The organism is Pandoraea captiosa, assembly GCF_902459775.1.
GTDB lineage: Bacteria > Pseudomonadota > Gammaproteobacteria > Burkholderiales > Burkholderiaceae > Pandoraea > Pandoraea captiosa.
Map to the genome: position 1 here is coordinate 55,889 of NZ_CABPSQ010000004.1, position 113,478 is coordinate 169,366.

At 62.7% G+C, this 113,478-nt stretch carries 106 protein-coding genes, 1 tRNA gene and 1 pseudogene (2 of these 108 only partly in view); 74 read left to right on the plus strand and 34 right to left on the minus strand.

From position 1 onward, the window contains the following. From PCA31118_RS13665 to PCA31118_RS13695, 7 genes are all read left to right on the plus strand, one after another. Positions 1-844, plus strand: the 3' portion of a protein-coding gene (locus tag PCA31118_RS13665) for an ABC transporter substrate-binding protein (protein ID WP_150625744.1). 233 nt of this gene lie to the left of the window's left edge; the window shows 844 of its 1,077 coding nt (coding positions 234-1,077); its start codon lies beyond the left edge, outside the window; its stop codon occupies positions 842-844. A 123-nt stretch (positions 845-967) separates the two neighbouring features. Then, positions 968-2,995, plus strand: coding sequence for an aconitase family protein (locus tag PCA31118_RS13670; RefSeq protein ID WP_150625745.1), 2,028 nt, complete (start codon positions 968-970; stop codon positions 2,993-2,995). Positions 2,996-2,998: 3 nt separating this feature from the next. Next, positions 2,999-4,309 carry a CaiB/BaiF CoA transferase family protein gene (locus PCA31118_RS13675; RefSeq protein WP_150625746.1) on the plus strand — a complete coding sequence of 437 codons (1,311 nt, stop codon included), beginning with the start codon at positions 2,999-3,001 and terminating at the stop codon, positions 4,307-4,309. 108 nt (positions 4,310-4,417) lie between these two features. After that, complete coding sequence (locus PCA31118_RS13680) at positions 4,418-5,500, plus strand: CaiB/BaiF CoA transferase family protein (RefSeq protein WP_150625969.1); 1,083 nt, start codon at positions 4,418-4,420, stop codon at positions 5,498-5,500. A gap of 295 nt (positions 5,501-5,795) precedes the next feature. After that, complete coding sequence (locus PCA31118_RS13685) at positions 5,796-6,521, plus strand: hypothetical protein (protein ID WP_246190227.1); 726 nt, start codon at positions 5,796-5,798, stop codon at positions 6,519-6,521. A 100-nt stretch (positions 6,522-6,621) separates the two neighbouring features. Beyond that, positions 6,622-7,749 (plus strand): DNA polymerase IV, encoded by a 1,128-nt coding sequence (gene dinB, locus PCA31118_RS13690; RefSeq protein ID WP_174990464.1) that lies wholly within the window; start codon positions 6,622-6,624, stop codon positions 7,747-7,749. A gap of 25 nt (positions 7,750-7,774) precedes the next feature. Beyond that, positions 7,775-8,299 carry an MgtC/SapB family protein gene (locus PCA31118_RS13695; protein WP_150625748.1) on the plus strand — a complete coding sequence of 175 codons (525 nt, stop codon included), beginning with the start codon at positions 7,775-7,777 and terminating at the stop codon, positions 8,297-8,299. 254 nt (positions 8,300-8,553) lie between these two features. Here PCA31118_RS13695 and PCA31118_RS13700 read toward each other — a convergent pair whose 3' ends face one another. After that, on the minus strand, positions 8,554-9,009 hold the full coding sequence (locus PCA31118_RS13700; protein ID WP_150625749.1) for a hypothetical protein: 456 nt from the start codon (positions 9,007-9,009) through the stop codon (positions 8,554-8,556). Between the two features lie 133 nt (positions 9,010-9,142). Here PCA31118_RS13700 and PCA31118_RS13705 point away from each other — a divergent pair, with 133 nt between their 5' ends. Continuing rightward, positions 9,143-10,612, plus strand: a complete 1,470-nt coding sequence (locus tag PCA31118_RS13705) for a cryptochrome/photolyase family protein (protein WP_150625750.1) — start codon at positions 9,143-9,145, stop codon at positions 10,610-10,612. Positions 10,613-11,050: 438 nt separating this feature from the next. On the opposite strand, the gene PCA31118_RS13710 is transcribed toward PCA31118_RS13705, so the two are convergent. From PCA31118_RS13710 to PCA31118_RS13720, 3 genes are all read right to left on the minus strand, one after another. Beyond that, positions 11,051-12,028 carry an urea transporter gene (locus PCA31118_RS13710; RefSeq protein WP_174990465.1) on the minus strand — a complete coding sequence of 326 codons (978 nt, stop codon included), beginning with the start codon at positions 12,026-12,028 and terminating at the stop codon, positions 11,051-11,053. Positions 12,029-12,381: 353 nt separating this feature from the next. After that, positions 12,382-14,100: a glutamine--tRNA ligase/YqeY domain fusion protein gene (locus tag PCA31118_RS13715; RefSeq protein WP_150625752.1), complete on the minus strand. Its 1,719-nt coding sequence runs from the start codon at positions 14,098-14,100 to the stop codon at positions 12,382-12,384. Between the two features lie 112 nt (positions 14,101-14,212). After that, entirely contained in the window at positions 14,213-14,413 is a 201-nt protein-coding gene (locus tag PCA31118_RS13720) for a hypothetical protein (RefSeq protein ID WP_150625753.1), read from the minus strand. Between the two features lie 157 nt (positions 14,414-14,570). On the opposite strand from PCA31118_RS13720, the gene PCA31118_RS13725 reads away from it, so the two are divergent. From PCA31118_RS13725 to PCA31118_RS13765, 9 genes are all read left to right on the plus strand, one after another. Then, the gene (locus PCA31118_RS13725; protein WP_150625754.1) at positions 14,571-15,086 is read left to right on the plus strand and encodes an ABC transporter permease; all 516 of its coding nucleotides are present in this window, start codon (positions 14,571-14,573) and stop codon (positions 15,084-15,086) included. Positions 15,087-15,646: 560 nt separating this feature from the next. After that, the gene (locus PCA31118_RS13730; protein ID WP_044455222.1) at positions 15,647-15,880 is read left to right on the plus strand and encodes a hypothetical protein; all 234 of its coding nucleotides are present in this window, start codon (positions 15,647-15,649) and stop codon (positions 15,878-15,880) included. A 144-nt stretch (positions 15,881-16,024) separates the two neighbouring features. Next, a complete protein-coding gene (locus PCA31118_RS13735) occupies positions 16,025-16,516 on the plus strand; it encodes a GNAT family N-acetyltransferase (protein WP_150625755.1) in 492 nt (163 codons plus the stop codon). A 90-nt stretch (positions 16,517-16,606) separates the two neighbouring features. Then, positions 16,607-18,538, plus strand: a complete 1,932-nt coding sequence (locus PCA31118_RS13740) for an ATP-binding cassette domain-containing protein (protein ID WP_150625756.1) — start codon at positions 16,607-16,609, stop codon at positions 18,536-18,538. A 381-nt stretch (positions 18,539-18,919) separates the two neighbouring features. Next, positions 18,920-20,899, plus strand: coding sequence for a DNA topoisomerase IV subunit B (locus tag PCA31118_RS13745; protein ID WP_150625757.1), 1,980 nt, complete (start codon positions 18,920-18,922; stop codon positions 20,897-20,899). 217 nt (positions 20,900-21,116) lie between these two features. After that, positions 21,117-21,536: a DUF4399 domain-containing protein gene (locus tag PCA31118_RS13750; RefSeq protein WP_217431269.1), complete on the plus strand. Its 420-nt coding sequence runs from the start codon at positions 21,117-21,119 to the stop codon at positions 21,534-21,536. After that, positions 21,517-22,464, plus strand: a complete 948-nt coding sequence (locus tag PCA31118_RS13755) for a lytic transglycosylase domain-containing protein (RefSeq protein WP_150625758.1) — start codon at positions 21,517-21,519, stop codon at positions 22,462-22,464. Before PCA31118_RS13750 ends, PCA31118_RS13755 begins: the two co-directional genes overlap by 20 nt. A 232-nt stretch (positions 22,465-22,696) precedes the next feature. After that, positions 22,697-25,033 carry a DNA topoisomerase IV subunit A gene (parC, locus tag PCA31118_RS13760; protein ID WP_150625759.1) on the plus strand — a complete coding sequence of 779 codons (2,337 nt, stop codon included), beginning with the start codon at positions 22,697-22,699 and terminating at the stop codon, positions 25,031-25,033. Between the two features lie 11 nt (positions 25,034-25,044). Continuing rightward, positions 25,045-25,497 (plus strand): CopD family protein, encoded by a 453-nt coding sequence (locus tag PCA31118_RS13765; protein ID WP_044455227.1) that lies wholly within the window; start codon positions 25,045-25,047, stop codon positions 25,495-25,497. 6 nt (positions 25,498-25,503) lie between these two features. Here the strand turns inward: PCA31118_RS13765 and PCA31118_RS13770 are convergent, their stop codons facing one another. Further along, on the minus strand, positions 25,504-26,427 hold the full coding sequence (locus PCA31118_RS13770; RefSeq protein WP_150625760.1) for a LysR substrate-binding domain-containing protein: 924 nt from the start codon (positions 26,425-26,427) through the stop codon (positions 25,504-25,506). A gap of 133 nt (positions 26,428-26,560) precedes the next feature. Between PCA31118_RS13770 and PCA31118_RS13775 the strand changes: the two genes are divergently transcribed. Then, positions 26,561-27,829: an MFS transporter gene (locus PCA31118_RS13775; RefSeq protein WP_150625761.1), complete on the plus strand. Its 1,269-nt coding sequence runs from the start codon at positions 26,561-26,563 to the stop codon at positions 27,827-27,829. Positions 27,830-27,983: 154 nt separating this feature from the next. Here PCA31118_RS13775 and PCA31118_RS13780 read toward each other — a convergent pair whose 3' ends face one another. The 5 genes from PCA31118_RS13780 to PCA31118_RS13800 form a co-directional block, all read right to left on the minus strand. After that, positions 27,984-28,439: a RidA family protein gene (locus PCA31118_RS13780; protein ID WP_150625762.1), complete on the minus strand. Its 456-nt coding sequence runs from the start codon at positions 28,437-28,439 to the stop codon at positions 27,984-27,986. Positions 28,440-28,698: 259 nt separating this feature from the next. Further along, positions 28,699-29,889, minus strand: a complete 1,191-nt coding sequence (locus PCA31118_RS13785; protein ID WP_150625763.1) for an aminotransferase-like domain-containing protein — start codon at positions 29,887-29,889, stop codon at positions 28,699-28,701. Between the two features lie 148 nt (positions 29,890-30,037). Continuing rightward, complete coding sequence (locus PCA31118_RS13790; protein ID WP_150625764.1) at positions 30,038-30,934, minus strand: DMT family transporter; 897 nt, start codon at positions 30,932-30,934, stop codon at positions 30,038-30,040. A 71-nt stretch (positions 30,935-31,005) separates the two neighbouring features. After that, positions 31,006-31,692 (minus strand): VOC family protein, encoded by a 687-nt coding sequence (locus PCA31118_RS13795; RefSeq protein ID WP_150625765.1) that lies wholly within the window; start codon positions 31,690-31,692, stop codon positions 31,006-31,008. A 122-nt stretch (positions 31,693-31,814) separates the two neighbouring features. Next, positions 31,815-32,168, minus strand: a complete 354-nt coding sequence (locus tag PCA31118_RS13800) for a DUF2917 domain-containing protein (RefSeq protein ID WP_174990466.1) — start codon at positions 32,166-32,168, stop codon at positions 31,815-31,817. A gap of 296 nt (positions 32,169-32,464) precedes the next feature. On the opposite strand from PCA31118_RS13800, the gene PCA31118_RS13805 reads away from it, so the two are divergent. The 5 genes from PCA31118_RS13805 (at position 32,465) to PCA31118_RS13825 (ending at position 38,462) form a co-directional block, all read left to right on the plus strand. Further along, positions 32,465-33,910, plus strand: a complete 1,446-nt coding sequence (locus tag PCA31118_RS13805) for an aminotransferase-like domain-containing protein (RefSeq protein WP_150625767.1) — start codon at positions 32,465-32,467, stop codon at positions 33,908-33,910. Between the two features lie 256 nt (positions 33,911-34,166). Continuing rightward, positions 34,167-36,053, plus strand: a complete 1,887-nt coding sequence (gene htpG / locus PCA31118_RS13810) for a molecular chaperone HtpG (RefSeq protein WP_150625768.1) — start codon at positions 34,167-34,169, stop codon at positions 36,051-36,053. A 243-nt stretch (positions 36,054-36,296) separates the two neighbouring features. Beyond that, the gene (locus PCA31118_RS13815) at positions 36,297-36,893 is read left to right on the plus strand and encodes a chorismate--pyruvate lyase family protein (protein WP_150625769.1); all 597 of its coding nucleotides are present in this window, start codon (positions 36,297-36,299) and stop codon (positions 36,891-36,893) included. A 5-nt stretch (positions 36,894-36,898) separates the two neighbouring features. After that, positions 36,899-37,444: a DNA-deoxyinosine glycosylase gene (locus PCA31118_RS13820; protein ID WP_150625770.1), complete on the plus strand. Its 546-nt coding sequence runs from the start codon at positions 36,899-36,901 to the stop codon at positions 37,442-37,444. A 175-nt stretch (positions 37,445-37,619) separates the two neighbouring features. Beyond that, positions 37,620-38,462, plus strand: a complete 843-nt coding sequence (locus PCA31118_RS13825; protein WP_150625771.1) for a spermine/spermidine synthase domain-containing protein — start codon at positions 37,620-37,622, stop codon at positions 38,460-38,462. A 178-nt stretch (positions 38,463-38,640) separates the two neighbouring features. Here the strand turns inward: PCA31118_RS13825 and PCA31118_RS13830 are convergent, their stop codons facing one another. From PCA31118_RS13830 to PCA31118_RS13845, 4 genes are all read right to left on the minus strand, one after another. Continuing rightward, the gene (locus PCA31118_RS13830) at positions 38,641-38,985 is read right to left on the minus strand and encodes a DUF2322 family protein (protein ID WP_150625972.1); all 345 of its coding nucleotides are present in this window, start codon (positions 38,983-38,985) and stop codon (positions 38,641-38,643) included. Between the two features lie 121 nt (positions 38,986-39,106). Then, positions 39,107-40,318 (minus strand): benzoate/H(+) symporter BenE family transporter, encoded by a 1,212-nt coding sequence (locus PCA31118_RS13835; RefSeq protein WP_150625772.1) that lies wholly within the window; start codon positions 40,316-40,318, stop codon positions 39,107-39,109. Positions 40,319-40,478: 160 nt separating this feature from the next. Continuing rightward, on the minus strand, positions 40,479-41,654 hold the full coding sequence (locus PCA31118_RS13840) for a vWA domain-containing protein (protein ID WP_150625773.1): 1,176 nt from the start codon (positions 41,652-41,654) through the stop codon (positions 40,479-40,481). A 13-nt stretch (positions 41,655-41,667) separates the two neighbouring features. After that, positions 41,668-42,510 carry an AAA family ATPase gene (locus PCA31118_RS13845; protein ID WP_044455241.1) on the minus strand — a complete coding sequence of 281 codons (843 nt, stop codon included), beginning with the start codon at positions 42,508-42,510 and terminating at the stop codon, positions 41,668-41,670. A 281-nt stretch (positions 42,511-42,791) separates the two neighbouring features. On the opposite strand from PCA31118_RS13845, the gene PCA31118_RS13850 reads away from it, so the two are divergent. Together PCA31118_RS13850 and PCA31118_RS13855 are read left to right on the plus strand one after the other, a co-directional pair. Then, complete coding sequence (locus tag PCA31118_RS13850; RefSeq protein WP_150625774.1) at positions 42,792-43,157, plus strand: c-type cytochrome; 366 nt, start codon at positions 42,792-42,794, stop codon at positions 43,155-43,157. 46 nt (positions 43,158-43,203) lie between these two features. Beyond that, the gene (locus PCA31118_RS13855) at positions 43,204-43,605 is read left to right on the plus strand and encodes a c-type cytochrome (RefSeq protein WP_150625973.1); all 402 of its coding nucleotides are present in this window, start codon (positions 43,204-43,206) and stop codon (positions 43,603-43,605) included. Positions 43,606-43,796: 191 nt separating this feature from the next. On the opposite strand, the gene PCA31118_RS13860 is transcribed toward PCA31118_RS13855, so the two are convergent. After that, on the minus strand, positions 43,797-44,228 hold the full coding sequence (locus PCA31118_RS13860; protein ID WP_150625775.1) for a DUF1841 family protein: 432 nt from the start codon (positions 44,226-44,228) through the stop codon (positions 43,797-43,799). 176 nt (positions 44,229-44,404) lie between these two features. On the opposite strand from PCA31118_RS13860, the gene PCA31118_RS13865 reads away from it, so the two are divergent. Together PCA31118_RS13865 and PCA31118_RS13870 are read left to right on the plus strand one after the other, a co-directional pair. Then, positions 44,405-45,364, plus strand: a complete 960-nt coding sequence (locus PCA31118_RS13865) for a DMT family transporter (protein WP_150625776.1) — start codon at positions 44,405-44,407, stop codon at positions 45,362-45,364. A 101-nt stretch (positions 45,365-45,465) separates the two neighbouring features. Then, entirely contained in the window at positions 45,466-46,059 is a 594-nt protein-coding gene (locus PCA31118_RS13870) for a malonic semialdehyde reductase (protein WP_150625777.1), read from the plus strand. 200 nt (positions 46,060-46,259) lie between these two features. Here the strand turns inward: PCA31118_RS13870 and nth are convergent, their stop codons facing one another. Both nth and rsxB read right to left on the minus strand, forming a co-directional pair. After that, complete coding sequence (nth, locus tag PCA31118_RS13875; protein ID WP_150625778.1) at positions 46,260-46,904, minus strand: endonuclease III; 645 nt, start codon at positions 46,902-46,904, stop codon at positions 46,260-46,262. Between the two features lie 65 nt (positions 46,905-46,969). Further along, positions 46,970-47,914 carry an electron transport complex subunit RsxB gene (rsxB, locus tag PCA31118_RS13880; RefSeq protein ID WP_150625779.1) on the minus strand — a complete coding sequence of 315 codons (945 nt, stop codon included), beginning with the start codon at positions 47,912-47,914 and terminating at the stop codon, positions 46,970-46,972. 104 nt (positions 47,915-48,018) lie between these two features. Here rsxB and PCA31118_RS13885 point away from each other — a divergent pair, with 104 nt between their 5' ends. After that, entirely contained in the window at positions 48,019-48,657 is a 639-nt protein-coding gene (locus PCA31118_RS13885; protein ID WP_044455246.1) for a TetR/AcrR family transcriptional regulator, read from the plus strand. Between the two features lie 162 nt (positions 48,658-48,819). Here PCA31118_RS13885 and PCA31118_RS13890 read toward each other — a convergent pair whose 3' ends face one another. Continuing rightward, positions 48,820-50,061: a polyhydroxyalkanoate depolymerase gene (locus PCA31118_RS13890; RefSeq protein WP_150625780.1), complete on the minus strand. Its 1,242-nt coding sequence runs from the start codon at positions 50,059-50,061 to the stop codon at positions 48,820-48,822. Positions 50,062-50,290: 229 nt separating this feature from the next. After that, positions 50,291-51,490 carry an amino acid aminotransferase gene (locus tag PCA31118_RS13895; protein WP_150625781.1) on the minus strand — a complete coding sequence of 400 codons (1,200 nt, stop codon included), beginning with the start codon at positions 51,488-51,490 and terminating at the stop codon, positions 50,291-50,293. A 351-nt stretch (positions 51,491-51,841) separates the two neighbouring features. Here PCA31118_RS13895 and uvrB point away from each other — a divergent pair, with 351 nt between their 5' ends. Then, entirely contained in the window at positions 51,842-53,929 is a 2,088-nt protein-coding gene (gene uvrB, locus PCA31118_RS13900) for an excinuclease ABC subunit UvrB (RefSeq protein ID WP_150625782.1), read from the plus strand. Between the two features lie 107 nt (positions 53,930-54,036). Here uvrB and PCA31118_RS13905 read toward each other — a convergent pair whose 3' ends face one another. Then, entirely contained in the window at positions 54,037-54,363 is a 327-nt protein-coding gene (locus PCA31118_RS13905; protein WP_150625783.1) for a 7(1) septoil knot domain-containing protein, read from the minus strand. 235 nt (positions 54,364-54,598) lie between these two features. Between PCA31118_RS13905 and PCA31118_RS13910 the strand changes: the two genes are divergently transcribed. From PCA31118_RS13910 to iscX, 11 genes are all read left to right on the plus strand, one after another. Further along, complete coding sequence (locus PCA31118_RS13910) at positions 54,599-55,075, plus strand: low molecular weight protein-tyrosine-phosphatase (RefSeq protein ID WP_174990467.1); 477 nt, start codon at positions 54,599-54,601, stop codon at positions 55,073-55,075. A 104-nt stretch (positions 55,076-55,179) separates the two neighbouring features. Then, positions 55,180-57,288: a site-specific recombinase gene (locus tag PCA31118_RS13915; RefSeq protein WP_150625784.1), complete on the plus strand. Its 2,109-nt coding sequence runs from the start codon at positions 55,180-55,182 to the stop codon at positions 57,286-57,288. A 116-nt stretch (positions 57,289-57,404) separates the two neighbouring features. Next, entirely contained in the window at positions 57,405-57,932 is a 528-nt protein-coding gene (gene iscR / locus PCA31118_RS13920; RefSeq protein WP_150625785.1) for a Fe-S cluster assembly transcriptional regulator IscR, read from the plus strand. Positions 57,933-57,963: 31 nt separating this feature from the next. After that, on the plus strand, positions 57,964-59,187 hold the full coding sequence (locus PCA31118_RS13925; RefSeq protein WP_150625786.1) for an IscS subfamily cysteine desulfurase: 1,224 nt from the start codon (positions 57,964-57,966) through the stop codon (positions 59,185-59,187). Positions 59,188-59,205: 18 nt separating this feature from the next. Then, a complete protein-coding gene (gene iscU, locus PCA31118_RS13930) occupies positions 59,206-59,613 on the plus strand; it encodes a Fe-S cluster assembly scaffold IscU (protein ID WP_150625787.1) in 408 nt (135 codons plus the stop codon). Between the two features lie 29 nt (positions 59,614-59,642). Continuing rightward, the gene (iscA, locus tag PCA31118_RS13935; protein WP_150625788.1) at positions 59,643-59,966 is read left to right on the plus strand and encodes an iron-sulfur cluster assembly protein IscA; all 324 of its coding nucleotides are present in this window, start codon (positions 59,643-59,645) and stop codon (positions 59,964-59,966) included. A gap of 61 nt (positions 59,967-60,027) precedes the next feature. Then, a complete protein-coding gene (locus PCA31118_RS13940) occupies positions 60,028-60,255 on the plus strand; it encodes a DUF3565 domain-containing protein (protein ID WP_425495362.1) in 228 nt (75 codons plus the stop codon). A gap of 73 nt (positions 60,256-60,328) precedes the next feature. After that, on the plus strand, positions 60,329-60,859 hold the full coding sequence (hscB, locus tag PCA31118_RS13945) for a Fe-S protein assembly co-chaperone HscB (protein WP_150625790.1): 531 nt from the start codon (positions 60,329-60,331) through the stop codon (positions 60,857-60,859). A gap of 86 nt (positions 60,860-60,945) precedes the next feature. Continuing rightward, on the plus strand, positions 60,946-62,823 hold the full coding sequence (hscA, locus tag PCA31118_RS13950) for a Fe-S protein assembly chaperone HscA (protein WP_150625791.1): 1,878 nt from the start codon (positions 60,946-60,948) through the stop codon (positions 62,821-62,823). Positions 62,824-62,846: 23 nt separating this feature from the next. Beyond that, positions 62,847-63,188: an ISC system 2Fe-2S type ferredoxin gene (fdx, locus tag PCA31118_RS13955; RefSeq protein ID WP_150625792.1), complete on the plus strand. Its 342-nt coding sequence runs from the start codon at positions 62,847-62,849 to the stop codon at positions 63,186-63,188. Positions 63,189-63,263: 75 nt separating this feature from the next. Next, on the plus strand, positions 63,264-63,458 hold the full coding sequence (gene iscX, locus PCA31118_RS13960; RefSeq protein WP_039399317.1) for a Fe-S cluster assembly protein IscX: 195 nt from the start codon (positions 63,264-63,266) through the stop codon (positions 63,456-63,458). 131 nt (positions 63,459-63,589) lie between these two features. Here iscX and PCA31118_RS13965 read toward each other — a convergent pair whose 3' ends face one another. Further along, entirely contained in the window at positions 63,590-64,285 is a 696-nt protein-coding gene (locus PCA31118_RS13965; RefSeq protein ID WP_150625793.1) for a glycine zipper 2TM domain-containing protein, read from the minus strand. Between the two features lie 401 nt (positions 64,286-64,686). On the opposite strand from PCA31118_RS13965, the gene PCA31118_RS13970 reads away from it, so the two are divergent. The 3 genes from PCA31118_RS13970 (at position 64,687) to PCA31118_RS13980 (ending at position 67,853) form a co-directional block, all read left to right on the plus strand. Further along, on the plus strand, positions 64,687-65,898 hold the full coding sequence (locus PCA31118_RS13970; protein WP_174990468.1) for a glycosyltransferase family 87 protein: 1,212 nt from the start codon (positions 64,687-64,689) through the stop codon (positions 65,896-65,898). Positions 65,899-65,928: 30 nt separating this feature from the next. Next, positions 65,929-66,531 carry a hypothetical protein gene (locus PCA31118_RS13975; RefSeq protein WP_150625795.1) on the plus strand — a complete coding sequence of 201 codons (603 nt, stop codon included), beginning with the start codon at positions 65,929-65,931 and terminating at the stop codon, positions 66,529-66,531. A gap of 119 nt (positions 66,532-66,650) precedes the next feature. Next, positions 66,651-67,853: a hypothetical protein gene (locus PCA31118_RS13980; RefSeq protein WP_150625796.1), complete on the plus strand. Its 1,203-nt coding sequence runs from the start codon at positions 66,651-66,653 to the stop codon at positions 67,851-67,853. 63 nt (positions 67,854-67,916) lie between these two features. Here the strand turns inward: PCA31118_RS13980 and lysS are convergent, their stop codons facing one another. From lysS to PCA31118_RS14000, 4 genes are all read right to left on the minus strand, one after another. Then, positions 67,917-69,461 carry a lysine--tRNA ligase gene (lysS, locus tag PCA31118_RS13985; RefSeq protein WP_150625797.1) on the minus strand — a complete coding sequence of 515 codons (1,545 nt, stop codon included), beginning with the start codon at positions 69,459-69,461 and terminating at the stop codon, positions 67,917-67,919. A gap of 16 nt (positions 69,462-69,477) precedes the next feature. Further along, entirely contained in the window at positions 69,478-69,957 is a 480-nt protein-coding gene (locus PCA31118_RS13990; RefSeq protein ID WP_052810952.1) for an Ivy family c-type lysozyme inhibitor, read from the minus strand. 3 nt (positions 69,958-69,960) lie between these two features. Beyond that, positions 69,961-71,065 (minus strand): peptide chain release factor 2 gene (gene prfB, locus PCA31118_RS13995; RefSeq protein ID WP_174990469.1). Its coding sequence is split into 2 segments (ribosomal slippage): positions 69,961-70,992 and positions 70,994-71,065, totalling 1,104 coding nucleotides; the frame shifts between segments, so codons are not numbered across the junction. A 217-nt stretch (positions 71,066-71,282) separates the two neighbouring features. After that, positions 71,283-71,504 carry a hypothetical protein gene (locus PCA31118_RS14000; protein WP_150625799.1) on the minus strand — a complete coding sequence of 74 codons (222 nt, stop codon included), beginning with the start codon at positions 71,502-71,504 and terminating at the stop codon, positions 71,283-71,285. 267 nt (positions 71,505-71,771) lie between these two features. Here PCA31118_RS14000 and PCA31118_RS14005 point away from each other — a divergent pair, with 267 nt between their 5' ends. Next, the gene (locus PCA31118_RS14005; protein ID WP_150625800.1) at positions 71,772-72,668 is read left to right on the plus strand and encodes a LysR family transcriptional regulator; all 897 of its coding nucleotides are present in this window, start codon (positions 71,772-71,774) and stop codon (positions 72,666-72,668) included. A 66-nt stretch (positions 72,669-72,734) separates the two neighbouring features. Here the strand turns inward: PCA31118_RS14005 and recJ are convergent, their stop codons facing one another. Beyond that, positions 72,735-74,432, minus strand: coding sequence for a single-stranded-DNA-specific exonuclease RecJ (recJ, locus tag PCA31118_RS14010; protein ID WP_150625801.1), 1,698 nt, complete (start codon positions 74,430-74,432; stop codon positions 72,735-72,737). Next, complete coding sequence (locus PCA31118_RS14015; protein ID WP_150625802.1) at positions 74,429-75,508, minus strand: regulator; 1,080 nt, start codon at positions 75,506-75,508, stop codon at positions 74,429-74,431. The genes recJ and PCA31118_RS14015 overlap by 4 nt, the downstream gene beginning before the upstream one ends. Before the next feature lie 183 nt (positions 75,509-75,691). Between PCA31118_RS14015 and PCA31118_RS14020 the strand changes: the two genes are divergently transcribed. The 10 genes and pseudogenes from PCA31118_RS14020 (at position 75,692) to ftsB (ending at position 87,596) form a co-directional block, all read left to right on the plus strand. Next, positions 75,692-76,945, plus strand: coding sequence for a lipoprotein-releasing ABC transporter permease subunit (locus PCA31118_RS14020; RefSeq protein WP_044455269.1), 1,254 nt, complete (start codon positions 75,692-75,694; stop codon positions 76,943-76,945). Continuing rightward, positions 76,938-77,663 carry a lipoprotein-releasing ABC transporter ATP-binding protein LolD gene (gene lolD / locus PCA31118_RS14025; protein ID WP_150625803.1) on the plus strand — a complete coding sequence of 242 codons (726 nt, stop codon included), beginning with the start codon at positions 76,938-76,940 and terminating at the stop codon, positions 77,661-77,663. The genes PCA31118_RS14020 and lolD overlap by 8 nt, the downstream gene beginning before the upstream one ends. Before the next feature lie 194 nt (positions 77,664-77,857). Then, a complete protein-coding gene (locus PCA31118_RS14030) occupies positions 77,858-78,724 on the plus strand; it encodes a TatD family hydrolase (protein WP_150625804.1) in 867 nt (288 codons plus the stop codon). 44 nt (positions 78,725-78,768) lie between these two features. Beyond that, positions 78,769-79,296 (plus strand): annotated as a pseudogene (locus PCA31118_RS27540) (DUF4131 domain-containing protein); the annotation flags it as partial. 390 nt (positions 79,297-79,686) lie between these two features. Beyond that, entirely contained in the window at positions 79,687-81,783 is a 2,097-nt protein-coding gene (locus tag PCA31118_RS14035) for a ComEC/Rec2 family competence protein (RefSeq protein WP_174990470.1), read from the plus strand. Between the two features lie 69 nt (positions 81,784-81,852). Then, positions 81,853-82,683: an alpha/beta fold hydrolase gene (locus PCA31118_RS14040; RefSeq protein WP_150625806.1), complete on the plus strand. Its 831-nt coding sequence runs from the start codon at positions 81,853-81,855 to the stop codon at positions 82,681-82,683. Positions 82,684-82,848: 165 nt separating this feature from the next. Beyond that, positions 82,849-84,507: a CTP synthase gene (pyrG, locus tag PCA31118_RS14045; protein ID WP_044455274.1), complete on the plus strand. Its 1,659-nt coding sequence runs from the start codon at positions 82,849-82,851 to the stop codon at positions 84,505-84,507. 32 nt (positions 84,508-84,539) lie between these two features. Then, the gene (gene kdsA, locus PCA31118_RS14050) at positions 84,540-85,394 is read left to right on the plus strand and encodes a 3-deoxy-8-phosphooctulonate synthase (protein WP_039399289.1); all 855 of its coding nucleotides are present in this window, start codon (positions 84,540-84,542) and stop codon (positions 85,392-85,394) included. 414 nt (positions 85,395-85,808) lie between these two features. Further along, entirely contained in the window at positions 85,809-87,092 is a 1,284-nt protein-coding gene (eno, locus tag PCA31118_RS14055; protein WP_150625807.1) for a phosphopyruvate hydratase, read from the plus strand. A gap of 78 nt (positions 87,093-87,170) precedes the next feature. Then, positions 87,171-87,596 carry a cell division protein FtsB gene (ftsB, locus tag PCA31118_RS14060; protein WP_150625808.1) on the plus strand — a complete coding sequence of 142 codons (426 nt, stop codon included), beginning with the start codon at positions 87,171-87,173 and terminating at the stop codon, positions 87,594-87,596. 152 nt (positions 87,597-87,748) lie between these two features. Here the strand turns inward: ftsB and PCA31118_RS14065 are convergent, their stop codons facing one another. From PCA31118_RS14065 to PCA31118_RS14075, 3 genes are all read right to left on the minus strand, one after another. Continuing rightward, positions 87,749-88,183, minus strand: coding sequence for a hypothetical protein (locus PCA31118_RS14065; protein ID WP_150625809.1), 435 nt, complete (start codon positions 88,181-88,183; stop codon positions 87,749-87,751). Positions 88,184-88,315: 132 nt separating this feature from the next. After that, complete coding sequence (gene hslO / locus PCA31118_RS14070) at positions 88,316-89,251, minus strand: Hsp33 family molecular chaperone HslO (RefSeq protein ID WP_150625810.1); 936 nt, start codon at positions 89,249-89,251, stop codon at positions 88,316-88,318. Between the two features lie 263 nt (positions 89,252-89,514). Beyond that, positions 89,515-90,039 (minus strand): gamma carbonic anhydrase family protein, encoded by a 525-nt coding sequence (locus tag PCA31118_RS14075; RefSeq protein ID WP_150625811.1) that lies wholly within the window; start codon positions 90,037-90,039, stop codon positions 89,515-89,517. Positions 90,040-90,088: 49 nt separating this feature from the next. Here PCA31118_RS14075 and PCA31118_RS14080 point away from each other — a divergent pair, with 49 nt between their 5' ends. The 10 genes from PCA31118_RS14080 to PCA31118_RS14125 all read left to right on the plus strand — a co-directional run bounded on the left by PCA31118_RS14080 (position 90,089) and on the right by PCA31118_RS14125 (position 99,424). Further along, on the plus strand, positions 90,089-91,075 hold the full coding sequence (locus tag PCA31118_RS14080; RefSeq protein ID WP_150625812.1) for a ferritin-like domain-containing protein: 987 nt from the start codon (positions 90,089-90,091) through the stop codon (positions 91,073-91,075). A 233-nt stretch (positions 91,076-91,308) separates the two neighbouring features. After that, positions 91,309-92,199 (plus strand): alpha/beta fold hydrolase, encoded by an 891-nt coding sequence (locus PCA31118_RS14085; protein ID WP_150625813.1) that lies wholly within the window; start codon positions 91,309-91,311, stop codon positions 92,197-92,199. Positions 92,200-92,434: 235 nt separating this feature from the next. Beyond that, the gene (locus PCA31118_RS14090) at positions 92,435-93,268 is read left to right on the plus strand and encodes a 3',5'-nucleoside bisphosphate phosphatase (RefSeq protein ID WP_150625814.1); all 834 of its coding nucleotides are present in this window, start codon (positions 92,435-92,437) and stop codon (positions 93,266-93,268) included. A gap of 12 nt (positions 93,269-93,280) precedes the next feature. After that, positions 93,281-93,907 (plus strand): L-threonylcarbamoyladenylate synthase, encoded by a 627-nt coding sequence (locus PCA31118_RS14095; RefSeq protein ID WP_150625815.1) that lies wholly within the window; start codon positions 93,281-93,283, stop codon positions 93,905-93,907. 72 nt (positions 93,908-93,979) lie between these two features. Continuing rightward, positions 93,980-94,645, plus strand: coding sequence for a site-2 protease family protein (locus PCA31118_RS14100; RefSeq protein WP_150625816.1), 666 nt, complete (start codon positions 93,980-93,982; stop codon positions 94,643-94,645). A 26-nt stretch (positions 94,646-94,671) separates the two neighbouring features. Beyond that, positions 94,672-95,874, plus strand: a complete 1,203-nt coding sequence (locus PCA31118_RS14105) for a tryptophan--tRNA ligase (RefSeq protein ID WP_150625817.1) — start codon at positions 94,672-94,674, stop codon at positions 95,872-95,874. Beyond that, the gene (locus PCA31118_RS14110) at positions 95,871-96,470 is read left to right on the plus strand and encodes a class I SAM-dependent methyltransferase (protein ID WP_150625818.1); all 600 of its coding nucleotides are present in this window, start codon (positions 95,871-95,873) and stop codon (positions 96,468-96,470) included. The genes PCA31118_RS14105 and PCA31118_RS14110 overlap by 4 nt, the downstream gene beginning before the upstream one ends. Positions 96,471-96,512: 42 nt before the next feature. Next, the gene (gene dapA / locus PCA31118_RS14115) at positions 96,513-97,430 is read left to right on the plus strand and encodes a 4-hydroxy-tetrahydrodipicolinate synthase (RefSeq protein ID WP_150625819.1); all 918 of its coding nucleotides are present in this window, start codon (positions 96,513-96,515) and stop codon (positions 97,428-97,430) included. A gap of 51 nt (positions 97,431-97,481) precedes the next feature. Continuing rightward, positions 97,482-98,624: an outer membrane protein assembly factor BamC gene (gene bamC / locus PCA31118_RS14120; protein WP_150625820.1), complete on the plus strand. Its 1,143-nt coding sequence runs from the start codon at positions 97,482-97,484 to the stop codon at positions 98,622-98,624. Between the two features lie 8 nt (positions 98,625-98,632). Continuing rightward, positions 98,633-99,424 carry an MBL fold metallo-hydrolase gene (locus PCA31118_RS14125; RefSeq protein ID WP_150625821.1) on the plus strand — a complete coding sequence of 264 codons (792 nt, stop codon included), beginning with the start codon at positions 98,633-98,635 and terminating at the stop codon, positions 99,422-99,424. Between the two features lie 144 nt (positions 99,425-99,568). On the opposite strand, the gene PCA31118_RS27050 is transcribed toward PCA31118_RS14125, so the two are convergent. Then, positions 99,569-99,826, minus strand: a complete 258-nt coding sequence (locus PCA31118_RS27050) for a hypothetical protein (RefSeq protein WP_072617452.1) — start codon at positions 99,824-99,826, stop codon at positions 99,569-99,571. A gap of 178 nt (positions 99,827-100,004) precedes the next feature. Then, positions 100,005-101,225, minus strand: coding sequence for a cupin domain-containing protein (locus PCA31118_RS14135; protein WP_150625822.1), 1,221 nt, complete (start codon positions 101,223-101,225; stop codon positions 100,005-100,007). Positions 101,226-101,311: 86 nt separating this feature from the next. Here PCA31118_RS14135 and PCA31118_RS14140 point away from each other — a divergent pair, with 86 nt between their 5' ends. Beyond that, positions 101,312-101,839 (plus strand): FKBP-type peptidyl-prolyl cis-trans isomerase, encoded by a 528-nt coding sequence (locus PCA31118_RS14140; protein ID WP_044455290.1) that lies wholly within the window; start codon positions 101,312-101,314, stop codon positions 101,837-101,839. Between the two features lie 230 nt (positions 101,840-102,069). Here the strand turns inward: PCA31118_RS14140 and PCA31118_RS14145 are convergent, their stop codons facing one another. Both PCA31118_RS14145 and mutS read right to left on the minus strand, forming a co-directional pair. Continuing rightward, the gene (locus PCA31118_RS14145; RefSeq protein ID WP_150625823.1) at positions 102,070-103,317 is read right to left on the minus strand and encodes a hypothetical protein; all 1,248 of its coding nucleotides are present in this window, start codon (positions 103,315-103,317) and stop codon (positions 102,070-102,072) included. A 7-nt stretch (positions 103,318-103,324) separates the two neighbouring features. Beyond that, positions 103,325-106,075: a DNA mismatch repair protein MutS gene (mutS, locus tag PCA31118_RS14150; RefSeq protein ID WP_425495359.1), complete on the minus strand. Its 2,751-nt coding sequence runs from the start codon at positions 106,073-106,075 to the stop codon at positions 103,325-103,327. Between the two features lie 394 nt (positions 106,076-106,469). On the opposite strand from mutS, the gene PCA31118_RS14155 reads away from it, so the two are divergent. From PCA31118_RS14155 to PCA31118_RS14195, 9 genes are all read left to right on the plus strand, one after another. Then, positions 106,470-108,479, plus strand: a complete 2,010-nt coding sequence (locus PCA31118_RS14155; RefSeq protein ID WP_150625824.1) for a sensor domain-containing diguanylate cyclase — start codon at positions 106,470-106,472, stop codon at positions 108,477-108,479. 285 nt (positions 108,480-108,764) lie between these two features. Beyond that, positions 108,765-109,139 carry a response regulator transcription factor gene (locus PCA31118_RS14160; protein WP_174990472.1) on the plus strand — a complete coding sequence of 125 codons (375 nt, stop codon included), beginning with the start codon at positions 108,765-108,767 and terminating at the stop codon, positions 109,137-109,139. 417 nt (positions 109,140-109,556) lie between these two features. Next, positions 109,557-110,561, plus strand: a complete 1,005-nt coding sequence (locus tag PCA31118_RS14165) for an NAD(P)H-quinone oxidoreductase (RefSeq protein WP_150625826.1) — start codon at positions 109,557-109,559, stop codon at positions 110,559-110,561. A gap of 181 nt (positions 110,562-110,742) precedes the next feature. Then, positions 110,743-111,510 (plus strand): triose-phosphate isomerase, encoded by a 768-nt coding sequence (gene tpiA, locus PCA31118_RS14170; RefSeq protein ID WP_150625976.1) that lies wholly within the window; start codon positions 110,743-110,745, stop codon positions 111,508-111,510. A gap of 92 nt (positions 111,511-111,602) precedes the next feature. Beyond that, a complete protein-coding gene (secG, locus tag PCA31118_RS14175) occupies positions 111,603-111,971 on the plus strand; it encodes a preprotein translocase subunit SecG (RefSeq protein WP_150625827.1) in 369 nt (122 codons plus the stop codon). 164 nt (positions 111,972-112,135) lie between these two features. Next, positions 112,136-112,220, plus strand: a tRNA-Leu gene (locus PCA31118_RS14180). 130 nt (positions 112,221-112,350) lie between these two features. Beyond that, positions 112,351-112,710 carry an NADH-quinone oxidoreductase subunit A gene (locus PCA31118_RS14185; protein ID WP_039368621.1) on the plus strand — a complete coding sequence of 120 codons (360 nt, stop codon included), beginning with the start codon at positions 112,351-112,353 and terminating at the stop codon, positions 112,708-112,710. Between the two features lie 48 nt (positions 112,711-112,758). Further along, the gene (locus PCA31118_RS14190) at positions 112,759-113,238 is read left to right on the plus strand and encodes a NuoB/complex I 20 kDa subunit family protein (RefSeq protein ID WP_010807413.1); all 480 of its coding nucleotides are present in this window, start codon (positions 112,759-112,761) and stop codon (positions 113,236-113,238) included. A gap of 12 nt (positions 113,239-113,250) precedes the next feature. Next, positions 113,251-113,478: the beginning of an NADH-quinone oxidoreductase subunit C gene (locus tag PCA31118_RS14195; protein ID WP_150625828.1), read on the plus strand. The gene runs 372 nt beyond the window's last position; the window shows 228 of its 600 coding nt (coding positions 1-228); it begins with the start codon at positions 113,251-113,253; the stop codon falls past the right edge of the window.

A 113,478-nucleotide genomic window follows, 5' to 3' on the forward strand; every position in this document is an offset into this window, starting at 1 on the left:
CGACGTCACCATCGACGACTTCGCCGGCGGCTCCAAAGCGTTGCAGGCTGTTGTTGGGGGAAGCGCCGACGTTGGCACCGGCGCCTTCGAGCATACGTTGCTCATGCAGACCAAAGGCATGACCTATCAGTCGTTCGTCGTGTTGGGCGCGGCCCCGCAACTGGTCCTTGGCGTGGTGAAGACGAAGGCGGGCGACGTGAAGTCGGTCAAGGACCTGAAGGGCATGCGCGTGGGGGTGAGCGCCCCGGGGTCCAGCACACATATGCTGGTGAGCGTAGCGCTCACGAAAGCCGGACTCAAGCCGACCGATGTGTCGATCGTCGGCGTCGGTAGCAACGCCACGGTCGTCGCTGCCGCGCGCAATGGTCAGGTCGACGCCGTTTCCAACGTCGATCCGATGATGACGTTGTTGCAGGAGTCGGGCGACGTGAAGGTGCTGATCGACACGCGGACGCAGGCAGGAACGCACGCCATGTTTGGTGGCCCGATGCCTGCGGCCGTGATGTATGCACCGCAGAGCTTCATTCAAAAGAATCCTCGTACGGTGCAAGCGTTGGCCAATGCAATTGTGCGCGCGGACAAGTGGCTGCAACATGCCACGGCCGCGCAGTTGCTCAAAACGGTGCCCGAACCGTATCTGCTCGGTGACAAGACGCTCTATCTCAAAGCCTTCGCCAATTGCCGCGAGGCGTTCTCGCCCGATGGCATGATGCCCGCCGATGGTCCCGCCACGGCGCTCCGGGCGCTCGCGTCGTTCACCCCGGAGGTCAAGCCGGCGCAGATCCGGCTGGGAGACACCTGGACGAACGCGTTCGCCACGCAGGCGAATCGACAGTACCCCTGAGTACGACGAACGAGCGTTTGGACGTGATGACTTCATTTTTTCTTCGCTGCCGCCGATTCAGTGGGCACGTAACTTGCGATCGAAACGGGTGACCCGATGCGGGAACATTCGAGGAGCGATCTCATGCAAGCTACCGTGCGACTGGAAGGGCGGGTGCTCTGGTTGAGCGACCGTGCCGAAGCGATGACCCGGCAACTGGCGGGGGAAACGTTGACGCGAGCCGAGGCGGGAGCGCTGCGCGACCAGATTTCCACCGACGAAATGACGCCTGCGCGCGCCTGTCTGGCGTTCGACGAATCGCTTGGCGACTACGTTTATGTCGGGCTGCGATGCAATGACGAGACGGGTGACCCGGCCGGCGTGTTCCCGGTCACGCCGAAATCGGTGCGTAACGGTGGTTTCGCGCTATCGGTCGCCGGATTCCGACGGGGCAAGGGATCGTCTCGCGAAGCCAGTCCGTTTGCCGAGTGGTGTGCCGGCATTCGCATCGTGATCGCCGAGAGTTTCGAGCGTATCTATGCGCAGAACTGCCAGAACCTCGGCCTGCTGATGTCTACCGACCTTTCACTGGCAGAGCGCTTGCAGGCCGGCGAGGCAATTCCGATCGAAGCGTTTCTCGAAGATTGCGACCCGCTTGGCGAAGAAATCGTACGCAGCGAAGGGTTGTTCGGCTATACGCGGCGAAGGTTGTCGGGCAAGACGGTGCCACCGCGACCTGCGCATGTCGTGGGGCCGATGACCTACGGCGAAAAGATCATCGCGAGGGCGCTCGGCGTTCATCGCGTACGCGCAGGAGATGCGGTGTTCGTGCCCGCAGACTGGCGCTTTTCTCATGAGTATGTAACGCCGATGGCCGTGAGCTTCTTGCGACATGCATTTGGTGACGGCGTGCCCGAATTGCACGACGCGGCGTCGATCCTGTGCTTTGAAGATCACCTTACCCACCTCGATGCGGTGTCCGCAGACGGTACCTCATCGACACCGATCGTTGATGCCGCGCAACGTCTGGGCAGCGTGCAACGGGAGTTTTGCGCGCAGCATGGGGTGCGGCTGCACGGGCGGGTCGCAGGAGGTGGCTCGGAGGGCATCTGTCATGCGCTGATGCTCGAACGCTACGCACTCCCCGGACAAGTCGTCGTCGGCACGGATTCCCACACCCCTCATTGCGGTGCAGTCGGGGCGTTCGCGTTCGGTGTAGGCGCCACGGAAATGGCCAACGCATGGCTCACCGGGGATGCGCGACTTGCGGTGCCCGGCACGTGCCTCGTCCATCTGCGTTCGCGCCTGCCCGCGGGCGTCGGTGCCAAGGATCTCGCGTTGCATTTGCTCCATCTGCCCTACATCCGAGACGGTCGAGCGATCGGCCAGATCATCGAGTTTGCAGGAGAGGCAGTGACGCACCTGTCGACGGACGAGCGCGCCACGCTGACCAATATGGTGGCCGAGATCGGTGGACTGACCGGATTGGTGGCGCCGGACGCCGAGACCGTCCGATACCTGCGTGAACGACGGGGTATCGACTTTACGCTGGATGCGTGGATGACGAGCGATACGCAAGCGTCGTACGCACATGTCATCGAGATCGACTGCGCTGCGCTCGGTGCCATGGTCGCGAGCCCCGGCGATCCCGGCAATGGTGTGGCGTTGGCCGAGTTGTCGGCGGCAGTACCCATCGACATCGCCTATGGCGGATCGTGCACCGGCAGCAAGCGCGAGGACCTGCGAGCCTGTCACGACGTGCTCGCGTGGGGACTGTCACAGGGTCATCGCGTCGCCGACGGCGTTCGGTTCTATCTCCAATATGGCAGCGAAGACATCCGCGCGTGGTGCGAGTCACAGGGGTACGCAGACGTATTCAAGGCGGCAGGCGTGACCATGCTCGCCCCGGGATGCGGCGCATGTGTCAATGCAGGCCCGGGTGTCTCGAGGACACCGGACGACGTCGTCATCAGCGCACAGAACCGGAATTTCCCCGGGCGGTCCGGACCGGGACAGATGTGGCTGGGCAGTCCGGCGACCGTGGCGGCGAGTGCACTGGCGGGATACATCGTCGGCTTCGATCAACTTAGACGCGATGGATTCGCGTCTCATCCAGCCAACAAGACGGTGCGGCGAAGCGATGAGACGTCGCGAGCGAGTTCGGGAGGGTAGCCAATGCAGGAAGCGTCCCCTGCGGCGCCGATGCCGTTAAAGGGCATTCGCGTCGTGGAGTTTTCTCACATGGTCATGGGGCCCGCGTGCGGCATGGTCCTCGGCGATCTCGGTGCCGATGTCATCAAGGTCGAACCCGTTGGCGGCGACGCCACGCGTCGACTGCTGGGGACCGGTGCCGGTTTTTTTCGCGCGTTTAACCGCAACAAACGTAGCCTCGTTGTCGACGTCAACCGACCGGAAGGCCGGGAGCTGATTCTGCGGCTGGTCAGTACGTCGGACGTGGTGACGGAGAACTTCAAGCCCGGTCGCATGCGGCAGATCGGTCTGGACTACGCCACGTTGTCGCGGCTGAATCCGGCGCTCGTGTATGTGTCGCTAAAAGGTTTTTTGCCCGGGCCCTATGCAGCGCGCACCGCGCTCGACGAGGTCGTTCAGATGATGGCGGGGCTCGCCTATATGACCGGTCCGCCGGGACAGCCGCTGCGTGCGGGGACCTCCGTCAACGACATCATGGGTGGCGTGTTTGGTGCGCTCGCGGCCATGGCAGCCCTCTACGAGCGCAAGACGACAGGGCGTGGTCAGGAGGTGCAGGGAGCGCTTTTCGAGAACTGCGTACTGCTCGCCGCGCAGCATATGCAGCAGTACGCAGTCACTGGTGTGCCGCCCGACCCAATGCCCGCACGCGTGTCGGCCTGGGGCGTTTACGACGTATTCACGGCGGGAGACGGGGTTCAGATATTCCTGGCCGTGGTAAGTGACTCGCAGTGGCGAATTTTCTGCGATGTATTCGGTCGCCACGATCTTGCGGAGGATTCACGGCTGGCGACCAACAACGATCGCGTGCTCGCTCGCGACTGGTTGATCCCGTTGTTGCGCGACATGATTCAGGGCTTCGACGCAGGCTATCTGGCTGCGGCCTTTGAGCGTCATGGCTTGCCGTTCGCGCCCATCGCGAAACCGCAGGCGCTGTTCGATGATCCGCATTTGCGCGAGAGCGGCGGTCTGGGCGAGTTGATCACAGACGACGGTGAGCCAACGCGGGTGCCGCTGCTGCCGATCACGATGGCCGGGCAGCGGCTACCGGCGCGCAGGCCACTGCCCACGGCAGGGGAGCATACACACGAAATTCTGCGGGATCTGGGATATCTCGATAGCCAGATTTCGCGATTGTTGCGCGAGGGGGTGGTGGCGGGACCGGCGCTCGGACCGATACCGGACGATGCATCCGGTACGGCCGAGTCTGGCGATTCTGACGATTCCGTTGATTCGGCCGGTCCCGTTTTTTGGAGCGATGGCGCGGGTCGCGGGTAGCACGGCGGTTTTAAGACGCGTCCGAGCTACATCGGCGTGTTGTCTGCTTGCGGCGTAGGGCTTGGGCGCGGTACGGTGAGCACATTCGCCCACAACAACTTGCCCGTCATGACCGCTTCGTCCGACTTTGCCAACGCCTGTGACTCGTCCACGCCGGGCCAGGCGCCCGAGCCCGCTCTGTCGGGCGTGACGGTTCTCGATCTCACACGTCTCCTGCCTGGCCCCCTTGCAGGACTGCGCCTGGCGGAGATGGGCGCTCACGTCATCAAGATCGAAGACAAGGGGGCAGGGGACTATGCCCGCGAGATGATGCTTGGCGACGGGCAGAGTCCGCCGAGCGCATTCTGGCGCCTGCTTAATCGAGGCAAGGCGGTGGAGCGGCTCGACCTCAAGCGAGATGCCGACCGATCCACCTTTCTGGCGCACATCGCCCACGCGGACGTCTTGCTCGAAGGCTTTCGGCCGGGCGTGATGGCGCGCCTGGGATTCGACTTCGAGACGCTGGCCCGCATCCGGCCGTCGCTGGTCATGGCGTCGATCTCAGGCTATGGCCAGCAAGGGCCGATGGCGCAGGCGGCCGGACACGACATCAACTATATCGGCTACGCGGGCGTGCTCGACCAACTCGCCGATGCGGGCGACGCTCCGATCGTCCCGAACTTTCAGATCGGTGACCTGTACGGCGGAGCACAGGCGGCAGTGCAATCCGTGCTGGCTGCACTCGTGTCGGCGCAACGCACGGGGCGCGGGCGTTGGCTCGACATTTCCATGACGCATGAGGTGTTTCGCTCCAATCTCGTTCCGGCGGTGGCGCTGCACCGTCAGGGGCACGTGTCGCGCGCGGGGACCGACCTGCTCAACGGGGGCGTGCCCTGCTATCAGATATACCGCACGCTCGATGGCCGATACATGGCGGTGGGGGCGCTTGAGTTGAAATTCTGGGAGACGCTATGTGATGTGCTGGCGCGTAGCGATTGGAAGACGCGCCACTGGGCGCTCGGGCAAGAAGTGGGAGGCAAGGACGCGGTGGCCCTTCGCGCGGAGTTGGCTGCCGTATTCGCTAGCGCATCACAGGCCGAGTGGACGGAAAGGTTCGCCGACGCGGATTGTTGTGTGACGCCCGTGCTTCGGCTGGAAGAGGCGATGGCGCATCCATTGTTTGCGAGCACCCGCGACGCACTACTTCCGTAAGTCTCGTAGATCGGTGAGATGTGATCCGGGTGTGTGCGCAAGGACGCGCGTATTGAATGGCGTATTGAATGGCGTTAATGAATGGCGTTAACGAATGGCGTTAACGAATGGCGCTACCGAATGGTGTTACCGACTGGTGTTACCGAATGTCACAATTTTTCAGGCGCGGCGGGCGCGAAGCGAGGGCGTCGATCGCGTAGAGTCTTTGCTGACTCCAAACGACTTTCTCATGACCCGACGGCTCGCTTTGCCAAGACGACGACATTCGCTGCCTCACGCTATGCGACACCTTCCGATGGCGGTTGCCGTCATTGCGATGGGTGGCGTCGTGATGTGTGCGGGTTGTGCGTCGTATCAGGACGCGCCGGTCGATCGCGGCAAGGTGCGCTCGACGTCGATGACGACCGCGGATCTTGCGCAAACGGATATCAACCGCATGGCGACGCTGGGTATGCGGGCGAACCTGGAGAGCTTGTATCTGCTGGCGGACAAGCTCTACAAGCGCAACCCGCGAGAATGGCGCAAGGGTGGGGCGGCGACCCAGAGCGACGCCATGACACAACTGCGGGCCGCCATCGAAGGGCGTCGCACGTTGACGGATCTCAAGGACTTGCGCGACGTGCGGGCATTGTCGCTTTCCCTTGACCCGGCGTTCGGCGGAGATCGCGTGGCGGCATTCGTCTTCAGTCTTTCAGACACGATCATTGCCGCGCATGGCGGCAGCACCGTGTTCTATCTGAGTGACGGGTTGGACGCGCAGCGCATCTACAATGCCGCGCGCAACGTGGAAATTGCCGCATGGCTGCTGGCAAGCCGACGCGACATGACCGGAAAGCCGCTGTTGCTGGCCAACGAAATCGCGGATGTTCGCAATGTCAGCTTCGAACGCGAGTTCGGAAAAATCATCGGTCGGCTGGATCTTCTCGCCGAGATGCTGGACGAGAAGTACCGCCGCGCAGGCATCGGCTACGTGCAGAACTTGCTTGGCGCGCAGTTTCTCCAGTTCTTGCCGGTACGGTGACGTGAGACCGGCGGCGTAGGTTCGTACGCGGCGACGTCACGGATGAAGCGCGAAAAGTGCACGAATGCTGTATATTTGCACAGTGTTTTCGCCGCTTATCATGACCACCCCACTGCGCAAGATCATTCATTGCGACGCCGATTGCTTTTACGCCTCTGTCGAGATGCGTGACGACCCGTCGCTGCGTGGTATTCCGTTGGCGGTAGGTGGTCAGCCGGATCAGCGCGGCGTAGTCGCCACCTGCAACTACGAAGCGCGGGCGTTCGGCGTACGTTCGGCCATGCCGTCCGCGCAGGCAGTCAAACTCTGCCCGGACCTGCGCATCATTGCGCCGTCGATGCACCGATATCAGGAAGCGTCGAAACGGATCATGGCGATTTATCGTGATTACACCGAACTCGTCGAGCCGCTATCGCTGGACGAGGCGTATCTCGACGTGACCGACAGCCAGCATTGTGGAGGGTCGGCCACGCTGATCGCTCGCGAGATCCGGGCACGGATTGCGGCGGAAGTCGGATTGACGGTGTCAGCGGGCGTGGCCCCCAACAAGTTCATTGCCAAGATCGCCAGCGATTGGCGCAAGCCCGACGGGCTGTTCGTCGTGAAACCGGCTGAGGTCGATGCGTTCGTGGCGGTGCTGCCGGTCGAAAGACTGTTCGGGGTGGGGAAGGTGACGGCCGAGAAGTTGCGCGCGCTCGGCGTCGATTCGTGTGCTGATTTGCGCGGTCATTCGATGGCGGATCTCATCGAACGTTTTGGCGTGTTCGGTCAGCGTCTGTACGAGCGCTGTCGGGGCATCGATAACCGAGAGGTCAGTCCCGACCGTGAGCGCAAGTCGATCAGCGTGGAGACCACTTACACGCGGGATTTACGAACGCTGGCCGAGTGCGAGACGGCACTGGCGCCGCTGCTTCATCAGTTGTCCGAGCGAATCGCCCGCGCGCGTCGCAGCGAGCCGCTGGCCATCGCCAAGGTCTTCGTCAAAATCCGCTTCGCCGATTTCTCGAGAACGACGGCGGAAGCTGGTGCACTCGGTGTCGACCCGGCGCAGTGCCGTGAGTTGCTGGCGCAGGCCGTAGGACGCAAACGGCGCCCGGTCAGATTGATGGGCGTTGGCGTGCGCATGCTCGAAGCGCAGGCAACGCGCCAACTGCGATTGTTCGACGACTGGGATGACACGACGCAAATCGGCCCGTCATCGGGCGATAATGCGTCGACACAGACATAAATAGCGCAGACGGGCGAGGTAAGGGATGGCTGAGATCATCGAAGTCACATTGCGGCTCACGGCGGCATTGATCCTTGGCGGACTTGTCGGGCTCAACCGAAATCTGCACCACAAGTCCGTTGGCTTGCGAACGCTCGCGATCGTCTCGTTCGGATCGGCGCTGTTCGTGCTCGCCGTTGTGCCGTTTCCCGGAACGGCCCTGCCTTACGACAGCTCGTCCGTGAGCCGCGTGGTGCAGGGGATCGTCGCCGGCATCGGGTTCCTGGGAGCGGGGTGCATCATTCGACCGAGCCATGGCGCGTCGGTGCACGGATTCACGACGGCGGCGGCGCTGTGGAGCACCACCGGGATCGGCATCATTTGCGGGCTGGGGCGCTGGCATATCGCGCTGGTGGCGATGGTACTGCTGCTTATCGTGCTGGCGCTCGGCGGGCGAATCGAATCGCTCGCGCACCGGTGGCTGGGGCACGACGAGCCGAGCAAATCTCCAACTGACGGGGACGCGTCGGCGCCGCATGCGCACGACGACAAGTCATCTCCACGCGGCTGATGCGAAAGACGCACATCGCTGCCCCCTTTGCCTGAACGTCCGGGCCGAATCCTGCGGATACCGAAGAAAAATGCCCGCCGAAGCGGGCAAATGACGTTGTCGCAGTACCCCCAAAAGGACGTAAGAGGGCGATTTCATTTTGGTCACCTGCTGGTATTTCGCCAATCGGGGCTTGCCCGATTAGGGAAAGCACGTTCGGGTGACTACGTAACCAAGGATCCATCCAAATGCGCGATTCAAGCACACGTTCCGCTTCACTGAAGCGCGCGCAACTCAGTGGCGCGAGCGCGAGCGACCCGCAGCCCGTCGGTTCGGAGGCTGAGTGTCGCTGCGTCGGCTTGTTGGGCGGCGTCAGACGCCGAGGTGTACGTGACAATCGCCGCCTGGCGTTCGCGCCGGAACCGTTCGGTAATCGGCGCGCACTCGGCGGCGGCTTCGTCGGCCAGCCGCGCCGGATCGGGCACGAGATTGACGTAACGCGCGACGTGACCGTAGAGGCAGGTGCGATATTGGTCGGCGGCCGCGTCGGCGGCAGCCAGATGGCGCTCGCGCAACGTGGCAGCGTCCGGGGCTGGCTGACGTGAGGCCGACGCATTGGCGGGAGGCTTGGCGGGCGCGGCGCAGCCAACCAGAATCAGGGCGGCAGCGACGCTGCACAGGGCCGGCGCAAGATGCTGTGCGCGGGCCAAAATCGGAAACTTCCGAGTCATGAAGTCAGCGAGGCCGATGGCGTAAAGTCCACGATCTCGCTATGGTACGGGATTTGGCGGATTCATCCTGAATACCTCGAAGATACCCGCGATTTAACCGGATCAAGGCGCGCCAGTGTCGCGCCAATCAGACATGAGCGAATTCCATAAAGGGCTGGTTTGGCTGCGGCGCGATCTGCGCTGCTCGGATAACGCGACGCTCGCGCAGGCGCTCGCGTCGTGCGCCGAGGTCTATCCCGTGTTCGTCTTCGATACGACCATTCTCGACGCGCTGCCGCGTGACGACCGGCGCGTGGCATTCATTCACGCGAGCGTGAACGAATTGGCTGAAACGTTCGCCCAGGCCGGCGGCGGGCTTATCGTGCGGCACGGCGACCCGGCGGTGGAGATTCCTGCGCTGGCGCAGGCGTTGGGGGTGCAGGCGGTCTTTGCCGGGCGAGATTATGAGCCCGATGCGATCGCGCGTGACCGAGCCGTCGCGCGTTCGCTTGAAGACGCAAACATTGCGTTCGAGACGCTCAAGGATCAGGTGATCTTCGACAGGAACGAGATTCTGACGGCGCAGGGCGAGCCGTACAGCGTTTTCACGCCATATTCGCGAGCCTGGCTCAAACAAGTGAGTGCGGGGGACCTCGCGCCGCATGGTCGTGAGTCCGATCTGAAGCGCCTGGCCAGACTGCCGCAGGGTGAAGGCGAGATTCCGTCCATGCAGGCGCTTGGATTTGATGTGCCGCCCTCACGCCGGATCGCGATTGCGGCAGGTGAGTCGGGGGCACGTCAGCTGCTGGAGGATTTTCTGCCGCGCATGTCCCAATATCACGAACGGCGCGATTTCCCCGCCGTTCGCGGGCCGAGCTACTTGTCGGTCCACTTGCGGTTCGGGACGGTGTCGATTCGGACGCTGGCGCGTGAGGCCCATGCGGCAATGCAACGTGGCGGCGACGCCGCGAACGGCGCGAAGACGTGGCTGAGTGAATTGATCTGGCGTGAGTTCTATTTCATGATCCTGCACCATCATCCGCACGTTGTCGGCAATGCGTTCAAGCCGGCCTACGACGCGATCGAATGGGCGTCGGGCAAGACGGCGGACGCGAATTTCCAGGCGTGGTGCGAGGGGCGCACCGGGTATCCGCTGGTCGACGCAGCAATGCGCCAGATCAATCAGACCGGCTACATGCACAACCGGCTGCGCATGGTGGTTGCCAGCTTTCTGGTCAAGGACCTCGGCATCGACTGGCGTCGCGGGGAGGCGTACTTCGCGCGTCAACTGAACGACTTCGATCTGGCGGCGAATAACGGTGGCTGGCAATGGGCGGCGTCTACGGGGTGCGACGCACAACCGTATTTCCGCATCTTCAATCCGGTCACGCAGTCGGAAAAGTTCGACCCGCAGGGGCGCTTCATCCGAAAATACGTGCCGGAACTGGCGGATCTGCCGGACAAGGCGATTCATGCGCCGTGGCGTGCGGATGCGCTGACGCTGACGGAAGCCAATGTCGCGCTGGGCCGGGAATATCCGCAGCCGCTGGTCGCCCACGACGTGGCGCGCAAGGAAACACTGGCCCGATACGCCGTGGTGAAGGCGCCCGGGGTGTCCGGCTAGCCCGACGACGACGCTTCGGGCAATTGAGGTTCGAGGCTCCGTGAGCGTTCCCCGGAGGCAGCGGGGGCAAATCAGGATCGAACGTTCGCGCTTCGAGGCATCCGTGCGTAGTCATCGGTGCGTAGTCATCGGTGCGTAGTCATCGGTGTATACCCCCGTCAACTTTTCCCGAGCTCAGCCGTTGATAGGCTTATGGCACGCAAGAGGCCTGGGCTTCGATATCGGTTCGCAACGTCGGGGGGCGTTAGTGGGCGTCAGGGAGGAAGCAGTACAACAACAGATGGGCTCAAAAAGCTCGGATACGAGCGAAGGGCAGGCCAAAACCACACGGGGAAGCTGGAGAAAATCCTTCGCCGCGCAGACGGCAGCTTCGAACCACGGGGTTCGCGTTGAGCGAGTGCCCGGAACTGAGCGTTCCGGGCATTTTTTTGGGCTTCTCTATGTCCGAACCGTTTGCCCGGGCCGTTTCGTCAACGCCAATACTGTCCAGACAGCGAGATTGAACGGCAGCGTGAAATAGGGCCATGCCGAGGGCGCGAGCCAATGGCCCAGCGCAATGCAAATCACCGCGGCCAGCGCAGCGCCGACAAGACGCACGTTGGGATGCCGTCCGAAAACGCCCAGGCCGAGGGCCGCGAGAAAGGCGTTGACCCCGATGCCACCGGCCTGCGTGGCGAGTGCGGGCCAGACGGTCGTCAACACGCTGAGCATCGCCCAGATCGCCGCGCCCGACGCCAGCGCCCATAGCGTGGCGCGCGCGTTCCAGAGCGCCAGCAGATACCAGGTCAACAGTCCCAGCACGAGCGGCGCCATGAAGATGACTTGTCCCACTGAGCAGAAGACGAAACCCGGCGCGCCAGCATCGCAGCCCGGTGTCCCCGGTCGCGGTGTGAGAGGTAGCCAGTATTGCATGGCCCACGAAAGGGTCATCACAGCGACGAACGGTCCAGTGAGCGCCGGGACCCGGTAACGTGCCAGTGCCGCCGTCAGGATGACGTTCATGCCGACGCAGATGGCCAACCAGGTGGCAAAGGTCTCGTTCGGTTGCCATAAGGCGGCAAAGGCCACGCCCGTCAAAGCCGCGTTGTAACCCAGTAGTCCCGACCGACGTTGCGTGGGCGCGAGCCGCAAGGCGATCGCGCATACCGACGCGGCAACGCTGGCGACGAAGCCGGTCAGCGCGGTAGCCAAGTCAGCGAGGGCGAGGACTGCCAACAGCAAGGCGCCCATGCCCGCTGACGGTACGAAATAGATCTGAGCAAAGCTTGCGGTCGTTGCCCTCAATTCGCCAAGCAGCCAATCGCGTTTATGTACCCGCCAGCGGCGCTTGAGCGCCAATGACGCAAGAACGCTCGCCCTGGGCGATGCGGCGGGGTTCGGAGTGGCCGGGACGGCGCGCGATTGAGACTGTGGCATGGACGGCGGCGGTGCTGAAACGCGGAATTTTGCGGAATGTGTCGGAACGAAGCGGAATGCCCCGCAATGGCGCCCCGGAATTGCGCTCGCGAGTGGATGTCGCGGCCACGTCATCCGCTAGTCTTCCGCGAGTGTTCCGTGCCTGTTCCGCAACGGTTCCGAAACGGTTCGATAAGGCGCTGAATGACGCGCCGGGAGGAGCGTTGGACGCGAGCTTACGCCGAACTGTCCCGGCCGGGCTCGCCGGCGCCTTATAGTCGGTATTTGAGTGGGTATTTGCCGTCGTGCGCCGGAAAAACAAAACCCGCGCAAGCAGGCGCGGGTTTTGTCGGACGAGGAGCCGGTGTGAAGGCTTACTTGCCGCCGCCCTTGGCGGGCTTCACGGCCCAACTGTCCTTGAGCGAAACGATGCGGTTGAACACCGGCTTGCCCGGCACCGAGTCATGACGGTCGGCCACGAAGTAGCCGTGGCGCTCGAACTGAACGCGGTCTTCCGGCGCGAAATTCAGCATGCCCGGCTCGACATAGGCTTGCGTGACTCGCTTGGCGTTCGGATTGATCGCGTCAAGGAAGTTCTTGTCGCCGGCATCCGGATTCGGGTCGAGGAACAGGCGGTCGTAAATACGCACTTCTGCGGCCAGCGCATGCGGTGCACTCACCCAGTGGATGTTGCCCTTGACCTTGTAGTTGTCGGCGCCCGGCGTGCCCGAACGGCTGTCTTCGAAGTAATTGCAATGCACGGCAGTGACGTTGCCGTTGGCATCGGTGTCGAAGCCCGTGCACTCCACGACGTAACCGTAACGCAGGCGCACCTTGTTGCCGGGGAACAGGCGGAAGAAGCCCTTGACCGGTTCGGCCTGAAAGTCTTCGCGCTCGATCCACAATTCGCGTGAAATCGGGAACGTACGCATACCGCGCTCAGGGAAATGCGGATGGACCGGTGCCTGACAATCTTCCTGCTTTCCTTCCGGATAGTTGTCGATGATGAGCTTGAGCGGGTCGAGCACAGCCGTTGCACGGGGAGCCTTCGGGTCGAGGTCGTCGCGCAGCGCCTGCTCGAGAATGCTCATGTCGATCCACGAGGCCGACTTGGCCACGCCAATGCGGTCGCAGAACAGTTGGAGACTTTCGGGCGAAAAGCCGCGGCGGCGAAGACCGACCAGCGTCGGCATGCGCGGGTCGTCCCAGCCGTCGACGTGCTTCTCATCGACCAACTGACGCAGCTTGCGCTTGCTCGTGATCGCGTAGGTCAGTTGCAGACGGGCGAATTCGATCTGTTGCGGCGTCGGACGGGTAAACATACCGGCGTCCGCGAGTTCACCGAGTACCCAGTCGTAGAACGGGCGCTGATCCTCGAATTCCAGCGTGCACAGGCTGTGCGTGATGTTTTCGATGGCGTCTTCGAGCGGGTGCGCGTACGTGTACATCGGATAGATGCACCAGGCGTCGCCCGTACGATGGTGGTGCGCGTGACGGATACGGTAGATGGCCGGGTCGCGCAGATTGATGTTCGGCGAGGCCATGTCGATCTTGGCGCGCAGCACGTGCGTGCCGTCGGCGAACTCACCGGCGCGCATGCGGCGGAAAAGATCCAGGTTTTCCTCGACCGTCCGGTTACGGAACGGCGAATCCTTGCCCGGCTCGACCAGCGTGCCGCGATTGGTGCGCATGTCTTCGGCGCTTTGGCTGTCGACGTATGCCTTGCCACGCTGGATCAGAATTTCGGCAGCCTGATAGAGCTGTTCGAAATAGTCGCTGGCGAAATAGAGATGTTCCTTCTGCGGGGTCTCATAGCTGAAACCGAGCCACTTGACCATGTCGATGATCGAGTCGACGTATTCGGTTTCTTCTTTTTCGGGGTTCGTATCGTCAAAGCGCAGATGGCACACACCGTCGTAATCTCGCGCGATGCCGAAATTCACGCAGATGGCCTTTGCGTGGCCGATATGAAGGTAACCGTTCGGCTCCGGCGGGAAGCGCGTTTCGACGCGCTGGCCCCATTTGCCCGAGCGGTTGTCCTCGTCAATGATGTTGCGGATGAAGTTGGATGCCGCGTTCAGCTCTGTGCTCATGCCTGTCCAGTGTTCGGAGTTTGGCGAATATTCTACCGTACCGCATTGCACCACGGGCGAGCGTCGACACGGCATCAGGGCGGGATGCCGGTCGTACGCTTGTCCCGAACGCTCAGCTCGTCTGAACCGATGTGCGCTGACTAGGCCAATTGGCGTAGGAAAGGAGCCACAGGGAAATGATGTTGACGATCGGGATGAAGGCCAGCACGGTCAGCCACGGCGAATAGCCTAGCCGGGTGAGAATGCGCCACACCGGGACACCGACGAGGATGATGCTGACGAGGAGTGCGAGAAAGCTGGATGTATTAGCCATAAGACACCTCCCTGAAGGCCCCGCCCGATGCGAGGCATACCGGCAAGTATAGGAATACGGATGGCCCGGCGGCAGACGTTTCCCGGATTGTGTCCTATGCTGGAGACACTGCCGATCGTGCCGGCGGCTCTGTGAGGCACACTCAACGGAGGAGATCATGGAACTGCATCTCAGCTCCCATCGCTATACGCACCGCTCGCCGGACTGGGCGGCGGCTGCCGTTGCCGGCTTTGTGGCCTGCGCCTTCTTTTCTGCCGTGGAAATGCTCATGGTGCTGCTCGTCACGGGGCAGAGCCCATGGGTGCCGCCCCGAATGGTCGCGGCCATCGTCTTCGGACCGGGCATTCTGAATCAGCCCGCCACGTTCGACGTGTCGATCGTGGCCATGGCGTTGCTGGTCCATGCCGCGATCGGCGTGGTACTCGGCATCGTTCTGGGGGCGATCATCGCGCCATTCCGGCTGGATTCGGACATCGTGACCGTGTCGATCTCCGGTGGCGTTTTCGGTCTGGTCGTGTACGTCGTGAACTTCTACGTCATGACGCAGATTTTCCCGTGGTTCATGGAGTCTCGGGGCTGGACGATGCTGGCCGGACACCTCGTTTTTGGCGCGTTCGCAGGCTACATGTACTGGGTGTTGCGCCAAATGGACGACGCGGGCGCACCGACGTAAGCGACTAAGCGACGGAAGCAGGCACACGGTGGCGGGTCGACGCGCCTTGGTGCAAGCGGCCCGCTTTTCTGCTATTATTCGCCAACTGCATTCATCTGCCCGTCAACTTCGGGTCGCCTGAGTGCGGTCACGTGGCAAAGACGGTCTGGCAGGGTAACCCATCTGCCGGACGTGAGTCGACGTGTGGCACGAAAATCACTACAGATGTGCCGCACTACGTGTATTGGCATACGCCATTGGGAACGCCAGAACGTTCTCCCTCCGCCGTTATGAACGAACGGACGGCTTCATTCCCCGAACAGGAAGTTGCACCTAAGAGCACCCGTATTGCGCTTTGCTTTGCGCAATGTCGGTGCGCACGCGGTCTTGCGCCGCGTGCCACGTTCCGCAGTCAGGTTCGTCGCATGTCAGTCACGTCGATGTCGCGTCACTGACACATTTGGTAGCTACGCTGCGTGCACTTCACGGAAACATTTGTGCAACTTTGCACTCTCAACACCGTAAGCCGATTCGAGAGGGATAGTTATTAGTCAAATTTTTGCAGTAAAGAAGGATACAAAATGAAAACATCGCAATATCAGGAATTCCAGTACAGCGTCCACGCCGTCGAGCGAGACAACGCCCGTTGGGACGCGTTCTACGAGATTCACCGCCCGACACATCAGGGTCTGGAAAAAGTCGGCGCCTATCAGGTGCAAAGCGCCTATGGCTTCGCGACGCAGGGTAACGCCCTCGATGACGCCGAGCGCAACGCCCGTGCCGACATCGAGCAAGGCATCGTCTACTACCAGTAAGTCCGACGCTCATTCCTCGCTCTTCCAGCGGCTTCCCCCATTCATTTCATGTGCGCGATCCCGGCATCGTCGCTTTGCGACGGTGCTATAGTCCCGCCTTTCGCCGTGTGGCGATGTCGCACCGCATAGGCTGGAGATTCGCTAATGGAATGGATGTGCAAGACGTTCGACGAGCTGGGCAGCGCGCTGCTCTATCGCATACTGGCCGCACGCAACGCGGTGTTCGTCGTCGAACAACAATGTCCCTATCAGGATATCGACGGGCGCGATTTGCATAGCTTGCATCTCGTTGCGCAAGTCGCGGCGCGTACATCGAGCGCGCCTGTTGCGCCTGGTGCGCCGCAGATTGCTGCCTATCTACGCTTGTTGCCTCCCGGGCTTGCCTATGAGGAAGCGTCGATCGGACGCGTGATCACGGCGTCGTCCCATCGAGGCACGGGACTGGGGCGCGAACTGCTCGCGCGGGCAGTTGCCATTGCCGAAGTCCAGTGGCCGCACGCCGCGCTGCGTATTGGTGCCCAGGCGCATCTGGAAGCCTTCTATGGCAGCTTCGGCTTCGTCAAGGCGAGCGAGCCGTATGACGAAGACGGCATCTTGCACATCGAAATGTTGCGTGCGCCGACGCCGGCACAGTGATACTGTCGCCGAAGTTCACCGCAATATCGGCCGGGCCGTCGCGCCCGGCACTACAATACCTCTCATCGTAGTTCACGCGTTCCCCGACACATGGCCTTGTATTCCATCACGGGCGCCCAACTGGCGTTCGGTCATCTGGCATTGCTCGACAATGCCGATTTTTCGCTCGAAGCCGGTGAGCGCGTCGGGCTTATCGGCCGTAATGGCGCCGGTAAGTCCTCGTTGCTCAAGATCGTGGCGGGACTCACGTCCCCCGACGATGGTCTCGTGGCGCGTCAGGCGGGGTTGCACACGGTCTATGTGCCGCAGGAACCCGTATTCGATCCCGAGCAGTCGGTGTTCGACGTCGTGGCATCGGGTCTCGGCGATGCGCACGGGCTGCTCTCCGAATACGATCACACGGCGCAAGCACTGTCCGTGGCCCCCGAGGGGCCGGAGCACGACGCGCTGCTGGCACGCCTGAACACGCTCCAGTCGTCGCTCGACGCCGCCGATGCCTGGCAACTCAAGACCCGTGTCGAAACGACGATTGCGCAGCTCGGTCTCGATGGGCACGCGCGTGTCGGTGCGTTGTCCGGCGGGATGCAAAAACGAGTCTCGCTTGCACAGGCATGGGTCGCCAAACCCGATGTGCTGCTGCTCGACGAGCCGACCAACCACCTCGATTTCGACGCCATCCGCTGGCTCGAAGAGTTGCTCGTCAACTATCGCGGTGCGCTGCTCTTCATCACGCACGACCGAAGCTTCCTCGATCGCGTGGCGACCCGCATCGTCGAGCTCGACCGCGGTCGCCTGCTCTCGTACCCGGGCAATTTCACGCAGTATCAGGAACGCAAAGCCGAACAACTGGAAATCGAGCGCGTGGAAAACGCGAAGTTCGACAAGCTGCTCGCACAGGAAGAAGTGTGGATTCGAAAGGGCGTCGAGGCGCGCCGCACACGCAGCGTGTCGCGTATCGAGCGCCTGAAGACGATGCGCAACGAGCGTGCCGAGCGTCGTGAGCAGCAAGGCAATGTGCGCATGGACGTGGCGCAGGCCGAGAAGTCCGGCAAGATCGTCGCAGAACTCGTCAATGTAACGAAGGCGTATGGCGGACGTACCATCGTGCGCGATTTCTCGGCAACGCTCATGCGTGGCGACAAGGTCGGCCTCGTCGGCCCGAACGGGGTAGGCAAGACGACCATGCTCAAGCTGATTCTCGGTGAGATCCAGCCTGACAGCGGTCAGATTCGTGTCGGCACGAACCTCCAGGTCGCGTACTTCGATCAGATGCGCGCGCAACTCGATCCGGAGCGCAACCTGCTCGACACCATTAGCCCGGGCAGCGACTGGATCGAGATCAATGGCACGCGCAAGCATGTGATGAGCTATCTCGGCGACTTTCTCTTTTCGCCGGAGCGGGCGCGCTCGCCGGTGAAGTCGCTCTCCGGCGGCGAGCGAAACCGGTTGTTGCTCGCGCGCTTGTTTGCGCGTCCCGCCAACGTGCTGGTGCTCGACGAGCCGACCAACGACCTCGACATCCCGACGCTCGAACTGCTCGAAGAATTGCTGGAAGAGTACAACGGCACGGTGTTCCTCGTGAGCCACGACCGTACGTTCCTCGACAACGTGGTGACCTCGGTCATTGCGGCCGAAGGCGATGGAAACTGGCGCGAATACGTAGGCGGTTTCACCGACTGGCAGGTGCAAAGCGAGCGATCGGCCGCCCTTGCGGCGCAACGTGCCCCGGCCGAGGAGACCGTCAAGGAAGCGGCCAGTGCACCGAAGCGCGGCACGAACCGCACCGTGAAGCTCAGCTACAAGGAGCAACGCGAACTCGATGGTCTGCCCGAGCGTATCGCCGCGCTGGAAAACGAGCAGAAAGAGGCCGCGGCGAAGATCGAGGACGGCTCCATCTTTGTGAAAGATCCGGCAGCGGGGGCGGCATTGTCCGAACGTTTCGAGGCGATTGAACTGGAACTGCTCGAAGCGCTCGAACGCTGGGAAGTGCTCGAAGCCAAGCAACGCGGCGAGAGCACGTAAGGGATCGAGTAAGCAAGTACGTCAGTTCGCCTCGCGAATTCGCGCAATAGCGGCGGCCGGTTTTCCGGCCGCATTTCGTTGGATGCGAGTGGGGCTCGAGAGGGATGTGAATGGTACTTGAGTGGGACAGAACGGCGCGCTCGGCGATGTCACTGGACCGCACCGCGAGTGACAGTACAATAGGCCGCGATTCATCCGATGCGACGTGCTTGCCGGACATGGGGTCGGCGCCGTGCGCTCCCTAAGTGCCCATTATCTGGGCGCCGCAACACAAGTCGTTGATCCGGCGTCACTTTTGTCATGTGTTAATGGGTTTTCCCCGTGGTTGTCCACAGGAAATGTGGATAATCGGCGGGCGTGGAACCCCAATTCAGTTACGCTATGTCGAAAAAAAATTCGCCTGCCCAATACAGCGAAGCCTCCATCAAGGTGCTCAAGGGCCTTGAGCCGGTCAAGCAGCGCCCGGGCATGTACACCCGCACCGAAAATCCGCTGCACATCATCCAGGAAGTCATCGACAACGCGTCGGACGAAGCGCTGGGCGGTTACGGCAAGCAGATCCTCGTCACGCTGAACAAGGATGGTTCGGTGAGCGTCGAGGACGATGGCCGTGGCATTCCGGTGGGCATTCACCCGGAAGAAGGGGTGCCCGTCGTCGAAATCGTATTCACGCGGCTGCACGCCGGCGGCAAGTTCGACAAGGCGGCTGGCGGCGCGTACACGTTCTCCGGCGGCCTGCACGGCGTCGGCGTGTCGGTAACGAACGCGCTGGCGACGCGTCTGGCCGTGACGGTCTGGCGCGATGGTCAGGTCTCCGAACTCGAATTTGCCGACGGCGGCAACGTCAATGTGGCGCTGCACTCGCGTGCGGCGCAACGCGGCGAGAAAAAGAGCGGCACGCGCGTGACGGTCTGGCCGGACGCGAAGTACTTCGATAGCCCCACGTTGCCGCTGGGCGAACTGCAACGCTTGCTGCGCTCGAAGGCCGTGTTGCTGCCCGGCGTGCGCGTGACGTTGCGCCAGGAAAAGAACGGCGAAGAACAAACGTGGTTCTACGAGCATGGCCTGCGGGGTTATCTCGTTGAATCACTGGGCGGTGCCGAGCCGCTCATTCCGTTGTTCGAGGGCGAACGTTTTGCCGACGGCAGCGAAGACAGCTTCGCCGAAGGCGAGGGGGCCGCGTGGGTCGTGGCATGGACGGAAGATGGCGCACAGGTGCGCGAATCCTACGTCAACCTGATTCCCACGCCCGCAGGCGGCACGCACGAGTCGGGCCTGCGCGAAGGGCTGTTTCAGGCGGTTCGCGGTTTCATCGAGCTCCACAATCTTCAGCCGAAGGGCGTGAAGCTGTTGCCCGAAGACGTGTTTTCGCGGGTGTCGTTCGTGCTCTCGGCCAAGGTGCTCGATCCCCAGTTCCAGGGACAGATCAAGGAGCGCCTGAACAGTCGGGACGCCGTGCGTCTGGTCTCGTCGTTCACGCGTCCCGCGCTCGAACTGTGGCTCAATCATCACGTCGAGCACGGCAAGAAGCTGGCCGAACTTGTGATTCGTCAGGCGCAGGCGCGCACCCGTGCCGGCCAGAAAATCGAGAAGAAGAAGAGTTCCGGCGTGGCCGTGTTGCCGGGCAAGCTGACCGACTGCGAAACCGAAGACATCACGCGTAACGAACTATTCCTGGTCGAGGGCGACTCGGCGGGCGGTTCGGCGAAGATGGGGCGTGACAAGGAATTTCAGGCAATTTTGCCGTTGCGCGGCAAGGTGCTCAATACGTGGGAGACCGAGCGCGATCGCTTGTTTGCCAACAACGAAGTCCATGACATCGCGGTTGCGATCGGCGTGGATCCCCATGGCGCGAACGATACGCCCGATCTGTCGAATCTGCGTTACGGCAAGATCTGTATCCTGTCCGACGCCGACGTGGACGGCTCACACATTCAGGTGCTGCTGCTCACGCTGTTCTTCCGCCATTTCCCGCAGTTGATCGCAAAAGGCCACGTCTATGTGGCGCGTCCGCCGCTGTACCGTGTCGACGCACCGGCACGCGGCAAGAAGCCGGCACAGAAGCTGTACGCGCTGGACGAAGGCGAACTCGAAGCGATTCTCGACAAGCTTCGCAAGGATGGCGTTCGAGAAACGGCATGGTCCATCAGCCGCTTCAAGGGGCTGGGCGAGATGAGCGCCGAGCAGTTGTGGGAGACGACCATGAACCCGGACACGCGTCGTTTGAGCCCGGTGTCGCTCGGCCAGCTCGATTTCGACACGACCGTGGCCCGCATGAACATGCTCATGGGCAAGGGCGAGGCGGCGCAGCGCCGCAGCTGGCTCGAAGCCAAGGGCAACGAAGTCGAAGCCGATATTTGAGGGGTGTGCGTGAGGGGGGGGGCGGTACGGCGGTGAGCGCGATTGGTGCGTTTCCCCCGAAAACCCTGCAACGGCATGCCACGAGAGCGTTTGTAAGGCGTCAGCCGAGCATCGGCATCGTAAGAAAGTACACTTTCGCCGCACTCACAAAGGGCAAACCAGCGTGAGTGCTCACATAGTGGGATAATCCAAGCTTCACCCTACCGGGAGTCGCGTTATGTTGCGTTCTATGCGTTGCATTTTCGTGCCCTTGCTGCTTGCTGGCGCAAGCGCTACCGCTTTGGCACAGTCGGCCCAGCCGCGCGTCTTCTTCGTTGCACCGACCAATGGCGCAACGGTGTCGAATCCGGTGGTGGTCAAGTTCGGCGTCGAAGGGATGGCGATCAAACCGGCGGGCGAAATGGCGTCCGAGACCGGGCATCACCACCTCATCATCGACGGCGATCCGGTTCCGGCAGGTCAGGTCGTTCCTACCGACGACACGCACCTGCATTTCGGCAAAGGCCAGACCGAGACGAGCGTCAATCTGACGCCGGGTGATCATACGTTGACGATGCAATTCGCCAACGGTGCGCACCAGTCCTACGGTCCGGCGATGAGCCAGACGATCAAGGTGCATGTCAAAGGTCAGCAATAACAATGTCTCGACGGCGGAGCGCGTCAGCGCGCTCCGCCAGAAATTTTCTCTGCGGCAACTCGCAGGGCCAGCGCTGGCGGCCATGCTGCTTGCCGCGACGCCCCTCGCGCACGCCGAGCTCTACGGTTACGTCGATGAAAATGGCGTCGCCCATCTCGCGGCCCGCAAGCTCGACGCGCGCTATCGGCTAGTCGTCGGCAACGGCGCCAGCGTCGATCTACGGGCAAATCGACAACAAGGCGTGGTGAGCGGTGCCGACCGTTCGCGTCTTTACGATGCGCTCGCACGTCATCCCAATCTGAAAAAGCTCGCGCCGGTAATTGCGCAGGCGGCGCAGAAGTTTCACGTCGATGCCGCGCTGCTCAAGGCCGTGATAGCGGCCGAGTCGGGTTTCGACAGTGCGGCGGTGTCGCCGAAAGGCGCCGTCGGGTTGATGCAGGTGCTACCGGCGACAGGGGAGCGCTACGGCGTGCGCGCCGATGCGCGCCGCACCGTTGCCGACAAGCTGGCCGATCCGCGCACCAATGTGCTCACAGGGGCTCGCTACCTGCGTGATCTGCAAGCCCGCTATCCCGATCGTCTGGAACTGGTGCTCGCCTCGTACAACGCAGGCGAAGGCGCAGTGGCGCGTCATGACGATCAGATCCCGCCCTATGCGGAGACCCGTGACTACGTCGCGGCGGTACTCGAACTCTATCGGCGATTCAACGCCAATGGACTCGATGCGCCGTCCGGCCGCGGCGTCATTCAGGCCAGTGGTGGCGGCGGAAAGCTCGGCAATGCGCGGATCAACGGTTCACGCGACGGCCGGATCCACGTCATTCTGGGGGCGCCGTCGGGCTTGCCGGTCGTGCCGGCTGCCATGCCGAACGCATCGGTCCGTGATTCGGCACCTTCGGCACTGTCGGCGCCGCTCGCGACTGACTGATACCCCGCGTGCGTCGTCGGTGGCGCTGCGGCGGGTTCTGGAAATCACCTCTCGGAATCGTCCGAAACATAGGCGGAGTCCCGGAAGTTTTCGCGGCTACGCATCCCAAATTGCCTCTCGCTTTAGTATTCGTGCGCGTTTTTGCCGAAATGTACCGGCGAGCTTGGTATGATCTCGCGGTCAACGTTCACCCGAACTCTCGTCAAACGTTCGCAGCAAACCCACAGGTTTTATGGAACAAGTAGAAGATCTCTTTACGCAACCGTCGGATGACGACACGCTAACGCTCGGCGCGTATGCTGAGCGCGCTTATTTGGACTACGCAATCAGCGTGGTCAAGGGCCGCGCGCTGCCGGATGTGTGCGACGGTCAGAAGCCGGTACAGCGCCGAATTCTGTTCGCGATGAACGAAATGGGCCTTGCGGCCGATGCGAAGCCGGTGAAGTCGGCGCGCGTGGTCGGCGACGTGCTCGGTAAATTTCACCCCCACGGGGACCAGTCGGCTTATGACGCGCTGGTGCGCCTGGCGCAGGACTTCTCGATGCGCTATCCGCTCATCGATGGTCAGGGCAACTTTGGTTCGCGCGACGGTGACGGCGCAGCGGCCATGCGTTACACGGAAGCGCGTCTGACGCCGATCGCGAAGCTGCTGCTCGACGAAATCGACGCCGGCACCGTGGATTTCGTGCCTAACTACGACGGCTCCACACAGGAGCCGCGACTGTTGCCGGCGCGCCTGCCGTTCGTGCTGCTCAACGGGGCCTCGGGCATTGCGGTGGGCCTGGCGACGGAAATTCCGTCGCACAACCTGCGCGAAGTCGCCTCGGCAGCGGTCGCGCTGATCCGCAATCCGAAGCTCGACGACGCCGAACTGATGACGCACGTCCAGGGACCTGACTTCCCTGGCGGCGGCCAACTGATTTCAAGCGCCGCGGAAATTCGCGCCGCCTATGAAAGCGGGCGTGGCAGCCTTAAGGTGCGCGCGCGCTGGAAGATCGAAGAGATGGCGCGCGGGCAGTGGCAGGCGGTCGTGTATGAGCTGCCGCCGAACACGTCCGGCCAGAAGGTGCTCGAGGAAATCGAGGAACTGACCAATCCGAAGGTCAAGCTGGGTAAAAAGTCGCTCACGCCGGAGCAACAGAACCTGAAGCAATCGATGCTGGCCATGCTCGACGCCGTGCGCGACGAGTCGGGCAAGGATGCTCCCGTGCGTCTCGTGTTCGAGCCCAAGTCGAGCCGCATCGACCAGCAGGAATTCATCACGATGCTGCTCGCGCACACCAGCCTCGAGTCGAGCGCATCGGTCAACCTCGTGATGGTCGGCGCAGATGGTCGTCCGGGGCAGAAGTCCCTGCGCGAGATCATCACCGAGTGGATCGGCTTCCGCTTCGCCACGGTTACGCGTCGCTCGCGCCACCGTCTGGGCAAGGTCGACGATCGGATCCATATTCTCGAAGGCCGGATGATCGTCTTCCTGAATATCGACGAAGTCATCCGGATCATTCGCGAGTCGGACGAGCCGAAGGCGGCGCTGATGAGCGCGTTCCGATTGAGCGAGCGTCAGGCCGAGGACATTCTCGAAATTCGCTTGCGTCAGTTGGCGCGTCTCGAGGCGATCAAGATCGAGCAGGAACTCGCGGCGTTGCGCGACGAAAAGGCCAAGCTCGAAGAACTGCTCGCCAACGAAAGCACAATGAAGCGCCTGATCATCAAGGAAATCGAAGCCGATGCGAAGCAGTTCGGCGACGAGCGGCGCACGTTGATTCAGGAAGAGAAGCGTGCCGTAGCAGAAGCGCGCGTGGTGGACGAACCTGTCACGGTCGTGGTGTCCGCGAAGGGCTGGGTGCGCGCACTCAAGGGCCACGGGCTGGACGCACAGGGCTTCTCGTTCAAGCAGGGCGATTCGTTGTATGGCGCGTTCGAATGCCGGACCGTCGATCCGCTGATTGCATGGGGCAGCAATGGACGCGTCTATTCCGTTGCAGTGGCCCAATTGCCGGGTGGTCGCGGCGACGGGGTGCCGCTGACTTCGCTCATCGAGCTTGAATCCGGATCGCGCTTGTTGCATTACTACGCGGCCTCAGGCGAGCAGTCCTTGCTGCTGGCGACCTCGGCGGGCTTCGGTTTCACAACCAAGCTGGGCGACATGGTCAGCCGCGTGAAGGCGGGCAAGTCTTTCATGACGATCGACGAAGGGGCCGAACCGCTGGTCCCGACTCCGATTTGGCCGGGGGCCAGCGCAGTGGCGTGTCTGTCGAGCGACGGGCGCCTGCTCGTGTTCGGCATGGACGAAATGAAGGCGCTCACCGGCGGCGGCCGTGGCGTCACACTGATCGGTCTGGAAGCCAAGCAGACGCTTGTGTCGGCCGTGCCCATCAGCGAGGCCGGGGTCACGGTGTACGGCGAAGTCCGCGGCGGCAAGTTGCAGTCCGAAACGCTCTCCGGGGCATCGCTCGCGCCCAACATCGGCAAGCGGGCGCGCAAGGGCCGTTCACCGGCAGTGAAATTCACGACGTTCAAACCGCGTTCGCTGGAGCCGGTGTCGCCGGCCGTGCCGAAGGCATCCTGACGGAGTCGCGCATGAGTGTTTATGCCTTCAGCCTGTTCCTCCATTTGGTCAGTGTTGCCGTGTGGATCGGCGGCATGTTCTTCGCGCTGGTGTGTTTGCGCCCGGCGTCGTCCGAGCTGTCGCCGCAGCAACGCCTGCCCTTGTGGGAAGCGGCGTTCACACGCTTCTTTACGTGGGTTGGCGTGGCAATCGTGCTGATTTTGCTGTCCGGCGGGCACATGATGATGGGGATGGGCGGCTTGCACGCTCGTTGGCCGGTGCACGCGATGGCAGGCATCGGGGTGCTGATGATGCTCGTATTCGGTCACATCCGTTTTGCGTTGTTCCCGCGCCTGCAACGCGCCGTGCAGGCGCAATCGTGGCCGGACGGCGCCGCTGCCGTGAATGGGATCCGTCGACTCGTGATTCTCAATCTCGTGTTGGGTATCGTCGTGATCGGACTTGCGGCGTCGCTGCGTAGCTAATAGGGGTCACGGGGCTGACGGGGGCTCGTCGCGCAGCCGGTCAGCCACTTCATGACACATGGCGACGAATGCCTGAACGAGCGGGCTGTTGTCGTCGCGGCGCTTGCCGAGCAAGAGCGGTGCGTGAGCGTCCGGTTCGCTCACGTCCACGAAGTGTGCGCCTTCGATCTGAATGCATCGCACGGCCGCCGGCAATATGGCAACACCCAATCCACTTGCCGCGAGCGCGACAATCGTCGTCGACTCGCGCGCCTCCTGAACGACGCGCGGCGTGAAGCCGGCGCGCTCGCACATGCTGCGAATCTGCCCGTCGATGGCGGCACCGACGCCGTGCGGGTGCATGATGAACGCTTCATCCGACAGATCGGCGATGGACAGGCCCGCGCGCTGTGCCAACGGGTGTCCCTGATGCAGGACGACGACAAGCGCTTCGTCGATCAGTGTCTCGAAGCTGAGTCCGGGAAAGGGCGGCGCATCTTCCGCCTGACGCAGCAGCCCGATGTCCAATGTGCGCGCCATGAGCGCCTCGCGCTGATGCTCGGAGGGGGATTCACTCAGCGTGAGGGTGACACGCGGATAGCGCTGACGGTAGCTGGTGAGCACACGTTTCATCAGGTTCGTCATCGGTGCCGAGGTCGTGAACGCAATGCGCAGTTCGCCTGCTTCGAGCCCCGCGATCTGCTGGACTTCGAGGCGTGCCGCGTCGGCATCCGCGAGGATCTGGCGAGCACGAACCAGAAACGTGCGTCCTGCCGGGGTAAGAAAGACACGCCGCTGCGAGCGCTCGAACAGCGGCACGCCCAACTCGTCCTCCAACGCCCGGATCTGCATCGACAGCGGCGGCTGTCCAATATTCAATTTTTGTGCGGCGCGGCTGAAGTGGAGCTCCTCGGCGACAGTCACGAAATAGCGAAGATGCCTCAGTTCCATGCGGCAATCCTTTGATTGATCTGTTTTGTATATGGAAATAGCGCTTAAATATATATTGGACGCGAGGTAACGGCAAACTTATCATTTGACGTACCCCCATCCACCCGTGGCTTGCGCGAGGCGAGCCAGCGTCATGGCATCAACGAATTCCTTACCTCTGTCTTCTGCCGGTGCGCGCGCCGCCGGTGCGGCTGCGCCGAAACTTCCTGCTGGTGTGGCGCGCGGCACGCGCGAATACTCGGTCATCAGCCGAGCGCTCTTTTTCGGTGGTTTTTCGACGTTTGCGCAGCTTTATTGCATGCAGTCGCTGCTGCCGTTGCTGACGACGACGTTCGGTATCACGCCGGCGCAGGCGAGTTGGTCGGTGTCTGCGGCAACCATGATGATGGCGCTCGGACTGCTCGTGACCTGCGTTGCCGCAGACCGCGTGAGTCGCAAGCGAATGATGACCATCGCGCTGCTCACATCGTCGGTTCTGACGCTGGCGAGCGCGTTCTCCACGAACTTCGAAACCATCGTTGTGCTGGCGGCGCTCAAGGGTCTTGCGCTATCGGGGCTGCCCGCCATTGCGATGGCCTACCTCAGCGAAGAAATCGACCAGCGCTCGCTCGGCATGTCGATGGGGTTGTATATCGGAGGCAATATTCTGGGCGGGATGGCGGGGCGGGTCATGGCCGCTTTCGTCGCCGACATGTTCTCGTGGCGTGTTTCCGTCGCGTTGATCGGGTTGGTGTGTCTGGCGATGGGGCTTGAATTCGCGCGCAGCTTGCCGCATTCACGTCGATTTACGCCGCGTCGCATGACCGTGCGAGAGGCGCTGGGGCACGCGCGCCGACATCTCGGCGACCCGGCATTGCTAGGCCTGTACCTGTTTGCCGGTCTCATGATGGGCAGCTTCGTAAGCGTCTACAACTACCTGGGTTTTTACTTGTCGGCGCCGCCGTTCCATCTGCCCCATGCCGCGATTGGTGCGATCTTCGCGATGTACCTGATCGGCGTGGTCGGCTCGTTCATCGCAGGGCCGCTATCCGATCGCGTGGGACGCGCGCGATTGCTGTGGGCGCTCGTTGCCCTGGCAATGGTCGGTCTGGTCACGATGCTGGCATCGCAGGTGTCGGCAGTCGTGATGGGGCTGGCGATTTTTACGTTCGGCTTTTTCGGCGCGCATACCGTAGCGAGCAGCTGGGTTGGCCGTCGCGCGACCGAAGGCCGTGCGATTGCATCAGCGCTCTATCTGTTTTTCTACTATCTCGGCTCGAGCCTGCTGGGCAGCTTTTCCGGGGTGGTGCTCAAGTTGCACGGTTGGCATGGCGTGGTCGCGTTGCTGTCGGTCGCCGTGGTGATTTCACTGGCCGTCGCGATTGCCTTGCGACGCGCTTTCCGTGCGAGCAAGCCGCTTTGAGGCAAAGACATTCGCGGCGAATGCGCGATCGGACAGGCACACAAAACAACAGCCACCCTCGGGTGGCTGATGTTTTGTCGGCGTATGTACCGCCAACCTGAGCGAAGTCGCAATGGCGTCCTGCCAATTCACCCGGTCGGGCCTGTGACATCGATCACGCGAGTTCGGCGATTAGCTCGATTTCGACACATGCGCCGAGCGGAATCTGGGCGACACCGAACGCCGAGCGTGCATGCTTGCCAGCGTCCCCGAACACTTCGCCGAACAGTTCCGATGCGCCATTCGTCACCAGATGCTGATCGGTGAATTCTTGCGTCGAGTTCACAAGACTCATCAGTTTGACGATGCGCTTGACCTTGTTCAGGTCGCCTGTGTGGGCATGCAGGGTGGCGATCAGTTCGACGGCGACGGCGCGCGCGGCAGCCTTGCCCTCATCGACGCTCACATCCTGCCCCAACTTGCCGGTCCAGACCTTGCCGTCCTTCTTCGGCAGGTGACCCGAGAGGAACACGGTGTTGCCGGTCTGGGCGGCCATCACGTAGGCAGCGGCGGGGGCGGCGGAGGTCGGCAGTTCGATACCGAGTTGCTTCAGTTTGTCGTAGACGGACATGTACGGCTTCCTTGCAGATGCGTTGAAATCGAACCGATGCGGTAGTGGAACCGGTCGGGGGAGGCTGGTAAGGCAATGCGCGTGAGGCTATGTGCCGCGGCGCCGGTCGATATTGATGGACTCCCGGACTCCCGGCCCCTCGGACAACTCGCCCGAGTCACCTCGGGCCAGTCGGAACGATCACCTCGAACGTGCGCCGTAGATCGGGTCGCGTGAACCAGGCAGCGCAGATCGGGCGTCGCGGATCATGCCTCGCGGATCAGGCTGCGCGTCGGGGCAGGGCGTCGGCGATGAGGGCGCCCAGGCGCGCGACACCGATTTCGATCTTTTCCGGCGGCACCGTCACGAAAGACAGCCGCAGCGTATTCGACTGCGGTGTGCCCACGTAGAAGGGCGCCCCGGGTACGAACGCCACATTCTGCGCAATCGCTTTTTCCAGTAGCTGCATGGTGTCGATGCCTGCGGGCAATGTCAACCAGATGAACATGCCGCCGGCGGGCGTTGTCCACGTCGCGTCTGCGGGCATGTGCAGCTTCAGCGAGGCGAGCATCGCCTGAGCCTGCGCGGCGTAGAGCGTACGGATCGACGGAATGTGCGTGTCGAGAAATCCGTCTTTCACCACCTCGAAGGCGATGCGCTGCGTCAAGCTCGGCGTATGCAGGTCGGCCGCTTGCTTCGCTTGCACCAGCTTTGCGATCACGGTCTTCGGGCCGATGATGAAGCCCAGACGCAAGCCGGGGGCGAGCACCTTCGAAAACGAGCCCATGTACAGCACGTGCTCGGGCGCCAACGACATCAGGCTCGGCAGGCGCTTCCCTTCGTAGTCAAGTTCGCCGTACGGATCGTCTTCGATGATGGCGAGACCGTCCCGTCTGGCCACGGCAGCCAATGCTTCGCGACGCGCCATCGGCAGGCGGCGTCCCGTCGGATTCTGAAAGTTCGGCATCGCATACAGGAAGCGCGCCCCTTTCACCACCTCCGGCGTGAGCGCGTCGGGCAGCAGACCGTGATCGTCGGTCGGCACCGGCACATATTGGGGAGCGAATAATGAGAACGATTGCAGCGCGCCGAGATAACTCGGGGCTTCGACGAGCACGCGACTGCCCTCATCGATGAAGATCTTGCCGATGAGATCCAGGCCTTGTTGAGACCCCGTCGTGATCAGCACGTTTTCCGGCGCAAGGGTCAAACCGTCCCGCGAATAGCGTTTCGCCACCCATTCGCGCAACGGCGCGTACCCTTCAGTGGCGCTGTATTGGAGCGCAGCTTGCGGCGATTCGGTAAGTACGCGCTCGGCGGCAGCCCGCATCTGTTCGACAGGGAACGTTGCGGGGGAGGGCAGGCCGCCGGCGAACGAGATGACGTCGGGGCGCTCCGTGACCTTGAGAATTTCGCGAATGGCCGAACTGGTCAGATTGCGGGCGCGTTCGGAATATTGCCAATCGTGCATGAGGGTCTCGCATGGAATGGGCGGCCTTTCTGAGTGAGCCGCAAATTGCCGGCGTTGCGGGTGCCGAGCGCCGAGCGCTTGAGGCAGGCGCAACGCCAGGGGGGCTGACATGTGGCGGCGCAAGGATCGCATGCGCCGTTACCTGTCGTCAGATCGGTTTGCCCGTGAGTCGCGAAGCGCCGATCTTCGTGTTCTTGCCGAGTGCGATGGTCAACACGACACCGGCGGCGAACAGCCAGGTGACGGCATCGACCTGTTCGCCGAAAAAGAGGGCGGACAGCGCAATCGTAAAGAAAATCTGAAGCAATTGTACTTGGCCCACGCGGGCGATCCCACCCATGGCGAGGCCGGCGTACCAGGCAAAGAATCCGATGAATTGCGAGAAGAGCGTGACGTATGCGAACGCGCCCCACGCCTTGCCGCTGACCGGCCATGGTTGCTGCCAGGCGAGCCATCCGACGGGCAGCAACAGCACCGGGGCCGATACGACAAGTGCCCAGCAGATGACTTGCCATCCGCCCATCTCACGTGCGAGTTTGCCCCCTTCCGCGTAGCCGAGCGCCCCGACCACGACGGCGAGCAGCATCAGTCCGTCTGCGGCATGCAGGCTGCCGCCACCTGCACGCAGCGCGAACGCGATGACGATGGCGCTGCCAAGCAGGGCGAAGACCCAGAAGCTGCGCGACGGCCGCTCACCGCCCAGCCAATAGGCATAGATCGCGACGAAGAAGGGCTGCAAACCGTTGACCACTGCGCCGTGCGACGCCGGAATCGTCTTCATGGCCCATGCCGAAAATACGGGGAAGGCGACGATGACGCCGAGCGACGTGACGGCGAGGCTTTTGAGCTGCGCCCGCGTGGGCCAGGGCTCCTTGCGCCACCAGAGCAGCGCACCGGCGAATACTGCGGCCACCAGCGCGCGTCCCAGTCCGTTGAGCAACGGGTTGACCTCCGCGACGACGATGCGCGTCATCGGCAACGTCAGACTGAAGATGAGCACGCCGATCAATCCGATCAGCATGCCCCGGGATTCACGCGAATTCATGGTGTCGCCTCATGTTTCTGGTGGGGGCCGCCCGCCATGCGCTGTGGCCGGGCGTTTGGCGTAACAAAGGTCTAACGCAACGTGCGGGGACCGTTGGGTGTCTCGATTTCTGCGGCGAGCGACGGCTCGACCAGCGTCGCCTCGACGTTAAGCAAGGCATCCGCGCCCAGCCACTGCAACTGTTCTGCGATGGTCGCAGCTTGCGGATGGAAGCCACGCAACGATGTGACTGCGCAATCCGAGGACGGAAGCGAATCCGAGGGATGCTGTACTGAATCCCACTGGATCAGCGTAGGCAGCAAACCTTGCCCCGCCCCTTGCCACGATGGCAGGCTGCCATCTTCCGGTACGCCGATCTGCCAGGTCAGTGCGCCGCGCTGCATCGCCATGACAGGCGCCAGACGTTGCGGATACTGCGCTTGCCAGCGTGGCAGCGATCGCGGACGCGGTACACGAGCGACCCAATGGGCGAGGTAGGGGCCGCGAGCAAGTCGTGCCTGTACGGCTTCGTCGTCCAGACCGAACCAGCGCGGGCGATTCGGCGCCGGCGCCTCGGGATCGATCGCAATGATCTCCAGATACGCGTCGCCCCACAGGCCCAGCAGGCTGTTGTGGGTGCCCATGCGGGCATGTTTGCCGCCGCGTTGCGGCACAACGTCGGTCAGACCAAGTTGTTCGATGACATGCGCTTCGCCCGCTTCCAGCGTTTGTGCGGCAACAACGAGGTGGTCCAGTTTCAGGGCGTGAGGTGCACTCATATGAGGTCGTAACGGACAGGGCGGGTGGCAAAAGCGATAGCTTACTCTGCCTCGCTACGGGCGCGACGTCTGTGCGTCTGTATGCGTATGTGTCTGGCGCGGCACGCGCAGGCCACCTGCGCTTAGCTGCGAGACAGTCGCGTCGCCGTGCGGCTCGCGAGGCGGGCAGCGATATCGCGCCACGATTGCGGAAGCCCAATGCGCAGCACACGGTGGCGCCCCGGTGAGGTAACCATCTTCGCAGGCTGGCTCATGCGCATGCGAGCGCCTTCCTGCCAGGTACCGAGCCATACGCGCTGTCCGCCACGAATCTCGAAGGTCTCCCCCGCGCTCAGCCAATGGTCGGCATGCTCGCCTTCCACGGTCAGCCATAGAAGCCCCTGCAACACTTGCAGCGACTGAGGGGCGGCGGCGGCCGGGGTTTGCCAGAAGACGGTTTGTCCCGGGTCCAGTTCGAAGAGTCGGATTTCACGCATGGCGTTCTCCAGTTGAGAGGACACTTTATCGGTTAACTCCGGTACAGTACCGATACAGATGTCAAGAGAGTTTTCGGTACAGTTCAGCATTGACAGGAAAAATGGCTGGCGTAGAGTGGCGATCCATGATCAGTACGGGGCTGACACTTCGACCTGGAGGTGCCTGTCAACCTTCGACGCAACACCTATCGGTGTGCGCTCGAACGCCTGCGCATCGGCACGACCGGTGCGCTCCTGCGCTCCTGCACTCAGTCGGGCAGGTGCCGTCTGTCCGTGCGCAACAGAGGTAAAGAACGATGGCCACAACGAACCGCATTTCTCCGTTGATCCTTGCGGACAATGCCGCGCTCGACACGTCCCGCATGACGCTCGTCGATCAACTGGTGCATTGGGCAAGGCTGCGTATCGAGGAGCGCGTTTTCCTGCCGGGAATGCGCATGCCTTCCATTCGTTCGCTCGCCGAAGACAAGCGGGTTTCGCGCTTTTCGGTGGTGGAAGCGTATGAGCGTCTGGTGGCTCAGGGATATCTCGAAGCCCGCCGCGGTTCCGGCTTTTACGTACGCGAACGCCCCGTCATGCCGCCGCAGAACGCCGCGGCGCCGATGGTCCCGCAGGGGCCGCTCGACGTGGCGTGGCTGGTACGCAGCATGCTGCACCAGGTTGCGCCGGAGCGCGGGCCGGGGCTGGGATATCTGCCGCCGGGCTGGCTCGACGCTGAGATGATGACGTCCGCCATGCGCTCGATGAGCCGGCAGTCGAGTGCGTATCTGCTTCAGGCAGGCAATCCCCATGGCTTTCTGCCCTTGCGCGTTCAGCTTCAGACGCAACTGGCGGAACTGGAGATCGGGGCGCGTCCGGAGCAGATCGTACTGACGTCCGGCATTACGCAGGCCGTGGACTTCCTGCTGCGTCTATACGTGGGTGCAGGGGATACCGTCCTGGTGGGCGATCCGTCATGGTTCGTGATGTTCGGTCGAATTGCCTCACAAGGCGCGCACACCATCGGCGTGCCATACACGCCCGACGGCCTCGACATGCAGGCGTTGGAGCGCCTCGTGCAGCAGCACCGTCCCAAGCTGCTCATCCTCAATTCGATTCTTCATAACCCGACGGGCACTTCGCTGACGCCCGCGCGCGCCTTCCAGATTCTGCGGCTGGCCGAGCAGTACGACTTCATGGTCCTGGAAGACGACATTTACTGCGACCTGTGCCCACCGCATCAACAGGTGGCACGCCTGGCGAGCCTGGATCAGCTCAAACGCGTGATCTACATGGGCAGTTTCTCGAAGACGCTGACGGCCAACCTGCGGGTCGCGTTCGTCGCCTGCTCGCCGGAGCTGGCGAAGACGTTCGTCGATCACAAGATGCTCTCGAGTTCGACCACGCCGGAAATCAACGAGCGGATCGTCTACAAGGCGTTGACCGAGGGGCATTACCGTCGGCATGTCGAGCGCCTGCGCACGCGTCTGGACGAGGTGCGGGACAGCGCGCGCCGGCACATGGAGCGGCTCGGGCTGCGCCTGTTCGGCGAGCCGACGTCCGGCATGTTCCTGTGGGTCGATACGGGGATCGACACGAGCGCGATCGCCGCCGCCGGGCATGAGGCGGGTTTCCTGTTTGCGCCGGGCGCGTTGTTCTCGCCACGGCAGGCGCCAAGCACCTGGATGCGAATGAACATCGCCTGTTGCAGCGACCCGTCCATGTTGTCGTTCCTGTCGCGGCAGTTGGAGCTGGCGGCGTAAGCGCCGTCAGCCGCTCCAGACGCTTTGCTTGCCCCGGTCCCTCCGGTCGCTTTGAGTTTTTGCCGGGTCTGACGGTATTTCGGGCCATCAGGGGGTATTCCCCAGCAAAATAACCCTTCCGGCGGCCTTGAAATGCGGCGCGCCCGTCCCTATGTTCCGACCTGTATCGCCGTTGCGGCGGCGCTCGCGCAAGTGCGCCGGGCGGCGATCAGCGTCGAAATTTCTTCCATCTCATCGATTCACGAGGGTCCCGACCATGGCGCAAGAAACCATGAGCTTTCAGGCGGAAGTCAAACAGCTTCTGCAACTGATGATTCATTCGCTGTACAGCAACAAGGAAATCTTCCTGCGCGAGCTGATCTCCAATGCCTCGGACGCCGCAGACAAACTGCGCTTCGAAGCGATCAACAACGCCGCGCTGTACGAGCAGGATCCGGAACTCAAGATTCGCGTGTCGTTCGACAAGGACGCGCGCACCATCACCATCGAAGACAACGGCATCGGCATGAGCCGCGATGAAGCCATCGCACACCTCGGCACGATCGCGAAGTCCGGCACCAAGGAGTTCTTCTCGCGCCTGTCGGGCGATCAGCAAAAGGACGCCGCCCTGATCGGTCAGTTCGGCGTGGGCTTCTACTCCGGCTTCATCGTGGCCGATCGCATGACGGTCGAATCGCGTCGCGCCGGACTGCCGGCGGCCGAAGGCGTGCGCTGGTCGTCGACGGGCGAGGGTGATTTCTCGGTCGAGACGATCGAGCGCGCATCGCGGGGCACCGCCATCACATTGCATCTGCGCGAGGGCGAAGACGAACTGCTCTCGTCGTGGCGGCTGCAATCGATCATTCGCAAATATTCGGACCACATTTCGCTGCCGATTGTGATGCGCGGCGAATCGTGGAACGAAGAGAAGCAGGCCATGGTGCCCGCCGACACGGACGAGACCGTCAACCAGGCCAGCGCGCTGTGGACACGCAGCAAGAGCGAGATCACCGACGAGCAGTACACGCAGTTCTACCAGCACATTGCGCATGACATGCAGCCGCCGCTGGCCTGGACGCATAACCGCGTGGAAGGCCGCAGTGAATATACGCAACTGCTGTACGTGCCGGGTCACGCACCGTACGACCTCTGGGACCGTAATTCGCAGGGCGGTCTGAAGCTGTACGTCAAGCGCGTGTTCATCATGGACGACGCCGAGCAACTCCTCCCGAACTACCTGCGCTTCGTGCGTGGGGTGGTCGATTCCGCCGATCTGCCGCTGAACGTTTCCCGCGAGATCCTGCAGGAAAGCCGCGATGTGAAGGCGATTCGCGAGGGCTGCGCGAAGCGCGTACTGGGCCTGCTCGAAGATCTGGCCGAAAACCAGCAGGACAAGTACACCCAGTTCTGGGGGGCGTTCGGTCAGGTGCTCAAGGAAGGCACCGGTGAAGATCACGCGAACCGCGAGCGGATCGCGAAGCTGCTGCGCTTCGCGAGCACGCACAACGATTCGGCCGAGCAAAGCGTGTCGCTCGCCGATTACGTCGGCCGCATGAAGGAAGGGCAGGACAAGATCTACTACGTCACGGCGGAGAACTGGGTGGCGGCAAGTCACAGCCCGCATCTCGAAGTCTTCCGCAAGAAGGGCGTGGAAGTGCTGCTCCTGACCGATCGCGTGGACGAATGGATGCTGTCCTACCTGCACGAATTCGACGGCAAGGCGCTGGTGAGCGTGGCGCGCGGCGATCTGGATCTCGGTGCGCTCGAAGACGCGGCTGAGAAGGAAGCTCAGGAGAAAACCAGCGATGCACTCAAGCCGCTGGTGGAAAAGATGAAGGAAGTGCTCGCGGACAAGGCCAAGGACGTGCGTGTGACGTTCCGTCTGACCGATTCTCCGTCGTGCCTGGTCTCGGACGAGAACGATATGAGCGGCACACTCCAGCGTCTGATGAAGGCCGCCGGCCAGAAGATGCCGGAGTTCCGCCCGATTCTCGAAATCAACCCGGAGCACGCCCTCATCAAACGCCTGAGCGCGGAGAGTGCCGACCTGTCGGACTGGACACAGTTGCTGTTCGATCAGGCGTTGCTGGCAGAAGGTGGCAATCTCGAAGACCCGGCGGCGTTCGTGAAACGTACGAATGCGTTGCTGCTCGCCGCACGTTAAGTGCGTTAAGTGAGGTTGCGTGCGGCAGGAGAATCGTTGGACGCAAGCGGCGTGAGATCTGCCGTTTGACGCCACATTCGCTACGGTATGCCTGACCGGAAAACGCCCCCGTGACGAAATGTCGCGGGGGCGTTTTTCATGGACGTCGCTTGCCCATTGCCTTTCGCGCAGGGCGTCACGCCAGATTTGGACGTATATCGCTGCTCGGCGCAGGGGGGCACAGGCCCTTTATAATGCCGAGCCATGACTTTCCCATTCGATGTAAGCGGGCGGCGCTGGCAGGCTGTCCCGGCACCGGCACTTTCGCGTCATCACAAGGACTGGCTGACCCGAGGCGGTGCGCTCACTTGCCATCTGTCGGCGCTTGGCCGGGTCAGTGTGCGTGTCGTGGCCGAGCGGGTAATGCCCGCCGATGCCGATCAATGCCGCGCCATCGGTGTGCCGCTACGTACCCCGCTCTGGGCGCGGGACGTCATTCTCCTGATCGACGACGAGCCCGTGGTCGTGGCGCACAGCGTTACGCCGCTCGCGTATAGCCGGTCGGTCTGGCAAGCGATGCGCCGGTTGCGGACTCGCCCACTGGCGGACCTGCTGTATCACGATCCTGCCGTCACGCGATCCGTTTTGGTCTCTCGCCCTCTCGGGCCGCGTCATCTGCTGCACGGGCGTGCTCGCCATGATGCGCGCGATCCTCTCGTCGGCACACATCCGCGCGCCCGGCTGTGGGCGCGTCGCTCGGTATTCCTCCGATACGGTGCGCCGTTGCTCGTCACCGAAGCGTTTCTTCCGCGCTTTTGGCGCCGCCTGGCGTCCACCCCGCGGGACAATGTGAACGCTTGATTGCCATGCCGAGCTCATCGAAATCATCGACTTCATCGACCTCGTTCGCCTCGGATCTGAAACGCAATTTCCCGCCGGTTGCGGACGCACGCACGCGTGTACTGATTCTCGGCAGTCTGCCGGGCGAGGTGTCCCTCGCCCACCAGCAGTACTATGCGCATCCGCAGAATCGGTTCTGGTATCTCGTGGGCGAAGTGATCGGCGAACCGTTACCCACGCTTGCTTACGAGGCGCGACTCGACGCATTGCGCGCCCATGGCGTGGGACTGTGGGACGTCGTGGCGCAAGCACGCCGCGAAGGCAGCCTCGACAGCAACATCCGGTTGCACACCGGCAGCGATCTCGCCGGCCTGATCGCCACGTTGCCTGCACTGCGCGCCGTGGCGTTCAACGGCGGCACGGCGGCTCGCATCGGTCAGCGGGCTCTCGCGCAGGGCGGTGTGACGATACCGGTCGTATTGCTGCCGTCGAGCAGCCCTGCGTACACGATTCCTCTGGCCACAAAGCGCGATGCCTGGCTCGCTCTGCGTGAGTGGCTGGACCAGACGTAGTCGACCGATATCCACGGCATCGTTTTCCCCCGTTCCTGCCGACCGGATCAGTTCGATTTGCAATTTGTACGCAGACTACGTATGCGTGATCAACGTAGGCGCGTGGGGTGTCAGGCATCCCGAACCCGGTACAATGCGAACCCATCGGAATTTCCCGAGCCTTACTGAAGGACACATGACCCTCATCAAACGCAAATCCATCGAAGCCGAAGCGTTCGTTGCCGACGACCGTGCCGCCCGTTCCCCGCGCCCCGCGTACAAGCCGCGTTTTGCGCCGGTGACGTTCTCCGAAATCGGTGGCGTGCGTTACCTGCATTTCGGCACCGAGTGGGTGCAAGGGGCGATGCGTCTGTCCAAACCTGACCGTATCGAACTCGAATACGCGCAGCAGATGATGGCGTGGCTGTTGTTCATGCGCGCGCCGAAGCACGTGGTGCAACTCGGTCTCGGCACCGGCTCGATCACCAAGTTCACCGCCAAGCAATTCCCGCGCACGCAAGTGACGGCTGTCGAGCTTAACCCGGCCGTGGTCGTCGCCGCTCGCACGATGTTCGATCTGCCGAGCGATTCGCGTCGCCTGAAGGTGCTCGAAGCCGACGCCTGGGATTTTGTGACCGACACCGCGAATCATGGCACTGTTGACGTCATGCAAGTCGACCTCTACGATGCGACCGCGCGTGGACCGGTGCATGACACGCCGGCCTTCTACAAGGCGTGCCGCGCCACGCTGCGTGAGCCGGGCATGCTGACGATGAATCTGTTCGGCGATCACGACAGCTATCCGAAGAACATCCGTCGTCTGCGTCAGGCGTTCGACAATCGGGTGATCGAGTTCCCGGAAGTGCATGACGGCAACGTCATCGTACTGGCCTTCAATGGCCCGCTCCTGTCGGTCGAGTGGAAGGACGTGGAAGCCCGCGCCAAGGTGGTGGAAGCGGCCACCGGTCTGCCTGCCAAACGCTGGGTCAAACAGCTTCGTGAAGCCAACGGCGATGGCGGTCCGGTACTTACGGTCTGACGCCACACGCGGAGTGTCGCGAATGGCGTAAGCCGCCATTCGCGTAGATGCAAAAAAGCCAGCCGATAGGCTGGCTTTTCTTTTGCGCGGCCGCTAAGCGATCGGTTCGCCTATGCGACTGGCGTCGACTGGCGTCGACTGGCGGCGATCGGCGGCGATCGGCGCCGGTCGTGCCGAATCAGGCCGCGACTTCTTCGATGGTCAGCGGTTCGCCGCTGGCGACGATCGCCAGCAGGCGATCGACGTTCGGGTGGGCGCCCGGACGGTTGCGGGCATCTGCCGTGTGTTCGCCGAAGACGGCCAGTGCGTGCTCTGCGGCCTTGACGTCGAGCGTGCCGAAGGCCTGCTTGAGGTAGTGGTACACGGCGAGCGAGCCTTGCTTGCCCGGCGCATTCTCGATGGTGCCGACGATGGCGCCGCTGCCGTTGCGCAGGTCGATGCGGGCGATGCCTTCGATGCCCTTGCTGTCGATATTGGCCATCAATGCGAGGTTGTCCTTGAATACCGGGGTCGGATCGATCACTGCCATGGTGTTGCTGCTCCTGCGGTTACGTCGAATGGGAAAGGAAAACGTTGCGGGCCGAATGTTATCACTTCGGCTGTTGCTGCTATTTACGGGCGGGCGTCGTGACCGTACGTCGGGATCAATCGCGTCGCCATTGCAGGATCGCCAGCGTCAGAGCGCCCGCAATGAGTCCCCAGAAGGCCGAACCGATGGACAGTAACGTCAGGCCAGACGCTGTCACCATGAACGTAATCAGCGCCGCTTCGCGCTGTTTGACGTCATGCGTCGCATTGGCCAGGCCGTTCATGATCGAACCGAACAGGGCGAGCGCCGCAATCGAGACCACGAGCGCTTTCGGGAACGCCGCAAACAGCGCAGCAATCGTCGCACCGAACGTACCGGCGATCAGATAGAACACGCCGGACCACGCGGCTGCCGTATAGCGCTTGGCGGGGTCTTCGTGTGCTTCGCGACCCGTGCAGATGGCCGCCGTGATGGCCGCCAGATGGATGCCGTGCGAGCCGAAGGGGGCGAGCAGTACCGACGCGATACCCGTCGTCGAAATCAGCGGCGACGCCGGAACGTTGTAGCCGTCCGCGCGCAGCACGGCCAGTCCCGGTACGTTCTGTGAGGCCATCGCCACCACGAACAGTGGGATCGCAATGCTGATCGTCGCGGCCAGCGAGAACGACGGGGTCGTCCAGACGGGCTTCGCAAGCGAGACGTTGAAGTGGCTGAAATCGAGTAGCCCCAGCGCGCCGGCAACGGCCGTTCCCACGATCAGCGCCAGCAAAATGGCGTAGCGCGAGGCGAAACGCTTGACGACGAGGTACGTAAAGAACATGGAGAGCACGAGTGCCGTCTGGTGCTGCGCGGCGACGAATATCTCCAGCCCGATCCGGAACAGGATCCCGGCGAGCAATGCGGAGGCCAGGGCCGGCGGCACGCGTCGCATGATCGTCTCGAAACCGCCCGTTAGTCCGCAAATGGCGATGAGCGCGTTGCAGACGATGAACGCGCCGATGGCCTCGCCATAGGGAACGCCCGGCAGCGACGTGATCAGCAGGGCGGCACCCGGCGTCGACCACGCGACTACTACCGGCGTGCGGTAGCGTAGTGACAAGCCGATGGTCGTTACGCCCATGCCGATCGACAGCGCCCAGATCCACGACGAGATTTGCGCCGGGCTCAGATGGGCGGCCTGTCCGGCCTGGAACATGAGGATGAGCGAACTGGTATAGCCGGTCATCATGGCCACAAAGCCGGCCACGATGGCCGATGGCGAGGTGTCCGCCAGGGGGCGCAGTGGCGGCAGGGGCGGGGGCGGCGCGGGGGTAGTGCTGGACGTCATGATGAAGGGGTGTCTCTGCGTATGTTGTGGCGTTGTTGTTGTGATGTCTTGCTGTACTGGCGGCGCAATAGACGGGGTACGTGTGCGGCGTCCGGTACACCGCAATGTACGGCAACGTGGCGCCATCAGAAGCAACGGGGAAACGATCGGACGCGGCGGCTTACTTGCTGAGTACGCGCATTGCCGACTCCAGCCCCGAGAGCGTAATCGGGTACATGCGATTCGCGAATAGCTGACGGATCACCGAAATCGACTGGCGATATTGCCAAATCGCTTCCGGCTCCGGATTGAGCCACGCATGATGCGGGAAGCGATCGATGAAGCGCCGCAGCCACACGGCGCCCGCTTCCTTGTTGTTGTACTCGACCGAGCCGCCCGGTTGCAGGACTTCGTACGGACTCATCGTGGCGTCGCCCACGAAAATCAGCTTGTAGTCGGAGGGATATTTGCGAAGCACGTCCCACGTCTCGAAGCGCTCGTTGTGGCGACGACGGTTTTGCCGCCACAGATAGTCGTACACGCAGTTGTGGAAATAGTAGAACTCGAGATGCTTGAATTCCGACTTTGCTGCGGAGAAGAGCTCTTCCGTGCGGGCGATATGGTCGTCCATCGAGCCACCGACGTCGAGCAGCATCAGCACTTTGACGTTGTTATGGCGCTCCGGCACGAGCTTGAGGTCGAGCCAGCCGGCGTTGGCGGCGGTCGAGCGGATCGTGTCGTCGAGATCGAGTTCTTCGGCAGCGCCTTCGCGGGCAAATTTGCGCAGGCGTCGCAACGCAACCTTGATGTTGCGGGTGCCGAGTTCTACGGAATCGTCGTAGTCGCGGTACGTACGCTGGTCCCAGACTTTGACCGCGGTGCGATTGCCGTTGCTTTCGCCCCCGATGCGAATGCCTTCGGGGTTGTAACCGCCGTTGCCGAAGGGCGATGTTCCGCCCGTGCCGATCCACTTGTTGCCGCCTTCGTGCCGGCCCTTCTGCTCGTCGAACAATTGCTTCAGGCGTTCCATGAGCTTGTCCAGCCCGCCGAGTGCCTCGATACGCGCTTTGTCTTCGGGAGACAACTCGCGTTGCATACGCTTCTTTAGCCAGTCGAGCGGCACCTCGCCGGAGGCATCCACGATCTGCTGTACGCCTTTGAAGTACGCGCCAAACGCCTGGTCGAACTTGTCGTAGTGCTTCTCGTCCTTGATGAGCGAAAGACGCGCCAGATAGTAGAACTCGTCGAGCGAGGGCGCGATGACCTGACGTTGCAGCGCTTCGAGCAGCGTCAGGTATTCCTTGACGGAAACCGGCAGCTTCGCCGCGCGCAAGGTGTAGAAGAAGTCGATCAGCATGACGTTGCCGCGCTCACCGATTGGCGCGGTTCATGAAGACGAGGCGCTCGAACAGGTGCATATCCTGCTCATTCTTGAGCAGCGCGCCCGCAAGCGGCGGAATCGCCAGCTTGTTATCGGCGCTACGCAGCGCTTCCGGTCCAATCTCCTCGGCCATCAGCAATTTGAGCCAGTCGATGAGCTCCGAGGTCGACGGCTTCTTCTTCAGGCCGGGGATTTCGCGCACCTCGAAGAACGTCGCCATGGCGGCGTTCACCAGTTCGCGTCGAATATTGGGGAAATGGACGTCGATGATCGACTGCATCGTCGACGGCTCGGGAAACTTGATGTAGTGGAAAAAGCAGCGGCGCAGGAAGGCGTCCGGCAATTCCTTTTCGTTGTTGGACGTAATGATGACGAGCGGGCGATGGCGTGCCTTGACCAGCTCGCGCGTCTCGTAGACGTAGAATTCCATGCGATCGAGCTCGCGCAGCAGGTCGTTCGGGAATTCGATGTCCGCCTTGTCGATCTCGTCGATCAGCAACACGACCGGCTGGTCGGCCTCGAAGGCCTGCCAGAGCACGCCCTTGACGATGTAGTTGGCGATGTCGCGAACGCGTTCGTCGCCCAGTTGCGAATCGCGCAGACGCGACACGGCGTCGTATTCGTACAGACCTTGCTGCGCCTTGGTCGTGGACTTGACGTGCCATTGAAGCAGCGGCATGCCGAGGGCGGCCGCGACTTCTTCCGCGAGCATGGTCTTGCCGGTGCCGGGCTCGCCCTTGATGAGCAACGGTCGTTGCAGCGTGGCCGCCGCATTCACGGCGAGCTTGAGGTCGTCGGTAGCGACGTATTGGGAAGAACCTTCGAAGCGCATTGTCTGAGCCGTCCGCAAACCGCCGGCCGAGCGGCCGGGCAGGGAAAAAGTTCAGTATAAGACATTGCGCATGAGGCTCGCTTGGGCGCCGCAAATGTGCCTTTACATCAAAGGCTTGCGAGAAAACTTCGGAGAACTGTGCGGGTCAGCACCGAGTTTGCGCCCGGGAGGGTGTGGGTTACAATCGATTGCTTTTTTCACAGGTCGACAGCCTTGGAGCCGGGATGTCGATCTGCGTGTTGCGGGCCGGTATTCCAACCAAAAACGTTCCCAAGAAGACCATGAAAAAGTTCCTCACGATGATGGCGCTGGCGCTTGGCAGCACGTCACTCATGTCGCTCAGCGCGCTTCATGCGGCCGAACTCAAGCCTGACATGGAAGCGGCAAAAGGCAAGGTGGCCATGTGCATCGGCTGCCACGGCATTCCCGACTATCGCACCGCGTTCCCCGAGGTGTATCACGTACCCAAAATCGGTGGACAGAACGCGAAGTACATCGAAAACGCTCTGAAGGAATACGCCAAGGGCGACCGCAAGTTCCAGACGATGCATGGCATCGCAGCCACGTTGACCGATCAGGACATCGTCGACATTGCCGCCTATTACGCGGCGCAGACGGCGTCGACGCCGGTCAATCCCCAAAAGTAAAACGTGCGTGGCTGAGGAGAACACGATGAAGCATTCGATGCATTCGATGGCAAAGGCCGCGGCCGCGGTGTCCCTGACGCTGGGTGCGGTGCTCGCCGGCATGAGCGGCGCTGCGGTGGCCGCAGGTAACGTTGCGAACGGCAAAGCGCTGGTCGACAAGGGCATGTGCGTCAGTTGCCACGGTGCTAATCTGAACGCGCCGATCACGCCGGAGTATCCGAAGCTGGCCGGTCAGTACGCGGATTACATCTATAACGCCCTGCGCGCATATCAGAACGAAACCAGTCTCGTTTACGGTCGCAGCAACGCGATCATGAAGACGCAGGTCATGTCCAATCCGGCGACGATCGGCAAGGACGGCAAGCCGCGGCCCTTTACCTCCCAGGAGCTCAAGGACATTTCGGCGTACATCGAATCGCTGCCCGGCGATCTGGTAACGAAGAAGTAAGTCTTTCGCGACGGCATGAAAAAACGACGGTTGCCGCGTGGCGACCGTCGTTTGTTTTCGTCTGGCGCGCTACGCTTTCAACGGACTTGGCTACGTTGTCCGCGTGTTGTCGCCAGATGCGGCGTACTCATACGTGGTGCAGCTCAATTCGCCCGTGCCGATCGCCTCCGGCATCGCTGCGCCAGCGGCGCCTAGCGTGATGCCTGTTGCTCGATACGTTGCAGATACGCGTCCGAGTCGGGGGGCTGACCGCTGCGCTGCGCTTCCCAGAGCGTCTGTCCCAGGCATTCCATGATGCGGTGCTGCGCTTCGTGAGGGGAGTCGAGGCGGTTCGTCAGCTTTTCGTACGCGGCGCGAATGCCCGGGGGCTGATCGATCGAGACCTGCTCGCTGATCGCCAGATGCATCGACAAGTGCAGGAACGGGTTGGTCTGTCCTGCTTCCGGTGAGTAATCGCGGGCGCTGGCCTCGTCGGTGTCGGCAAGGGCGTCGTGATACTCCGGGTGTTCGTTGATCCAGTCGGCGGCGATCGTCTCGAGCGGCGTGAGGATATTGCCATCGCGCTGCTTTTGCCAGGTGGTGCAGAAGAATTGCCGGACTTCGTCGCGGCTCGGATTGAACATGGGGACTCCGTGGGGTTCTTTTTGAGGCGTCTTGCGGTGTGCTTTGCCGTGACTACAATGGCGGAGCGGTGATCGTCACGTCGCAGTGCCGCAATAGGCCGGGCGCGCCGGTAGTGACCGGAATTCGCCGATAACGCAATAAAAACACGCCGTATTGTCGCTCAATTCGCCCAATCATGCCGCAAAGCCCGCGCCCTCCCGACTTGCCTCCGACAACCGGCGCAGTCCCCGCTCCCGTCGGGGACGTTGGTCGTGCGGCGCCGGCTTGGGGCGGCGTAGCGCTGATCGCGATATCGGCGTCGGCGTTCGGGGCGATGGCGATCTTCGCGAGGGGGGCGACCGCGTCGGGCGCTGACATCTTCGCGATGCTGTTGTTTCGCTTCTTTGTCGCGGCCGTATTGCTCATTGCCTGGTGTCGCCTGCAGCACGTGCGTTTTCCGTCACGCCGTCAGTCGTTGCATATCGCCCTCATGGGCGGCATCGGCTATGTCGGTCAGTCACTGTGCTTCTTCGGTGCACTGCAATACGCGCAGGCGTCGCTCGTCGCGCTGCTGCTTTATCTTTACCCCGTTTTCGTGACGATATTGGCTGCGATTTTCCTGCATGAGCGCCTCACGCCGGTCAAGCTGGGGGCGCTCGTGCTGTGCTCGCTGGGGACCGCGCTCACGGTCGGTGGCGGGCAAGGCCAGCCACTGGGCATGGCGCTGGCCGTGGCGGCCGCGTTGATCTATTCGGGGTATATCGTCGTGGGCGCCAGGCTAACGCGCGGGGTGGACGCCCGTGCGACGGCGACGCTCGTCTGTGTGGCTGCTACCGCGTCGTTCGGCGTGATGGCGGCAATCAGGGCATGGCAGGGCGAGCCGTTGCACTGGCCTGCGAGCGCCGGTGGTTGGGCGGCGCTGGTCGCCATCGCCGTATGCTCGACGGTCGTCGCCATTCTGACTTTCTTCGCCGGCTTGCAGCGCCTTGGCGCGGGGCGTGCCTCGATGCTCTCGACACTGGAGCCGGTGGTCACCGTGCTGCTCGCGGCCATGTTGTTGGGTGAAACGCTCGCGCCCGCACAGTGGGGCGGCGGGGCACTGATATTGGCGGGCGTCGTCTGGCTGTCCGCGCGAGGCAACGCGGCCAATACCTGACGTCACGGTGATTTTTGCCACAGCGGCGCGCGACAGGTGACGACGGTACAATCGCCATCGACAGCGCTTTATTAGCGATTCATTTTTCGAGGTCATTCGTCATGAGCACCATTGCCCCGGCATCCATCGCCCAACTGTTCACCGACGCGCGCACGCACAACGTGTGGCTCGACAAGGCTGTCAGCGACGAGACGCTGCGCGAACTCTACGATTTGGTGAAATGGGGGCCGACGTCCGCCAACACGACGCCCGCACGCATCGTCTTCGTGAAGAGCCCCGAAGCGAAGGCCCGGTTGCTCGAATGCATGGCGCCCGGCAATGTGGACAAGACCCGCACGGCACCGGTCACGGCGATCATCGCCTACGATCTGAAGTTCTATGAGCACCTGCCCAAGCTGTTCCCCAACGGTGCGGAAAAGATGGTGCCGATGTTCGCGGGCGACGCCGCGAAGGCCGCCGGTGCCGCCCACATGAACAGTTCCCTGCAAGGTGGTTACTTCATTCTGGCGGCGCGCGCATTGGGGCTCGATTGCGGGCCGATGGCCGGTTTCGACGCACAAAAGGTCAATGACACCTTCTTCGCCGGTACCGAGTGGCGCGTGAACTTCATCTGTAACCTTGGCTACGGCGATCACGACAAGCTGTTCCCCCGTAACCCGCGTCTCTCGTTCGACGAGGCAGCTCGCATCATCTGACGGATCGGCAGTCGAATACGCTGCTTTTCCAGTACCCAGATCGGCTCGCCCGTCGGTTCGCCCGTCGGTTCGCCGGTCAGTACGCTGAAAGCGGTGTGGCAAAAAAAACGGGCGGCCCCGATATCGGGCCGCCCGTTTTTCGTCGACATTCGTGTGGGGATCGCAGGCGATTTGACGACGTTGCGCCGCATTTGGGCACGTCAGGTCTTCGGTGCCGGTGTCTTGGGGCGGAAGTCGCACAGCGGCTCGATGGCGCAATGCCAGCACTCGGGCTTGCGCGCCTTGCACACGTAGCGGCCGTGCAGAATGAGCCAATGGTGGGCGTCGTGCCTGAATTCACGCGGCGTGACACGTTCCAACGCCAACTCGACGGCTAGCGGATCCTTGCCAGGCGCGAGTCCCGTACGATTCGCGACGCGAAAAATGTGCGTGTCGACGGCAATCGTATCCTCGCCGAATGCCGTATTCAGTACGACATTTGCGGTCTTTCGGCCCACGCCGGGCAAAGCCTCCAATGCTTCGCGCGAGCGCGGCACTTCACCGCCGTGCAGATCGAGCAAAAGCTGGCAGGTGGCGATCACGTTCTTGGCCTTCGTTCGGTACAGCCCGATGGTCTTGATGTAATCCGCCACGCCTGCCTCTCCGAGCGCGAGCATCTTTGCCGGTGAGTTGGCCACGGCGTACAACTTGCGGGTTGCCTTGTTCACCGAGACGTCGGTGGCCTGTGCCGAAAGCAGCACGGCGATCAGCAACTCGAATGGCGACGTATATTCCAGCTCCGTCGTCGGCGTGGGATTGAGCTGTTGCAGCGTCTCGAACAGGGCGCGGCGTTTGGCGTCGTTCATGGCGGGGCGCGTGGAGGGCGTTTGTCTTGTTGTAAGAGGGGCGGTCAAAGCGGTGTGCCGCCCGATCAGGTTCGATGCTTTGTGTCGTCTCCGGCGTCCGGCGCATCCGACGTACCAGGCAAACTCTCACTGCCACCGTCATGCAGGCCGAGACGCTTCCGACGTGCTTCGGCCTCGTCGATTTGTGCCTGAACCGACGCAGAGACATTCTCGGTATTTTTCGGGCCCAGCCCCTCGGCCGCCAGTGCCGCTTTCTTTTGACGCGCCCGTTCGAGTGCGGCCTGAATGATGGCCTGCTTGCGCGCAGCGGCAGCGGCAGCTTCGTCGGCGACAGGGGCTGTCAGCGAGGCCGCTCCCGCTTCGCTCGCGGCGTCTTTGGGGACGTCGCCCGCGGTGGCCGCAGGTTGGGTATGGGTATCGGCGCCACCTGCGGCGGGCGCAAGTTGCGCACCCGGTGCGACTCGCGCGGCCCGGGCGGCCAGCCGCGCTTCACGCTCGGCCTTGTCTTTTTCCAGACGTGCCTGATGCGCTTCGAAGTGCGTACGAGCCTGATCCGCCTGCGCCTGCGACCAAGCGTCCCAACCGGTTCGCTCGCCGGTCACGGGAATCATCTCGATACAGTCGACGGGGCAGGGGGGGACGCAAAGATCGCAGCCGGTGCAGCGGTCTTCAATAACCGTGTGCATCTGCTTGGCGGCACCGACGATGGCGTCGACCGGACACGCCTGAATGCACAATGTGCAGCCGATGCACAACGATTCATCGATGAAGGCACGTGGGCGGGCCCGCTCCACGCCGTTTTCCGGATTGAGCGGGATGACGGGGCGGCCCAGGAGTTTGGCAATCCGCGCCACGCCTTCGGCCCCGCCCGGCGGGCACTGGTTATAGTTGGCCTGCCCGCTGGCGATCGCTTCGGCGTAGGGACGGCACCCTGCGTAACCGCACTTGGTGCATTGCGTCTGGGGCAACAGGGCATCGATGCGCTGGGCGAGCGCGCTGACTTCGGACACGTCTTTTGTGGGGGATTCGGCAGAAAGTCGAATTATCCTGCATTTTGCGGAAACACTGAAACCGTTGTGCCATAATTCCGCCCCATGAGAACGACCGGCCGATCATGACAACCCTAGAAACCAAGATCAAACGTGACCCGGAACGCACCCGCCAGCGCATTCTTGCCGCTGCGATCGAGGAGTTTGCGGAACGTGGTTCGAGTGGGGCGCGCGTGGACAGCATCGCACGGCGAGCCGAGATCAACGAGCGCATGCTCTATTACTACTTCGGTAACAAGGACCAGCTCTATCTGGCGGTCCTCGAAGAGGTCTATGGCGAATTCAACCGCGCCGAACATGCGCTCAAGCTCGATTTGCTCGCGCCGCTCGACGCCGTGGCCGAACTCGCCCATTTCGTGTGGGATTATTACGCCGATCACCCGGAGCTGATCCAGCTCATCAACAACGAAAATCTGCACGAGGCGAAGTCGATGCGTCAGTCGACGGAGATTCGTCAGCAGGTCTCGCCGATCGTCGACCTGCTCGCACAAACGCTCAGGCGCGGTCAGATCAGTGGCGAGATTCGCGAGGGCATCGATCCCGTCGATCTCTACGTGACCATCTCGGCGATGGGGTATTACGTGATGTCCAACCGCCATACGCTCTCCATCGTGATGGGGCGGGACGTGATGAGCGAGGATGCGCGAAAGACGTACTCGTCGTTCAATACGCAGATGCTGCTGGATTCATTGCGTACGCGATAGCCGTTCAGACGACGCCTGCCGCCGCCCGCCATCCGTTTGCGGCGGGCCGTATTCCGCGTCGATCGGAAAACAAAAACCGCCGAGTGGGCCGTAGCACACGCGGCGGTTTTTGTGTGGCTGTCGCCGATAGCGACGGACTCGCGACTGGCTAGCGACTCACGCTCAGGCGTGCTTCGCGATGAAGTCGCGGATCTGCGGATAGATCACATTGCGCCAGCGACTGCCGGAGAAGATGCCGTAGTGACCGCACTTCGGCGCGGTGAAATGCGCACGACGCTTGGCCGGGATACCGGTGCACAGCTCGTGCGCTGCCTGCGTCTGGCCGCTGCCCGAAATGTCGTCCAGTTCACCCTCGATCGTGAAGAGTGCCGTCGTCTTGATGTCCTGCGGACGAACACGCTCTCCCGCCACATCCCATGTGCCGCGCGCGAGACTGAAGTCCTGGAACACCGTCTTTATCGTATCGAGGTAATACTCCGCCGCCATGTCGAGCACGGCGTTGTATTCGTCGTAGAAGCGGCGGTGCGAGTCGGCGTCGTCGCTGTCGCCGCGCATCAGGTCCAGATAGAAGTCCCAGTGCGACTTCAGATGGCGGTCCGGATTCATGGCGACGAAACCCGCATGTTGCAGGAAGCCGGGATACACGAGGCGACCGGCGCCCGGATAATTCGACGGGACCGCGTGGATCACGTGATTCTCGAACCACTCGTACGACTTGTTCATCGCCAGCGAATTGACGGCGGTGGGGCTCTTTCGGGCGTCGATGGGGCCACCCATCATCGTCATGGTCTTGGGCGTTTTTTCGCCGTTCGAGGCCATGAGCGAAATGGCGCCGAGCACCGGCACGGTCGGCTGACATACCGAAATGACGTGCAGATTCTCCGCGCCGATGTGACGGATGAACTCCTGAATGTACGCAACATAGTCGTCCAGATGGAACGACCCCGCTTCAAGCGGCACCATGCGTGCATCGACCCAGTCGGTGATGTACACCTTGTGGTCCTTGAGCAGCGTGGAGACAGTGTCGCGCAGCAGCGTAGCGTGGTGACCGGAGAGCGGTGCCACGACCAGCACGACCGGATCGTCCTTGAGCTGTCCAACGGCGCCGGCGTCGTCGGCGTAACGCTTGAAGCGCAGCAAGCGGCAGAACGGCTTTTCCATCGCGGTCATTTCCACCACGGGGATGTTGTGTCCGTCGACCTCGACTGCCTTGATGTTGAATTCGGGTTTTTCGTAATCCTTGCCGAGCCGATAGAGCAATTCATATCCGGCGGCAATGCGGGGCGCGCCCGGCATCATGGCAAGCAGGCTGCCCGGATTGACGAAAGTCGTCGCCGCCGCCTTTGCCCACGTGGTGAGAGGATTCAGCCACGCGCGGTTGTACTCATGAATCTGATACAGCATGTTGTGTGCCCTGAGGCGGATGATGGGGGAATTATGCAACCGTTTATCGCGGCTGTGCAACGCAGCATAACCCTGATATATGGCATTTCCGCATCATGTCGATAGTCTTAGCTTATTCGAGCCATTGTTATAAACTATCGTTGTTGCGATGCAACAATTGGGGCATCAAAAAAAGCCCGCCGGATGGCGGGCTTTCTCATTTGGCGCGAACTGCGCTTCAATGAGTCGCTTAGCGCAGCACTTGGGCGATCGCCGAGGCCACGTGATCGATGTTCTTGTCGTTGAGCGCAGCCACGCAGATGCGGCCGGTGCTCACGGCATAGATCCCGAATTCTTCACGCAGGCGCTCGACCTGGTCGGCGGTCAGTCCCGAGTAGGAGAACATGCCGCGCTGCTTGATCACGAACGAGAAGTCGCGGTCCACGCCATGAGCGCGCAGCTTCTCGACCAGTGCCAGGCGCATTGCGCGGATACGCTCACGCATTTCGGCCAATTCTTCTTCCCAGAGTGCGCGCAGTTCGGCGTTGCCCAGAACGGCGGCGACCACCGAGCCGCCGTGCGTCGGCGGGTTCGAGTAGTTCGTGCGGATCACGCGTTTGAGTTGCGAGAGCACGCGAGCCGACTCGTCCTTGTTGCCCGTGACAATCGACAGGGCGCCCACGCGTTCGCCGTACAGCGAGAACGACTTCGAGAACGAGCTCGAGACGAAGAAGTTGAGGCCGGCGGCAGCGAACAGGCGAACCACGGCGGCGTCGGCATCGATGCCGTCGCCGAAGCCCTGGTAGGCGATGTCGAGGAACGGCACCAGCTTGCGGGTCTTCACGACTTCCACGACTTGCGCCCACTGATCCATCGAGAGATCGACGCCAGTCGGGTTGTGGCAGCAGGCGTGCAGTACGACGATCGTGCCTTCCGGTTCCTTGCCCAGCATGTCGAGCATGCCGCTCAGGTTCACACCGTGCGATGCGGCGTCGTAGTACGGGTACGACACGACGTTGAAGCCGGCCGTCGAAAACAGGGCGCGATGGTTTTCCCAGCTCGGGTCGCTGATGGCGACGGTTGCGTTGGGGTTGAGCTGCTTGAGGAAGTCCGCGCCGATCTTCAGGGCGCCAGTGCCGCCGAGTGCTTGGGCGGTGACCACGCGGCCTTCGGTCAGGACCGGCGACTCCTTGCCGAACAGCATCTCCTGCACGGCCTTGTCGTAGGCGGCAATACCTTCCATCGGCAGATAGCCGCGCGGCAGGCCTGCCGCCACGCGTTGTTCTTCCGCTGCCTTCACGGCCTTGAGCAGCGGCAGTTTGCCTTCTGCATTGAAATACACACCAACGCCGAGGTTCACCTTATCGGTGCGGTGATCGGCGTTGTAGGCTTCGTTCAGGCCAAGGATGGGGTCGCGCGGGGCGAGTTCGACAGCGGAAAAGAGGGTCATTTCGACGGCTCGAGGCAGGTAGTAGGAAAATGCAGCGGGACGGCCGCAACTTACGCAGGATCGGCCCAACGCGCTATTTTAGCGAAGATTACCCGCGCTTGTGGTAAACACCGACGCGCGTTCGACGAATTCCTGCGTTTTCGGCACGAAAAGTGCCTCGTATTGCCAGAAATTGACGAAATCGGCCGATTTTCGGGTGACGGTAGGGTGTTCGTCGGTGGCCGGAGGTTGTCCGGGGGACCGACTGTCCGTTGTCGCGGACCTCGACCTGCGTCCTGTCACCCATCGGACTCAGGGAATCGTCCGACGCGCTAAAATGCCGAATTACGTCCCTCATGTTCGCGCCCCGCCATGACCCCTGCGGCTGACACCGATCTCGACGAAAGCAAGTTCCTGACGTTCCCCGATTCGCCCTATCAGCTCTACTGCCCGTTTCCTGCTGCGGGAGATCAACCGACGGCCATCGCGCAACTGACCGAAGGCATTAACGACGGGCTCGCCTTTCAGACGCTGTTGGGCGTTACGGGCTCGGGCAAGACATTCACGATGGCCAACGTGATCGCCCGCATGGGCCGTCCCGCCATCGTGTTCGCGCCGAACAAGACACTTGCCGCGCAGTTGTACTCCGAGTTTCGCGAGTTCTTCCCGCGCAACGCGGTGGAGTACTTCGTCTCGTACTACGACTATTACCAGCCGGAAGCCTACGTTCCCCAGCGCGATCTCTTCATCGAAAAGGACTCGTCGGTCAACGAGCACATTGAGCAGATGCGTCTGTCGGCGACCAAGAGTCTGCTTGAACGACGTGATGTGGTGATCGTGGCGACGGTATCCGCCATTTACGGTATCGGCAATCCCACCGAATACCACCAGATGATTCTGACGGTGCGCCAGGGCGACAAGCTGGGACAGCGCGAGATCATTGCCCGATTGATCGCCATGCAGTACACCCGTAACGAAACCGATTTCGGCCGCGGTACGTTTCGCGTGCGTGGCGACACCATCGACATATTCCCTGCGGAACATGCCGAGCTGGCGCTGCGTGTCGAGTTGTTCGACGACGAGGTCGATTCGTTGCAACTGTTCGATCCGCTGACCGGACGGGTTCGCCAAAAAGTGCCGCGATTCACGGTGTATCCGTCCTCGCATTACGTCACGCCGCGAGATACGGTGTTGCGCGCGATCGAGACGATCAAGGACGAACTGCGCGAGCGGCTCGATTTCTTTTACAAGGAAGGCAAACTGGTCGAAGCGCAGCGCCTTGAACAGCGGACCCGTTTCGATTTGGAAATGTTGCAGGAACTGGGTTTCTGCAAGGGCATTGAAAACTATTCGCGGCACTTGTCCGGTGCTGCGCCCGGCGAACCGCCGCCGACGCTCGTCGACTATCTGCCGCCGGATGCGCTGATGTTCCTCGATGAATCCCACGTGCTCATCGGCCAGTTCAACGGCATGTACAACGGTGACCGGGCGCGTAAGGAGAACCTCGTCAATTACGGGTTTCGCCTGCCGTCCGCGCTGGACAATCGTCCGCTCAAGTTTGCGGAGTACGAACGCAAAATGCGTCAGGCGATCTTCGTATCGGCGACGCCCGCAGACTACGAGGCGAAGCGAACCGGGCAAGTGGTCGAGCAGGTGGTGCGTCCGACCGGACTGGTGGATCCCACGATCGAAGTGCGGCCGGCACGCACGCAGGTCGACGACGTGCTGTCGGAGATCAACAAGCGTGTCGCCGTGGAAGAGCGCGTGCTCGTGACCACGCTCACGAAACGTATGGCCGAGCAATTGACCGAGTACCTGTCGGACAACGGCGTGAAGGTCCGCTACCTGCACAGCGACATCGACACCGTTGAGCGCGTGGAGATCATTCGCGATCTGCGTCTGGGCGCGTTCGACGTACTGGTCGGGATCAACCTGCTGCGTGAGGGGCTGGATATTCCGGAAGTCTCGCTCGTGGCGATTCTCGATGCGGACAAGGAAGGTTTCCTGCGCGCCGAGCGCTCATTGATTCAGACGATCGGCCGGGCGGCGCGTAACGTCAACGGTACCGCCATCTTGTACGCCGACAAGATGACCGATTCGATGAAGCGTGCCATTGGGGAGACGGAACGTCGTCGCGCCAAGCAGATCGCGCACAACGAGGCGCACGGCATCGTGCCGCAGGGCGTGAAAAAGCGCATCAAGGACATCATCGATGGTGTGTACGATCCGCAGGACGCGAAGGCGGAACTGGCTGAGGCCAAAGAGCAGGCGCACTATCAGGACATGTCGGAAAAGCAACTGGCCCGCGAGATCAAGAAACTCGAAAAGCAAATGCAGGAGCATGCGCGAAACCTGGAGTTCGAGAAGGCGGCCAAGGTGCGCGACCAGTTGCTGCACGTCAAGGCGCTGGTGTTCGGTACCGACGGCGCGAGCGAGGCAGAACTGGGGCCCAAGGGTTGAAGCGGTGGGGCGTTGGATCAGGTGGACGGGGTGGCGCAGGTGCGAAGGTTCGGTTCGGTGGATGACGATGCCGCCGGAGCGAACCGGGGCCGATGACACCGAAAGGATCAATTCACGCCCGGAAAGGACGTCACCCATCTGATCTTGACATCGGGGAACGACGACACGATCTGGACCGTGAAGTCGGGAAACGAATCCACGATCTGCCACTGACCGCAACTGTCGGGAAACGCGGACACTTTTTGCACATTCAGGTCCGGAAAGCTCGAGACGACTTGAATCTTGATGTCGGGAAAGCTGTTCACGAACTTCACCTTGCCGCGCAGCGGAATCCCATTGAATGTGCAAAGCGCCTTGTTGACTTCGCCAGCATTGGCGATTGGCGCTGCCAGACAGAATGCCAGGGTCAGACTGGCGGCTTGCTTGATTTTCATGAGCTGTTCAGGTCGCTGGTGATGATCGGTGTGCTGCGTGTGGCGGGGGGCATGCGCAGGGCCAAGGCTTTGTCGGCGATGCGGCGACACATTTTCCAATAGGCCTGGATGGCCCGGATGGTCCGGATGGTCCGGATCCAATGCCTGATTCGGTCCGCTGACTTTAATCCATTTTGTTGATTGCCGGGGCACTCCTCGTCGTGTCAGTGTTCACGAATTTCCATTTCACACGCAAATGAAAAAAACCTCCGTCTTGTTTATCTGCATGGGCAACATTTGTCGTTCTCCCAGTGCCGACGGTATTTTTCGTCAACGTCTCGCGAATGCCGGGTTGACCCATGTCGTCGAGGTCGACTCGGCAGGGACTCATAGCTACCACATCGGCCATGCGCCCGATGCCCGCACGCAGGCGGCAGCCGAACGGCGCGGTTATGACCTGAGTTCGCTGCGCGCACGTCGGGTGGAGGCGAGCGACTTCGAACGATTCGAATGGATCGTCGCGATGGACAACGCCAATGTGTCCGAACTCATGGTGCGCTGTCCCGCCGAGTATCGTCACAAGATCGTACGGCTGATGGATTTCGCAACCCGTCACGACGCCACGGAAGTGCCTGATCCCTATTACGGTGGCGAGCAAGGATTCGAAACCGTGCTCGACTATATTGAAGACGGTCTCGACGGCTTTCTCGCCCATTTGGGAAAGCCCGTTTAAATGTCATTCCCTGCGGCGCATGATCGACCGGTCGGTTGACGTCGCAGTCACTTTCGTCGGTTGCTCCACCGACACTTTTCCGCTTTTCACTCGTTTCCTGATAGATGCTTAATTCGCTCCGTTCGTACTGGCGCAAATGGCGCGCGTCGCGCCACGCCGGCCATCAACTCGACGAACTGCTGGCACATGCCGACCCCTCGGCGCCGTTGGCAGTCCGCAATCAATGGCTCGTCGAATTGGCGCACTGGGTGCAAAAGCGCGGAGCGCTCGTGAATGGAGATCGCGCACACGGGGAAATGGCGCGATACCGTCCCCATACGCGGTTGCGCTATTTGCTGCAAATGCTCGATCGCAACCCGCAGTGGCGCTTGCCAGTCGCCCGCACACTGCGCAGCGTCATCAACGAAAGCGACGCCATTTCGTTGCTTTGCGATACCGGCATGCCCGTGCGGCCCGGATTTTGGGGCGCGCTGGTCGAGCGCATCGAGAAGGCCCTGATTCCGCCGCCACCGACCCGTCGCGACCTGTCCGCATTGTGTTCGCTGATGTTTCCGGACGGCGACGCAGCTGACTGGATCGCCGCGATGCCGCCCGATCTCCTGGGGGACCTCATCGCACTGCTGCATCACGGCGAGGCCGACGATGCCGACGCCGACTGGAATCCGTTCGCCCAGGATCTGCTGGCTGCCATGCATCACCTGGTCGATCAGATTGCGTCGACCGGGCTGTCGCAGTCCGTGCGCTCGCGCCTGTCGTATTCGCGTGTGACCGACTCGCCGTTCTACCGGCTCGGGCGCGCCATGCAGGCGCTGGAAGACGCCGGTCAGGCGTTCTCTCATGGGGCGCCGCCGTCGCAGGTTTTCCTGCAACAGATCAATGTCTTTCGCGCACTGCTCGACGATTGCGGGCATGCCATACGCCAGGTGTATGCCCACCTGGATGAAAACGGGGTGAGCGTCGATATCGTGTTTCTGGTCGAGCGCGCCAAAGCGCGAATTCGGCGGCTTGAGCGGTTGCTGGAGGCCTGGTTGACGCACGGAGATCGCGGTGAGCGGGCCGTTGCTCGCGTTCGGCTGGTCGCCGACCTCGTACGTGCCAACCGGGCCAGTCAGAGCGTGGGCGAACTGGCGCGCATGTCGTTCGGGCTGCTGGCGCGCAAGGTCGTCGAGCGCAGTGCCGAGACGGGCGAGCACTATATTGCGCGCAATCGCAGCGAGTATTTCTCGATGCTGCGCATGGCTTGTGGCGGCGGCCTGGTCACGGTGGTGACCGTCTATGTCAAGTTCATGATCGCCGGCGCGCATCTGCCGACCGTGGTGGAAGGATTTCTTGCGGGCGCCAACTATGCGCTGTGCTTCCTGTTCATGCACTTCTGCCATTTCACGCTGGCGACCAAACAACCGGCCATGACGGCACCCGCCATTGCCAGTCGGCTCGACGATGTCGATACCCCCGCCGGCATGGACGCTTTCGTCGGCGAAGTGATCGCGCTGGTGCGCACCCAGGCCGCGGCGATTTTTGGCAATCTGGCGATGGTGTTTCCGTTCTGCCTGCTGGTGCAATGGGCCGTGTCGGCGGCGCTCGGCGTCAATACGATTTCGCCGGAAAAGGCGCACGCTACGTTGCATTCGTTCTCGATTCTCGGCGTCACCCCGTTCTTTGCGGCGCTAACAGGCGTGCTGCTGTGGTGTTCGAGCCTGATTTCCGGCTGGGCAGACAATTGGTTCGCGTTGCATGGCATTGGTGACGTACTCGCGTACAACCGCCGTCTGCGGTTCGTCTTCGGGCGAAACGGTGCGGCACGGTTGGCCGACTGGTGCCGTCGCCACATTGCGCCGGTGCTGGGTAACCTGATGCTTGGGTTCATGCTTGGGTTGGTGCCCGCCATATTGACGGCGTTCGCGTTGCCGTTCGAAGTGCGCCACGTGACGTTGTCGACCGGCGCCATCGCCACGTCGATCGGCGTACTTGGCATGCCGGTGCTGCACGATCCGGCCCTTTGGCTGGCATTCGCGGGTGTCGCGGCGATGGGGCTGCTCAACGTCGGCGTCAGTTTTGCGTTAGCATTCCACATGGCGCTCAGATCGCGTCCACTTCGGCTGGGCGATCGTCGGCAACTCCACCGCGCCATCTGGCGCGCCGTGTTGCGCAATCCTCTGGTGCTGCTGTTCCCTCAGCGGGTCCCCCAGCGAGATGCTCGTCCCGAAAAATAAGAAGTTTCACAACGGGGTTCGGGAACTTCCGCAAAAAATGGGCCAGAAGTACTTGACTAAATTCGTAGGGAATTTATACTTGACGAAAATAGTCGAGATTAATCCCCTGCATCATCATGAGACTTACCACGAAAGGCCGTTTCGCCGTCACGGCGATGATCGACCTGGCCATGCGCCAGGACGCGGGTCCCGTGACGCTTGCGGGCATTAGTCAGCGTCAGCGAATTTCCCTCTCTTATCTGGAGCAATTGTTCGGTAAGCTGCGTCGCCACGAGATCGTGGAGAGCGTGCGCGGGCCGGGCGGTGGCTACAGTCTTGCGCGCCGCGCGGAAGAGGTGACCGTCGCCGACATCATCATTGCGGTCGACGAACCGCTCGACGCCACACAGTGCGGCAGCAAAGGTAACTGCGAGAAGGGCCAGGACGGCCATCGCGGGCACTGCATGACGCATGAACTGTGGGCGACACTCAACCAGAAGATGGTCGAGTATCTCGATTCCGTTTCGCTGCGCGACCTCGTCGAGCAGCAACGCAGCAAGCAGGCACAGCAGGCTGTGCTGCGCGACACGCGCGAGTCCGGTAACAGCAGCCAGACGATGACGACGCGTATCCCCAATTCGGTCTTTGATATGGCCCGTTCATAACAGGCGCCACGGCACGATCCTGGAGCACCCCATGAAAAACGACACCCTCAACCTCCCCATCTACATGGACTACAGCGCCACGACGCCGATTGACCCGCGCGTCGTGGACAAGATGTTGCCGTATCTGCGCGAGCAATTCGGCAACCCGGCGTCGCGCAGCCACTCGTTCGGCTGGGCTGCCGAGCAAGCGGTGGAAGAGGCACGCGAGGAAGTCGCCAAGCTGGTGAACGCCGACCCGCGCGAGATCGTGTGGACCTCGGGCGCGACCGAGTCGAACAACCTCGCCATCAAGGGCGCGGCGCATTTCTATCAAGGCAAGGGCAAGCACCTCATCACCGTGAAGACCGAGCACAAGGCTGTGCTCGACACGATGCGCGAGCTCGAGCGCGAAGGCTTTGAAGTGACCTATCTGGACGTCAAGGACGACGGCCTGCTGGATCTGGAAGTCTTCAAGGCGGCGCTGCGTCCGGACACGATTCTCGTGTCCATCATGGCCGTGAACAACGAAATCGGCGTGATTCAGGACATCGCGACGATCGGTGAAATCTGCCGTGAAAAGGGCATCATTTTCCACGTCGACGCTGCACAGGCAACGGGCAAGATGCCGATCGATCTGGCCACGCTGAAGGTCGATCTGATGTCATTCTCGGCACACAAGACGTATGGCCCGAAGGGCATCGGCGCACTGTACGTGCGTCGCAAGCCGCGTGTGCGTATCGAGGCACAGATTCACGGTGGCGGTCACGAGCGCGGCATGCGCTCGGGCACGCTGGCCACGCACCAGATCGTTGGCATGGGCGAGGCGTTCCGTCTGGCACGTGAAGAGATGGCAGTCGAGAACGAGCGCATTCGCATGCTGCGCGACCGTCTGCTCACTGGTCTGACGGAAATGGAAGAGGTGTATGTGAACGGCGACATGGAGAAGCGTGTCCCGCACAACCTCAACATCAGCTTCAATTTTGTCGAAGGCGAATCGCTGATCATGGCGATCAAGGATGTGGCGGTGTCGTCGGGTTCGGCGTGCACGTCGGCGTCCCTCGAGCCTTCGTACGTTCTGCGCGCCCTGGGTCGCAACGACGAACTGGCGCACAGCTCGATTCGCTTCACGGTGGGGCGCTTCACGACCGAGCAGGAAGTCGACTATGTGGTCGAACTGCTCAAGAGCAAGATCGGCAAGCTGCGCGATCTGTCGCCGCTGTGGGAAATGTACAAGGACGGGGTCGATCTGAATTCGATCCAGTGGGCCGCACACTGAGTATTCAAGGAGTTAGCCATGTCGTACAGCAAGGAAGTTCTGGATCACTACGAAAACCCGCGTAACGTCGGTTCGTTCGAGAAGGGCGACGACGCCGTCGGCACGGGCATGGTCGGCGCACCGGCTTGCGGCGACGTGATGAAGCTGCAAATCCGTGTGAATGAAGCCGGCGTGATCGAAGACGCCAAGTTCAAGACCTACGGTTGTGGTTCGGCCATTGCCTCGTCGTCGCTGGTGACGGAGTGGGTCAAGGGCAAGACGCTCGATCAGGCGCTCGAAATCAAGAACACCGAAATCGCGCAGGAACTGGCGTTGCCGCCGGTGAAGATTCACTGCTCGATTCTGGCTGAAGACGCCATCAAGGCGGCCGTGGCCGATTACAAGCAGAAGCACGGCCAGTCGGCCGACACGGCTCAGGCTGCCTGAGCGGCGCGACGAATAAGGAATCAGGCAAGATGGCCATTACATTGACCGAGAAGGCCGCGCAGCACGTTACGCGTTATCTGACGCGGCGCGGCAAGGGCGTGGGCCTGCGGCTGGGCGTGAAGACGACCGGCTGCTCGGGCCTGGCCTACAAGCTGGAATACGCCGATGACGTGGCGGGCGAGGACACGGTCTTCGAGAGCCACGGCGTGAAGGTGATCGTCGATCCCAAGAGTCTGCCGTATATCGACGGCACCGAGCTCGACTTCGCGCGCGAAGGCCTGAACGAAGGGTTCCGCTTCAACAACCCGAACGTGAAGGACGAGTGCGGCTGCGGCGAGTCGTTCCGCGTCTGACGCTGCGCCATTCGTGTCATTCGTGCCATCTGTAGCACAGGCTGGCGCAGCCCCGATGCGAATGATCATCGGTTTTCGGCAGGACGACGAAGGCCAATGGGTGGCGCGTCTGGTATGCGGGCACGGCCAACATGTCCGGCATTTGCCTCCGTGGCAGATTCGGACATGGACGCAGAGCCCGGCGGGTCGCGAGGCGATGCTGGGCCGCGAGTTGCCTTGCCGGAAGTGCGAACGCGGCGAGCCATCCGACGAACCGGAAGGTGGCCAGCGGAGTGGGCGAGAGCAGTAGCGTAGGCAACAAGGCGGCGCGAGCCGCTTTTTTTACGGGTCCGCAATCAGATGCAACGTGGTGAATGGGCGCGATGAGTGCATTGACTGACAACTATTTCACGCTGTTCGATCTGCCGCAGCGCTTTGCGCTCGATACCGAGGCCCTCGAGGCCGCGTACCGTGCCGTGCAATCGCGTGTGCACCCGGATCGATTCGCGAGCGCAAGCGAGGCAGAGCGACGTGTCGCCATGCAATGGGCCGCGCAGGCTAATGCTGCGTACCGTACGTTGCGTGACCCGTTACAGCGGGCCACGTATTTGCTAACGCTGCAGGGTATCGACGTGGGCGCGGAAAACAATACCGCGATGGCCCCCGATTTCCTGATGCAACAGATGGAATGGCGCGAAGCGATTGACGATGCCGTGGCGGCTCGCAATGTCGATGCCCTCGACGCGCTTGCCAGATCGCTGCGCGACGACCGCCGTGTGCGGCTCGCCAAGCTCGGTGAGTGGCTTGACAGCGCCGCGTGGCAACCCGCGGCGGAAGCCGTGCGCCAACTGATGTTCATTGCGCGCGCCGAAGAAGATATCGCGCAGCGCATCGAAATGCTGGAAAACGCGTGACGGCCCGGTGCGGCGCCGTCACATGTCATTGAGAACTGCTTGAGAACAGGGCGCACGCGTCGACGCGTCGTCCGTATTGCAAAGTCATGGCCCTTCTGCAAATTTCCGAACCCGGCATGTCCCCCGCGCCGCACCAGCGGCGACTCGCCGTGGGCATCGACCTGGGCACGACGCACTCGCTCGTCGCCTCCGTGCGCAGCGGTGTGGCCGAAGTCCTCCCCGACGAACAAGGCCGCGTTTTGCTGCCGTCCGTCGTCCGCTATCTGGGCGGTCACCGTACGCAGATCGGCTACGACGCCAAGGCGGCGGCGGCAACCGATCCACGTAACACCATCGTTTCCGTCAAACGTTTCATGGGCCGTGGTCTTGCAGATGTGGCGCATGCGGACAATGCTCCCTATGACTTCGTCGACGCGCCGGGCATGGTGCAGATGACCACCGCGGGCGGCGTGAAAAGCCCGGTGGAAGTGTCGGCCGAAATTCTCGCGACGCTACGTCAACGCGCCGAGGACACGTTGGGCGACGACCTCGTGGGCGCCGTGATCACAGTGCCTGCGTACTTCGACGACGCACAGCGCCAGGCGACCAAGGATGCGGCGCGACTCGCAGGGCTCAACGTCCTCAGATTGCTCAACGAGCCGACGGCTGCTGCCATCGCGTACGGACTCGACAACGCAGCGGAAGGACTGTACGCCGTCTACGACCTCGGTGGAGGCACGTTCGATATCTCGATCCTTCGTCTCACGAAGGGCGTGTTCGAAGTGCTCGCTGCGGGCGGCGACTCGGCCCTCGGCGGAGACGACTTCGATCTGGCGATTTACCGCTGGGCAGTGCAGTCGGCGGGCATCGACATCGCCTCGCTGACGCCGGAAGACGTACGCAGCTTGCTGGACCATGCGCGTTCTGCCAAGGAAGCGTTGACGGATGCTGAGCAAGCGCCGCTGTCGCTGACGTTGTCCGGCGAACGCAAGGTGGCGTTGACGCTGACGCGCGACCAGTTTACCGAGTTGGGCGCGCCGCTGGTGCAACGCACGATCGGACCGATGCGCAAGGCATTGCGCGATGCAGGAATGGGGCCGGAAGACGTCAAGGGCGTCGTGCTGGTCGGTGGGGCAACGCGCATGCCGCAAGTCCGCGCGGCAGTCGCGAATTTCTTTGGTCGTGAACCGCTCATCGACCTCGATCCGGATCAGGTTGTCGCCTTGGGCGCCGCCGTGCAGGCCAATTTGCTGGCAGGCAATCAGGCGGAGGGCGACGACTGGTTGTTGCTCGACGTCATTCCGCTCTCGCTCGGCGTCGAGACGATGGGTGGCCTCGTGGAGAAGATCATCCCGCGTAATGCGACGATCCCGGTGGCACGCGCGCAAGAGTTCACCACGTTCAAGGATGGTCAGACGGCCATGGCCATTCACGTGTTGCAGGGCGAGCGTGAACTGGTGTCCGATTGCCGTTCGCTGGCCAGGTTCGAGTTGCGTGGCATCCCGCCCATGACGGCAGGTGCCGCGCGCATTCGGGTGACGTATCAAGTCGACGCGGACGGCTTGTTGTCCGTGTTCGCGCAGGAAATGCATTCCGGCGTCGCGGCGTCCATCGAAGTCAAGCCGTCGTACGGTCTTGCCGACGAGGATATTTCGCGTATGTTGCAGGACAGTTTCGGTTCGGCCGAGCAAGACATGCGCGCTCGTGCACTGCGTGAGCAACAGGTGGAGGCCGAGCGCTTGCTGGTCGCGATCGACAGCGCGCTGCAAGCCGATCCGGAGCTGCTCGACGCCGACGAACGGGCGCAGATCGACGGCTTGTTGGCCGACTTGCGTCAGAAGGCGTCGGGCGACGATCAGGGCGCAATCAAGACGGCAACGGAAACCCTTTCGCATGCGACGGATGCGTTTGCTGCGCGCCGTATGGACAAGAGCATCCGAGCCGCGCTGGCCGGCCGTCGCGTCGCGGACATCGACAAACTGTAAAGACACACACGGAATTCAAAGCCATGCCACAAATCGTTGTATTGCCTCACGTCGAGCTGTGCCCCGAGGGCGCTGTGCTGGATGTTGCCCCGGGTACGTCCGTGTGCCGAGCGCTGCTGGACAACCACATCGAGATCGAGCACGCATGCGAGTTGTCGTGTGCTTGCACGACCTGTCACGTCATCGTGCGCGAAGGTTTCGAATCGTTGGAGCCCGCAGAGGATGAGGAAGAAGACTTGCTCGACAAGGCCTGGGGACTGGAGCCGACCTCGCGCCTTTCCTGCCAGACGTTGATGCCGGAAGACACCGATCTGGTCGTCGAGATTCCGAAGTACACGATCAATCACGCCAAAGAAAATCACTGATCGATGCCGTCGCCGATTCCGTCGCCCATGGCGTCGTGTATCGTGCGCTGACGAGACAGCACAAAGGAGCTTCCCATGAAATGGACCGACAGCCTGGAAATCGCGATTGCGCTGACTGAAGCGCATCCCGACGTCGACCCGCAGTACGTGCGCTTTACCGACCTGCACAAGTGGGTGGTGGCGCTCGACGGTTTCGATGACGCACCGGATCGTTCCGGCGAGAAGATTCTGGAAGCCATTCAACTGGCGTGGATCGACGAAGCCGACTGACGGACTGGTCAACGCTCGGCGGGATGACCGTTCGGGCTAGCTACGTTCGTTGAGGTATCCAAACAAAAGCCGCTCTTTCGAGCGGCTTTTGCATTGTTGCGTTGTGGTGATATGCCGATGCGCGATTCGCGTCAGCTAGCGCGCACCAGGCCATTGTTCTCCAGGCGCACGCGGTCGCCCGGTTGCACGCCCGGCGCCGATTGGTACGTCCAATAGCGTGTCTTGCCGGTGTCCATACGCACGTAGACGCGGTACACGGTATCCGAGCGGACACGCTTCTCGACCTCGTTCCCCGCAAGGCCGCCGCCGAGTGCGCCCACCACCGTCATTGCCGTACGCCCGTTACCTGCGCCGAACTGGTTGCCCAGCAGGCCGCCGGCCACTGCGCCGCCGACTGCGCCCAAGCCTGTGGCGTGACCTTCCGTGCGGATCGGTTCGACGGACTGCACCGTGCCACACGTCGAGCAGGTGGATGCCTGACGTTGTGTGGGCGCTTGTTGCGCGTACGACGGCTGCGGAGCAGGCGCACGTTCTGCCGGTGCTTGCTGCGGTGCGGATTGGGTGTATTGGGCGCTTTGAGTGTTCTGGGCATTCTGAGCCGATTGCGCTGCGGCCGGTTGCCACGACGACTGTGTCGACGGCGCCGCTTGTTGCGGATTCGTCAACGCGTACTGGGCGCTATTGGTCGGTGCCGGGCCGTCCGTGCTCTTGGCAACGGGCAGCACGCCGGTAATGGCAGCCACACCGAGCAGGCTGACGACCACGATGCTACCGGCTGCGGCAGCGACCAAGGGATGCATGCGACGCGGTTGCAGATCGTTATCCATGTTGTTTTTTCTCCATCGTGCGGTTAGTGCGAATCCCCTTCTGCGTGCTGGCGTGCACGGGCGATTTCGCATGAGAAAAGTTTCCGCTACGGCAATCTGGGTATCCGTTTCATTTTGTAACGCGATGTAAGATGTGCATCGTCCGGTTGACCCTGAAAACCTCGTCTCGGTATTTGTAAGTGATTGAAATATAGGGTTTTTATTGATTCTTGCCGAAGGGCGCCATGCGGCGCGCGAGCGCTGGACTTAACAAAAGAAACAAGTCGTTGGAGGCGCGTGACGTGAATCGACAGCCATCGTGCGAATTGCCATCGCCGTCCCAGGACGTCGCATCGGGCAGCGGGTCCGCTGGTGCAGATGATTTCGGTCGCCCCGGTTATCCTTGTTGCCCCGATTCCCCCTTGACGCGTGGCGTCGTAATCGCCGCAGGTGTCGTGCTGCTATTGCAGTGGGTCGCATTGGGGGCATGGGCGTTCAGTTGGTTGACGAGCGAGGCGCAGGGAACGGCCGGGATGCCGCCGCTGGGTCATGACTTGCGCGTCTACTGGACGGTCTCCTGGATCACGACGCATCTTGGTGCGCTTGCCGCCTTCGATCGTGCAACGCTCAGCGCGCTGCAACTTCAGTTTTTTCCCGCTTACACGGAAGTCGGTTACTGGCTTTATCCGCCGACGTACCAATGGGTGATCCAACCGCTGTCGGCGCTGCCGTACCGGTGGACGTACGCCGTGTACGTGGGCCTCTGTGTCGCCTTGTTTGCGCTCGCCGTCGCGCCATGGCGAAAGAGGGCCGGTTGGCCATGGCTGGTGGTCATCGCGTTTCCCGGTCTCTGGGTGACGGTGTTGGCAGGGCAGAACGCCGTTATCACGTTGCTGCTGGTCACGTTGGCCCTTACGCTTTCCGGCACGCGTCCGCTGTTTGCGGGATTTTGCGGCGGGCTGCTGGTTATGAAGCCGCAGTTTGCGGTATTGCTCCCGTTGTGGTGGCTATGCGGCAGACAGTGGCGTGCCTTGATGGCGATGGCAGTCACGGGCGCCGCAAGTTGCGCGCTTACGGTGGGCTGGGAGGGATGGGCGCTGTGGCAGGCGTTTTTCGCGTCGGTCTCGACGTTCAACGCCATGGTGGTTCAGCAGGGCGCGGGCGGCATTTGGCATGCGATGCCGACGACATTTGCGGCCGCACGCTTGCATGGGGCATCGTTGTCCGCTGCGTACGTGCTCTTCGGCGTGGTGGCGGTGCCATCCGTTCTGTTCGCGGCCTGGCTATGGGCGAAGCAAGCGCCGTTACCGCTGCGGGTCGCCGCCGCCATGACCGCAACGCTGCTAGCCCAGCCATATCTGCTGTATTACGAGTTGGTGTGGCTGATCGTGCCGTTGCTGTGCCTCGGTGCATCGCGGCCCGCGACTGCGCCCGGCGGGACACTGGCGTGGCTCAGTGATAGATTGCGGGCCGCAATCTGGTTGCTGCCGTTACAGGCGTACCTCGCCGTGCTGTGGACGCCGATGGGGCAATGGGGCGTCGTGCTGCTGCCGATCCTGATGCTGATGATTGCTTGGCGCGCATGGCGAGTCGTCAGCCATCGGCGCGCGCATAATGGCACCTATTGTCTGTGAACGTCATTTCCATTGCGTTGTCCGACTCCCATGATCGATACGCTTCCCCCTCTCGAAAATCCACTGGATACCGCGAGTCTCCCGCACGTGTATCCCTATGTCGTGACGCGCGAATGGGTCGAAGCGCACGATCCGGATGGCGACGTCAGTGAGCCATTCTCCGACGACGTCTTCGTCACGTTGGTGCTCGACAGCCCGACAGGGCTTCGGCGTTTGCAAGGCGCGGATCTACGCGATGCGGGGCTGACGTTCGAAGCCGTATTCGCGCAGGCCGCGTCCAATTTGTCGCGAGCGTGGACGGCGCGCCACTTCGAATTCGGTATCGCGCGGCTCGACGACGGCACGATGATCGGCGGCGCTCGCGGCAACTGGATGGCGCCCGCCGGTGCGCTGGTGCTGGGCAACCTGTATCAGTCGATGGTCGAACATTTTGAGGCGACGACGTTTGCGGCTATCGCCGTGAATCGCACGTTCGTCGTTGCGTTTCCTACCGACACGAAGACAGTGTCGTCGCTGGCGCTGCGTCAGTTGATCGAAGGGGCATCGAGTGGGGCGATTCTCCCTATTTCGCGAACCTGGTTGCAGCTCGATGGCGACTGGCCGTCCGCGTATCGCGGAATTCCGGCTTTCTGAAACGGGAGCCGCTTGTTGTCGCGTTTCACGTAAGCGACGCTCGCGACCCGAAAATACCGCACGAACGGCTACCTAGACTCGGTCGAGGCACATTTCGCTGCCATTACCGGAGACTACGTATGCCAGCTTTCTCACCGCTCTCATCGTACGCCGTAGGTTCCTACGCATCCGTCGTTCCCGCGACGACCGCGCACGCCTCGTCCGGATTCGTGTCGCCCATTGCGGGAGCACGCCTGACGGGTGTCGAAAGCGTCGCATCGGGCGCCGCATTGGCGACCGATCTCGCGGGGGCGCGGGCGCTTCGCGCGGTTGCGCAGCCGCGTCCGCGGCAGACATGCAATACGTTATTGCCTCAGACGTCCCCGGTCGACGTGCAGGTCGAGCGCCGCACGGTGATGCATCTGCGGTCGGAGCCGGATCGGGTGGCGTTTCTGAACGAGAACCGCGTCAGTGCGCTGTGGATGGAGACGCTGGATGCGACCCGGGCGCCAGGGGGATGTCCCGCGGAGGTTCGGCCGGGGCAAGTGGCGTCGGATATCGCGCAACGCATGTCGTGCCTGGGGATCGGCGTCGGAGAACTTCGGCGATCGGACAGGCAGGCGTCGCCGCGGACCGCCGCCAATGTTGCGAACACGCCGGTCGAAACCAGTGAGTTCGCGACGATCGAAGCGCTGTCGCTGCCGTCCGTCTACATTCGCGAGCCGGGCTTCGAGCCGGGGACGATGGCGGCGCTCGAGTATGACCTGGGGTGGCGGGCGCTGGCACCGTCGTGGCGCGATGTGATGCCCGCGATCGATGAGGAGGTTTGGGCGTCCAATCCGAATACGGCGCTGTTCTGTGCCGTCGGTCGGGCCGTTTTGCCGCATCTTGCGACTTTCGAGCGGGGCGAGCTGATGGATCCGATATGCGCGCGTATCGTGTCGTTTCATATGCACGCCGGTGGCCTGCAGGACTGTCTGTCCAACGTCACGCAAACGGTGGAGCGGCTGCCGCCCGATGGTGATGTCACAAGCGTCGCTGCCATCGAGCTGTCCGACTTTTTGCGTGAATGCGCCGGTGCGGATTGGCGCGATGCGCTCATTGGGGACGCGCCGGGGAACGACGCACTGACGCGTCGTCGTGAGGTATGCCTGTCCGCCAGCGCGACCGCATCGACAGGAACGACTGCAGCGACCGAGGCGACTGCGGCGACCGTGGAGAGTGCAGTGACGAGAACGACCGGAACGATCGGAACGACAGGCGACGCACCCGCGGACGCCAACGAATGGCTCGACGCCACGTCAGCGGAAGCGGTGCGTCGCGCGCGTTCGACGTCGCTATGAAAAAAAGCCGCAGCACCCGATGAGGGCTGCGGCTTGGCTTGCTACGTGTCGCTTGACGACCGATCAGTCTTCGCGGCGCAGGTGCGGGAACAGCAGCACGTCGCGAATGTTGGGGCTGTCGGTGAGCAGCATGATCAGACGGTCAATGCCGATGCCGCAGCCACCCGTCGGAGGCATACCGTACTCCAGCGCACGAATGTAGTCGGCGTCGTAGTACATCGCTTCTTCGTCGCCGGCATCTTTCTGATCGACCTGCGCACGAAAACGTGCGGCCTGATCTTCCGGATCGTTGAGCTCCGAGAAGCCATTGGCGATCTCGCGGCCCGTGATGAACAGTTCGAAGCGTTCGGTGATCCCGGGCAATGTGTCGGAGGCGCGCGCCAGCGGCGAAACTTCGACCGGATAATCGACGATGAACGTCGGTTCCCACAACTGGCTCTCGGCCGTTTCTTCGAACAGCGCCAGTTGCAATGCGCCGAGACCCGCGTTCTTGAACTGCGGGGCATCGGTCTTCACGCCGTACTTGAGCAGCGCGCCACGCACGAATTCGATGTCGGCGAGTTGTTCCGCGGTGTACTCCGGGGCGTACTTGAGGATCGCTTCGACGATCGTCAGACGATGGAACGGCTTCGACAGATCCAGTTCCCGGCCCTGATATTCGATGGTCGCGGTGCCGCGTGCGTCGACGGCCGCGCGGCGGATCAGCGCCTCGGTGAAGTCCATCAGCCACCGGTAGTCGGTGTAGGCCGCGTAGAACTCCATCATCGTAAATTCCGGATTGTGACGCGGCGACACGCCCTCGTTGCGGAAGTTACGGTTGATTTCGAATACCCGCTCGAAGCCGCCGACGATCAGGCGCTTCAGATAGAGCTCCGGTGCGATACGCAGGTACATCTGCATATCCAGCGCGTTGTGGTGCGTGATGAACGGCTTCGCCGCAGCGCCACCCGGAATCGGATGCAGCATCGGCGTCTCGACTTCCATGAAATCGGCGTCCGTCATGTACTGACGGATCGAGGCGATAGCCTTCGCGCGTGCGCGGAACGTATTGCGCGTTTCCGGCGAGGTGATCAGGTCGACGTAGCGTTGACGATATTTCGTCTCCTGATCGGCCAGGCCGTGGAACTTGTCCGGCAGCGGACGCAGCGCTTTGGCGAGCAGACGCAGTTCCTTGACCTTCACCGATAGTTCGCCGGTGCGCGTGCGGAACAGTGTGCCGGTTGCGGCGATGATGTCGCCGATGTCCCAGCCCTTGAAGGCGGTCATCGAGTCGGCGCCGACGTCGTCGCGACCGATGAAGAATTGGATCTGGCCGCTGCCGTCTTGCACGGTAGCGAAGGCGGCCTTGCCCATCACACGCTTGAGCATCATGCGACCGGCCACCGACACGGCGATGGGCTCGGCTTCGAGCGTTTCGTTGTCGACGTCCTGATAACGGGCTTGCAGGTCGCCGGCATGCTGCTCGGGACGGAAGTCGTTCGGGAACGCCACGCCGCTCGCGCGAATCGCCGACAGTTTCTCGCGACGCTCGGCGATGAGCTTGTTGTCGTCCTGCGGCAGGTCGTTAGCCTGATTGGCCGGGTCGGCCTGGGTGTTTTGATCGGTCATGATGCGAACGATGAGGTTATTCGGTAAAACGCAGCGTGTGGAGCAGGGCATTCTTGAGCGAGCCGTCGGGCGCACCCAGCCAGATCAGTTCGGTGCGATCCTGATGCGGGCTGGCATTGGCCGCCGCACTGGGGTCCCGCACAAACAACGCCGCGATCGCCTGCGAGCGCGGCTCGTACAAAATGTGGACGTACTCGCTTGGGCAATCGTGCGGCTTGCAACTCTGCACCAGCAACCAGGGCTTGCCCGCCACGCTGACACGTTGCGACGGCGTCGACGTTCCGCCCTGGCGCACCCACGCGGGCACATTGCGTGGAGCGACGATGCGTGCATAAGCGCCCGAAAAATCCGGGCGCTTGAGCAGTTCATGCAGGTACGGTCCCGTCTCGGGACTTGCACCCGGTGCGCCCGGGGTACTGGCCGGGGCAGCAACGGCGGCGCGCTGCAAGCACAGCGCACTCACCACCCACACGGCTAGCGTGCGGACAAACGCCATTCCTTACACTCCCTGCTTGAGGCTCGCCGAAATGAAGTCGTCCAGGTCGCCGTCGAGCACCTTGCCAGTGTTGCCGGTTTCCACGCTGGTACGCAGATCCTTCACGCGCGACTGGTCGAGCACGTACGAGCGAATCTGGTGACCCCAGCCCACATCGGTCTTGCTCGACTCGAGCTTGTCCTGCTCTGCACGACGCTTGCGCATTTCATGTTCGAACAGACGCGAGCGCAGCATGTCCCATGCTTCGGCACGGTTGCGGTGCTGCGAACGATCGTTCTGGCAAGCCACGACGATGCCCGTCGGGATATGCGTCAGACGCACGGCGGAGTCGGTTTTGTTGATGTGCTGACCGCCCGCGCCCGAGGCGCGATAGGTGTCGGTACGCACGTCGGCCGGATTGATTTCGATGTCGATCGAATCATCCACTTCCGGGTACACGAACAGGCTGGCGAACGACGTGTGACGACCGCCCGACGAGTCGAACGGCGATTTGCGCACCAGACGGTGCACGCCGGTCTCGGTGCGCAGATAGCCGTACGCGTAATCGCCGGTGACCTTGAGGGAGGCGCTCTTGATGCCGGCAACGTCTCCGTCCGACACTTCGAGCACTTCGGCCTTGAAGCCCTTGCGTTCGCAATAGCGCAAGTACTGGCGCAGCAGCATGCCGGCCCAATCGTTGGCTTCGGTGCCGCCGGCGCCGGCCTGGATATCGATGAAGCAGTTGTTCGGATCGGCCGGGTTGTTGAACATCCGGCGGAACTCCATTTCGCCCACGCGTGCGGCGAGACCCTGCGTGTCGCTCTCCAGCGCCACGAGCGAGTCTTCGTCGCCCTCGTCGCGGGCCATGTCGAACAGTTCCTGCGTGTCGGAAAGCCCTGCGTCGAGTTCGGTCAGGTTGGTGACCACGCTGTCGAGCGCCTTCTTTTCCTTACCCAGGGCCTGGGCACGTTTGGAATCGTTCCAGATGTTGGGGTCTTCGAGTTCCTTGTTGACTTCGATCAGGCGAGCTTGCTTGACATCGAAGTCAAAGATACCCCCTGAGCTCGCCGACGCGGGTGCGCAGGTCGGCGAGCAGGGATTCGAGGGCGTTGAGGCGTTCTGCTTCCATGAGCTATGACGGTTGCGAATTCGGGAAAACCGCAATTATAGCGCAGCGAAGCCCCTGTTTCCCCGACTTTTCGGGCGTTTTTGACGACTTTCGGACAGAGCCGAATCCTGCCTTGCCGGCGTCTCACATTAAACCTATCGCGGACTTCCCGCCGACATACAGCCGACATACAGCCGACATACAGCCGACGTACGGCCGACTTACCGCCCTTACTCCCTTACCGCGGCATCTGCCGCAGGCCGAAGGCATCGCGCGCGTAGCCGACGTCGGCAAGCGATGTGTCGTCGAACGACGCGAGCGCCTCCGCCTGCAACGTTTGCTCGTAGTGCAGGCGCCATTGTTCGACAGCGCGGAAGAACAGGCCAAGGGGTGTGGCCGGCGCGGCGACCACCGGGGCATAGGCGTTCATGTGGGCAGCGACGGACAGAGGGCGGTACATGATGTGCGTTCCTTCACGAGGGCGCGCCGTGCTGGTCAGGGGCGGAATGCCGTGGCAGACAGCGCATTAGGGATAACCCGGAGTTTATGCGCTTCCCATGAGTTAAAAAAGTGAATTGTTTAGGCGATTTTGTTCACTATTATTGAAGTGACGTCGGGCGCCGGGTACCATTCCGACGCCGGACGAACGGGGCGTGCATTGCGCCGCAACTTTATGCAACCTTATGCAACCTTATGCAGCCTCTGGTAACCCGCAACGGAGCCTTTCATGGATTTTCTGCAACTTCAGACGTTCAAGGCCATCGTCGACGAGGGCAGTGTGCTGGGCGCCGCCGAGGCATTGCATTGCGTGCAGTCGAATGTGACCGCGCGCATTCGGGCGCTCGAACATGCGGTGGGCGTCAAGCTCTTTCATCGACAGGGACGTCGACTGCAACTCACGCCGAGCGGACGAACGTTGCTCGGCTACGCGGACCGGATTCTCGCGCTCTCGCGCGAGGCGAGCGCCGCGCTCAATCCGGCAAGCGAGCCGTCAGGTGATTTTTCACTGGGCGCCATCGAGTCATCGGCAACCTCGCGTCTGCCCGCCGTGTTGGCCCGATTTCACGCGGCATATCCGAAAGTGCGTCTGAATTTGGTCACGGACACCTCGCTGAATCTGCTCGATGAGATTCAGCACGGTCGCGTGGACGCGGCGCTCATTGCCGGTACTGCCTGTCTGGAAGCGCAGGCGCAAATGTCGGTGGTGGCCGACGAGATCTACCGCGAGCCCATCGTACTCGTGGCGCCCGCGCGTGCAGGGCGTGTACAAGAGGCCGCCGATCTGTCCGGCGCCACGCTGCTCATGTGGCCGCAGGGCTGTCCGTATCGCGGCACGATGGAGCAATGGCTCGCCGCAAACGCGGTGACGCCGGGGCGCATTCTGAGCTATGGAAGTTACGCGACCATCGTCGCGTGCGTCGGCGCAGGCGTGGGCTATTCCCTGGTGCCGCGTGGCATCTACCAGCGTTATCGGCAGGAAGCGAACATCGTCGGTCATGCGATGGAGGATCTGGCCGCCGTCCCCAACTTCTTCGTGCGTCACCGGGGCGTTGACGTACATCCCGCGCGCGAAGCCTTTCTGCGCGTGATGCGGGAGTACGTCGCCGAGGCGCAGCCTGCGTAGGTTTCGGTTTATCACACCACGCGGGGGTACCGCTCGTGGCTAACCAGCATCCACCGCAGCGTGCGATCAGCCTTGCGCGTGCTCCACGATCATTTGCACGCGGGATACGCCGTTAAAGGTGTCCGCAGCCAGTCGATACGCAAAGCGCGCACGGCTGGGCAACGTATCGGCGTGATTGAACCAGATGGCGTTAAAGCGCATACGTCCGCGCCCCAGTTGCAGCTTCAGATGCTTGTCCTTGAGGATGGCTTGCGAGAGCACGTCGAACTCTCCCGAAAATACCGGCGGGGGGAACCCCTGGCCCCAGACCTGAGCGTCGAGCATGGCCACAAAGGGAGGGACGAAGCAATCGTCGCCGATATCGCCATCGGTCTCGATCACGCGCGAGAGGGCCTTCTCGTCGAGCCATTCCTGGCCGACGGCTTCGAAGGCGGCCTGAAAGCGCGGTAACGCATCGGCGGCGATCGTCAGGCCGGCGGCCATGGCATGACCGCCGAACTTGCCGATCAGACCGGGTTCGCGCTTGGTCACGAGGTCGAGCGCATCGCGTAGATGGAATCCGGGGATCGAACGTCCGGAGCCTTTGATTTGCCCGTCGTCGCCCGGCGCAAACACGATCGTTGGCCGGTAGAACTTCTCTTTCAGGCGTGCAGCCACAATGCCGATCACCCCCTGGTGCCACGTCTCGTTAAACGCACACAGTGTGGTTGCGGCACGGGGATCGAATCGTGCCAGATCCGCCAGCGCTTCCTGTTGCATACCGGCTTCGATTTCGCGGCGCTCGCGGTTCATCGCGTCGAGTTCCTGCGCGAGCGTCCAGGCCCGGGCGTCGTCGTCGGTGAGCAGACATTCGATGCCGAGCGACATGTCGGCGAGGCGTCCCGCAGCATTCAGGCGCGGACCCAGGCCGAAGCCAAGATCGAAACTGCCCGCCTGCCGCGCATTGCGGGCGGCCGCACGGAAGAGGGCATTGATCCCGGGGTGCATACGCCCGGCGCGCATGCGGGAAAGGCCCTGAGCGACCAGGATGCGGTTGTTGGCGTCGAGCTTGACGACGTCCGCCACCGTTCCCAGGGCCACCAGATCGAGCAGCGTGTCGAGACGGGGTTGTTCGCTGGCGTCAAACGCGCCGCGTGCCCGCAATTCGGCGCGCAGCGCCAGCAGCACGTAGAACATCACGCCGACACCGGCCAGATGCTTGCTGGGAAACTCGCAGCCCGGCTGATTCGGATTGACGATGCAGCGCGCCTCGGGCAATTCGGCGCCCGGCAAGTGGTGGTCGGTCACGACCACTTCGATGCCGAGCATTTGTGCTGCGGCAACGCCGTCGAGACTGGCGATGCCGTTGTCAACGGTGATCAGGACATCCGGCGGTCCTTGCTTGCCTCTGGCCGCCAGTGCGACGATCTCCGGCGTAAGGCCGTAGCCATATTCGAAACGGTTCGGCACCAGATACTCGACGTTGGCGCCGAACATGCGCAGGCCACGTACGGCCACCGCGCACGCCGTCGCGCCATCGCAGTCATAGTCGGCGACGACGAGCATGCGTTTGCCGGCGGCGATGGCGTCCGCAAGAAAGACGGCAGCGTCTTGCGCCCCCTTCAGTTGCGTGGGCGGAATCAGGCGGGCAAGCGCCGTCTCGGTTTCCGCGCTCTGTGCGACGCCGCGCGACGCGAACAGGCGTGCGAGCACCGGATGGACGCCGTCGCGAGACAGGGCTTCGGCCGTCGCGTCGTCGACATGACGGGTGACGATCTCGGTCATGCCGCTTCCTCGCCGACGCGGGCCAGTGCCGCTACTCGGGCCGGCAGCGCTTGGCGGCGCCAGAATTTGCGCAGATCGCCGCTGCGTGAGCGGATCGTGACACTGTGGCTGTCGCCGCACAGGGTCAGCGCGACTTCCCGGGCCTGCCCCTTCGTCACACGTTCGAGCGCAGGCGCGAGCCATGTGCGATCGATCTCGACGAGGGCATCGCGCCAGCGCGCCCAGTCTTCCATCAGGAAATGCGGCGTAAGGGTGTCGATTTGCACCATCGTGCGGCCATCGGCGGCTTCGATGCCGGCAGACGTCGGGTGGAGCGCGATCTGCATGTGATTCGCGAGCCCGCGGGTCGCGGGGGCGTCGGCCAGCACGCTCACGCACGGACGGTTCATTCGCGGGGCGGCAATGCGCTGCCCGCCGCCGTACAGCCAGATGGCATTCACGGGCGGCAGACCGCGCGCTTCGCGCGCCTGATTGGCCGGGTGGTCGTACCACGCCATCTGCACTTCGTTCTGCCACTTGCGCCAGGTCAGTTCCGCCTTGCCCTGGGGCAACCAGATGTCGACATTGCGGCCTGCTGCGCGTCCCGGGGAGGCGGTAAGGAGGTCGCCCAGCGCCGGTGCGCTCAGGTACCACCGGTCGGCACGCGGCGCGATCAGGTCGGCGCCTTCCTCGGCGAACAGCGCATGAGCGGTCGCGAAAAGAGCCGCCGATTCTTCCGTGCTCAGCGCCAGTTCGGCGGGGTCCGTCAGCACCAGATGGTCGGTAGCAATGTGGATATGCGCGGGCTGCGCGCAATACCAGAACCGGGTGTCGAGCGTCCCGCTGTCTTCGAGCAGCATGAAGGGCGCGAGCGGTGCGCGTGCCGGACCGCCGGGCAGGCCGAAAGCGTCGGCAAGCCAGCGCTCGTGCGGCAGCGTGGGCACGAACGGGTCTTCGGGCACGTCCTGCGCCGACTGGACGCCGCGCGCGAGCAACTTTTCAAGCGCAGGCAACTCCAACTCGGCCAGCAGAGCGGGCAAATGTGCCGACGCGGGGAGCGCGAACGGCAAGAGAAAGTGCAGGGCAGGTGTATCCATGTCGAGGCGAATTGTATGGCAAACTTCGCGCTGGCAGTTGGGTGACCCTGACGTCAGGTACGGAACGTGCCGTCCGGCACACCGGGCAGGGGCCGGGGTGCGGGGCTCGGGCAGTCGGCCAGCGCCGGTGAAGACCGGCGTCGGTGCGTTCCGATCGATCCTTATCAAGAATCAGGAATCCGTTTGAAATTCCCATACGAATGGCAGATCGGCTGGCGCTATACGCGCACCGGCAAGCGATCATCCGGCAACGGTTTCATCTCCTTCATTTCCTTCATTTCCATGGCCGGCATTGCGCTGGGCGTGGCAGCGCTCATTGTGGTGCTCTCGGTGATGAACGGCTTTCAGAAGGAAGTTCGGGACCGCATGCTTTCCGTGCTGGCGCACATCGAGGTCTTTGCGGTGGACGGCAACCTGCCCGACTGGCAGCGCACGGCCGCCGAGGCGCTGCAAAACAAGAACGTCATCGCTGCGGCGCCCTACGTGGGCGAGCAGGCCATGCTCACACGAGATGACAACGTGCGCGGCGTGGTGTTGCGCGGGATCGTGCCGAGCGAGGAGGCCAAGGTCTCCGATCTCGGCAAACAGATCACCGACGGCACGCTCTCTAACCTGACACCCGGCAGCTTCGGCATCGTGCTCGGGCGTGAGCTGGCGCGCGCGCTGGGTGTGCGCATCGGTGACAAGATCACTTTGGTGGCGCCGCAAGGCACGATCACGCCAGCAGGGGTGCTGCCGCGAGTGAAGCAGTTCACGGTGGTCGCGATCTTCACGGCCGGGCATTACGAGTACGACAGCTCGCTCGCGCTGATCGATCTGCAGGACGCGCAAACACTGTTCCGACTGGACGGCCCGACAGGAGTCCGCCTGAAAATTCAGGACATGGAGCAGGCGCCGCTCGTGGCGCGCGAACTGGCCAAGACGCTGTCCGGCAACATGTGGGTGCGTGACTGGACGCAGCAGAACAAGAACTGGTTCGTTGCCGTGCAGACCGAGAAGCGCATGATGTTCATCATCCTGACGCTCATCATCGCCGTTGCGGCATTCAACCTGGTGTCGTCGCTGGTGATGACGGTGACCGACAAATATGCGGACATCGCGATTTTGCGTACCCTCGGTGCGCAGCCCGGCTCGATCATGAAGATCTTCATCGTACAGGGGGTGACGATCGGGTTCGCCGGCGCGTTGCTCGGCGTTGGGCTCGGCTGTCTCATTTCCGTGAACATCGGTACGATCGTGCCGTTCATCGAGCGCCTGCTCGGCATTCACTTCCTGCCACAGGACATTTATTTCATTTCCGAACTGCCCTCGGATCTGCAATCGTCGGACGTGATCCGCATCGGGGTGATTTCCTTCATCCTCTCGGCGCTGGCGACGATCTATCCGAGCTGGCGTGCCTCGCGCGTCAAACCGGCGGAGGCCCTGCGCTATGAGTAACGCGAATCAATCGATGGCCCCGGTGGCGAATCTGGCATACGACGGTCCGGTGCTTCGCGCACGTGACTTGCACAAGACGTTCCGACAAGGTCAGCTGAACGTGACGGTGCTCAACGGCGCGAGTCTCGATGTCGCGCCGGGCGAGAAGGTGGCGATCGTCGGAGCGTCCGGCTCTGGGAAGAGCACGCTCCTGCACGTGCTGGGCGGGCTGGACGATCCGTCGCGCGGCGAGGTGTCGTTGCTGGGCAAGCCATTTTCGTCACTGCGCGAGCGCGACAAGACGGCGCAGCGCAATCATTCGCTCGGTTTCGTCTACCAGTTCCACCATTTGCTTGCCGAATTCTCGGCGCTTGACAATGTGGCGATGCCGCTACGCATTCGCCGTCTGCCGACCGAGCAGGCGCGCGCCGCCGCGCAAGTGATGCTTGAGCGCGTGGGGCTGGGCTCGCGAGTCAAGCACCGCCCCTCGGAACTGTCTGGCGGCGAGCGTCAGCGTGTGGCGATGGCGCGGGCGCTGGTGACGCAGCCGGCATGCGTGCTGGCGGACGAGCCGACCGGCAACCTCGATGGGCACACCGCCGAGACCGTGTTCGAGCTCATGCTGGAATTGTCCGAAACGCTCAAGACGAGCTTCGTGATCGTGACACACGATATCGATCTGGCGCGTCGCTGCGATCGCGCGCTGCGGTTGCGAGAGGGCGTGCTGGAACTTGCCTGAGCGCCGTGCGCGGTGCCTCACGATCTGCCGAAGACGAGACGCCGGGATTCCCCGGCGTCTTTTTTTGGTCCTGCGAAACGGGCATTTTTCGGCAACGTCCTAGACCGAACGCGGTGTTGTCCGATAGTGACGAAAAGCACAATGTGCGAGCCTTGTCATCGACCCGTAGAATTGACGTTCAAGGACATCTGACCATGTGGATCGATACCCATTGCCATCTCGATGCGGCCGAGTTCGACGCCGACCGTGTCACCCTCATTGCCGACGCCGTGGCCGCGGGCGTCGCGGGGCTCGTGGTGCCTGCCGTCGAATGCGCGACGTTCGATGCCGCCCGCGCAGCCGCCCGGGCATTCCCCGGCGGCGCTTATGCGCTCGGCATTCATCCGCTGTACACACCTCGTGCGCGAGACGAAGACATTGCGACGCTGCGTGCTGCCGTCGAGCGTGCCATGAGTGACCCGAGATTCGTTGGCATTGGCGAGATCGGGCTGGACTACTTCGTGAAGACGCTGGACCCGGTGCGCCAGCAATTTTTCTACGTCGAGCAATTGAAGATTGCGCGGGACTTCGACCTGCCGGTCATCCTGCATGTGAGGCGCTCGCAGGATGCCTTGCTCAAGCAACTGCGCATCTTTGCGCCGCGCAGTGGTATTGCGCATGCGTTCAACGGCAGTCGACAACAGGCCGAGATGTTCGTCGAGCGCGGATTCTGCCTCGGGTTCGGCGGCCAAATGACGTTCGATCGCGCCTTGCAGATTCGCCGGCTGGCTGTGGAGATGCCGCTGTCGTCCATCGTCATGGAGACGGATGCGCCGGATATCGCCCCGGAATGGCGCTACAAACAACGTAACAGCCCGGCTGAACTGCCTCGAATGGCGCATGTCATGGCCGAACTGCGAGGCATGTCGCCCGACGCGCTGTCTCAGGCGACGTGTGCCAACGCGTGGCGAGTGCTGCCGCGTCTTTCCGGCGCAATGGCGATGACGCCCGGTGACGGTCCTGCCGCCGAATCTTCCCTGATTTCCAACGTTTCCGACGCCGCTTCCGGGCAGTCGCGCTGACGCCGAGGCGTCGCGCGAATGCGAACACATGACGCGATAACGTCATGAGACTTGTGCTGCTCGCCTGGGTCGCCGGCATCTGGTGGCTGCAACAGGCGCCGACGCTTCCGGCAGGGCGCTGGTTTGTCGCGACAGTAAGCGTCGCGGTGCTGATATTCGCGCTTGGGGCGGTCGTGGCTGTGCGGGGCGCTTCATGGCGCGATTCAAGGGGCGATTCAAGGGGCGCATCAAGGGATGCTTCAAGGGGCGCGCACGGGGCTGGGAAGTGGCGCGCGTCGAACGCTCGTGCAGGCCTGACGACGGTGGATGGGAGGCCCGGCCCGGTGCGCAAACGATTTTCACCGCTGCGCGGATGTTGCTGGCGACGATCTGCGGGTGTTGCGGTGCTGGCGATCTGTGCGGGCGTAGCTGGTTACGCGTGGGCAGCGTGTCGGGCGGACGTGCGGCTGAGCGATCGGTTGCCAGCCGCGCTGGAGGGCCGGGACATCACGGTGACGGGCGTCGTTGCAGGGTTGCCGAGCGCCACCGGAGATGGGCTGCGATTCGCGTTCGATGTGGAGAGCGCATATATCGGCAGTGCGTTTGAACAAGGCGACGGTTCGTGCGGCGGATGCCCTGGTCAGGATGCGTGTGCGCGCGGGGCATCTCAGGTGTCGTCTGCGTCGACACGTTCATCTCGCGGTGTGTCCCGAAATTCGCGCAGTGAGCGTGCAGCCGAGTCGTCGTGCGGTGCGGTGCGCGTTCCGCGGCGAATCGAGCTGGTTTGGCCAGGCCGCGCCGCCTTTGATCGGGGAGAGGCGCGGATCGATCGGAACGCGCGCGGTGCGCGGTTGCCGCGCGCTGGCGAGCGTTGGCAACTGCCCGTTCGCCTCAAGGCTCCACGTGGTCTCGCGAACTGGCACGGGGCAGATGCCGAGTTGACGGCGCTGGTAAAAGGCGTTCGTGCGTCGGGATATGTGCGAATGGGGTACGGCGACCGACGCGCGACGCAGGCGAGCGTCGCGTTTCGACTGCAAGACGCTCCGTTGCCGGGGTATCGATTCGACGCGTGGCGTGAGCGGCTAAGAGACGATTTCCGAGCGGCGCTCGGACCATCGACCCGATATGGCGGTGTGTTGATGGCGTTGGCGCTGGGCGAGCGTGGCGACATCGCGGACGACGACTGGCAAGTTTTTGCTGACACCGGGGTGAGTCATCTGTTGGCGATCTCGGGATTGCATGTGTCGCTGGTGGCCGGAGCGCTCGCCGCGATCGTTGGCGTGCTTTGGCGTCGAACTTGCTACCGCCGTGTCAGCTTGCCGCTTTTGTGGCCCGCACCGAAGGCGGCGGCCGTGGCGGGGCTGGTGGCGGCAGTCGCCTACGGTGCGGTCGCCGGTTGGGGTGTTCCCGTCAGGCGTGCCGTTGGCATGGTGGCGATCGTTGTCGCAGCGCTGCTGAGCGGGCGTTTTGCAGCGCCTTCGTATGTGCTGGCGTGGGCCTTGGCAATCGTTGTGGCGCTCGATCCCTGGACGGTCGTCACGCCGGGACTCTGGTTGTCCTTCGGCGCCGTAACGGCGTTGGTGATGGCGACAAAGCGCCGCGACTCGCTGAACCCGGTGCGGGCGCAGCGACGTGGTCAACGCGGTAATTGTGGTGAACGCGGTCAACGTGGTCAACGCGATGGCGGGGTGCGGTGCGAGGACGCCCCGCCGGCGAGTCTCGAGAGCGTCGAAGGGGCAAGGCCGTCGAGCGCCCAGGGGGTGCCGCGACCCTGGTACGCGTCGATAACCATCCGGTTCGGGCAGGCCGCCCGGGCGCAGTACGCGGTCACGATCGGGCTGGTGCCGCTCACGTTGGCCTGGTTCGGGACGGTGCCGGTCCTCGGGCCATTGGCGAACGCGGTCGCAATACCGGTCATGACGTTGATCGTCACGCCCTTGGCGCTGGTGAGCCTGCTACTGCCCAGGGGCCTGGCGCACTGGGTGCTTTTCGTCGCGCACGCGGTCGTTACGTGGCTCGCCGAGTGGCTGGGCGCGCTCGCCGCAGTGCCGTGGGCGGTGTGGCGCGCACCGGTCTCGCCCTGGTGGGCGCAAGTCGCCGCGCTGGCGGGCGTGGTCGCCTGTCTGATCCCGCTGCCGCAGTGGGTCGCACGGATTCGCCTGCTTGCGTGCGGCGTTCGTCTTGCGGGTTTCGCGCTCATGGGGCCTGCGGTGTTTGCGTCTTCGCAGCGGCCTGCTGACGGTGAGTTTCGCGTAACCATGCTCGATGTCGGGCAGGGCAACGCCGTACTGGTGGAAACGGCCAGCCGCACTTTGCTTTTCGACACCGGCCCACCTTTCGGCAGACGCAGCGACGCCGGACGGCGCGTGATCGTGCCGTACCTGCGCTCGATTGGGACTGCGAGACTCGATCGACTGGTCGTCAGTCACGCTCATGACGATCATTTCGGGGGCGCTTTGAGCGTTTTGCGCGCCTTTCCGTCCGCACAGATATTTTCATCGCTGCCCGAAGGCCACGCGGTGCGCAGCGCAGCGACGTCCCATCGGACATGTCTAGTCGGTCAGCAATGGACGTGGGACGGCGTGACTTTCCGGTTCCTGCATCCCGACAAGGCGGCATTACGTGAGGGATGGGCGGGGCGCGCGGGGCCGAACAGCGTGAGTTGTGTACTGTATGTTGCCAACGCCCGGCATAGCGCCTTGCTGGCTGCGGACGCCGAAGCCATGCAAGAGCGTCTGATGGTGTCGAGATTTGGATCGAAATTGCGCGCGGACATCCTGCTGGCGCCCCATCACGGCAGTTTAACGTCGTCGACCCCAGCGTTCGTTGCTGCGGTTTCGCCTGCGCACGTGGTGTTTCAGACGGGGTATCGCAACCGCTTCGGTCATCCCAGACCGCCGGTGGTGGCACGCTATCGCGCCGGCGGCGCGCAAATCTGGCAGAGCGTCACGCATGGCGGCCTCCGGTTCGCGACCGGTCCGCCCGGGATCAAAGTCCAGGCCTATCGGGAGCATTACCGGCGGTACTGGCATGCGAATTCGACGGAAACCTCTACCGGTACTCGACGAGCGGTTCGCTAGAATGGTCCGGCGAGTGTCATGCGACCTGATGATCGTGTACGGCCAATGCTCGCGAGGACATAGAATTCCATGACAAGAGACATCATCCATTTTTCGCACGGCAACGGCTTTCCGGCTGGCGTGTATCGCAAGATGCTCGGCGCGCTGGCGGATGAGTACGACGTGCGCGCCATCGATCGCATCGGGCACGATCCGCGCTACCCCGTGACGCCTGGCTGGCGGTATTTGCGAAATGAACTGGTCGACACGCTCGAGCGTCAATACGGCGGCGAGCCGGTCTGGCTCGTCGGACACTCGCTCGGCGGCTTTCTCAGTTTGATGGCCGCACTCAAGGCGCCGCGATGCGTGCGCGGCGTGGTGATGGTGGATTCGCCTATCGTGACACCCGGATGGCGTACGCAGATGCTGCGTCTGGGAATGCTGACCGGGCTTTACGAACGCCTGTCGCCTGCTGGCGTGACGAAAAGGCGTCGCGACCAGTGGCCGGATTGGGAAAGCGCGTGGCAGCATTTTGCGAGTAAACCGGCATTCGCCAGTTGGGATCCGGACGTGCTGCGCGACTATATCGACTGCGGAACGCTGCCGACCGGGCAGGGCGATGCGCGGCGTCTGGCTTTTGCTCGGGAGATCGAGTACCGCATTTACCTGACGTTGCCGCCGTCTCTGGCCGTGCGCGCGATGCGTGGTGTCCCGGTCCCGGTCGGCTTTCTGGCAGGCACGGCGTCGCGGGAATTGCGTCAGGCGGGCATCGGCGCGACGCGCCGAATCGTCGGCACTCATCTGCGTTACGTGCCGGGCACGCACCTTTTCCCGATGGAGCGTCCGTTGGAGACGGCCGCCGCCATCCGGAGCATGCTCGCGGAGCTCAAAGGCGAACACCGTCGTCCTCTGGCTGCCTGAATCGGGATGCGCAGGACCGAACCGGCCCAGAGGCGCTCCCGGGCGCGTCGGTCCTGATGAGGGCGTCACGCCCGGCGCCTGTCAAGACCAAAATTTGCCGCGCCGCAGGTCGAGGGCAGGGCTGCTTTCGGGTATAATCCGGCTTTCCCGCGAGCAATTACTGCGATGACCAAATTCGTTTTTGTCACGGGCGGCGTGGTTTCCTCTCTTGGTAAGGGAATTGCTGCCGCATCTCTGGCCGCGATTCTCGAATCGCGTGGCCTCAAAGTCACCCTCCTCAAGCTTGATCCCTACATCAACGTCGACCCGGGCACGATGAGCCCGTTCCAGCACGGCGAGGTGTTTGTGACCGAGGACGGTGCGGAAACCGACCTGGATCTGGGTCACTACGAGCGCTTCATCAGCGCGAAGATGCGTCGTGCGAACAACTTCACGACGGGCCAGATCTACGAATCGGTGATCCGCAAGGAGCGCCGTGGCGAATATCTCGGCAAGACCGTTCAGGTCATTCCGCACATCACCAATGAAATTCAGGCCTTCGTCGAGCGCGGTGCGCGTTCGACGTGGGACGGCCATCCGGACGTCGCCATCGTCGAAATCGGCGGCACGGTCGGTGACATCGAATCGCTGCCGTTCCTCGAAGCCGCACGTCAGATGAATCTGCGCCTGGGCCGCAACAGCGTGGCCTTCGTGCACCTGACGCTCGTGCCGTACATCGCGACGGCCGGCGAGCTCAAGACCAAGCCGACGCAGCACAGCGTGCAGAAACTGCGCGAAATCGGTATTTCGCCGAACGTGCTGCTTTGCCGCGCCGATCGACAGATCCCGGAAGACGAGTGCGCCAAGATTTCGCTGTTCGCCAATGTCCCGCAAGACGCCGTGATTTCGGTGTGGGACGTCGACACGATCTACAAGATCCCGCAAATGCTGCACGACCAAGGCATGGACCGGATCATCTGCGAAGAACTGAAGATCGAAGCCAAGCCGGCCGACCTGTCCATGTGGACGCGTCTGGTCCACGCCGTCGAGAACCCGAAGCATGATGTCACGATCGGCATGGTCGGCAAGTACGTCGATCTCACCGAATCGTACAAGTCGCTTATCGAAGCGCTGCGTCACGCCGCGATCCACACGGAAACGCGCGTGAATATCGAGTACATCGATTCGGAGCAGATCGAGAAGGACGGCACCGACGCCCTCAAGCATCTGGATGCGATTCTCGTGCCGGGCGGCTTCGGTCGTCGTGGTACCGAAGGCAAGATCAAAGCCATTCGCTACGCTCGCGAAAATCGCGTGCCGTACCTCGGCATCTGCCTCGGCATGCAATTGGCCGTGATCGAATTTGCGCGCGACGTCGCCAATCTGGCCGACGCCAACAGCACGGAATTCGAGCCGGGCACGCCGCATCCGGTCGTGGCACTCATCACGGAGTGGCAGGATCGTGACGGCAAGATCGAGCAACGCACCGAAGATTCGGATCTGGGCGGCACGATGCGTCTGGGTTCGCAACGCGTGCCGGTCAAGGCAGACACGCTGGCTTCGCGTATCTATGGTGAGACGGTCAACGAGCGTCACCGTCACCGTTACGAGGTCAACAACCATTACGTGCCGCAGCTCGAAGCTGCCGGTCTGGTGATTTCGGCGCGTACGCCGACCGAAAACCTGCCGGAGATGATGGAACTGCCGCAACAGGTGCACCCGTGGTTCGTGGGCGTCCAGTTCCACCCGGAGTTCACCTCGACGCCGCGCGACGGTCACCCGCTCTTCAAGGCATACGTTGAAGCTGCGCTGGCCGGTCAGCAAGCGCGCAAGAAGGCCGCCTGAGACGCGCAGCGAGCGAGAGACAAGGAGTTCCCATGAAACTGTGCGGTTTCGATGTTGGCCTGGACAAGCCGTTTTTCCTGATCGCGGGTACCTGCGTCGTCGAGTCGGAGCAAATGACGATCGACGTCGCGGGGCAGCTCAAGGAAATCACGAGCGCGCTCGGCATTCCTTTCATCTACAAGTCGTCGTTCGACAAGGCGAATCGCAGCTCGGGCAAGTCGTATCGCGGCCCGGGTCGCGAACAGGGCCTGAAGATCCTCGAGGAAGTGCGTCGTCAACTCGGTGTGCCGGTTCTCACGGACGTGCATACCGAAGAAGACGTTGCCGTGGCCGCGCCGATCGTCGACGTGCTGCAAACGCCGGCGTTCCTGTGCCGTCAGACCGATTTCATTCGCGCCTGCGCCCAGTCGGGCAAGCCGGTGAACATCAAGAAGGGCCAGTTTCTCGCGCCGCACGACATGATCAACGTCATCGACAAGGCTCGCGACGCCGCGCGTGAAGCCGGTCTGCCCGATGACGTCTTCATGGCCTGCGAGCGTGGCGTTTCGTTCGGTTACAACAATCTCGTCTCGGACATGCGATCGCTTGCGATCATGCGCGAGACGGGGGCGCCGGTCGTGTTCGATGCCACGCACTCGGTGCAGTTGCCCGGCGGGCAGGGCACCAGCTCGGGCGGTCAGCGCGAGTTCGTGCCGGTGCTCTCGCGTGCCGCCGTTGCCGTAGGCGTGTCGGGTCTGTTCATGGAGACGCACCCGGACCCGGCGTGCGCACTCTCGGATGGCCCCAATGCCGTGCCGCTCGGCCGCATGCGCGAGCTGCTCACCACGCTCAAGACCATCGATGCGGCGGTGAAGCAAGGCGAGTTTCTGGAAAACAATTTCAACTGAAATGAGACACACCGTCCTGGGGCCACTATCAGTTCGCCCACAGGACGGGTATAGCGGTCGGACGCCTTGGCAGCATGGCGTCGAATCGTTAAGCTTGTCGCGCAGTGGTCTGCAATGGCCGCCGCGAGGGCGAGTTCCGGAGGAGATGCCCGCGTGCAGTACGCCGAGTGCACCGTCGACATCGATGTCATTCCACAGGCCGCCGTGCCTCATTTCGAGGCGCCGTTGTTCCCCCGTCCACGTATTGCCCTGCCGGTGCGCGCACACGATGCGCAGCATCGGTGTCCACGTCAGGATTCGGCGCGCTGCCGGTGTACGCTCAGCGCCCGGCGTGAACCTGGCAGATGACGGACGGGATGGCGGCGCGAAGCAGGTTCCCTTTAGCGTTTTTGTCTTATAGATACCGAGGAATACATGAGTGCAATCGTAGATATCATCGGGCGCGAAGTGCTGGACTCGCGCGGCAATCCGACGGTCGAGTGCGACGTGCTGCTGGAGTCGGGTGTGATGGGCCGCGCGGCAGTGCCGTCGGGCGCGTCGACCGGTTCGCGTGAAGCGATCGAATTGCGTGATGGCGACAAGGAACGTTACCTTGGCAAGGGTGTGCAAAAGGCGGTCGAGCACATCAACACCGAAATTTCCGAAGCGATCATGGGCCTGGATGCTGCCGAACAGGCCTTCCTGGACAAGACCCTGATCGAACTCGACGGCACCGACAACAAGTCGCGCCTCGGTGCGAACGCGATGCTGGCCGTGTCGATGGCTGTCGCCAAGGCCGCTGCCGAAGAAGCCGGCCTGCCGCTGTACCGCTATTTTGGCGGTTCGGGCGCAATGCAAATGCCGGTGCCGATGATGAACATCGTCAACGGCGGCGCACACGCCAACAACAGCCTGGACATCCAGGAATTCATGGTGATGCCGGTCGGTCAGTCGAGCTTCCGTGAAGCGCTGCGCTGCGGCGCCGAAATCTTCCATGCGCTCAAGAAGCTGATCGCCGACAAGGGCATGAGCACGGCGGTGGGCGACGAAGGCGGCTTCGCACCGAACTTCGCCTCGAACGAGGAATGCCTGACCACCATCCAGCAAGCCGTGGAAAACGCCGGCTACCGCCTGGGCGATGACGTGCTGCTGGCGCTGGACTGCGCGTCGACCGAGTTCTTCAAGAACGGCAAGTACGAACTGGCTGGTGAAGGCCTGTCGCTGACCTCGGAAGAGTTCGCCGATTACCTCGCCAATCTGTGCGACAAGTTCCCGATCGTCTCGATCGAAGACGGCATGTCGGAAGACGACTGGGCCGGCTGGAAGATCCTGACGGACAAGCTGGGCAAGAAGGTGCAGCTGGTCGGCGACGACCTGTTCGTGACCAACACGAAGATCCTCAAGCAAGGCATCGAGCAGGGCGTGGCCAACTCGATCCTGATCAAGATCAACCAGATCGGCACGCTCACGGAAACGTTCGCTGCCATCGAGATGGCCAAGCGCGCCGGTTACACGGCAGTCGTGTCGCATCGTTCGGGCGAAACCGAAGATTCGACGATCGCCGATATCGCCGTGGGCACGAACGCCGGTCAGATCAAGACCGGTTCGCTCTCGCGTAGCGATCGTATCGCCAAATACAATCAGCTCCTGCGCATTGAAGAGGATCTCGGCGATATCGCTTCGTATCCGGGCAAGGAAACGTTCTACAATCTGCGCTAATTCCGTTTCCCCGGGAAGTGAAGTGAGATCCTGATTTCGATCCGATCGGGCTTCCCGGAATTCTTGCCAGGCGAAAGCATGCGAATGGTGACCTTGGTGCTGGTGCTGCTCTTGGTAGTCATCCAGTATCCGCTCTGGTTCGGCCACGGTGGTTGGTTGTACGTGCACGAACTGCGCGACGAGCTGAGCGCCGAACAGCAGAAAAACGAGCAGTTGAAGGAACGTAACGATCGTCTTGCCGGCGAAGTGCAGGATTTGCAGGACGGCACGGCAGCGATCGAAGAGCGTGCTCGTTTCGAGCTGGGCATGGTCAAGGACGGCGAGGTGTTCGTTCAGTTCGTAGGGGCCGATGGCGCCAGCGCACCGCAAGGGGCGTCCGGCGCCGATGTACCCCTCGTCTCGTCGACCGAGCCCGCTCACAAAACGGTAGCGGCCACGCCACCACCGCCCCCGTCGCAGACGAAGGGCAAGGAGCGCTCGGGGCATAAGGCTCAGCATCACTGATCGCTGTGTGCCGACGTTGGCAATCACGCGAATCAATGCAGTAGAACGCAAAAGGCGCTCCTACGGGAGCGCCTTTTGCATTGTCTCGAACGGTCGGCTTCAGTCTGAAGCGACCTGTGTCAATCCCATGGGGCCATGACTGACGTCATTCGTCAGAAACCGACGCTAACGCCAACCGCCGATCGCGGACCGTACCAGCCAGGGCCGTACCATCCTGGCCCATACCAGCCGGGACCACCCCATCCGCCGTAGAAGTATGCGTTGCTGTTGTAGCTGCGAATGGCGTCGTCAAGCGCGCGCTGAACGCGCTCACGCTCGATGGTGCTTTCCTGTTCGTCGTAGATGCTCTGGTTCAGGCGTGTCAGCGCCTGCTTCTGCGCATCTGTCATCGCTGGCGTAGGCGCCGCGTCGCCGGCGGATGGCAAACGCGCGGCGGGCGCGTCCGGGGGCGGCAGTTGCAGTTGTGCACAACCGGCGGCCAACGTCAGCACGAGCAGACCGAGTGCGCCCGCGGTCGAACGAATGACGCAACGACGTCGCCGTTGCGACGGCACGGCGGAACAGTTGGGGGCAGCGAGTCGGGGCATGGCGCAATAACCCATGGATTGACGGCGGTTCGGTCCGTCGCTGGGCCGACGGTTTGTCTCACGCCGATTGACGTCTGAGATTCACTGGCACGCCGGTCGTTCCACGCGCCAGTGTTTTTCCGTCGCTCGATATCAATGCTGCCCGGCCGGTGCCACGTGAGGCGACTCGGTGAACAGTTGTGCCGCGTCCACCTTGTCGAACTGGTAAGTCTGACGGCAGAACTCGCACGCGACCTCCACGTTCGGGCGTTCGTCGAACACGCTCATGACTTCCGCTTCTCCGAGCGTCCGGAGCATATTGGCGACGCGCTCGCGCGAACAGGTGCAACGGAACGCCGTCGGCTGCGGGTCGAACACGCGTACCGTCTCTTCCCAGAACAGCCGATGCAGCATGGTTTCACGGTCCGTGCTCAGCATTTCGTCGCGTTTGAGCGTGTTGCCCAACTGGCAGACGCGATTCCAGGTGTCTTCGTCCTCTTCCGGGGCGTGCTCCGCGCCGCTTCCCGCCGTGCCGCCATATCCCGGCAGCTTTTGCAGCAGGATACCGACCGCGTGGTTCTCGTCCGACGCCAGCCACAGCCGGGTATCGAGCTGTTCCGAGTGATGCATGTAGTGTTCGAGCACCGAGGCCATGTCCGGGAGCGGGCCATGTTCGTCGGAGAGCGGCACCACGCCCTGGTACGGCTGCTGGCCGGGTTGCTTCACGCGCGGATCGAGCGTGATCGCGAAATGGGCGCGTCCATGCACGTTGACCAGCGACTTGAGCGAGCTGTCCTCGGGGATGTCGCCGCTGTACTTTGCCGTCGCGCGCATGGTGAGATCGGCATTGCATTCGACGACCGCCATCGTGACGGGGCCATCGCCATGCAGTTGCAAGACGAGCGCGCCGTCGAATTTGACGTTGGCAGTGAGCAGTGCGGCCGCGGCCATCATCTCGCCGAGCAAATGGCGGACGGCTGCCGGGTACTCGTGACGCTCCAGCACCGCGCGCCAGGTGGCGTCGAGGCTGACGTATTCCCCGCGCACGGGGGCGGCGTCGAACATGAATTTCTGAAGTTGGTCGGACACGGTCGAATTCCTGAAAAATGCGGCAACGGCGGGTGGTGTGACAGACGGTCCGAGACGCCAAACGAGTCACGAGAAACGGCAATGGTGCAAAAAACGCACAGGATTTCCGTCATTCGCTCGTTTGCGCGAGCCTTGCTTTCACACGAGCCGAGTTATGGCGCGTCAATGGTTCACTATCTGGGGGCGCATGCCGCATTTTCAACACGCCGGCGGTGAAGGCCCGCGCACCCGACTGCCAGCGCGCGCCGCCACCGCCCGCGCGCTCAGCCGATACGCACCAGTTGTTCCTTGAACACCTGCCGCCGTGTGGCGTAGACGTCGGCGTTACGTTTGAGGTTCGCGACTTCCTCGTCCGTCAATTCGCGCACGACCTTGGCGGGCACGCCGAGGATCAGGGAGCGGTCCGGAAACGTCTTGCGCTCGGTAACGAGTGCACCGGCACCCACGAGGCTGTCGCGGCCGATGACGGCGCCGTTGAGCAGCACGGCCTGGATGCCGATCAGCGAGTTCTCTCCGACCGTGCAGCCATGCAGCATGGCCTGATGGCCGATGCTGACGCCTTCGGCCAGTGTCAGCGGATAGCCGGGGTCGGCATGCAGTACGGCGCCTTCCTGCACGTTGGTCGCCTTACCGATCCGGATCGGTTCGTTGTCGCCGCGAATCGCCACCCCGGGCCACACGCTGCTGTTCTCGGCAAGCACAACCTCGCCGATGATGGTGGCAGTGTCGGCCACGAAAGCACTCTCGTGGATCTGCGGGGTCTTGTCTCCAAGTTTATAGATCGGCATAGCGGCTTCGGTTCGCGGTTAAAATCGACGAAACCGCTATTGTAACGTCATGGCCGATTTCACTACCGCTCCCGGCACGCAATTCGGGCGTGATGTCTGTAACGATGTCCGCATCGATGTCCGGAATGCCCGTCCCGGCGAATCCCCTCCCTTTGCCGACGAACAGGCTGCCGCCGATTGCGCGCGCGAACGCGCATTGGAACTGTTGCGCTGCCGCGATCCCTATGAGAAAGCCGCAGGCGTCACCGCGCTGCGTGAGCGGGTGCGCCAGGAGGCCGCACGTTGGTATCCGACGCGCCGGTTTGCGCTCGCCAATGCCGCAACGACTGCTTCGGCATCGGACCCCGCTCACGGCGATCCGGAACTTGACGCAGGGATTCCGGGACGCCCCGCGCTGCCGCGACTGGTCTCGCCGCGCGAACTGAAGCAGCGTGCAGTGACGAGCGTCGAGGGACGCGCGGCGTTGCTGCACGCACTCGCCCATATCGAGTTCAACGCCATCAATCTCGCTCTCGATGCGCTTTGGCGCTTCGACGACCTGCCCGTCGAGTATTACGAGGACTGGCTCGGGGTGGCGGCCGAGGAGGCATATCACTTCTCGTTGCTTAGCGCGCATTTGAAGACGCTGGGCGACGAATACGTCTACGGTTGTTTTCCCGCGCACGACGGCCTATGGGACATGGCGCGGCGCACCTCGGGTGACTGGCTGGCGCGTCTGGCGCTCGTGCCTCGCACGCTGGAGGCCCGTGGGCTCGATGCCAGCCCGCCGATCCGGGCGAAGCTCTCCAGTGCCGGCGACAAGGCCGGGGCGGCAATTCTCGACATCATCCTGCGAGACGAAATCGGCCACGTGGCCATCGGCAACCGCTGGTATCGCTGGGGCTGCGAGCGCGCGGGCCTCGAACCGGTGCAGACTTATGCGCGGTTGGCCGCGCAGTACGGGGCGCCGCGCCTGCGCGGGCCGTTCAACCTCTCGGCGCGACGTGCCGCCGGCTTCGATGACGACGAACTGGCGGCGCTGCAGGCCGGGGAGTGACGAACGAACGGCGACATTGCAAGGCGCGCCGTCACCTCGTTGTTCCCTCGTCGTGGTCCTGTCGTAATGCGTCGCGATCTCGTCGTGGTGTCGTAACCGCCTTTTTCGGTTGATTCACCCGTTGACGTTGATTCGACGTGGTGCCGGTTTTTGACCTCGCTTACGTGCCATCGACGTCCGCCGATATACTCGACGTTCCTCAATCGTTCAGATATTCATTGTCTGCCGGCATCATGATCGACTCCCGATCCGAGTTTCTGACAGTGCGCGGCCTGCGCCACCACGTCCGTCAATGGGGCACGCCCGGGGCGCCCAAGCTGTTTGCGTTGCATGGCTGGATGGACGTGTCGGCCTCGTTCCAGTTCGTGGCGCAAACGCTCGCGCAGCGCTGGCATGTGCTGGCCCCGGACTGGCGGGGATTCGGCCTCACCGACTGGCCGGTCGCAGAAGGGCGTGCCGGCAGCTACTGGTTCCCCGATTACCTTGCCGATCTCGATGCCTTGCTCGATGTCTATGCCGAGCCGGGGGAGGCCGTCAACCTGATCGGTCACAGCATGGGCGGCAATGTCGCCTGTCTGTATGCCGGGGTGCGCCCGGCGCGCGTGCGGCGTCTCGTGAATCTGGAGGGCTTCGGCCTGCCGCCGTCCGCGCCCACCGCGGCGATTCGTCAGCTCAGCCGCTGGCTCGACGACGTGCAGACGATGCCGACGCTGCGCCCGTATGCATCGATCGACGACGTGGCGGCGCGCTTGCGCAAGACGAATCCGCGCCTCACGCCGGAGCGCGCAGGCTGGTTGTCGCATCGCTGGGCGCGGCAGACGCCCGACGGCATGTGGCATCTGCTCGCGGATCCGGCGCACAAAATCGCGAACCCTTATCCCTATCGTCTCGACGAAGCGATGGCGGTGTGGGGCAACGTGAGTGCGCCGGTGCTGAACGTGGAGGCGACCGACTCCGACGTGCTGCGCCATTTCGCCGGGACGCAGGGCAGGGGAGCCTTCCGCGAACGGTTTGAGGCCTTTCCGAATCTGACCGAAGCCTTCGTCGAAGATGCCGGCCACATGTTGCATCACGACCAACCGGAAGCCGTCGCTCGCCTGATCGAGGATTTTTGCCGCAAATAGTCCCGCGCACGCGGGACAGGCGGGGAGACCGGCGCGGAAGTGACGTGCGCCGTCTTGCCGTGGCTGGAAGGCGCGACGACGATGGCGTGGATGGCAGCGACCGGGCAACTCGCGTCGCGTGCACTTGAGCGGTAGAATGGGGCTGTCATTATCCAGTCATACGCCGGTGTCTCGTGGCCGCCAATCTGCGGCGATCGCAGCGCATGCAGCGGCTTTGTCACCCCGGCGGATCAACATGCTCAACGCGGATCTTCATTGTCATTCCAAGGTGTCGGACGGCACGCTGACGCCCTCCGAAGTGGCGCAGGTCGCCTTCGAGGCCGGCGTCGACCTGTGGGCGCTGACGGACCACGACGAGATCGGCGGGCAGCGCGAAGCGCGCGCGGCGGCCGAAGCACTCGGCATGCGCTACGTGAGCGGTGTCGAGATCTCCATTACCTGGGCAAACCGTACGGTGCACATCGTCGGTCTGAACATCAACCCGGACAATCCCACGCTCATCGATGGCCTTGCCGCAACGCGCGGCGGCCGTGCCGCCCGGGCGCAATTGATGAGCGACCAGCTGGCCGCCGCCGGTATCCCCGGCGCTTACGAGGGCGCGCTGCGCTTCGTCGGCAATCCCGATCTGATTTCGCGCACGCATTTCGCACGATTCCTGGTGGAAATCGGCAAGTGTGCGTCGGTCTCCGACGTGTTCGCGAAGTACCTGTCGGAGGGCCGTCCGGGTTACGTGCCTCATCGCTGGGCAACGCTCCAGGACGCCGTGCAATGGATTCGGGGGGCGGGTGGCATCGCCGTCGTGGCTCACCCCGGACGTTACAAATTCACGCCGCTCGAATTCGGTGCGCTGTTCGATCAGTTTCGCGATCTGGGTGGCGAGGCCATCGAGGTGATCACCGGCAGTCACACGCCGGAACAATATCGCGAGTATGCCGATGTCGCGCGTCAGTATGGTTTTCTGGCCTCGCGCGGCTCGGATTTCCATGGACCGACCGAGAGCCGCGCGCTGCTCGGCAAACTGCCTGCGCTGCCCGGCGATCTCACCCCGGTCTGGAGCCGCTGGCAGTAACCTTCCGACAAAATGTCGCAATTCTTCCAGATCCACCCGGAAAATCCTCAGTCGCGTCTCATCAAGCAAGCCGCTCAGATCATCGACAAGGGCGGCATCGTTGCGTTGCCGACCGATTCGAGCTACGCGATCGCGTGTCACATCGACGACAAGCAGGCCGTCGATCGTTTGCGCCGCATTCGCGGTCTCGACGAGAAGCAGATGCTCTCGCTGCTGGTGCGCGACCTGTCCGAACTGGCCGAGTTCGCCATCGTCGACAACCGGCAATACCGGTTGATCAAGGCGACCACGCCCGGGCCCTACGTCTTTATTCTCGAGGCGACCAAGGAAGTGCCGCGTCGTCTTTCCCATCCTTCGCGAAAGACCATCGGCCTGCGCGTGCCCGAGCACGCCATTACGCTGGCTTTGCTGGAGGAGTTGGGGCAACCGCTGCTTGCCACCACGCTGATTCTGCCGAACGAAACGGAGCCACTCAACGATCCGGAGGAGATCCGCGAGCGACTGGAAAAGCAACTGGATCTGGTCATCGACGGCGGGGCCTGTCCGAAAGAGCCGTCCACGGTAGTCGATCTGACGGTGACGCCGCCGGAGGTGCTGCGTCGCGGACGCGGGCCGCTGGCGCCGTTCGGTCTGTCCTGAGGGGCGGGCGTCTCGAACTTTGTAAGGCCGGGTAATACTGGCGTGCAGGTCCGCTTGTTACAATAGCCGGCTATGAATGCAGACCTGATCCAGACCATTGCGGTCTACGCGCTCCCTGTCCTCTTCGCGATTACGTTGCATGAGGCCGCGCATGGCTATGTCGCGAAGCACTTCGGCGACCCCACGGCATTTCTCATGGGGCGCGTCACGCTCAATCCGCTCAAGCACATCGACCCGATCGGCACGATTGTCGTGCCGCTGGCGCTTTATTTCATGACGAGCGGCGCGTTCCTGTTCGGCTACGCCAAGCCGGTGCCGGTAGCGTTCGGCAGTCTGCGCAATCCGCGTGTCGATACGATCTGGGTGGCGCTGGCCGGACCGCTCTGCAACTTCGTGCAGGCGATTCTCTGGGTGCTGCTCGGCCTCGGGCTGCAGCTCGCGGGCGTTCGGGAGCCATTCTTCATGATGATGGCGCAGGCGGGACTCGTGGTGAACCTCGTGATGTGCATGTTCAATCTGTTTCCCGTGCCGCCGCTCGATGGCGGGCGCGTGCTCGTATCGCTGCTGCCGGCGCGCGCGGCCTACGCGCTCTCGCGCGTCGAGCCCTATGGCTTCTTCATTGTGATGGCGCTGGTGGTCAGCGGTGTGCTCGGTCGAGTGTGGCTGTGGCCGCTGATTCAGTGGGGGCGTGATGTGATCAAGTGGATGCTCACCCCGCTGCTCTCGCTGGTTTCCTGACGTTTTTGCAGACTGATAACTAGACCATGTACCCCGAACGCGTTTTCTCCGGCATGCGACCGACCGGTCGTCTGCACCTCGGCCATTATCACGGTGTGCTCAAGAACTGGATTCAACTCCAGGCCGAGTATCCCTGCTACTTCTGCGTGGTCGACTGGCATGCGCTCACGACGCACTACGAGACGCCGGACGTCATCGAACAGAACGTATGGGACGTGCTGATCGATTGGCTCGCCGCCGGGATCGATCCGAATCAGGCGACCCTCTTCATCCAGAGCAAGGTGCCCGAGCATGCCGAACTGGCGTTGCTCATCGGCATGAGCACCCCCCTGGGCTGGCTCGAACGCGTGCCCACGTACAAGGAGCAGATCGAGAAGCTCAAGGAAAAGGATCTGTCGACGTACGGTTTCCTCGGTTACCCGGTGCTGATGGCGGCGGATATCCTGCTGTACCGCGCGCTGCATGTGCCCGTAGGTGAAGATCAGGTGCCGCACGTGGAAATGACGCGCGAAATCGCGCGCCGTTTCAACTATCTCTATGGCCGTGAAGCGGGCTTCGAAGACAAGGCGCTCGCGGCGGCGCGCAAGCTCGGCGGCAAGCGCTCGAAGCTCTATCTCGAACTGCGCAACGCCTATCAGGAGAAGGGGGACGACGAGGCGCTCGAACAGGCACGTGCCATGCTCTCCGAGTCGCAATCGTTGTCGATGGGCGATCGCGAACGTCTGTTCGGCTACCTCGAAGGCGCGCGCAAGCTGATTCTCGTGGAACCGCAGGCGTTGCTCACGCCCGCCTCGCGCATGCCGGGTCTCGACGGACAGAAGATGTCGAAGTCCTACAACAACACCATCGGTCTGCGCGAAGACGCCGAGTCGATCACGAAGAAAGTGCGCACGATGCCGACCGATCCGGCGCGCGTGCGCCGCACCGATGCGGGCGACCCGGACAAGTGCCCGGTCTGGCAACTGCATCAGGTCTACAGCGACGACGACACGCGCGACTGGGTCGAGAAGGGATGCCGCAGCGCCGGCATCGGTTGTCTCGAGTGCAAGCAGCCGGTCATCGAAGGCATTCTGCGCGAGCAGCAGCCGATGCTCGAGCGTGCGCAAAAGTACATGGACGATCCGTCGCTGCTGCGTGCGATCGTGGCCGACGGCTGCGAGAAAGCGCGCAAGTCGGCGCAGGAAATCATGCGCGACGTGCGTGAGGCCATGGGACTTCAGTATTCATGACGCAAGCCGTTGCCGCTCCCGCGTTGCACGGTACCGGCGCACCGTCGCCGTGGCTGGTGCGCTGGGCGCATCTCATTGCGCCGGGCGCACGCGTGCTCGATGTGGCGTGCGGTCAGGGGCGTCACACGCGATGGTTGGCCGAGCGCGGTGCTCACGTCACCGCCATCGATCGGGATGCGGCGGCGCTTGCCACGATGTCAAGGCTCGCGAACGTCACCACGCTGGCCGCCGACCTGGAGGGGGCGCCGTGGCCATTGCCGGCGCGCTCGACGTTCGATGCGGTCATCGTCACAAATTACCTGCACCGTCCCCTGTTTGCGCCCATCGTGGCGAGCGTTGCCCCGGGCGGGGTTCTGATTTACGAAACCTTCGCGCAAGGAAACGAAAAGTACGGCAAACCGTCGAACCCCATGTTTCTGCTGGCGCCGGGCGAGTTGCTCGACATCGCGCGCGAGGCGGGGATGCGAGTCGCGGGTTTCGAGGATGTCACGATGCCGGCGCCGCGCGCGGCGTGCGTGCAACGGCTATGTGCCACACGTGCGGCGACCCCCGGGGAAAACCCCGGCCCTGCGGCGCTGTACGAGGCGACAGCGTAATCCGCTACAATCCACCCTTATCGCTGAATTGTTCGATCAAACATGACTACCCAAACTCCGATTCAAGGCAGTATCGTCGCGATTGTCACGCCGATGAAAGAGGACGGCAGCCTTGACCGTGAAGCACTGCGCAACCTGATCAACTGGCACGTCGACGAAGGCACGGACGGTATCGTCATCGTGGGCACGTCGGGCGAATCGCCGACGGTCAACGTCGAAGAGCACTGCGAGCTCATCGAAATCGCCGTCAAGCAAACGGCGGAAGCCGGTCAGTCGCGCGGCCGCAAGGTGCACGTGATCGCCGGCACCGGCGGCAACTCCACGGCGGAAGCCATCGAGTTGACGAAGCACGCGAAGAAGGTGGGCGCTGATGCTTCGTTGCAAGTCGTTCCCTATTACAACAAGCCGACGCAGGAAGGCCAGTACCAGCACTTCCGCGCCATTGCGGAAGCCGGTGAGCTTCCGGTCATCCTCTATAATGTGCCCGGCCGTACGGTGGCGGACGCGAGCAACGAAACGCTGCTGCGTCTGGCGCAAGTGCCGGGCATCATCGGCGTGAAAGACGCTACGGGTAATCTGGATCGCGGTATCGACCTGATCCGGCGCGCCCCGAAGAGCTTCGCCGTGTATAGCGGCGACGACCTGACTGCCGTTGCGCTCATGCTCATGGGCGGTCGGGGTAATATCTCGGTCACCGCCAACGTGGCACCGCGTGCGATGCACGATCTGTGCGCGGCTGCGTTGGCCGGCGATGTGGCCAAGGCACGTGAACTGCAGTTCCAGTTGTTCGACCTGCACCGTGCCATGTTCGTCGAAGCCAATCCGATCCCCGTGAAATGGGCGCTGCAAAAGATGGGCATGATCGCGTCGGGCATTCGCCTGCCGCTCACGCCGCTGGCGCAGCCGTATCAGGACACGGTGCTCCAAGCCCTCAAGTCGGCCAACATCGCCGTTGTCTAAGCTGTCGTTCAGGCACCCGGGTTCGATTGCCCACCCATTTTTTTGCGACTCATGAAACGAATCGTCAGTAATTCCGTAGCTCGTCCCGTGCTGGCATGGGCCGCTATTGCCTCGTTGGCCCTCATCGCCGGGTGTAGCTCGCTTTCGAGCGCCTTGTCGTCCGACAAGGTCGACTACAAGAGCTCGAAGACCGGCCCCTCGCTCGACGTTCCGCCGGATCTGACCAACGTTCAGGCCGCTGACCGCAAGTACGTGACACCGGGCGGTACCGCCACGCTGTCGAACTACGAGACCCAGCAAAAGGTCGTGGCTGCCAACCCCACGGATAATGTGCTGCCGAGCGTGCCGGGCATGAAGGTCGTGCGCGATGGTAACGAGCGTTGGCTCGTGATCCAGAAGCCGGCTGGCGACCTGTGGCCGACGCTGCGTGAGTTCTGGCAAGAAAATGGCTTCGTGCTGACGATCGACTCGGCCGACACGGGCGTGATGGAGACGGACTGGGCGGAGAACCGCGCCAAGCTGAACCAGGACATCATTCGCGATCTGCTGGGCAAGGTGCTCGACGGTCTGTACTCGACGGGGGAACGTGATCGCTTCCGCACCCGGGTCGAGCGCGATCCGAATGGCGGTACCGACATTTACATCACGCACCGTCGTATGGTCGAAGTGTTCACGAACTCGCAGAAGGACACGACCAAGTGGGAGCCGGCGCCGAACGATCCGGGTCTCGAGGCCATCATGCTGACCAAGCTGATGCAGCGCTTCGGGGCGCAGGCCGATCAAGCCAAGGCGCAGGTCGAGAACGCCAAGGCGGGTGGTCCGACGAGTCAGGTGGTGAGAACGGCTGATGCGTCGTACCTCGACATCAACGAGCCGTTCGACCGCGCTTGGCGTCGTGTCGGCGTGGCGCTCGACCGCGGCAACTTCACCGTGGACGATCGCGACCGTGCCAAGGGTCTGTATTTCGTGAGCTACGTCGATCCGGCCTCGCTCGCGAAGGACAATGGTTTCTTCTACAGCCTCTTCCACGCCAAGGAAGTGCAGGACCAGAAGAAGGCGAAGAAGTACAGCGTCAATGTGCAGGGTCGTGGTGACAACCAGACGCGTGTCCAGGTGCTCGACGACAAGGGTAACGTCGACAACTCGCAGATCGCTCAAACGATCATCAGCGTGATCGGCAACCAGCTCCGTTAAGGCGGCGCGTGCGGTTCGCCAGTTTAGGCAGCGGCAGCGAAGGTAACGCCCTGCTGGTGGAGGCGTCGGAAGGCGTCTCCACGACACGTATCCTCCTCGATTGCGGATTCTCCATGCGAGAGGTCGAGCGGCGCCTGGCGGCGCGCTCGGTCGACGTGGCATCGCTCGATGCCATTGTCATCACGCATGAGCATGCCGACCACATCGGCAGTGCGCTTTCCCTCACTCGCAAGTACCGCATCCCGCTCATCATGAGTTGGGGGACGGGGCAGGCCGTCAAGGTCGGCGATACGCTCAAGGCCGACGATAAAGCAGCGCTCGTGCGTTGGTGTCGTTCGGACGAGCGATTGGCTGTCGGTGCCATCGAACTCCATCCGTACACGGTGCCGCACGACGCGCGCGAGCCTCTGCAATTCGTGTTCTCGGATGGCGCACGCCGTCTCGGCGTGCTCACGGACGCCGGCTGTCCGACAACGCATCTGATCGGAACGCTCGGCGGTTGCGATTCGCTGGTGCTCGAATGCAATCACGATCGCGAGATGCTGGCCAACAGCAAGTATCCTCCGTCGCTCAAGGCGCGCATTGGGGGCACGTACGGCCATCTCGCCAACGATGCGGCTGCCGAGATTCTCGGAGCGGTCGACCGAGCCAAACTCCAGCGAGTGATCTGTGCGCATCTGAGCGAGCAGAACAACACGCCGGAACTGGCCATGGCGGCCATGGCGGCGGTGATCGGTTCGCAGGCGACGGAGATTCTTGTAGCGACGCAGGCGGGCGGGTTTGACTGGCTGATGTGCTGATGTGCTGATTGGCACGTGCGGGCTATGTGCTGGTGAGGCGGGACGTATCAGGCTCGGGCTGCGGGCAACATGAATCGTACAGACGTAAAAAAGCCGGTCGAAAGACCGGCTTTTTTTGCTCAACTGCCTCGCGGCAGCGAGAGCTTACTTGCTGGCAGCAGCGTCAGCAGCCGAAGCAACGGCGTCAGCAGCAGCACCAGCAGCCGAAGCGGCCGTGTCAGCGGCAGCACCGGCAGCCGAAGCAGCCGAATCAGCAGCAGCGCCAGCAGCCGAAGCGGCGTCCGAAGCAGCCGTAGCAGCCGAAGCGGCAGCGTCAGCAGCCGGAGCAGCGGCTTCTTCCTTCTTGCCGCAGGCGGTCAGGGCGATAGCCAACAACGAAGCGACGAGGAGAGACTTCTTCATGATCACGTCCTTTTATGGTAGAAGACAAGCGAATAAATATTAGTTACGGTAATACGCTCTTGCCAGCGCAAAGCCGATTGCGAGACATTGGCAATTGAGGATTACCCTTGGTCATGCAAGCTGCTTGGCGAGAAATTATATTGGGTTTTCCCCAACGCGTCACGTCAATCTCGCGCATTTACCCCGCTTTTTTCCTTACGGCGCGCAACTTTCGCACGGGCTTCGAGTCAGGTCCGAACTCCAACCATCCCGAAGCGTACCAATCGTACAGAATTTCAACGATTTCTTGGTCTTTTTGCCCGAAATTCGCACATTCCTCGCCTTTCAGCTCGCGTCTGTCTGCCAGCAGCCGCAACGTCGAGCGCGCACTGACGGGGACTTCCAGCGGTTCACCGTTGACGTAGTATCGGTTGCGTCGATACAACAAGTGTGTCTTCGCCGACAGCGCGAGCCCTCGCGAAGATGCTTCGTGTGCGAAACGAGTTGTCGAAAGCGGCTTCTCGGGTGGGTCGAAAAACACATGCGACTTTGGCTCGCTCAGCCAACGACCGAGAAAATCCTCCACCTCTTTCCGCCCCCAACGTACGCGTTCGAGCTGCGACACGAGCGTGTCGATCATGCCCTCGGGCAGCGCGGCGGGATGTTTGACGGCCGGCTGATCCGGGTCGGCGTATCGCCCAGCGAAATGGCGCGCAAATGGCAGTTCGGCGGCGTTTTCCGCGAGGTAGTACAGGAAGTTCTGAAGCATCTCCTGTTCGAGCGGCGCGCGAAACCCGATGGAGTACGTCATGCATTCGCCTTCGGCGACCCCATCGTGCGCGTAACCCGGCGGCAGATACAACATGTCGCCGGGCTCCAGCACCCACTCCTGCTCCGCTTCGAAATGCTCGAGAATGCGCAGCGGCACGTTCTCCTGCCATGTCGTGTCGCGTTGCGCTCCGATGCGCCAGCGGCGTTTGCCGTGCGCTTGCAGCAAGAATACGTCGTACGAATCGAGATGCGGGCCGACACCGCCACCGTCCGTCGCGTAGCTGATCATCACGTCATCGAGACGCGCGTCGGGAATAAAGCGAAACTGTTGCATGAGGGCGTCGACAGCAGGTGCGTGGAGATTCACGCCTTGCACGAGGAGCGTCCATTGCTTGCGCGTGAGCGCAGGCAGGTCCTCGACTTCGAACGGGCCGTGTTCCAGTTGCCAGCGCTTGCGGGTCTGGCTGATGAGGCGCGATTCGACATCGTCCTGCGCGGCAAGGGCAAACAATGCGTCGCGCGAAAGCGGTGCGGTAAAGCCGGGAATGGCTTGCCGGATGAGCAGGGGCCGCTTGTGCCAGTAGCGCTTCATGAACGCGTCTGGCGTGAGGTCGCCCAACAGGGCGAGAGGGTGGCGAGATGTCGTCATGCGTGACCGGTGTAATCCATACAGCCGCGGCCGGGGCGCTGTCATACGGCTGCGCGTATAATGCGGGCTGTTTTTCGGAGAGTTTGATGAAGATCGAAAAGAATACCGTCGTCTCGGTGACTTACAAGTTGTCGGACGCTCAGGGCAACCTGATCGAAGAAAGCGGCGCCGAGCCGATGGTTTATCTGCACGGCGGCTATGATGGCACGTTCCCCAAAATCGAGGAAGCGCTCGATGGTCAGGACGTCGGCTTTGAAACCCAATTGCAACTGGAGCCGACGGACGCCTTCGGCGACTACGATTCCGAACTGATCAAGATCGAGGAGCGTGGCCGTTTCCCGGAGCCGCTCGAAGTCGGCATGCAGTTCGAAGGCACGCCGGAAGACGGCGATGAAGAGTCCGACACGCTGATCTACACGGTGACGGACGTTGCCGACGACAAGGTCGTCCTCGACGGCAACCACCCGCTCGCGGGAATGGCACTGCGCTTCGAGTTGAAGGTGACCGACGTGCGTCAGGCGACCGAAGAAGAAATCGAGCACCAGCATGCCCATGGTGCATCCGGTCTCGAAATTGTCGACGAAGACGAGGACGACGCGCCCACGCTGCATTAATGGCGAATTGCTGCGTCGCGATCGGATGACATGATCGCGCAGGGGCGAGACACGTCACGCGCAGCAATGCAGGGCAGTACCGAACGCCGGACAGGCGCATCGTGGAAAAGCGGTGCGCCTGTCCGGCGTTCGCATTTTTGCGGTGGGCCGCAGCAGCGTGCAGCGAGATGAAGGTGGCCGGGTGTGACGTGTAGCGCTCAGTGATCGGTGAGTGGTCGCTCAGCTGTGGCTCAGTGGTCATCAGGCGCGCTGCGTGATGAGGCGTTCGATGAGGCGTTCGATGAGGCGTTCGGCAGCCGCATCGGCCCGATCGGCGTTACCCCCTGGTTCGGATTCGAGCTGGCGACGCTCGCATTGGCCGCAGGCGCTGTGGTGCCGTTGGCAGGAAGCAGGGCGCTTTCGAAGCGGAAGAGCTGCGGGGTTCGTGGATCGACCGTCACGCGAATCCATCGGTTGATGGTCGGCGATCCGTAGGTGGTGAGCTGCGTGAACGACTTGATCGGCGTGCCGTGCGCATCGCGCAAAGGCTGCACGTGGCGCATCGTCTTGCCTGCATCGACGAGCAGAATCGGTGCCTTGAAGCGTGACGCCAGTCGCTGCAACTGGGTGCGGAAATCCTTGTAGCCGTCCACGCCGCGACGCCCGTTGCGATCCGAGAAAATGCCCCCCATTCCGCTGCTACGCGCCGGCTCGAACTCGGGATCCGCCTGCGCAACGATGACCATGCCGATGGCCTCTTTCTGCTGGGCGTACACGAGTGCATGTTGCAGCCAGACACGCGTGGCTATCACGCGATCCTCGAATTCGCCGTTACGTCCCCCCGCCGAGCGGTAATTATTGTTGTTGCCAGGAAGATTGACGCCGACGAAGACCACGCCGCGATAGAACCAGCGCACATTCTCGTGATACTGGCGAAAGCGCGCCATATCGCTTTGGCGTGTCAGGTCGAACTGCGCGAAGCCGACGGGGCCCGGGCCAAGCAGTGCGTCGTCATCGAACGCGTGATCGCGTAGAAAATCGAGACGCTCTACCGGGTTGTAGCCACCTTCCGACACCCGCTCGCAATCGGCCCAGTCATTCGCGCCGGGCACGAAAATCAGCGGTTTGGGTGAGCTGGCGAGCAGGCTCAGCCGCTGCGTAATGAGGTCGTCGCGGCACGACTCGGTCGCGCTCTTCAGATTGCCCGCGTGGATGACGAACGCCGCCTGGCTGTCGCCGATGCCCGCCAGCACATTGCGGGTGACGGGGACCTCGGCGTTGCCGAAGGGCGTATTTCCCAACACCGCAAATTCGAACGCCGGCGGTTTGGCGGGGGCTTTGGGTTGTGCCTTGGCGGAGGCTTTCGCCGGTGTCCTGGCGCTCACTGGCGACGCGGATGTCGAGAGCAGGACGGTCGTCAGCGCGAGCGTCACGAGGCACACGGCCGTGAGGCCATGGCCGTTTCGACGGCATGCGCGCAGACGACGCTGACCTGGCATGGCGTGCTTAATCGCGCGTACGGCCGTTCAACAGACCGCGCAGCTCATAGAGCAGCTCCAGCGCGTCGCGCGGGCGCAAGTCGTCCGGATCGATTTCGGCCAGTCGTGCCAGCGTTGCTTCCGCGGCGGGATCGAGCGCCGTTGCCGCCGACAGGCTGTTGCCATTGATCGCGTGAGACGTATCGGCATCGCCCGAGCGTCCGATCCCGTCGATGTCAATGTCGGTGTCCGGCACCGCGCGCGGCGCGAACAAGTCGAGTTGCGGCGCGGCGGGATCGAGCGCCTGTTGTTCGAGCAGGGCGAGATGTTTGCGCGCCGCCCGGATCACTGGCATCGGCACGCCCGCGAGCTGCGCGACCTGCAAGCCGTAACTCTGACTGGCGGGCCCGTCCTGCACCGCGTGCAGGAACACGATCCCCTCACCGTGCTCCACGGCCGAGAGGTGGACATTCGCGCATTGCGGGAACTCGTCGGGCAATTGCGTGAGTTCGAAGTAGTGCGTGGCGAACAGCGTGTAGCAACGATTGTGGCCGAGCAGATGACGCGCGATGGCCCAGGCGAGCGCGAGACCGTCGAAGGTCGATGTGCCGCGTCCGATCTCGTCCATCAGCACGAGACTCTGGTCGGTCGCGGTATGTAGGATCGCGGCCGATTCGGTCATCTCCACCATGAACGTCGAGCGCCCGCCCGCAAGGTCGTCCGATGCCCCGATACGCGTGAAAATGGCGTCCAGTGGCCCGAGTCGCACGGATTCGGCAGGCACGTAGCAACCGACATACGCGAGCAGCGCGATGAGCGCGGTCTGGCGCATGAACGTCGACTTACCGCCCATGTTCGGGCCGGTGATGAGCAGCAAGCGGCGCACGTCGCCAAGCGAGCAGTCGTTTGCAATGAAGCGCTCTACCTGTTGTTCGACGACCGGATGGCGTCCCTGACGAATGTCGACCACACGGTCCTGCACCAGCTCCGGCTTCACCCAGCCGAGCGTCTCTGCGCGCTCCGCAAGCGACGCGAGCACGTCGAGCTGTGCGAGCGCCTGCGCAATGCGCTTGAACTCGGTGATGTGCGGCAGCAGCGCTTGCAGCAGTGCGTCGTACAGCATCTTTTCGCGCGCGAGCGAACGTTCCTGTGCCGACAGCGCCTTGTCCTCGAACGTCTTCAGTTCCGGCGTGATGTAGCGCTCGGCATTCTTTAGCGTCTGGCGGCGGCGATAGTCGTCGGGCACCTTGTCCGTCTGCCCGCGCGTGACTTCGATGTAAAAGCCGTGCACCTTGTTGAACTCGACGCGCAGGTTGTTGATGCCGGTGCGCGCCCGTTCACGCGCCTCCAGATCGACGAGAAACTGGCCGCAGTTCTCCGAGATGTCGCGAAGCTCGTCGAGATCGGCATCGTGCCCGCGGGCGATGACACCCCCGTCGCGCAGCATGGCGGCCGGTTCTTCGGCGATGGCGCTGGTGAGGAGCGCCAGCGCGTCGTCGGGGATCGCGAGGTCTTCATGCAGCATGGCCAACAACGGCGAGCGGGCTTCGACTGCGCGCAGCGTCGTGTGCAGTTCGGGCAGACGGCGCAGCGCGTCGCGCAGACTCGACAAGTCGCGCGGACGCGCGGTAAGCAGCGCCAGACGTGCGGTAATGCGCTCCACGTCGGCCACGTGGCGCAGTTCGCTATTCAGTGCACGCCACGTGCCGGGGCCTTCGAGCAGCGTCGCGATCGCCAGTTGTCGCGACTGCGGCACTTGCTGGTCGCGCATGGGGTGATGCAGCCAATGACGCATCAGGCGGCTGCCCATCGTCGTGCCGCATGTGTCGAGCAGCGACAGTAACGTGGGCGACTCGGTGCCGCGCAGCGTCTCGGTAAGCTCCAGATTGCGCCGTGTGGCGGCGTCCAGACCAATATAGGCCGCTTCCCGCTCCACGTTCAGACTTTGCACATGGCGCAGCGATTGTCCCTGCGTTGCGGCTGCGTACTGGAGCACGGCGCCGGCCGCCCCAAGCGCCGGGTCGAGTCCGTCGCAACCGAAGGCGGTGAGGCTGGCCACGCCGAGTTGATCGCGCAGGCGTTGCGTGCCGGCAGCGGTGTCGAAGTGCCAGTCGGGCACGCGCGTGGTAGTGCCGAGCGAGAAGCCGCCGAAGGCTTCCGCGGCACTGTCGGGGACCAGCGTTTCGGCCGGACGGATGCGCTCCAGTTCACGCGGCAACTTGTCGGCGGCGACTTCCATCAGACGCAACTCACCGCTCGCGAGCGAGAGCCACGCCAGACCGGCCACGCGCTCGCTCGCGCGTCGTGCGGCAGGCATCTGCACGGCAAGCAGATATTGATCGACCTTGTCGCTGAGCAGCGCCGCGTCGGTGAGGGTGCCGGGGGTGACGATACGAACGACCTTGCGCTCGACCGGCCCCTTGGATGTGGCCGGATCGCCGATCTGCTCGCAGATGGCGACGGATTCGCCGAGTTTGACCAGCTTGCCAAGGTACTGCTCGACGGCGTGGTGCGGCACACCCGCCATGCGAATGGGCTGGCCGCCGGACTGGCCGCGCGCGGTCAGCGTCAGGTCGAGCAGACGCGCGGCTTTGGCAGCATCGTCGTGGAAGAGCTCGTAGAAGTCTCCCATTCGATAGAACACGAGCATGTTGGGATGCTCGGCCTTGATGCGCGTGTACTGCTGCATCATCGGTGTCATGGCTGGTGTGGCAGGCGCGGCTGGCGTGGCTGCGGGTGGGGCCGATGCTGCGGGGGCGGTTGTCGCTTGGGTCGTCATGAATGAATTCGGTCGGGCATATCGGGGCACGATGGGCTCGCGATGTCGGTCGCGATGCGGGTCACGATGAGCGCCGGCATCACGACGCTCACGTCCGCCTGGCGCCTGTCGCGGTGGGCGCTGCGAGCCGGGGAGCGACGCGCGCATGGCCCTCGTCGATCCTGTCGGTTCGCACCATCGTGGCGCGTTGGATGCGCAATTTTACGACGGGTTCGGCATGCGCCGTTATCGAATACTCGACGATCGCTCTCGACTTTGCCGGTGAGGGCGGGTGAGGCCGCTGCACGACGGCATCGAGTTTTTCTCAAGTTTCCCGAAAATGTGCCGTTTCGGGTGGTAAGCTCTCGCAAAAATATGCAAAAGCAAGACAAAAGCTACTCTCGTACGGGCCAGCATGGTGAAGTCGTTGAAGGGACGGGTCGCAGCGGCGACAGCACTCGTCTCGATGGTATTGATCGTCGGTTTGGCCGTCGGGATCGAGTTTTTCGTCTATGGCGAGTTGCGAAGCTCGATGCAGGCGCAGCTAGACACGCATGTCAGGCTCGCGGCAGACCAGCTTGACGACAAGTTGCGCTCCAAATTTCTCGTTCTCCATCGCATGGCCCGCAACATTGGCGACCCCAATGTCATGACGAGCGCGCAGTTCGAGACGTTCGCCAAACTCTCGGTGTCGATGCCGGAGACATTCAACACGATTTTCGTGGCCGCGCCGGACGGCCGCATGCTCTACGACTCCACGTTCCCCGATACCCCCATCAATATTGCTGACCGGGACTATTTCCGTGAAGTGCTCGCGGGCGCGCCGCAGGCCGCGTCGAGCGTGATTGCCGGCAAGATTACGCGCTCGCCCGGCGTCGTCCTCGCCGTGCCGGTGACGGACGCGCGCGGCAAGGTGATCGCCGTGGTCGGCGGCGCAGTCAATCTGCTGCGGCAGAACTTCATCGTCGATCTGGCGAGCAGCCGTGTGGGCGAGACCGGTCGCTACTGTCTGATTACCGCCGAGAGCCCGCCACGCTACGTGATTCAGGCGGACGTCACCAAGATTCTGACGACGGTCGGCCCGTCGCAGACACTATGCGGTGTGCGCGATGCCGGCTCGAACGATCTTGTCCACATGATTCCGCTGGTCGCACGCGCGCCCATGACGACGACCGGCTGGTTCGTGGTGGCGGTGCTCCCTGGCGCCGAGGCGTTCAGTCCGATTTCACGCGTGCGCCGTCAGGTCGTATTGCTGGCCATTGCCGCGATCGGCATCGCGGCACTGGTGATGTGGTGGGTGACGCGCCGTTTGCTGCGTCCGCTCGACACGCTGCGCGATCTGGTGCAAAGAAGCGCGGGCGACATGCGTGCGGTGCAGTCGCTGCCCGTGCAGCGGGCCGATGAAATCGGCGCGCTGGCCAACACGTTTCGCAACATGATGGAGCAACTGAGCGACCGGACCGAAGCGCTCGAAATGTCGCGCGAGGCGGCCCGTGCAAGTGTGCGTCGCATGCAGGAGGTAGCGGATCGCGTGCCCTATCTGGTGGCGTTTCTCGATGCAGACGAGCGTTTCGCGTTCGTGAACCGGGCGTGCGAAGTCAGGATGCGGCGCCCGCGCGAGCGCATTCTCGGCGCGACGGCGCGCGAGTTGCTCGGCCCGTCACTGTATCGTGAGTTCGCCCCGCATCTTGCTCGCGCGATGGCGGGGGAGGCGGCAACCTTCGTCTGGGATTTCGGCGAAGACGCGGCCTACCGCTGTTTCGAGGTGAGTTATCAACCCGAGTGGGCGTCGCACAACGTGCTGGCCGGTGTTCACGTGTTCGTGCGCGACATCACCGTCGAGCGTTCGAACGAGCGGCGCTGGCGACGTGAGTCACACACCGACCATCTCACCGGATTGCTCAATCGCAAGGGCTTCGATCAGGCGCTGTCAGGCGCGGTGCGTCGCGCCCGCGAAGGCGCCGGGGCACAGGCCCTGCTGTTCGTCGATCTCGATCGTTTCAAGCTGGTCAACGATACGTGGGGGCACGCGCTTGGCGATGAATTGCTGCGACGTCTGGCCAAGCGACTGGTCGCAAGTGTGCATGAGGGCGATGTGATTGCCCGCTTCGGTGGAGACGAATTCGCGGTGATCATGCGCGACGTTCAGGATCTGCTCGATGTGGAGCGCACGGCCATGGCGATTCTCGACGCCGCCTCGCGTCCGATGATGCTCTCCGTCGGCGAGGTCTCCGTCGGCGCATGCGTGGGGGTGGCCGTCGTCGCGAGTGGCGAGGACAAGACGCCCGACATGTTGTTCGAGGCGGCGGACCGTGCGCTGTACGACGCCAAGCATGGCGGGCGCGGGCGCTTCGTGCTGAGCGACGGCGCGGCCGATACTTCCGCCGGATCCTCTGCTGTCGGTAACGCAAGGCGTCTTCAGTAAGCGGGCGCTCACCGGGGTGGCGTGCATTTGCGGCGTCGCGCCCGATATGCCTGGCTGCGGAACGTAAGCCGACGGCCGCCGCCCCCTCGTGTCTCATTGCCTGGAATGCCGTTGTGGGCTGGCGGTATTAGCTGCAACCAATCGAAACGCGGTCGCGATCAGCTTCCCCGAAGATACGAACACACATTGTCAGGCGCACAATGGTTGATGCCTGTCGTTGGCGACGCGCCATTTGCCGTCTCGCCGATGGGGCAGGTGTCGAGGGTCTTCTCAAAGGAGGTACGCATGAAACTGGAAGGCGGACGAGGCCGTGCAGTCACGCGGGTGGCTTCCGACGCAGGGTGGCGCAATGGGAGCAACGCAAAGCGCCATGATCCACCGCGTGCATCGCATCGGGGCTCGCGCGAGTCGCGCACCGATGATCACGACGACGGCGCGAGACATCGCAACCTGTCGGCGCGTGAGAATGAAGTGTTTCACATGCTGGTCGACGGCCTGGCCGTCAATGAGGTCGCCCACGCGCTGCATCTGAGCGGGCGGACGGTCGAGTCTCACGTCGCGCATATTCTGCATAAGCTCGCGCTCGGCGACAGCGCGGAACTGATCGGCTACGCCGTAAGGCATGGGCTGATCGACGAAGGGGGCGAGGGCGTTGTCTGAGGTGTCTTCCCGGACATCGTCAGCGTGAAGCGGGTCCTCACATTTCGGTTCAATCCGGCACGTCGCCAGGGGTCATTCCGATCGTGGCGACGTGTCCGTCGTAGGGCCGCGCGCGCCCGGTGGCCGGTTCTGCTTCCCGAGCGGCATTCGCGCACCTCGTCCCGAAAAATTCCAAATTGCCTTGCCGATGCCTTACGGACCAATCGGGTTCGTATTGACGCCCGACGCGATTGCGCAGTCGGTGATAAGGTACCGGCTCGACAACATTTCCAGGGTGGCGAGCGCCAACATTGCTTTGGCGTTCCCATCACGATGCGAACGAAATGCGCGCGGCGCTGCGCGAGTGCGCGAACGTGTGAGCGTCGGCGCAATAACCGATTACTGATAACCGAAAACCGAGAACCGAGGACAGACACGATGAAGGCCATCGAAATTACCCAGTACGGCGCTCCTGAAGTGCTCAAACTCACCGAGCGGCCGCGTCCCGAACTCAAGCCGGGCGAAGTGCTCATCAAGGTAAGTGCGTCGGGCGTGAATCGCCCCGACGTCCTTCAGCGCATCGGGCAGTATCCCGTGCCGCCGGGCGCCTCGGATCTGCCGGGGCTCGAAGTGGCGGGGGAGATCGTTGAGGGGGCGCTCGACGGTGCCGACAATCGCTGGGGCCTGAAGATCGGTTCGCGCGTGTGCGCGCTCGTGCAGGGTGGCGGCTACGCAGAGTATTGCACCGCGCCGCTCGCACAAGTGCTGCCGGTGCCGCAAGGGCTCTCGGATGTCGAAGCGGCGTCGCTGCCCGAAACCTTCTTCACGGTCTGGAGCAACGTGTTCGATCGTGCCCGTCTGGGTGAGACCGAGTCGGGCGAGAAGGAAACCCTGCTGGTGCAGGGCGGCACGAGCGGTATCGGCGTGACGGCCATTCAACTGGCCACGGCGCTGGGGCATCGGGTGTTCGCAACGGCCGGTTCGGAAGACAAGGCGCGCGCTTGCGAGGCGCTGGGTGCTGAGCGCGGCATCAATTATCGGACCGAAGACTTCGTCGCTGTGACGAAGGAACTCACGAAGGATCGCGGTGTGGATGTCGTGCTCGACATGGTGGGCGGCGACTATCTGCCCCGTGAAGTGCAGGCGCTCGCGTTCGACGGGCGCATTGCGATCATCGCGCTGCTCGGTGGCAGCAAGGCAACGCTCGACATGGGCGCGCTTCTGCGCCGCCGCCTGACGGTCACGGGCTCGACGCTGCGTCCGCGCTCGGTGGCATTCAAGGCGGCGATCGCGCAGAACCTGCATGACAAGGTCTGGCCGTTGTTTGCCGCAGGCAAGATTCGTCCGGTGATTTATCAGACATTCCCTGCCGAGCAGGCCGACAAGGCCCACGCGTTGATGGAAACGAGCACGCACGTCGGCAAGATCGTGCTGACCTGGTAAGCGCGTATTGCGGGATTTGCCGGGCAATACCGCGCGAAAACCCCATTTCATGCGGTTTTGCTCGGCACAAAGTCGCCGAAATTGACCCCCATGCCCCGGACGCACTAGAATGAGAGGTTTTTCGTCCATACGCATTGGGGGATAAGGCGTGACAACTGGTACCGCAGCTTCGGCTCGCACCATCAGCCGCAAGGCTGGCAAGCTCGTCGTGGGCAATTGGAAACTGCATGGCAGTCTGGCCGGCAATGAGGCGCTGCTGGGCGACCTGCTGGCGTCGCCCGTGCTGAGCGCGCCGGGCGTGACTGCGGCCGTTTGTGTGCCGTTCCCCTATCTCGCGCAATGTCAGACCCGCCTCTCGGGGCAGGTGCTGGGCTACGGCGCGCAAGACGTCTCGGCGCAAGTGAATGGCGCGTTCACCGGTGAAGTCGCCGCGCAGATGATTGCGGAGTTCGGTGCGCGATTCGTCATCGTGGGGCACTCGGAGCGTCGCGCTTATCACGCGGAGACCGATGCGGGCGTGGCGGCCAAGACGCTGCGCGTGCTCGAAGCCGGCATGACGCCGATCGTGTGTATCGGGGAAACGCTGGCCGAACGTGAGGCGGGCGAGACGGTGGCAGTGGTTTCGCGTCAGCTCGATGCGGTCCTCGCCGTGCTGACGGTCGAGCAGGCTGCGCAGATCGTCGTGGCTTACGAGCCTGTTTGGGCGATCGGCACGGGCAAGACGGCAACGTCGACCCAGGCGCAGGAAGTGCACGCCCATCTGCGCTCGCTGCTGCGTGCGAAGGGTGAGGCGGTGGCGGATGTGGCGGTGTTGTACGGCGGCAGTGTGAAGCCTGACAACGCGGCGGAATTGTTCTCGATGGCGGACGTCGACGGTGGTCTGATCGGCGGGGCGGCATTGAAGGCGGTTGATTTTCTGGCGATTTGCGAGGCGGGTCTGTCGCGATGACGCCAACGCCGTTCGCTGTAACGGCGTGAAATAAGTCATGACGCAGTGCATCAAATTCGCTGCAAATTGGATTCTTCTATACGGGTGATGAGATGGGGTTGTTGAAAACGTTGTTGATCGTGGTGCAGGTGCTTTCCGCGCTGGGCATCATCGGTCTGGTGTTGTTGCAGCATGGCAAGGGCGCCGACATGGGCGCGGCATTCGGCAGCGGTTCGTCGGGGAGTCTTTTCGGCGCTTCGGGGTCCGCCAACTTCCTCTCGCGCACCACGGCTGCACTGGCTGCAGTGTTCTTCGTGACCACGCTGGGCCTGACTTACCTTGGTTCGTACAAGCCGGCGTCAAACATCGGTGTCCTTGGTAATTTGCCTGCGGCAACCGCGCCTGTTGCGGGGTCTGCACCTGCTGCTGCCAGTGCTGCGGTGCCGGCGTCGGCAGCGAATCCGCAGGACGTGCCGAAGTAACGCGGAAGTATCGCGGAAGTCATGCGGCACACGTCTGTGACAAGTAATACGTTGTAAAGAAAGTTGAAAAAAATTCGAGTTGTGCATTGAACAAAATGCTGAAGAGCGCTACTATAGCGGTCTTGAAGCGATTCGTAAGTGACAGCGGATTGCAGACTATGAATGCCGACGTGGTGAAATTGGTAGACACGCTATCTTGAGGGGGTAGTGGCGAAAGCTGTGCGAGTTCGAGTCTCGCCGTCGGCACCACAGTTCTACGATGCCAGCCTTGCGTTTATGCTTTGGCTGGCATTTTATTTTGTGCTCACCGTTCATCCGCTTTCCGGTCCCCACACCATCGACGAGAGCGGTTCTTTGAACTAACCGAAAGAGGGTAGAGTTGAACCTCGGAACCTATTATCCCGTCCTGCTGTTTCTCTTGGTAGGTGGCGGTCTTGGGGCGGTCCTGATTGGCGTCGGTAAATTCCTCGGCCCCAATAATCCCGACAGCGAAAAACTCTCTCCGTACGAGTGCGGCTTCGAGGCTTTCGAAGACGCGCGCATGAAGTTTGATGTGCGCTACTATCTCGTCGCCATCCTTTTCATCCTGTTCGATCTCGAAACCGCATTTCTGTTTCCGTGGGGCGTCGCCCTGCGCGATATCGGCTGGGTGGGCTTTATCTCCATGATGGGTTTCCTGCTTGAACTGCTCGTCGGTTTCGTTTTCCTCTGGAAGCGCGGTGCGCTCGACTGGGAATAAGACCGTCAACGTAATTGGCAGCATTGCAGAAGGATTCAGGGTAAGCATATGAGCATCGAAGGGGTTTTGCGCGAAGGGTTCGTCACCACCACGGCTGACAAACTCATCAACTGGACGCGCACGGGTTCGCTGTGGCCGATGACGTTCGGTCTCGCCTGCTGTGCCGTCGAAATGATGCACGCCGGCGCGGCGCGCTACGATCTGGACCGGTTTGGCGTGGTGTTTCGCCCGAGCCCGCGTCAGTCGGACGTGATGATCGTGGCCGGAACGCTGTGCAACAAGATGGCGCCGGCGCTGCGCAAGGTGTACGACCAGATGGCCGAACCGCGCTGGGTGATCTCCATGGGGTCGTGCGCCAACGGCGGCGGCTACTATCACTATTCCTACTCGGTGGTGCGCGGTTGCGATCGCATCGTGCCGGTCGACGTCTACGTGCCGGGCTGTCCGCCGACGGCCGAGGCGCTGGTCTACGGCATCATCCAGTTGCAGTCGAAGATCAAGCGGACTGCGACGATCGCGCGTAAATAACCGCTACCGCCCATGTCTAAACTAGAACAACTCAAGACCACCCTGCAAAACGTGCTTGGCACCCGTGCCGAGCAGTTGGTGGAAGCCCTCGACGAGCTCACGCTCACTGTCAAGGCTAGCGACTATCTCGAAGTGGCGCGCACCCTGCGCGATCATCCCGAGCTGAAGTTCGAGCAGTTGATGGACGTTGCCGGGCTCGACTATTCGGCATATGGCGATGGCGCCTACGACGGTCCGCGC

What these genes read in the sequence shown, in the direction of transcription:
- PCA31118_RS13670 (WP_150625745.1), top strand. Translation starts at nt 968, where the DNA reads ATGCAAGCTACCGTGCGACTGGAAGGGCGGGTGCTCTGGTTGAGCGAC.
- PCA31118_RS13675 (WP_150625746.1), top strand. Translation starts at nt 2,999, where the DNA reads ATGCAGGAAGCGTCCCCTGCGGCGCCGATGCCGTTAAAGGGCATTCGC.
- PCA31118_RS13680 (WP_150625969.1), top strand. Translation starts at nt 4,418, where the DNA reads ATGACCGCTTCGTCCGACTTTGCCAACGCCTGTGACTCGTCCACGCCG.
- PCA31118_RS13685 (WP_246190227.1), top strand. Translation starts at nt 5,796, where the DNA reads ATGGCGGTTGCCGTCATTGCGATGGGTGGCGTCGTGATGTGTGCGGGT.
- dinB (WP_174990464.1), top strand. Translation starts at nt 6,622, where the DNA reads ATGACCACCCCACTGCGCAAGATCATTCATTGCGACGCCGATTGCTTT.
- PCA31118_RS13695 (WP_150625748.1), top strand. Translation starts at nt 7,775, where the DNA reads ATGGCTGAGATCATCGAAGTCACATTGCGGCTCACGGCGGCATTGATC.
- PCA31118_RS13700 (WP_150625749.1), bottom strand. Translation starts at nt 9,009, where the DNA reads ATGACTCGGAAGTTTCCGATTTTGGCCCGCGCACAGCATCTTGCGCCG.
- PCA31118_RS13705 (WP_150625750.1), top strand. Translation starts at nt 9,143, where the DNA reads ATGAGCGAATTCCATAAAGGGCTGGTTTGGCTGCGGCGCGATCTGCGC.
- PCA31118_RS13710 (WP_174990465.1), bottom strand. Translation starts at nt 12,028, where the DNA reads ATGCCACAGTCTCAATCGCGCGCCGTCCCGGCCACTCCGAACCCCGCC.
- PCA31118_RS13715 (WP_150625752.1), bottom strand. Translation starts at nt 14,100, where the DNA reads ATGAGCACAGAGCTGAACGCGGCATCCAACTTCATCCGCAACATCATT.
- PCA31118_RS13720 (WP_150625753.1), bottom strand. Translation starts at nt 14,413, where the DNA reads ATGGCTAATACATCCAGCTTTCTCGCACTCCTCGTCAGCATCATCCTC.
- PCA31118_RS13725 (WP_150625754.1), top strand. Translation starts at nt 14,571, where the DNA reads ATGGAACTGCATCTCAGCTCCCATCGCTATACGCACCGCTCGCCGGAC.
- PCA31118_RS13730 (WP_044455222.1), top strand. Translation starts at nt 15,647, where the DNA reads ATGAAAACATCGCAATATCAGGAATTCCAGTACAGCGTCCACGCCGTC.
- PCA31118_RS13735 (WP_150625755.1), top strand. Translation starts at nt 16,025, where the DNA reads ATGGAATGGATGTGCAAGACGTTCGACGAGCTGGGCAGCGCGCTGCTC.
- PCA31118_RS13740 (WP_150625756.1), top strand. Translation starts at nt 16,607, where the DNA reads ATGGCCTTGTATTCCATCACGGGCGCCCAACTGGCGTTCGGTCATCTG.
- PCA31118_RS13745 (WP_150625757.1), top strand. Translation starts at nt 18,920, where the DNA reads ATGTCGAAAAAAAATTCGCCTGCCCAATACAGCGAAGCCTCCATCAAG.
- PCA31118_RS13750 (WP_217431269.1), top strand. Translation starts at nt 21,117, where the DNA reads ATGTTGCGTTCTATGCGTTGCATTTTCGTGCCCTTGCTGCTTGCTGGC.
- PCA31118_RS13755 (WP_150625758.1), top strand. Translation starts at nt 21,517, where the DNA reads ATGTCAAAGGTCAGCAATAACAATGTCTCGACGGCGGAGCGCGTCAGC.
- parC (WP_150625759.1), top strand. Translation starts at nt 22,697, where the DNA reads ATGGAACAAGTAGAAGATCTCTTTACGCAACCGTCGGATGACGACACG.
- PCA31118_RS13765 (WP_044455227.1), top strand. Translation starts at nt 25,045, where the DNA reads ATGAGTGTTTATGCCTTCAGCCTGTTCCTCCATTTGGTCAGTGTTGCC.
- PCA31118_RS13770 (WP_150625760.1), bottom strand. Translation starts at nt 26,427, where the DNA reads ATGGAACTGAGGCATCTTCGCTATTTCGTGACTGTCGCCGAGGAGCTC.
- PCA31118_RS13775 (WP_150625761.1), top strand. Translation starts at nt 26,561, where the DNA reads ATGGCATCAACGAATTCCTTACCTCTGTCTTCTGCCGGTGCGCGCGCC.
- PCA31118_RS13780 (WP_150625762.1), bottom strand. Translation starts at nt 28,439, where the DNA reads ATGTCCGTCTACGACAAACTGAAGCAACTCGGTATCGAACTGCCGACC.
- PCA31118_RS13785 (WP_150625763.1), bottom strand. Translation starts at nt 29,889, where the DNA reads ATGCACGATTGGCAATATTCCGAACGCGCCCGCAATCTGACCAGTTCG.
- PCA31118_RS13790 (WP_150625764.1), bottom strand. Translation starts at nt 30,934, where the DNA reads ATGAATTCGCGTGAATCCCGGGGCATGCTGATCGGATTGATCGGCGTG.
- PCA31118_RS13795 (WP_150625765.1), bottom strand. Translation starts at nt 31,692, where the DNA reads ATGAGTGCACCTCACGCCCTGAAACTGGACCACCTCGTTGTTGCCGCA.
- PCA31118_RS13800 (WP_174990466.1), bottom strand. Translation starts at nt 32,168, where the DNA reads ATGCGTGAAATCCGACTCTTCGAACTGGACCCGGGACAAACCGTCTTC.
- PCA31118_RS13805 (WP_150625767.1), top strand. Translation starts at nt 32,465, where the DNA reads ATGGCCACAACGAACCGCATTTCTCCGTTGATCCTTGCGGACAATGCC.
- htpG (WP_150625768.1), top strand. Translation starts at nt 34,167, where the DNA reads ATGGCGCAAGAAACCATGAGCTTTCAGGCGGAAGTCAAACAGCTTCTG.
- PCA31118_RS13815 (WP_150625769.1), top strand. Translation starts at nt 36,297, where the DNA reads ATGACTTTCCCATTCGATGTAAGCGGGCGGCGCTGGCAGGCTGTCCCG.
- PCA31118_RS13820 (WP_150625770.1), top strand. Translation starts at nt 36,899, where the DNA reads ATGCCGAGCTCATCGAAATCATCGACTTCATCGACCTCGTTCGCCTCG.
- PCA31118_RS13825 (WP_150625771.1), top strand. Translation starts at nt 37,620, where the DNA reads ATGACCCTCATCAAACGCAAATCCATCGAAGCCGAAGCGTTCGTTGCC.
- PCA31118_RS13835 (WP_150625772.1), bottom strand. Translation starts at nt 40,318, where the DNA reads ATGACGTCCAGCACTACCCCCGCGCCGCCCCCGCCCCTGCCGCCACTG.
- PCA31118_RS13840 (WP_150625773.1), bottom strand. Translation starts at nt 41,654, where the DNA reads ATGCTGATCGACTTCTTCTACACCTTGCGCGCGGCGAAGCTGCCGGTT.
- PCA31118_RS13845 (WP_044455241.1), bottom strand. Translation starts at nt 42,510, where the DNA reads ATGCGCTTCGAAGGTTCTTCCCAATACGTCGCTACCGACGACCTCAAG.
- PCA31118_RS13850 (WP_150625774.1), top strand. Translation starts at nt 42,792, where the DNA reads ATGAAAAAGTTCCTCACGATGATGGCGCTGGCGCTTGGCAGCACGTCA.
- PCA31118_RS13855 (WP_150625973.1), top strand. Translation starts at nt 43,204, where the DNA reads ATGGCAAAGGCCGCGGCCGCGGTGTCCCTGACGCTGGGTGCGGTGCTC.
- PCA31118_RS13860 (WP_150625775.1), bottom strand. Translation starts at nt 44,228, where the DNA reads ATGTTCAATCCGAGCCGCGACGAAGTCCGGCAATTCTTCTGCACCACC.
- PCA31118_RS13865 (WP_150625776.1), top strand. Translation starts at nt 44,405, where the DNA reads ATGCCGCAAAGCCCGCGCCCTCCCGACTTGCCTCCGACAACCGGCGCA.
- PCA31118_RS13870 (WP_150625777.1), top strand. Translation starts at nt 45,466, where the DNA reads ATGAGCACCATTGCCCCGGCATCCATCGCCCAACTGTTCACCGACGCG.
- nth (WP_150625778.1), bottom strand. Translation starts at nt 46,904, where the DNA reads ATGAACGACGCCAAACGCCGCGCCCTGTTCGAGACGCTGCAACAGCTC.
- PCA31118_RS13885 (WP_044455246.1), top strand. Translation starts at nt 48,019, where the DNA reads ATGACAACCCTAGAAACCAAGATCAAACGTGACCCGGAACGCACCCGC.
- PCA31118_RS13890 (WP_150625780.1), bottom strand. Translation starts at nt 50,061, where the DNA reads ATGCTGTATCAGATTCATGAGTACAACCGCGCGTGGCTGAATCCTCTC.
- PCA31118_RS13895 (WP_150625781.1), bottom strand. Translation starts at nt 51,490, where the DNA reads ATGACCCTCTTTTCCGCTGTCGAACTCGCCCCGCGCGACCCCATCCTT.
- uvrB (WP_150625782.1), top strand. Translation starts at nt 51,842, where the DNA reads ATGACCCCTGCGGCTGACACCGATCTCGACGAAAGCAAGTTCCTGACG.
- PCA31118_RS13905 (WP_150625783.1), bottom strand. Translation starts at nt 54,363, where the DNA reads ATGAAAATCAAGCAAGCCGCCAGTCTGACCCTGGCATTCTGTCTGGCA.
- PCA31118_RS13910 (WP_174990467.1), top strand. Translation starts at nt 54,599, where the DNA reads ATGAAAAAAACCTCCGTCTTGTTTATCTGCATGGGCAACATTTGTCGT.
- PCA31118_RS13915 (WP_150625784.1), top strand. Translation starts at nt 55,180, where the DNA reads ATGCTTAATTCGCTCCGTTCGTACTGGCGCAAATGGCGCGCGTCGCGC.
- iscR (WP_150625785.1), top strand. Translation starts at nt 57,405, where the DNA reads ATGAGACTTACCACGAAAGGCCGTTTCGCCGTCACGGCGATGATCGAC.
- PCA31118_RS13925 (WP_150625786.1), top strand. Translation starts at nt 57,964, where the DNA reads ATGAAAAACGACACCCTCAACCTCCCCATCTACATGGACTACAGCGCC.
- iscU (WP_150625787.1), top strand. Translation starts at nt 59,206, where the DNA reads ATGTCGTACAGCAAGGAAGTTCTGGATCACTACGAAAACCCGCGTAAC.
- iscA (WP_150625788.1), top strand. Translation starts at nt 59,643, where the DNA reads ATGGCCATTACATTGACCGAGAAGGCCGCGCAGCACGTTACGCGTTAT.
- PCA31118_RS13940 (WP_425495362.1), top strand. Translation starts at nt 60,028, where the DNA reads ATGATCATCGGTTTTCGGCAGGACGACGAAGGCCAATGGGTGGCGCGT.
- hscB (WP_150625790.1), top strand. Translation starts at nt 60,329, where the DNA reads ATGAGTGCATTGACTGACAACTATTTCACGCTGTTCGATCTGCCGCAG.
- hscA (WP_150625791.1), top strand. Translation starts at nt 60,946, where the DNA reads ATGGCCCTTCTGCAAATTTCCGAACCCGGCATGTCCCCCGCGCCGCAC.
- fdx (WP_150625792.1), top strand. Translation starts at nt 62,847, where the DNA reads ATGCCACAAATCGTTGTATTGCCTCACGTCGAGCTGTGCCCCGAGGGC.
- iscX (WP_039399317.1), top strand. Translation starts at nt 63,264, where the DNA reads ATGAAATGGACCGACAGCCTGGAAATCGCGATTGCGCTGACTGAAGCG.
- PCA31118_RS13965 (WP_150625793.1), bottom strand. Translation starts at nt 64,285, where the DNA reads ATGGATAACGATCTGCAACCGCGTCGCATGCATCCCTTGGTCGCTGCC.
- PCA31118_RS13975 (WP_150625795.1), top strand. Translation starts at nt 65,929, where the DNA reads ATGATCGATACGCTTCCCCCTCTCGAAAATCCACTGGATACCGCGAGT.
- PCA31118_RS13980 (WP_150625796.1), top strand. Translation starts at nt 66,651, where the DNA reads ATGCCAGCTTTCTCACCGCTCTCATCGTACGCCGTAGGTTCCTACGCA.
- lysS (WP_150625797.1), bottom strand. Translation starts at nt 69,461, where the DNA reads ATGACCGATCAAAACACCCAGGCCGACCCGGCCAATCAGGCTAACGAC.
- PCA31118_RS13990 (WP_052810952.1), bottom strand. Translation starts at nt 69,957, where the DNA reads ATGGCGTTTGTCCGCACGCTAGCCGTGTGGGTGGTGAGTGCGCTGTGC.
- PCA31118_RS14000 (WP_150625799.1), bottom strand. Translation starts at nt 71,504, where the DNA reads ATGTACCGCCCTCTGTCCGTCGCTGCCCACATGAACGCCTATGCCCCG.
- PCA31118_RS14005 (WP_150625800.1), top strand. Translation starts at nt 71,772, where the DNA reads ATGGATTTTCTGCAACTTCAGACGTTCAAGGCCATCGTCGACGAGGGC.
- recJ (WP_150625801.1), bottom strand. Translation starts at nt 74,432, where the DNA reads ATGACCGAGATCGTCACCCGTCATGTCGACGACGCGACGGCCGAAGCC.
- PCA31118_RS14015 (WP_150625802.1), bottom strand. Translation starts at nt 75,508, where the DNA reads ATGGATACACCTGCCCTGCACTTTCTCTTGCCGTTCGCGCTCCCCGCG.
- lolD (WP_150625803.1), top strand. Translation starts at nt 76,938, where the DNA reads ATGAGTAACGCGAATCAATCGATGGCCCCGGTGGCGAATCTGGCATAC.
- PCA31118_RS14030 (WP_150625804.1), top strand. Translation starts at nt 77,858, where the DNA reads ATGTGGATCGATACCCATTGCCATCTCGATGCGGCCGAGTTCGACGCC.
- PCA31118_RS14035 (WP_174990470.1), top strand. Translation starts at nt 79,687, where the DNA reads ATGGGGTACGGCGACCGACGCGCGACGCAGGCGAGCGTCGCGTTTCGA.
- PCA31118_RS14040 (WP_150625806.1), top strand. Translation starts at nt 81,853, where the DNA reads ATGACAAGAGACATCATCCATTTTTCGCACGGCAACGGCTTTCCGGCT.
- pyrG (WP_044455274.1), top strand. Translation starts at nt 82,849, where the DNA reads ATGACCAAATTCGTTTTTGTCACGGGCGGCGTGGTTTCCTCTCTTGGT.
- kdsA (WP_039399289.1), top strand. Translation starts at nt 84,540, where the DNA reads ATGAAACTGTGCGGTTTCGATGTTGGCCTGGACAAGCCGTTTTTCCTG.
- eno (WP_150625807.1), top strand. Translation starts at nt 85,809, where the DNA reads ATGAGTGCAATCGTAGATATCATCGGGCGCGAAGTGCTGGACTCGCGC.
- ftsB (WP_150625808.1), top strand. Translation starts at nt 87,171, where the DNA reads ATGCGAATGGTGACCTTGGTGCTGGTGCTGCTCTTGGTAGTCATCCAG.
- PCA31118_RS14065 (WP_150625809.1), bottom strand. Translation starts at nt 88,183, where the DNA reads ATGCCCCGACTCGCTGCCCCCAACTGTTCCGCCGTGCCGTCGCAACGG.
- PCA31118_RS14075 (WP_150625811.1), bottom strand. Translation starts at nt 90,039, where the DNA reads ATGCCGATCTATAAACTTGGAGACAAGACCCCGCAGATCCACGAGAGT.
- PCA31118_RS14080 (WP_150625812.1), top strand. Translation starts at nt 90,089, where the DNA reads ATGGCCGATTTCACTACCGCTCCCGGCACGCAATTCGGGCGTGATGTC.
- PCA31118_RS14085 (WP_150625813.1), top strand. Translation starts at nt 91,309, where the DNA reads ATGATCGACTCCCGATCCGAGTTTCTGACAGTGCGCGGCCTGCGCCAC.
- PCA31118_RS14090 (WP_150625814.1), top strand. Translation starts at nt 92,435, where the DNA reads ATGCTCAACGCGGATCTTCATTGTCATTCCAAGGTGTCGGACGGCACG.
- PCA31118_RS14095 (WP_150625815.1), top strand. Translation starts at nt 93,281, where the DNA reads ATGTCGCAATTCTTCCAGATCCACCCGGAAAATCCTCAGTCGCGTCTC.
- PCA31118_RS14100 (WP_150625816.1), top strand. Translation starts at nt 93,980, where the DNA reads ATGAATGCAGACCTGATCCAGACCATTGCGGTCTACGCGCTCCCTGTC.
- PCA31118_RS14105 (WP_150625817.1), top strand. Translation starts at nt 94,672, where the DNA reads ATGTACCCCGAACGCGTTTTCTCCGGCATGCGACCGACCGGTCGTCTG.
- PCA31118_RS14110 (WP_150625818.1), top strand. Translation starts at nt 95,871, where the DNA reads ATGACGCAAGCCGTTGCCGCTCCCGCGTTGCACGGTACCGGCGCACCG.
- dapA (WP_150625819.1), top strand. Translation starts at nt 96,513, where the DNA reads ATGACTACCCAAACTCCGATTCAAGGCAGTATCGTCGCGATTGTCACG.
- bamC (WP_150625820.1), top strand. Translation starts at nt 97,482, where the DNA reads ATGAAACGAATCGTCAGTAATTCCGTAGCTCGTCCCGTGCTGGCATGG.
- PCA31118_RS27050 (WP_072617452.1), bottom strand. Translation starts at nt 99,826, where the DNA reads ATGAAGAAGTCTCTCCTCGTCGCTTCGTTGTTGGCTATCGCCCTGACC.
- PCA31118_RS14135 (WP_150625822.1), bottom strand. Translation starts at nt 101,225, where the DNA reads ATGACGACATCTCGCCACCCTCTCGCCCTGTTGGGCGACCTCACGCCA.
- PCA31118_RS14140 (WP_044455290.1), top strand. Translation starts at nt 101,312, where the DNA reads ATGAAGATCGAAAAGAATACCGTCGTCTCGGTGACTTACAAGTTGTCG.
- PCA31118_RS14145 (WP_150625823.1), bottom strand. Translation starts at nt 103,317, where the DNA reads ATGCCAGGTCAGCGTCGTCTGCGCGCATGCCGTCGAAACGGCCATGGC.
- mutS (WP_425495359.1), bottom strand. Translation starts at nt 106,075, where the DNA reads ATGACGACCCAAGCGACAACCGCCCCCGCAGCATCGGCCCCACCCGCA.
- PCA31118_RS14155 (WP_150625824.1), top strand. Translation starts at nt 106,470, where the DNA reads ATGGTGAAGTCGTTGAAGGGACGGGTCGCAGCGGCGACAGCACTCGTC.
- PCA31118_RS14160 (WP_174990472.1), top strand. Translation starts at nt 108,765, where the DNA reads ATGAAACTGGAAGGCGGACGAGGCCGTGCAGTCACGCGGGTGGCTTCC.
- PCA31118_RS14165 (WP_150625826.1), top strand. Translation starts at nt 109,557, where the DNA reads ATGAAGGCCATCGAAATTACCCAGTACGGCGCTCCTGAAGTGCTCAAA.
- secG (WP_150625827.1), top strand. Translation starts at nt 111,603, where the DNA reads ATGGGGTTGTTGAAAACGTTGTTGATCGTGGTGCAGGTGCTTTCCGCG.
- PCA31118_RS14190 (WP_010807413.1), top strand. Translation starts at nt 112,759, where the DNA reads ATGAGCATCGAAGGGGTTTTGCGCGAAGGGTTCGTCACCACCACGGCT.